The organism is Pinibacter soli (assembly GCF_029961145.1).
GTDB lineage: Bacteria > Bacteroidota > Bacteroidia > Chitinophagales > Chitinophagaceae > Pinibacter > Pinibacter soli.
Map to the genome: position 1 here is coordinate 519,044 of NZ_JASBRG010000001.1, position 115,343 is coordinate 634,386.

Annotated in this window: 93 protein-coding genes, 1 tRNA gene and 2 riboswitches (2 of these 96 running past the window's edge); of the genes, 40 read left to right on the plus strand and 54 right to left on the minus strand. The window is 40.7% G+C overall.

What is annotated here, in order from left to right; genetic code table 11:
• From QJ048_RS01995 to rfbA, 4 genes are all read right to left on the minus strand, one after another.
• Positions 1-2,306, minus strand: partial view of a ligand-binding sensor domain-containing protein gene (locus QJ048_RS01995; protein ID WP_282332653.1) — the 5' portion only. 592 nt of this gene lie to the left of the window's left edge; only the first 2,306 of its 2,898 coding nucleotides appear in the window; the start codon lies at positions 2,304-2,306; its stop codon lies beyond the left edge, outside the window.
• Between the two features lie 200 nt (positions 2,307-2,506).
• Positions 2,507-3,460, minus strand: a complete 954-nt coding sequence (locus QJ048_RS02000; protein WP_282332654.1) for a transketolase family protein — start codon at positions 3,458-3,460, stop codon at positions 2,507-2,509.
• A 151-nt stretch (positions 3,461-3,611) separates the two neighbouring features.
• The gene (galE, locus tag QJ048_RS02005) at positions 3,612-4,667 is read right to left on the minus strand and encodes a UDP-glucose 4-epimerase GalE (RefSeq protein WP_282332655.1); all 1,056 of its coding nucleotides are present in this window, start codon (positions 4,665-4,667) and stop codon (positions 3,612-3,614) included.
• A 71-nt stretch (positions 4,668-4,738) separates the two neighbouring features.
• Entirely contained in the window at positions 4,739-5,602 is an 864-nt protein-coding gene (rfbA, locus tag QJ048_RS02010; protein WP_282332656.1) for a glucose-1-phosphate thymidylyltransferase RfbA, read from the minus strand.
• Between the two features lie 434 nt (positions 5,603-6,036).
• On the opposite strand from rfbA, the gene QJ048_RS02015 reads away from it, so the two are divergent.
• Positions 6,037-6,786: a hypothetical protein gene (locus QJ048_RS02015; protein ID WP_282332657.1), complete on the plus strand. Its 750-nt coding sequence runs from the start codon at positions 6,037-6,039 to the stop codon at positions 6,784-6,786.
• 82 nt (positions 6,787-6,868) lie between these two features.
• On the opposite strand, the gene QJ048_RS02020 is transcribed toward QJ048_RS02015, so the two are convergent.
• The 3 genes from QJ048_RS02020 to QJ048_RS02030 form a co-directional block, all read right to left on the minus strand.
• Positions 6,869-7,966, minus strand: a complete 1,098-nt coding sequence (locus QJ048_RS02020) for a hypothetical protein (protein WP_282332658.1) — start codon at positions 7,964-7,966, stop codon at positions 6,869-6,871.
• Positions 7,967-8,133: 167 nt separating this feature from the next.
• Positions 8,134-9,171 carry an inorganic phosphate transporter gene (locus tag QJ048_RS02025; protein WP_282332659.1) on the minus strand — a complete coding sequence of 346 codons (1,038 nt, stop codon included), beginning with the start codon at positions 9,169-9,171 and terminating at the stop codon, positions 8,134-8,136.
• A gap of 42 nt (positions 9,172-9,213) precedes the next feature.
• Positions 9,214-9,831, minus strand: coding sequence for a DUF47 domain-containing protein (locus tag QJ048_RS02030; RefSeq protein ID WP_282332660.1), 618 nt, complete (start codon positions 9,829-9,831; stop codon positions 9,214-9,216).
• Between the two features lie 580 nt (positions 9,832-10,411).
• Here QJ048_RS02030 and gndA point away from each other — a divergent pair.
• The 4 genes from gndA to QJ048_RS02050 all read left to right on the plus strand — a co-directional run bounded on the left by gndA (position 10,412) and on the right by QJ048_RS02050 (position 17,481).
• Entirely contained in the window at positions 10,412-11,824 is a 1,413-nt protein-coding gene (gene gndA, locus QJ048_RS02035) for an NADP-dependent phosphogluconate dehydrogenase (protein ID WP_282332661.1), read from the plus strand.
• A gap of 111 nt (positions 11,825-11,935) precedes the next feature.
• Positions 11,936-13,456, plus strand: coding sequence for a glucose-6-phosphate dehydrogenase (gene zwf / locus QJ048_RS02040; RefSeq protein WP_282332662.1), 1,521 nt, complete (start codon positions 11,936-11,938; stop codon positions 13,454-13,456).
• Positions 13,457-13,556: 100 nt separating this feature from the next.
• On the plus strand, positions 13,557-14,276 hold the full coding sequence (gene pgl / locus QJ048_RS02045; RefSeq protein ID WP_282332663.1) for a 6-phosphogluconolactonase: 720 nt from the start codon (positions 13,557-13,559) through the stop codon (positions 14,274-14,276).
• Positions 14,277-14,526: 250 nt separating this feature from the next.
• Positions 14,527-17,481, plus strand: coding sequence for a TonB-dependent receptor (locus tag QJ048_RS02050; protein ID WP_282332664.1), 2,955 nt, complete (start codon positions 14,527-14,529; stop codon positions 17,479-17,481).
• A gap of 129 nt (positions 17,482-17,610) precedes the next feature.
• On the opposite strand, the gene QJ048_RS02055 is transcribed toward QJ048_RS02050, so the two are convergent.
• The 11 genes from QJ048_RS02055 to QJ048_RS02105 form a co-directional block, all read right to left on the minus strand.
• A complete protein-coding gene (locus tag QJ048_RS02055; RefSeq protein ID WP_282332665.1) occupies positions 17,611-18,006 on the minus strand; it encodes a hypothetical protein in 396 nt (131 codons plus the stop codon).
• Positions 18,007-18,055: 49 nt separating this feature from the next.
• Positions 18,056-18,832, minus strand: a complete 777-nt coding sequence (locus tag QJ048_RS02060) for a hypothetical protein (protein WP_282332666.1) — start codon at positions 18,830-18,832, stop codon at positions 18,056-18,058.
• Positions 18,833-18,866: 34 nt separating this feature from the next.
• On the minus strand, positions 18,867-19,418 hold the full coding sequence (locus tag QJ048_RS02065; protein ID WP_282332667.1) for an RNA polymerase sigma factor: 552 nt from the start codon (positions 19,416-19,418) through the stop codon (positions 18,867-18,869).
• A 416-nt stretch (positions 19,419-19,834) separates the two neighbouring features.
• On the minus strand, positions 19,835-20,869 hold the full coding sequence (gene porN, locus QJ048_RS02070) for a type IX secretion system ring subunit PorN/GldN (protein WP_282332668.1): 1,035 nt from the start codon (positions 20,867-20,869) through the stop codon (positions 19,835-19,837).
• A 14-nt stretch (positions 20,870-20,883) separates the two neighbouring features.
• Entirely contained in the window at positions 20,884-22,455 is a 1,572-nt protein-coding gene (porM, locus tag QJ048_RS02075; RefSeq protein ID WP_282332669.1) for a type IX secretion system motor protein PorM/GldM, read from the minus strand.
• Between the two features lie 76 nt (positions 22,456-22,531).
• The gene (gene porL / locus QJ048_RS02080) at positions 22,532-23,299 is read right to left on the minus strand and encodes a type IX secretion system motor protein PorL/GldL (protein ID WP_282332670.1); all 768 of its coding nucleotides are present in this window, start codon (positions 23,297-23,299) and stop codon (positions 22,532-22,534) included.
• A gap of 105 nt (positions 23,300-23,404) precedes the next feature.
• A complete protein-coding gene (gene porK / locus QJ048_RS02085; RefSeq protein ID WP_282332671.1) occupies positions 23,405-24,688 on the minus strand; it encodes a T9SS ring complex lipoprotein PorK/GldK in 1,284 nt (427 codons plus the stop codon).
• A gap of 156 nt (positions 24,689-24,844) precedes the next feature.
• Complete coding sequence (locus QJ048_RS02090; protein WP_282332672.1) at positions 24,845-26,869, minus strand: thioredoxin domain-containing protein; 2,025 nt, start codon at positions 26,867-26,869, stop codon at positions 24,845-24,847.
• A gap of 125 nt (positions 26,870-26,994) precedes the next feature.
• Positions 26,995-27,792 carry a uroporphyrinogen-III synthase gene (locus tag QJ048_RS02095; protein WP_282332673.1) on the minus strand — a complete coding sequence of 266 codons (798 nt, stop codon included), beginning with the start codon at positions 27,790-27,792 and terminating at the stop codon, positions 26,995-26,997.
• A 27-nt stretch (positions 27,793-27,819) separates the two neighbouring features.
• Positions 27,820-28,872: a DUF4271 domain-containing protein gene (locus tag QJ048_RS02100; protein ID WP_282332674.1), complete on the minus strand. Its 1,053-nt coding sequence runs from the start codon at positions 28,870-28,872 to the stop codon at positions 27,820-27,822.
• 180 nt (positions 28,873-29,052) lie between these two features.
• A complete protein-coding gene (locus QJ048_RS02105; RefSeq protein ID WP_282332675.1) occupies positions 29,053-30,837 on the minus strand; it encodes a BamA/TamA family outer membrane protein in 1,785 nt (594 codons plus the stop codon).
• An 89-nt stretch (positions 30,838-30,926) separates the two neighbouring features.
• Here QJ048_RS02105 and hemW point away from each other — a divergent pair, with 89 nt between their 5' ends.
• Together hemW and QJ048_RS02115 are read left to right on the plus strand one after the other, a co-directional pair.
• A complete protein-coding gene (gene hemW / locus QJ048_RS02110; RefSeq protein WP_282332676.1) occupies positions 30,927-32,054 on the plus strand; it encodes a radical SAM family heme chaperone HemW in 1,128 nt (375 codons plus the stop codon).
• 646 nt (positions 32,055-32,700) lie between these two features.
• Entirely contained in the window at positions 32,701-34,104 is a 1,404-nt protein-coding gene (locus QJ048_RS02115) for an FAD-binding oxidoreductase (protein ID WP_282332677.1), read from the plus strand.
• 181 nt (positions 34,105-34,285) lie between these two features.
• Here QJ048_RS02115 and QJ048_RS02120 read toward each other — a convergent pair whose 3' ends face one another.
• The 3 genes from QJ048_RS02120 to QJ048_RS02130 form a co-directional block, all read right to left on the minus strand.
• Positions 34,286-35,323: an NAD(P)H-dependent glycerol-3-phosphate dehydrogenase gene (locus tag QJ048_RS02120; RefSeq protein WP_282332678.1), complete on the minus strand. Its 1,038-nt coding sequence runs from the start codon at positions 35,321-35,323 to the stop codon at positions 34,286-34,288.
• 173 nt (positions 35,324-35,496) lie between these two features.
• Positions 35,497-36,915, minus strand: coding sequence for an efflux RND transporter periplasmic adaptor subunit (locus QJ048_RS02125; RefSeq protein WP_282332679.1), 1,419 nt, complete (start codon positions 36,913-36,915; stop codon positions 35,497-35,499).
• A gap of 39 nt (positions 36,916-36,954) precedes the next feature.
• Positions 36,955-38,382 (minus strand): TolC family protein, encoded by a 1,428-nt coding sequence (locus tag QJ048_RS02130; RefSeq protein ID WP_282332680.1) that lies wholly within the window; start codon positions 38,380-38,382, stop codon positions 36,955-36,957.
• A gap of 394 nt (positions 38,383-38,776) precedes the next feature.
• Here QJ048_RS02130 and QJ048_RS02135 point away from each other — a divergent pair, with 394 nt between their 5' ends.
• Together QJ048_RS02135 and QJ048_RS02140 are read left to right on the plus strand one after the other, a co-directional pair.
• Positions 38,777-40,840, plus strand: coding sequence for a TonB-dependent receptor (locus QJ048_RS02135; RefSeq protein ID WP_282332681.1), 2,064 nt, complete (start codon positions 38,777-38,779; stop codon positions 40,838-40,840).
• Between the two features lie 351 nt (positions 40,841-41,191).
• Positions 41,192-41,378: riboswitch (cobalamin riboswitch) on the plus strand.
• Between the two features lie 122 nt (positions 41,379-41,500).
• On the plus strand, positions 41,501-43,456 hold the full coding sequence (locus tag QJ048_RS02140) for a TonB-dependent receptor plug domain-containing protein (protein WP_282332682.1): 1,956 nt from the start codon (positions 41,501-41,503) through the stop codon (positions 43,454-43,456).
• A 101-nt stretch (positions 43,457-43,557) separates the two neighbouring features.
• On the opposite strand, the gene QJ048_RS02145 is transcribed toward QJ048_RS02140, so the two are convergent.
• The 3 genes from QJ048_RS02145 to QJ048_RS02155 form a co-directional block, all read right to left on the minus strand.
• Positions 43,558-43,788, minus strand: a complete 231-nt coding sequence (locus tag QJ048_RS02145) for a cysteine-rich CWC family protein (protein WP_282332683.1) — start codon at positions 43,786-43,788, stop codon at positions 43,558-43,560.
• A 171-nt stretch (positions 43,789-43,959) separates the two neighbouring features.
• Positions 43,960-46,311, minus strand: a complete 2,352-nt coding sequence (locus QJ048_RS02150) for a ribonucleoside-diphosphate reductase subunit alpha (protein ID WP_282332684.1) — start codon at positions 46,309-46,311, stop codon at positions 43,960-43,962.
• 185 nt (positions 46,312-46,496) lie between these two features.
• On the minus strand, positions 46,497-47,465 hold the full coding sequence (locus QJ048_RS02155; protein WP_217791577.1) for a ribonucleoside-diphosphate reductase small subunit: 969 nt from the start codon (positions 47,463-47,465) through the stop codon (positions 46,497-46,499).
• 110 nt (positions 47,466-47,575) lie between these two features.
• Positions 47,576-47,722, minus strand: a riboswitch (cobalamin riboswitch).
• 157 nt (positions 47,723-47,879) lie between these two features.
• Here QJ048_RS02155 and QJ048_RS02160 point away from each other — a divergent pair.
• From QJ048_RS02160 to QJ048_RS02175, 4 genes are all read left to right on the plus strand, one after another.
• The gene (locus tag QJ048_RS02160) at positions 47,880-48,458 is read left to right on the plus strand and encodes a MarC family protein (protein WP_282332685.1); all 579 of its coding nucleotides are present in this window, start codon (positions 47,880-47,882) and stop codon (positions 48,456-48,458) included.
• A gap of 25 nt (positions 48,459-48,483) precedes the next feature.
• Positions 48,484-48,555: transfer RNA gene (locus QJ048_RS02165), tRNA-Arg, on the plus strand.
• A 1,018-nt stretch (positions 48,556-49,573) separates the two neighbouring features.
• Positions 49,574-50,287 (plus strand): MarC family protein, encoded by a 714-nt coding sequence (locus QJ048_RS02170; protein WP_282332686.1) that lies wholly within the window; start codon positions 49,574-49,576, stop codon positions 50,285-50,287.
• A gap of 16 nt (positions 50,288-50,303) precedes the next feature.
• The gene (locus QJ048_RS02175; protein ID WP_282332687.1) at positions 50,304-50,696 is read left to right on the plus strand and encodes a VOC family protein; all 393 of its coding nucleotides are present in this window, start codon (positions 50,304-50,306) and stop codon (positions 50,694-50,696) included.
• A 4-nt stretch (positions 50,697-50,700) separates the two neighbouring features.
• Here the strand turns inward: QJ048_RS02175 and QJ048_RS02180 are convergent, their stop codons facing one another.
• The 3 genes from QJ048_RS02180 to QJ048_RS02190 all read right to left on the minus strand — a co-directional run bounded on the left by QJ048_RS02180 (position 50,701) and on the right by QJ048_RS02190 (position 52,258).
• Entirely contained in the window at positions 50,701-51,165 is a 465-nt protein-coding gene (locus QJ048_RS02180; protein WP_282332688.1) for a MarR family winged helix-turn-helix transcriptional regulator, read from the minus strand.
• Positions 51,166-51,169: 4 nt separating this feature from the next.
• Positions 51,170-51,631, minus strand: coding sequence for an SRPBCC family protein (locus QJ048_RS02185; RefSeq protein WP_282332689.1), 462 nt, complete (start codon positions 51,629-51,631; stop codon positions 51,170-51,172).
• A 102-nt stretch (positions 51,632-51,733) separates the two neighbouring features.
• Positions 51,734-52,258, minus strand: coding sequence for a DinB family protein (locus QJ048_RS02190; protein WP_282332690.1), 525 nt, complete (start codon positions 52,256-52,258; stop codon positions 51,734-51,736).
• A 348-nt stretch (positions 52,259-52,606) separates the two neighbouring features.
• On the opposite strand from QJ048_RS02190, the gene QJ048_RS02195 reads away from it, so the two are divergent.
• From QJ048_RS02195 to QJ048_RS02205, 3 genes are all read left to right on the plus strand, one after another.
• Positions 52,607-52,978 (plus strand): VOC family protein, encoded by a 372-nt coding sequence (locus QJ048_RS02195; RefSeq protein WP_282332691.1) that lies wholly within the window; start codon positions 52,607-52,609, stop codon positions 52,976-52,978.
• Between the two features lie 25 nt (positions 52,979-53,003).
• A complete protein-coding gene (locus QJ048_RS02200; RefSeq protein WP_282332692.1) occupies positions 53,004-53,903 on the plus strand; it encodes a selenium metabolism-associated LysR family transcriptional regulator in 900 nt (299 codons plus the stop codon).
• Between the two features lie 67 nt (positions 53,904-53,970).
• A complete protein-coding gene (locus QJ048_RS02205; RefSeq protein WP_282332693.1) occupies positions 53,971-54,915 on the plus strand; it encodes a YeiH family protein in 945 nt (314 codons plus the stop codon).
• 61 nt (positions 54,916-54,976) lie between these two features.
• Here QJ048_RS02205 and QJ048_RS02210 read toward each other — a convergent pair whose 3' ends face one another.
• Positions 54,977-56,896, minus strand: a complete 1,920-nt coding sequence (locus QJ048_RS02210; protein ID WP_282332694.1) for a T9SS type A sorting domain-containing protein — start codon at positions 56,894-56,896, stop codon at positions 54,977-54,979.
• Positions 56,897-57,069: 173 nt separating this feature from the next.
• Here QJ048_RS02210 and QJ048_RS02215 point away from each other — a divergent pair, with 173 nt between their 5' ends.
• A complete protein-coding gene (locus QJ048_RS02215) occupies positions 57,070-57,972 on the plus strand; it encodes a DUF72 domain-containing protein (protein ID WP_282332695.1) in 903 nt (300 codons plus the stop codon).
• Between the two features lie 228 nt (positions 57,973-58,200).
• Here the strand turns inward: QJ048_RS02215 and QJ048_RS02220 are convergent, their stop codons facing one another.
• The 4 genes from QJ048_RS02220 to QJ048_RS02235 all read right to left on the minus strand — a co-directional run bounded on the left by QJ048_RS02220 (position 58,201) and on the right by QJ048_RS02235 (position 61,066).
• The gene (locus QJ048_RS02220) at positions 58,201-59,370 is read right to left on the minus strand and encodes an MFS transporter (protein WP_282332696.1); all 1,170 of its coding nucleotides are present in this window, start codon (positions 59,368-59,370) and stop codon (positions 58,201-58,203) included.
• A 368-nt stretch (positions 59,371-59,738) separates the two neighbouring features.
• Complete coding sequence (locus QJ048_RS02225; protein WP_217791562.1) at positions 59,739-59,954, minus strand: hypothetical protein; 216 nt, start codon at positions 59,952-59,954, stop codon at positions 59,739-59,741.
• A gap of 31 nt (positions 59,955-59,985) precedes the next feature.
• Positions 59,986-60,345, minus strand: coding sequence for a hypothetical protein (locus QJ048_RS02230; protein ID WP_282332697.1), 360 nt, complete (start codon positions 60,343-60,345; stop codon positions 59,986-59,988).
• A gap of 142 nt (positions 60,346-60,487) precedes the next feature.
• On the minus strand, positions 60,488-61,066 hold the full coding sequence (locus tag QJ048_RS02235) for an RNA polymerase sigma factor (RefSeq protein ID WP_282332698.1): 579 nt from the start codon (positions 61,064-61,066) through the stop codon (positions 60,488-60,490).
• Positions 61,067-61,376: 310 nt separating this feature from the next.
• On the opposite strand from QJ048_RS02235, the gene QJ048_RS02240 reads away from it, so the two are divergent.
• Positions 61,377-61,931: a L,D-transpeptidase family protein gene (locus tag QJ048_RS02240; protein ID WP_282332699.1), complete on the plus strand. Its 555-nt coding sequence runs from the start codon at positions 61,377-61,379 to the stop codon at positions 61,929-61,931.
• A gap of 269 nt (positions 61,932-62,200) precedes the next feature.
• Here QJ048_RS02240 and acs read toward each other — a convergent pair whose 3' ends face one another.
• On the minus strand, positions 62,201-64,114 hold the full coding sequence (gene acs, locus QJ048_RS02245; RefSeq protein ID WP_282332700.1) for an acetate--CoA ligase: 1,914 nt from the start codon (positions 64,112-64,114) through the stop codon (positions 62,201-62,203).
• 170 nt (positions 64,115-64,284) lie between these two features.
• Here acs and QJ048_RS02250 point away from each other — a divergent pair, with 170 nt between their 5' ends.
• Both QJ048_RS02250 and QJ048_RS02255 read left to right on the plus strand, forming a co-directional pair.
• Positions 64,285-64,734, plus strand: coding sequence for a hypothetical protein (locus tag QJ048_RS02250; protein ID WP_282332701.1), 450 nt, complete (start codon positions 64,285-64,287; stop codon positions 64,732-64,734).
• A 9-nt stretch (positions 64,735-64,743) separates the two neighbouring features.
• A complete protein-coding gene (locus QJ048_RS02255) occupies positions 64,744-65,046 on the plus strand; it encodes a hypothetical protein (protein ID WP_282332702.1) in 303 nt (100 codons plus the stop codon).
• A 126-nt stretch (positions 65,047-65,172) separates the two neighbouring features.
• Here QJ048_RS02255 and QJ048_RS02260 read toward each other — a convergent pair whose 3' ends face one another.
• Positions 65,173-65,904, minus strand: coding sequence for a YqjF family protein (locus QJ048_RS02260; RefSeq protein ID WP_282332703.1), 732 nt, complete (start codon positions 65,902-65,904; stop codon positions 65,173-65,175).
• Positions 65,905-65,910: 6 nt separating this feature from the next.
• A complete protein-coding gene (locus QJ048_RS02265) occupies positions 65,911-68,169 on the minus strand; it encodes a helix-turn-helix domain-containing protein (RefSeq protein WP_282332704.1) in 2,259 nt (752 codons plus the stop codon).
• 123 nt (positions 68,170-68,292) lie between these two features.
• Between QJ048_RS02265 and QJ048_RS02270 the strand changes: the two genes are divergently transcribed.
• The 4 genes from QJ048_RS02270 to QJ048_RS02285 all read left to right on the plus strand — a co-directional run bounded on the left by QJ048_RS02270 (position 68,293) and on the right by QJ048_RS02285 (position 73,394).
• Positions 68,293-69,237: an alpha/beta hydrolase gene (locus tag QJ048_RS02270; RefSeq protein WP_282332705.1), complete on the plus strand. Its 945-nt coding sequence runs from the start codon at positions 68,293-68,295 to the stop codon at positions 69,235-69,237.
• A 113-nt stretch (positions 69,238-69,350) separates the two neighbouring features.
• Positions 69,351-69,932, plus strand: a complete 582-nt coding sequence (locus tag QJ048_RS02275; protein WP_282332706.1) for an acyl carrier protein phosphodiesterase — start codon at positions 69,351-69,353, stop codon at positions 69,930-69,932.
• A gap of 212 nt (positions 69,933-70,144) precedes the next feature.
• Positions 70,145-71,989, plus strand: a complete 1,845-nt coding sequence (gene asnB, locus QJ048_RS02280) for an asparagine synthase (glutamine-hydrolyzing) (protein ID WP_282332707.1) — start codon at positions 70,145-70,147, stop codon at positions 71,987-71,989.
• A gap of 265 nt (positions 71,990-72,254) precedes the next feature.
• Positions 72,255-73,394 carry a cystathionine gamma-synthase gene (locus QJ048_RS02285; protein ID WP_282332708.1) on the plus strand — a complete coding sequence of 380 codons (1,140 nt, stop codon included), beginning with the start codon at positions 72,255-72,257 and terminating at the stop codon, positions 73,392-73,394.
• A 62-nt stretch (positions 73,395-73,456) separates the two neighbouring features.
• On the opposite strand, the gene QJ048_RS02290 is transcribed toward QJ048_RS02285, so the two are convergent.
• Entirely contained in the window at positions 73,457-74,683 is a 1,227-nt protein-coding gene (locus QJ048_RS02290; RefSeq protein ID WP_282332709.1) for a T9SS type A sorting domain-containing protein, read from the minus strand.
• A 994-nt stretch (positions 74,684-75,677) separates the two neighbouring features.
• On the opposite strand from QJ048_RS02290, the gene QJ048_RS02295 reads away from it, so the two are divergent.
• The gene (locus QJ048_RS02295; RefSeq protein WP_282332710.1) at positions 75,678-76,031 is read left to right on the plus strand and encodes an SRPBCC family protein; all 354 of its coding nucleotides are present in this window, start codon (positions 75,678-75,680) and stop codon (positions 76,029-76,031) included.
• A gap of 70 nt (positions 76,032-76,101) precedes the next feature.
• Here QJ048_RS02295 and QJ048_RS02300 read toward each other — a convergent pair whose 3' ends face one another.
• Genes QJ048_RS02300 through QJ048_RS02310 form a run of 3 tightly spaced genes read right to left on the minus strand, consistent with a single transcriptional unit; the run spans position 76,102 to position 77,521 of the window.
• Complete coding sequence (locus QJ048_RS02300) at positions 76,102-76,419, minus strand: HAD domain-containing protein (RefSeq protein ID WP_282332711.1); 318 nt, start codon at positions 76,417-76,419, stop codon at positions 76,102-76,104.
• Between the two features lie 5 nt (positions 76,420-76,424).
• Positions 76,425-76,562 carry an HAD domain-containing protein gene (locus QJ048_RS02305; RefSeq protein ID WP_282332712.1) on the minus strand — a complete coding sequence of 46 codons (138 nt, stop codon included), beginning with the start codon at positions 76,560-76,562 and terminating at the stop codon, positions 76,425-76,427.
• Between the two features lie 23 nt (positions 76,563-76,585).
• Positions 76,586-77,521 carry a helix-turn-helix domain-containing protein gene (locus tag QJ048_RS02310; protein WP_282332713.1) on the minus strand — a complete coding sequence of 312 codons (936 nt, stop codon included), beginning with the start codon at positions 77,519-77,521 and terminating at the stop codon, positions 76,586-76,588.
• A gap of 436 nt (positions 77,522-77,957) precedes the next feature.
• Between QJ048_RS02310 and gyrB the strand changes: the two genes are divergently transcribed.
• The 3 genes from gyrB to QJ048_RS02325 all read left to right on the plus strand — a co-directional run bounded on the left by gyrB (position 77,958) and on the right by QJ048_RS02325 (position 80,937).
• Positions 77,958-79,937, plus strand: a complete 1,980-nt coding sequence (gyrB, locus tag QJ048_RS02315) for a DNA topoisomerase (ATP-hydrolyzing) subunit B (RefSeq protein ID WP_282332714.1) — start codon at positions 77,958-77,960, stop codon at positions 79,935-79,937.
• 147 nt (positions 79,938-80,084) lie between these two features.
• On the plus strand, positions 80,085-80,288 hold the full coding sequence (locus QJ048_RS02320) for a hypothetical protein (protein WP_217791541.1): 204 nt from the start codon (positions 80,085-80,087) through the stop codon (positions 80,286-80,288).
• A gap of 70 nt (positions 80,289-80,358) precedes the next feature.
• Complete coding sequence (locus QJ048_RS02325; protein WP_282332715.1) at positions 80,359-80,937, plus strand: GNAT family N-acetyltransferase; 579 nt, start codon at positions 80,359-80,361, stop codon at positions 80,935-80,937.
• Between the two features lie 81 nt (positions 80,938-81,018).
• Here the strand turns inward: QJ048_RS02325 and adhE are convergent, their stop codons facing one another.
• On the minus strand, positions 81,019-83,709 hold the full coding sequence (gene adhE / locus QJ048_RS02330; protein ID WP_282332716.1) for a bifunctional acetaldehyde-CoA/alcohol dehydrogenase: 2,691 nt from the start codon (positions 83,707-83,709) through the stop codon (positions 81,019-81,021).
• A gap of 516 nt (positions 83,710-84,225) precedes the next feature.
• On the opposite strand from adhE, the gene QJ048_RS02335 reads away from it, so the two are divergent.
• Complete coding sequence (locus QJ048_RS02335) at positions 84,226-85,464, plus strand: dicarboxylate/amino acid:cation symporter (protein WP_282332717.1); 1,239 nt, start codon at positions 84,226-84,228, stop codon at positions 85,462-85,464.
• Between the two features lie 225 nt (positions 85,465-85,689).
• Here the strand turns inward: QJ048_RS02335 and QJ048_RS02340 are convergent, their stop codons facing one another.
• The 4 genes from QJ048_RS02340 to QJ048_RS02355 form a co-directional block, all read right to left on the minus strand.
• Positions 85,690-87,921, minus strand: a complete 2,232-nt coding sequence (locus QJ048_RS02340) for a patatin-like phospholipase family protein (protein WP_282332718.1) — start codon at positions 87,919-87,921, stop codon at positions 85,690-85,692.
• Positions 87,922-88,048: 127 nt separating this feature from the next.
• Positions 88,049-89,110 (minus strand): COX15/CtaA family protein, encoded by a 1,062-nt coding sequence (locus QJ048_RS02345; RefSeq protein ID WP_282332719.1) that lies wholly within the window; start codon positions 89,108-89,110, stop codon positions 88,049-88,051.
• Positions 89,111-89,304: 194 nt separating this feature from the next.
• Positions 89,305-90,339, minus strand: coding sequence for a cytochrome d ubiquinol oxidase subunit II (gene cydB, locus QJ048_RS02350; RefSeq protein ID WP_282332720.1), 1,035 nt, complete (start codon positions 90,337-90,339; stop codon positions 89,305-89,307).
• The gene (locus QJ048_RS02355) at positions 90,339-91,727 is read right to left on the minus strand and encodes a cytochrome ubiquinol oxidase subunit I (RefSeq protein WP_282332721.1); all 1,389 of its coding nucleotides are present in this window, start codon (positions 91,725-91,727) and stop codon (positions 90,339-90,341) included. Before QJ048_RS02355 ends, cydB begins: the two co-directional genes overlap by 1 nt.
• Positions 91,728-91,983: 256 nt before the next feature.
• On the opposite strand from QJ048_RS02355, the gene QJ048_RS02360 reads away from it, so the two are divergent.
• Positions 91,984-93,321, plus strand: a complete 1,338-nt coding sequence (locus QJ048_RS02360; RefSeq protein WP_282332722.1) for an MATE family efflux transporter — start codon at positions 91,984-91,986, stop codon at positions 93,319-93,321.
• Positions 93,322-93,443: 122 nt separating this feature from the next.
• Positions 93,444-94,508: a WG repeat-containing protein gene (locus QJ048_RS02365; RefSeq protein WP_282332723.1), complete on the plus strand. Its 1,065-nt coding sequence runs from the start codon at positions 93,444-93,446 to the stop codon at positions 94,506-94,508.
• 76 nt (positions 94,509-94,584) lie between these two features.
• Here QJ048_RS02365 and QJ048_RS02370 read toward each other — a convergent pair whose 3' ends face one another.
• Positions 94,585-95,277, minus strand: coding sequence for a hypothetical protein (locus QJ048_RS02370; protein ID WP_282332724.1), 693 nt, complete (start codon positions 95,275-95,277; stop codon positions 94,585-94,587).
• 5 nt (positions 95,278-95,282) lie between these two features.
• On the minus strand, positions 95,283-96,770 hold the full coding sequence (rpoN, locus tag QJ048_RS02375; protein ID WP_282332725.1) for an RNA polymerase factor sigma-54: 1,488 nt from the start codon (positions 96,768-96,770) through the stop codon (positions 95,283-95,285).
• Between the two features lie 661 nt (positions 96,771-97,431).
• Here rpoN and QJ048_RS02380 point away from each other — a divergent pair.
• Positions 97,432-97,809: a hypothetical protein gene (locus QJ048_RS02380; RefSeq protein ID WP_282332726.1), complete on the plus strand. Its 378-nt coding sequence runs from the start codon at positions 97,432-97,434 to the stop codon at positions 97,807-97,809.
• 218 nt (positions 97,810-98,027) lie between these two features.
• Here the strand turns inward: QJ048_RS02380 and QJ048_RS02385 are convergent, their stop codons facing one another.
• A complete protein-coding gene (locus QJ048_RS02385) occupies positions 98,028-99,245 on the minus strand; it encodes a DegT/DnrJ/EryC1/StrS family aminotransferase (RefSeq protein ID WP_282332727.1) in 1,218 nt (405 codons plus the stop codon).
• 600 nt (positions 99,246-99,845) lie between these two features.
• Between QJ048_RS02385 and QJ048_RS02390 the strand changes: the two genes are divergently transcribed.
• The 6 genes from QJ048_RS02390 to QJ048_RS02415 all read left to right on the plus strand — a co-directional run bounded on the left by QJ048_RS02390 (position 99,846) and on the right by QJ048_RS02415 (position 104,670).
• Positions 99,846-100,283 carry a hypothetical protein gene (locus QJ048_RS02390; protein WP_282332728.1) on the plus strand — a complete coding sequence of 146 codons (438 nt, stop codon included), beginning with the start codon at positions 99,846-99,848 and terminating at the stop codon, positions 100,281-100,283.
• Between the two features lie 66 nt (positions 100,284-100,349).
• Positions 100,350-100,784, plus strand: coding sequence for a hypothetical protein (locus tag QJ048_RS02395; protein WP_282332729.1), 435 nt, complete (start codon positions 100,350-100,352; stop codon positions 100,782-100,784).
• Between the two features lie 254 nt (positions 100,785-101,038).
• Positions 101,039-102,013 (plus strand): deoxyhypusine synthase family protein, encoded by a 975-nt coding sequence (locus QJ048_RS02400; RefSeq protein WP_282332730.1) that lies wholly within the window; start codon positions 101,039-101,041, stop codon positions 102,011-102,013.
• 132 nt (positions 102,014-102,145) lie between these two features.
• Positions 102,146-102,691, plus strand: coding sequence for a CopD family protein (locus tag QJ048_RS02405; RefSeq protein ID WP_282332731.1), 546 nt, complete (start codon positions 102,146-102,148; stop codon positions 102,689-102,691).
• Positions 102,692-102,754: 63 nt separating this feature from the next.
• Positions 102,755-103,690, plus strand: a complete 936-nt coding sequence (locus QJ048_RS02410; RefSeq protein WP_282332732.1) for a glycosyltransferase family 4 protein — start codon at positions 102,755-102,757, stop codon at positions 103,688-103,690.
• A 107-nt stretch (positions 103,691-103,797) separates the two neighbouring features.
• Positions 103,798-104,670: a polysaccharide deacetylase family protein gene (locus QJ048_RS02415; protein ID WP_282332733.1), complete on the plus strand. Its 873-nt coding sequence runs from the start codon at positions 103,798-103,800 to the stop codon at positions 104,668-104,670.
• Between the two features lie 109 nt (positions 104,671-104,779).
• Here the strand turns inward: QJ048_RS02415 and QJ048_RS02420 are convergent, their stop codons facing one another.
• Positions 104,780-107,395, minus strand: a complete 2,616-nt coding sequence (locus tag QJ048_RS02420) for an MGH1-like glycoside hydrolase domain-containing protein (RefSeq protein ID WP_282332734.1) — start codon at positions 107,393-107,395, stop codon at positions 104,780-104,782.
• 220 nt (positions 107,396-107,615) lie between these two features.
• Between QJ048_RS02420 and QJ048_RS02425 the strand changes: the two genes are divergently transcribed.
• Together QJ048_RS02425 and QJ048_RS02430 are read left to right on the plus strand one after the other, a co-directional pair.
• Positions 107,616-108,434 (plus strand): N-acetylmuramoyl-L-alanine amidase, encoded by an 819-nt coding sequence (locus QJ048_RS02425; RefSeq protein ID WP_282332735.1) that lies wholly within the window; start codon positions 107,616-107,618, stop codon positions 108,432-108,434.
• Positions 108,435-108,549: 115 nt separating this feature from the next.
• Complete coding sequence (locus QJ048_RS02430; protein ID WP_282332736.1) at positions 108,550-109,935, plus strand: deoxyguanosinetriphosphate triphosphohydrolase; 1,386 nt, start codon at positions 108,550-108,552, stop codon at positions 109,933-109,935.
• 126 nt (positions 109,936-110,061) lie between these two features.
• On the opposite strand, the gene idi is transcribed toward QJ048_RS02430, so the two are convergent.
• From idi to QJ048_RS02460, 6 genes are all read right to left on the minus strand, one after another.
• On the minus strand, positions 110,062-110,610 hold the full coding sequence (gene idi, locus QJ048_RS02435; RefSeq protein ID WP_282332737.1) for an isopentenyl-diphosphate Delta-isomerase: 549 nt from the start codon (positions 110,608-110,610) through the stop codon (positions 110,062-110,064).
• Between the two features lie 139 nt (positions 110,611-110,749).
• Positions 110,750-111,250: an RNA polymerase sigma factor gene (locus tag QJ048_RS02440; RefSeq protein WP_282332738.1), complete on the minus strand. Its 501-nt coding sequence runs from the start codon at positions 111,248-111,250 to the stop codon at positions 110,750-110,752.
• 579 nt (positions 111,251-111,829) lie between these two features.
• Entirely contained in the window at positions 111,830-112,579 is a 750-nt protein-coding gene (locus QJ048_RS02445; RefSeq protein ID WP_282332739.1) for a tyrosine-protein phosphatase, read from the minus strand.
• Between the two features lie 91 nt (positions 112,580-112,670).
• Positions 112,671-113,600: a GDP-L-fucose synthase gene (gene fcl, locus QJ048_RS02450; RefSeq protein WP_282332740.1), complete on the minus strand. Its 930-nt coding sequence runs from the start codon at positions 113,598-113,600 to the stop codon at positions 112,671-112,673.
• An 82-nt stretch (positions 113,601-113,682) separates the two neighbouring features.
• The gene (gene gmd, locus QJ048_RS02455; protein ID WP_282332741.1) at positions 113,683-114,801 is read right to left on the minus strand and encodes a GDP-mannose 4,6-dehydratase; all 1,119 of its coding nucleotides are present in this window, start codon (positions 114,799-114,801) and stop codon (positions 113,683-113,685) included.
• A gap of 83 nt (positions 114,802-114,884) precedes the next feature.
• Positions 114,885-115,343, minus strand: the 3' portion of a protein-coding gene (locus tag QJ048_RS02460) for a glycosyltransferase family 2 protein (RefSeq protein ID WP_282332742.1). Its footprint extends 288 nt past the window's final position; 459 of the gene's 747 nt are visible here — the last part of the coding sequence; its start codon lies off the right edge, out of view — the gene reads right to left on this strand; its stop codon occupies positions 114,885-114,887.

The window sequence follows — 115,343 nt, forward strand, 5'->3', positions numbered from 1 at the left end:
ATTGTTAAAATGAATAATAAAAAGTATACAACCCATGCCGTAGCAGAGGCGTACCAGGGTGGTAAAATGACAAACTCATAGGCGCTGGGCATCGTTTCTTGTTTCCCGTTGCTTATCCTCGCTTTCACTAAAAACCGGAATTTTCCGTGAGGCAGATTAGTAAACTCTTTAGTTGTTCGCGTCGTCCACTCCGACCATTGTTTTGAATAGCCTTCTAAAAAATAACGGTATTCAATATTCGATTGTTGATAGCGGGGTAAAACGTACTGTATAGAAATATTATCTCTGTCGTATGGGATGGTAATGGAAGATGTTGCGTTGTTATTTTCTGCCAGAAGACTCACTTTATCGGTAATATCATTTACGCTTCTTATTAAAACAGGTTGAAGGTTTAATGTGTCGTTTCTACTTATACCTGTATTATAGATTGCAAAACCGCCGTCAATACTGATGAGATAGAGGTCATTGCCTATCTTATTTATATTTTCGTATTTGTCGACCATCCTTCCCTGCAGTACATTAAAACTATTGGAATCAATTTCAATTTTGCCTGGCTGAGAAACATTTACAAATGCTATCTTTCCGTGATCTATGAACCAGTAATGCTGATCGTCTGCTTTCACTATGTTGTTCACTGTAAAAAACGAGCCGAGCCGTTTATTCAATTCATCATATTTCACAAATCTATCGCCCAGCGCATCATAAGTGTGGACGCCATCTTCCGAACAAAATACCAGCTGATTATCCAGTTTAAAAACCTCTGTTTGCAAACTATGAGGCAATCCATTTTTTTCGCTGTAACTTTTTATAGAAGCAACTTTTGTCAAATCATCTGTCAACGTAAGTTTGTAAAGACCATTATAGTTATGTCCTATCCAAAGCTGTCCTCTACTATCTTCTTCCACATAGCGGGATGGCTCGTTGAACCCTTCTACTTTATGAGAAAAAATCCAATGACCATTTTTATCTTTTTTATACAACAATAATCCAACATAAGTGCCTTGTATTAAATAGTCCGGATGTTGATTCAACTTTTTAATAACCCAGCCTCCACCATAATCTGATATTTTTATCAACGTGCTTCCTTCTACTCTATATGTTTTTTCATTGTGGCAACATAACAACTGATCATCAATTAAAGCAAGCTGCCATATCTGTCCCTGAGAGTTATCTATCAATTTAAAAATCAGTTGCTGAGCCGTTCCATTATTGCTCCAGTAGCTGGTAAATAAGCCATGATTGGTCGCGAGATAAATATTATTCTTATAAACAACACTGCCATAAATTGTTCCGAAGATTCCGCTTTTGTCAAAGTAATACGATAGTGGAGAATTGAGTTCAATCAAATCGATGCCATTGTCCAGTCCCAGCCATAGTCCTGCATTTTCGTCTTCATATAAACTAAGTACAGTATTATCTTGCAGGCCCTTCTCTTTATTAATGTGTTGAACTATTTCGCCATATTCGTTTAAAACAAAAATGCCGTTGAGAATGGTTCCAAAAACATAGTTGCCATTTTGTAAATGCAACCCATTATTCAATGTATTTTTTTTCAACTGCTCGTTTGCCGCATTTTTCCAGGACGTAAATTGCTTGCCGTCGTAAACAAACAATCCATCTTTTGGAGTACCTATAAGTAAGCTGTTATTTTTGAAAGGGAGAATGGCAAGTATGCCTGACGTACCCAGAAATTGGCTGCCGTCAATAAACTCGAGTGTGTTATTCTTGAGCTCAAACAAGCCTTTGGAACTGACATGCACAAAAAAATGATTGTTGGCTTTAAACAGAAACAACAATCCATCATTCACACTTACCGTGGTTATTTTATTGTTTTCGTAGATGTAGATGCGTGCAAAAGATTGAAAAAGAACACGGCTCCCATCCACATAGATTTTCCAAACTTCATCTTTATTCATCAAACCACCGGGAACCAATTTCAGCAACGAGGTATAAGTAAAAAGGCCTTTCTCATTATACATCCAATAGCCGAGTTCACCAAAGCCGCCTGTATACACTTTTCCGTTATCATCGGTAGCTACTCCTCTTACAATAAGTTTATTTGGCAGTTGGTACAATTTCCAACTATTGCCATCATATATAAGCAGGCCGTTATTATTACCATAATACATTATGCCATTTCTGTCCTTGGCAACAGACCAATTTTGATTACCGGACCTATAAATTTCCTTTGTAAAATTTTTAATGTGGGGAACACCAATATCTTTACCGTCGGATGCAAATGAAGAAGAAAATGCACGAAAAATTAACAAGCAAAAAGCAAACAGAATCCTTGTACACGTTTTCATAATAGCACATCAAATAATTAATAAATGCGGCAAGTATTTGATGCGTTAACCTATATGCAAAAGAAGCATGGAGTAATTGAAATCTTCTAACAACTATAAACCACTAACTAACAACTTCCTCCGTAAATGTATCAAATGCAAATAACCCGCAAGTATATTTTTGCGGGTTATCTATATAAGATTGAGTTACTATTGATATTTTATTTTCGCTTCATCACACGTTCCGCGGCGGCTACAATATCGGGAGTATCGAGGCCGTATTTTGCGAGAAGTTGTTCTGGTGTTCCGCTTTCTCCGAAAGTATCTTTTGTGCCAACGTATTCAATTGGAATAGGAAAATTTTTCGAAGCCACATGAGCGACACTGTCACCCAGGCCACCGAAGATGTTATGTTCTTCCGCTGTTACAGCACATTTCGTTTTCTTGATAGAATTAACGATTGCCTCTTCATCAATCGGTTTGATCGTGTGGATGTTGATTACCTCAACGCTTATTCCTTTTTCCTGCAATATTTTTCCAGCTTCAATGGCTTTCCAAACAAGGTGTCCGCAAGCGAAAATGCTCACGTCTGTTCCTTCTGAAAATATTTGCGCCTTGCCTAAAACGAAGTCTGATTCGTTTGTGAAGATTGGCCAAACGGGTCTGCCAAACCGCAGGTAAACCGGGCCAACATAATCAGCAATAGCAATAGTTGCCGCCTTTGTTTGTGCATAGTCGCAAGGCACAATCACTGTCATGCCCGGCAACATTTTCATCATGCCTATATCTTCTAGTATCTGGTGTGTAGCACCATCTTCTCCAAGCGTAAGGCCGGCATGCGATGCACAAATTTTTACATTCTTATTTGAGTATGCTACGGACTGGCGTATCTGATCATACACACGGCCGGTAGAGAAATTTGCAAACGTTGTAGTGTACGGAATTTTTCCGCCAATGGTCAAACCGGCGCCGATGCCAATCATGTTGGCTTCAGCGATACCACACTGGAAAAATCTTTCAGGAAATTCCTTAATAAACGTTGCTAGCTTAAGCGATCCGGCAAGATCCGCTGTTAAAGCCACTACATTACTGTTTTTGCGGGCAACTTCTGCGATGCCATCGCCAAAGCCGCTGCGTGTGTCTTTTTTTCCGGTTACCTGGATGTCTTTAAGCATAAACGATGATTTTTAAGTATCAAGTAGAACGCAGATTTTTAAGATTATGATGATTAATTAAGATTTAAAAAAAGCAATTCAAGGCACTTTTTCGAACCTCAAATAAAAGATCATAACAAATCTTTACAATTATAACAATCTGCGTTCCTTATTAGTTCAGCTCCGAGTTCTGCACCTTATACAGTTTCTCGTCTTCTTTCAGTTTTACTTCCCATTTCCATGCCGTGTCCATCATATCGTCAAGTGTGTATTTTAAATCCCAACCCAGTTGTTTTACAGCGAATGAGTTGTTGGCATAAATTGCTATCACGTCGCCGCCTCTGCGTGGACCGATCGCGTAGTTTAATTTCACGCCACTTACTTTCTCAAACGATTTAATGGCCTCCAATACAGTAACCCCATTACCACTGCCAAGATTAAAAATTTCACAACGTTTATTTGTTTTAGAGTCAATCAAAAATTGTACAGCCAGTGTATGTGCATGTGCAATGTCACTTACGTGAATGTAGTCGCGAAGGCAGGACCCGTCTCTTGTTGGATAGTCATCACCGAAAACTTTCATTTGCGGCAATTTACCAATGGCCGTTTGCGTAATGGCCGGAACAAGATTAGCCGGTCTGCCAATTGGCAATTCACCGATTAATATAGAAGGATGCGCACCTACCGGGTTAAAGTACCTCAATAAAATACATTGAGTAGGATTAGCTTTTGAGAATTCTGTTATGATCTGTTCGCCCATTTGTTTTGTAAGACCGTATGGAGATTCTGCATGTTTTAATGGCGTGCTCTCCGTAACCGGTATTACATCAGGGTTCCCGTAAACTGTGCATGAAGAAGAGAAAACGAAATATGATATTTCAAATTCTTTTACGCATTTTAAAAGATTGATCAGCGAAACCATGTTGTTTTCGAAATACATGAGAGGCTGCTCAACCGACTCTCCCACTGCCTTGTATGCTGCAAAATGTATGATCCCGACAATGTCATCATTCTCCTGGAAAATAGCTTGTGTATCGTCATAATTGCAAAGATCAACTTTGTAGTTCTTTACTTTTTTACCGGTTATTTTTTCCACGCCTTCCAAAATTCGCGGGTTGGAACGTGAATTATTATCAACCGAGATAACGTCAAATCCGTTTTCTATCAAATCAACCAATGTATGCGAACCAATATATCCCACACCTCCGGTTACTAAGATTTTTTTCATTTTGCAGATAATTATTTTTGGGCCAAACTTTGTGTTTTCGATTAGTAAATGACTCTATCAAAGATAGGTTTTTAGGAAGCAACCAGTTGCATCAAATATTGTCCGTAACCGCTTTTTAATAACGGCGTTGCCAATTCTATTAATTTCTCTTTTGTAATGAATCCTTTGCGGTAAGCAATCTCCTCGATACAAGCTATTTTAATTCCCTGTCTTTGCTCAATTACCTGTACAAATTGTGATGCCTGCATCAATGAATCGAACGTGCCGGTATCCAACCAGGCGGTACCGCGGTCGAGTATGGAAACTTTCAGCTTCTTTCTGCGCAGGTATTCTTTGTTTACGTCTGTGATCTCATATTCACCGCGTGGGCTTGGCTCAAGATTTTTTGCAATTTCTACAACGTCGTTGTCATAAAAATATAAGCCCGGCACAGCGTAATTGCTTTTAGGTGCCTTTGGTTTTTCTTCGATTGAAATAGCGTTCATAGCTGCGTCAAACTCAACTACACCGTATCTTTCAGGATCGCTCACCTGGTATGCGTACACGATGCCTCCATCCGGAGCGGTGTTGTTGGCCAGGGTTTTTCCAAGACCAGTTCCGTAAAATATATTGTCGCCCAATACGAGCGCTACCGGATCTTTGCCAATAAATTCTTCACCTATTACAAAAGCCTGTGCAAGTCCGTTTGGAACGGCCTGTTCCGCATAAGAAAGTTTCAGTCCCCAACTGGCGCCGTCACCAAAAAGCCTTTTAAACATTGGTAAATCGTGCGGAGTAGAAATAATCAGTATTTCGTTAATTCCAGCCAACATTAAGGTAGAAAGCGGATAGTAGATCATCGGCTTATCATATACCGGCATTATTTGCTTGCTAATCGCGTAGGTAATTGGGTGCAATCTGGTGCCGGATCCGCCGGCCAGGATAATTCCTTTCATCTGATAATCTTTTTTATTTTTTTTGCCAGATGGAATTCGCCATAACAATCATTGGTTTGAAAACGCATGATGCTTATGGCTCATTTCATTTGATAATTTTAAGAAAAAGGCATATAAAAACGCCCGGTTAACAATGTTTAATGGTTAGTTGACTATAACAAAAATGAGGAAAATTTATTAATAACCGTGAAATATTGGAAAAGAGTGATGCTAAATATCTAACGTTAAACGCCCGCTGCGGACGCCTGCAGCCTTAGCTATTAAGCGTTAGGCGTTTAGCTTTGCTTAATCATCGTCAGTTATAAAGACAAACTAAAAGCCAGATTTTATATTAAAGGCAAAGACGAACCCGCGCCGCAGGAACTGATTTACCGTGTTAGCATTGACAGCGGCGAAGGTACAAGGGTCAGGGAAGACGTATTTACCAGGGTCAGTTGATTCAATATGCAATTCAAAATAACGCAGCTACGGATAAACTATTTACACTTGCAACAAGAACCTCTTATGTCCAAAAGGATTTAGCTAAAATAGTGGAATTGATTAACGGAGGAAACGAGCTTACATTCGAAAAAGCAGATCATTATAAGAAAAACCGTTTCATCATTCAGGCAGGCGTAAACAGATCAACTTTTAAATTCACAGGAACTACCGATTTGGTCGGGCTACAATTCACAAAGTCCTACTCGCCAGCCTTCAGCGTTGGATTTGATCATTTTATAAAACCTGCTGTTGGTAAGGTGATCTTGAGAACTGAGATTTCTTTTCACACGGACAAATTTCATGGGGAATATAAAAAAATCAATACATGGCAAGATTATTACGACCTGAAAAGAAATACGATTGGCGTCAATCTTTCCATTTTGACTAACCTTTACAACGGCTCATCATTCAAATTCTTCATTGGCGCGGGTGGTGGACTTAATTTTTCCAACTACCCCGAAAACAATCACTATACAATATATGGAGAGCCTACTCCGGCAGCTACAAAATTTGCACCTCATTTCAATGCGTCTTCTATAACATTGGCCGGTCGCGCCGGATGTGTGCTGAGAAACCGGATAGAATTTTCTTTTATGTGTAATGGGGTCATCGGAAGGTTAACTGAAAACTATACAGCCTATTCAGATAAATATAGTTCCCAACAACTTCGTGTCGGATATTTGTTTTCCAACCGGAAAAAATAAAATTGCTGGCACTCTACGTGCACAAGCTGAATAAACTGAATGCTAATAATCGATTTTGGTCTTCGATAATCGGGCACTCAGTTTATTCAGTCACGCCCTCAAACTGTTTAAATATTTTTTGTATCTGCAGGGCTGCGTCAGTATCAGAACCTCTAAGGTTTTCAACTGCTTTTTTCATATTACGCAACATGCTGTCAAGGCGAAGCTTTTTGTCATTTAGATTCAATTCCGTTATATCTTGGGGCCGCTTCACAAAGGCATGCAGCGCTCTATATTGAGGGTGCATTGGCAACATGTGCAACTCGCTTTCTAACTCTGCAACCTGCTCCTTTAGTACTTCGTTATAAATTTTCAGCTTTTCTTCTGAAAGGTTTGCTGTATTGTTTTCTTCCTTATAAATATATTCTAACTCAAGTCGCAACAACGTGTGAAGGTCCTTGCTGTCATAAGCTGCCGTCAACTGCTTCATTAGCTCTTCTTTCTCAATTTTCTTTTCCGGATCCGACTCAAGGTCTGGGTGAAACATTTTTGCCAATTGCTTGTACACCCGCCCTATATTTTTACCGTGCAGTTCTTCTTTCTGCTGTTCTATTAATTCCTTTTCAAGTTGCTTTTTTGATTTTTTGCGCGACCGCCTTTCTTTATTCTCCTCTCCCTTCTTCTCAAGATCCGCCATCATTTTGAATGTTTCTTTCAGCAGGTCGTCTTTCGATTTGGCGGATTTAAAAGCGTCACTATTCACATCAAAACCATACATATTAAAAACCTGCTCCAGCTTTTCCTTCTCCGTCTCAAATTCTCTCGACTTCATTTCCTGGTAGTCCATTTTTTCTACTCCGCTGAATATCCGCTGAAGCTCCTCATCCAATTCCTCATCTTCCATTATGTCTTCCAGATGATCTGAAATAATGCTTCTCAATAAACTTCTCTCGCGGCCTTTATATGCTTTGCTCTTAAAAGCTTTATAAAGCTCCTTCACTATTTCCTTTTTCGCCTCAAGCAATTCCCTTTCCAGCTTCGACATTTCACTGTTGTAAAACCTCATCTTGTCATCTAAAAGCAGAGTATTTTGTTGAATGGCAAGTCGCAGCTTTTCAATTTTCCTAATAAGACCATTGAAGGCTTGTTGCGCCTTACCTATCTTAGTTTGGTTCCCCTTAATGATTAAACTCTTTTGCATTGACCTTTTCTTCTAAATGCAAAGTAAAGCATCAAATTGAATAACCGAGTAACCGAATAACTGAATGTTTATATTCGATCAGTCTCTTCGACATTCAACCTCTCAGTTACTCAGTGATTCAGTTATTCACTATTAAAAAACCCCGGCTTTCACCAGGGTTTCATTTATCAAGAAAATATCGTTGTTATGTAGTAGACTATCGCGGCGATGATCGCACTCACCGGAATGGTTAATATCCACGCCCAGAGGAGGTTGATGGTCACGCCCCATCGTACCGCAGATAAACGCTTTGTAGCACCCACTCCGATGATGGCACCAGTGATGGTGTGTGTGGTACTTACAGGAATACCCAAATGCTCGGTTACGTACAACGTAATAGCACCAGCAGTTTCAGCACTTACACCTTCAAGTGAGTTTACTTTTGTGATACGGGTTCCCATTGTCTTAATGATTTTCCAACCACCACTCATTGTACCCAAAGCGATTGCTGTAAAGCTAGCCAATGGCACCCACATATAATGGTTTACAAATTCACCGAAGGTGAGGTTTACGCCCTGTGTTTTATCGTAGAAAATAATAGCTGCACCAATGATACCCATTACTTTTTGGGCATCGTTACCACCGTGTGCCAAACTCAGCAATGCAGATGAAACAAGCTGAAGGCGCTTGAACCATTTTTCTGCTTTGTGCGGCGCTACTTTTCTGCAAATATTTACAATGATCACCGTTATGAAAAACGCTATGATCATCCCTATTAATGGAGCAAGTAATATGAATAGGAAAATAGGAACCACCTTTACATAGTTGATCACGTCAACGCCGTTTACGTGCAATGCTTTTGCGTGTGCAACCGCTGCGCCCATAAATCCACCCAGCAAAGTGTGTGAGGAACTAGATGGAATTCCAAACCACCACGTAAACAGGTTCCAGATAATTGCGGCTACGAGACCGGCAAATATTACCTGCAGGTTAATGAAGTCCGCATGTACAGAGCTCGCAATAGTATTACCTATTTTAAACTCTCCAATAATGTATTTCGATACGAAGAAGGCCAGGAAGTTGAAAAACGCGGCCCACAATACAGCCTGGAAAGGGGTTAAAACTTTAGTAGAAACGATCGTTGCAATAGAGTTGGCAGCGTCATGAAAACCATTTATGTAATCAAATACCAGTGCCAGGATTATGATGACGACTAAAAATGTCATGGGTCAAACTTAAAATTAGAAGTTCAAAAACTTCAATCGGGATTAAGCGTATTTAATAATAATTGATTCGATAACGTTTGCAGCGTCTTCGCATTTATCAGTTACTGTTTCCAATACCTGGTAAATTTCTCTTTTCTTAATAACCTCTTTCGCGTCTGGTTCTGTTTCGAAAAGGCGATCGATGCTTAGATCGTAAATGTCATCAGCCTGGTTTTCGATGCTGTTTACTTTTACAAGTGCATCTGTGATCTGGCGCATGTTTTTCATGTCACGCAGTTCATGTACAGCATTTTTGATGTGCTCTGCACCCTGGTCGATCAGATCGGCCATTTTTTGAATGCCGGGATCGTTAGGATTTACTTTGTAAAAATTGATCTTTTTAGCTGCAGAAAAAATATAGTCAGCTATATCATCAAGTGAGCTGGCAAGATAGTGGATATCTTCCCTGTCAAACGGAGTGATAAAGTTTCTTCCGAGTTCGGTGAAAATTTTGTGTGTGAAGTCATCATTGATATGCTCCATGTCTTCCATACGGGAAATATAGGCGGCCCTTTTGTCAAAATCCGGTTCGGCAACGATCGTCTTTAACAATTTTCCCATTTGAGCTACTGTTACTGCCACTTCTTCAAACAAAGAGTAAAATACTTTGTCTTTTGGCATAAAAATTTTCATTACTGAGTTCAGGCCCATATATGATATAAAATTTGCGCAAAAATAAAGTTATTGATCAGGCTATATTCACAAATTCAGTTGGTAACAATTTCTTAATATAGAATTGACATTGAATATGTCGTCAAATATTAAAAAAATGTTACCATTCGTTTACAACGCTTAGAAAGTGAAAAAGGTTCGTGAAGGATCAATGGTGAATCGTGAATGGTTTGATTTTCAATCACATGAGCGGTCAATTCGTGCAAGATAAAAGGCTGTATGACTTTCTTAACTGTCCTGAGCCACCTCCCATTTGTTGAAGCCTTGATCCCATTTCAGAGTGTTAGATTCACAATTGACCATTCTCCTTTCACCATTCACGTTTCACAATTCCCATCATTCACGTAAACGTTTGCGAAACGTCTTGTACCGTCAGCAAATTCGCGCCACCTGAGCCTTTCCATTCACTCTTAATCTTTTACCACTCCCGATCTCTCGTCTTACAAACTATGATCAGCGCAACATTTTCTCCTTCCCACTTTCTCAAATTGCTTAAATTGCAAACTCTTACACACTTATAAAACAAACCATGAGTACTCCTCAATTCAACTTCGGCATGATCGGTCTGGGTGTAATGGGCAGAAACTTCCTGCTCAATATGGCAGACAACAAATTCAAGGTGATAGGCTTTGATAAAGACAGTCAAAAAACATCTGCATTGGAATCTTCCGCCACCCCGGGTACAACTGTAAAGGGTGTTGGTACCCTAAAGGAAATGATTGATTTACTGGAAATTCCCCGAAAGATTATGATGCTGGTTCCTGCCGGCAAACCTGTAGACGATGTTATTGAAGACCTTTTACCACTTGTTCAGCCGGGTGATATTATTATTGACGGAGGTAACTCTCATTACACTGACACACTTCGTCGTGTAAAATATCTGGAAGATAAAAAGATCCATTTCATCGGGATGGGCGTTTCCGGTGGTGAGCAAGGTGCAAGAACGGGCCCAAGCATTATGCCAGGCGGCGACCCTGTAGCTTACCCTGTGGTAAAGCCTATGCTGGAAGCTGTTGCGGCTAAAGTAAACGGCGTTCCTTGCGTAGCACACCTCGGCAGAGATGCTGCAGGCCACTATGTGAAAATGGTGCACAACGGTATCGAGTATTCCATCATGCAGCTAACCACTGAAATTTATGAAATGCTCCACAAAGGCCTTGGTCTTACAAATGACGAAATGCACAAGGTGTTCGCCGACTGGAACGCCGGTGATTTGCAGTCGTTTCTCATAGAAATTACAGCTGATATTTTCCTACAAAAAGATGATAAAACCAACAACCGTTTGGTGGACATGATCCTTGATAAAGCAGGTGCAAAAGGTACCGGTAAATGGACGTCACAGGATGCGATGGAAATTGGCGTTCCGATTCCTTCTATCGATATGGCTGTTACCATGCGTAACATTTCTGCTTTGAAAGAAGAACGCGTTCAGGCATCCGCTTTGTACAAACCTTCGGAAAAAGCTTTCCCTGAAAAAGAAGATTTCATCAAACAACTGCACGATGCAATGTTCATCGGCATGTTGATCAGCTATGCACAGGGTCTTGAATTGCTGACCAAAGCTTCTAACGAATGGAAAATGGAAATTCCAATGAAAGAAGTGGTGCGTGTATGGCGTGGTGGTTGTATCATCCGCTCTTCTTTATTGGAAGTATTTACAAGCGTTTACGGCCGCAACGAAAAAATTTCAAACATTCTGCTGGATAAAGAAATCGCAAACCTTCTTACAGGTAAACTTGCCAACCTTCGCAATGTTGTTTCCAAAGCAGCTTTGAATGGTTATGCAGCAAGCGGTTTGATGACAGTATTAAGCTACATCGACGCTTACACTTCCGATAGATTGCCAACAAATTTGTTGCAGGCACAACGCGATTACTTTGGCGCACACACCTACGAGCGTGTAGATGAGCCGGGTAAGTTCCATACGGAATGGGGGAAATAACTTCAGATTTGAAATTTGAGATTTGAGATTTTGCGAGGCTGCTAATTGATTTCGCAAATCGAAATTCAAGAATTTCAACTGTCAAATATCAAATTTCTAATCAAACTAATTATGCAAAATCATAAACGTCCGGCGTCTTCACTCATATTCATATTTGGAGGAAGTGGCGATTTGAATTTCAGAAAATTATCACCTGCTTTATATAATCTTTTTATTGACGAATGGATGCCTACAAAATTTTCAATTGTAGGTATTGGTCGTCGTCCATATAACAACGAAGACTACCGCAAACATTTATTGAACGGTGTTCAGCAATTCAGTAGAAGAAAAGAAGGAGAAACCGGTGCCGGTAAATGGCAGGACTTTTCCAAATATGTTAGCTACCTGCAAATGGATGCGGAACAAGATGCGGAATATCAAAAAATTGCCGACATCGTTAAAGAGAAAGAAAAAGAATTCGGTGAACATCCAAATGTTATTTTCTATCTCGCTGTAGCGCCACAGTTGGTTCCTGGCATCGTTAGCAAACTGGGACCATTGAATATTTGTGCCGATACGAAATGTACAAGAGTGGTGGTTGAAAAACCATTTGGCCACGATCTTGAAAGCGCACTTGAACTGAACAAGTTGCTTGCAAGCATGTTCGATGAAAAACAGATCTACCGCATTGACCACTATTTAGGTAAAGAAACTGTTCAGAACATTTTGGCGATGCGTTTTGCAAATGCATTGTTTGAACCAATCTGGAACAGAAACTATATCGATCACGTACAAATCACCGCATCTGAAACAGTAGGCGTTGAAGGCCGTGGCGATTACTATGAAAGAGCCGGTGCCTTGAGAGACATGGTGCAAAACCACATCCTGCAAATACTGTGTATGGTGGCAATGGAAGCGCCTGTAAACTTTGAGGCAGACGAGATCCGTAATAAAAAAGTGGACGTATTGAATGCTATCAGAAAAATAAACACAGAAGACGTTCACCGTTACGCTGTTCGCGGACAATACGGTGATGGCTGGATGCAAGGTGATAAAGTTCCCGGCTACGCACAGGAAAAAAGCGTGGACCCGAATTCTAAAACAGACACTTTTGCCGCAGTTAAATTCTACATTGATAACTGGCGCTGGCAGGGTGTTCCGTTCTATGTTCGCACGGGTAAACGCATGCACGAAAAAACGACCATCGTTACGGTTCAGTTCCGCCCGGCACCTAATTATGCATTCCCTGCAGAATCTGCTGATACATGGAGGCCAAACCGCCTTACCATCAGCATCGCTCCGGACATGGATATCCGTTTGCGTTTCCAGGCAAAACGTCCCGGTCAGGATATGACGTTGAAGCCTGTTGACATGATCTTTAGTTACAAAGACGCATATGAAGAGCATGAACCAGAAGCATACGAAACGTTGTTGCTGGATGTAATGGAAGGAAACGCAACTTTATTCATGCGCTCCGACCAGGTTCAGGCTTCATGGGAAATTATCAAACCTATTCAAGATACATGGGCTGCAAGACAACCGGTGGACTTCCCTAACTACGCTCCGGGTTCATGGGGACCTGAAGATGCAGAAGCATTGATCGCACGTGACGGAAGAAACTGGGTGACATTGCCTGCGCCACATAAAGAGTAGGAATTAGAAATTAGGAGTTAGGAATTGGTTGAGGTTTTCTCGGCCAATTCCTAACTCTTGCACTTTTCTAATTCCTAATTTCTAATTCCTAATTCCTGTTATGTTCTTACACAAGTTCCAAAGCGCCGACGCTCTAAGCAATGCTGCAGCGGCATGGATCACAGATTATATTGCTGATACTTTAAAAAAGCAAGACAGATTTACCATTGCTTTATCGGGAGGTTCTACTCCGTATAAACTGCATACTATTCTTGCGGCATCGCCGTACAAAGAAAAAATTGACTGGAGCAAGTTGCACATTTTCTGGGGAGATGAAAGAGCCGTTCCCTTTGAAGATAGCCGCAACAATGCAAAGATGGCGTATGATACTTTGCTTGATCATGTGTCTGTTCCTGCAGATCAAATTCACGTAATGCGCACAGACATTTCTCCGGAAGAATCTGCTATTGAATACGAAACAATTTTGCATCGCTATTTTGACAATACGGAAACCAGCTTCGATCTTGTATTACTCGGCATGGGTGATGACGGACACACACTCTCTCTGTTTCCGGGAACACCCGTTGTTCATGAAATAGAAAAATGGTGCGTCGCGTTTTTTCTGGAAGCCCAGGATATGTTCCGCATTACCATTACAAAATCGATTACAAATAAGGCAGCAAAAGTTGCGTTCCTAACTACAGGAGCAAACAAAGCGAATGCTTTAAAAGAAGTTTTGCAAGGGGCTTACAATCCAAATATGTATCCATCGCAGGAAATAAAACCTGTAGTGGGTGAGTTGCATTGGTTTGTGGATGAAGCGGCAGCCGCGCAGTTGTAATATTGCCACTGAAGCACAGAGAAAGAAGAAGGAAGACGATACACCTTGGTGATGAAAATTAATTGAAGGTTAAGAACCGACAAGTTTCTAAATACAAAAAAACATTTCTCTTTCACTCATTCTTTGTATTCTTCTCTGTGCCTCAGTGTTCTCTGTGGCAAATACTATAATATCCCACTCACACGCTATTACCACCACTTTTACCATTTATCTTTGCATAGAATTTTAAAGCACTAGTTTTAAGCCATCTATGAAAAGATATTTAATCCTGTTGTTCCTTATCTCTATTACCGTAACTGCTTTTTCACAAAAAAGAATAACAGGAACCATTAAGGGAAAAATTGTTGACACCACTTATAAACAGTCGATGGCAGATGCAACTGTATCTGTAGTGACAGCGTTTGACTCCACCTCAGTTGATTATGCGGTTGCCGATGTAAAAGGCAATTTTGAGATAACAGACATTCATGCAGGCAAATACCGCCTGCTCATTTCATTCCAGGGATATAACACTTACCAGAAAGCGTTTTCGATAACTACCAACCAACAGGTGATCGATCTTGGTTTTATTTACATGACCAAACGTGTTGATCTATTAAAAGAAGTAGTGGTAGAACGACCTCCTATCATTATTAAAAACGATACGGTCGAATTCAATGCGTCTTCTTTCAAGACAAAACCATATGCAACGGTTGAGGATCTTATCAAAAAACTGCCGGGCATGCAGGTTGACAAAGATGGTAACATAAAAGCACAGGGCGAGCAAATACAAAAAGTATATGTAGACGGAAAAGAATTTTTCGGCAGCGATCCAAAGATCGCAACGAAAAACCTTACTGCCGACATGGTGGAAAGTGTGCAGGTATACGACGACATGAGCGATCAGGCGAAGTTTACAAAGATTGATGATGGCAGCCGACAAAAAACGATCAACATCAAATTGAAGAAGGATCGCAAGAAAGGATTGTTTGGAAAAATAAATGCAGGCATTGGCACGGATGGAAGGTATGATGAATCATTAAGCGCAAACAGTTTCTACGGGCCAAGACAAATCTCCATTATCGGTGCGGGAAACAACGTAAACAAGCAGGGCTTTTCGCTTAACGATGTCATCGGCTCAATGGGCGGTTTTGGCGGAATGGCGGCTGCAGCCGGAGGCAACAATGGCGGCGGTGGTTTTGGCGGCGGCGGTGGTTTTGGCGGCGGCGGTGGTTTTGGAGCAGCCGGTTCGCAAATGGTGGCCACTACAAGAACCGGAACCGCAGTGAACAGTGGCGGCGCACTTGGACTTGGAAGCTCACCTGGAGGCAACATTACGTCATGGTCGGGCGGCGTGAACTATCGCGATACATGGAGTAAAAAAGTGGAAGCGAATGGAAGTTATTTTTTTGCTCACACAGATAATATAGTGGATCAGCATTCTTACACGCAATCATTTTTCCCTAATGATTCTGTATCCAATCAAACAGATAATTTAAACTCAGTAAACCGCAATCAAAACCATCGCTTCAATTTTAGAATTGAGTACCAGATCGATTCGTTGAATTCAATTTTATACACGCCAGGTTTTACCGTTCAAAACTCAAGCGGCCATAGCGATGATAGTTTGTACACTATTTCCCAAAGCCCAAAATTCAATGAAGGTTATCTCGCTTTGATCGGAAGAAATTACAACTCAACAGATCGCGAGGGCTATAACATCAACAACAACATTTTGTATCGCCGCAAGCTGAATAAACCGGGAAGAACATTGACACTCGGCTGGAACAACACTATCAATAAAAGCGATGGCAGTGGCTTGAATCAATCGCCTTATCTTTTCTTTAATCCGGATTCTACGTTTAAAGGCAAGCGTGACGTGAACCAGCAAACCAGTCAAAAAACGGATGGTCACAACAACGTGCTGAGTGGTTCCTATACAGAACCGATTGGCAACAATAAGATCGTTGAGATCAACTATGCATATACCAACAATCAAAGCACGTCTGATAAAAAGACCTACGACTATGATTCGTTGACGTTGAAGTATGATAGTTTAAATCCTTTGCTAACAAACTATTTTGAGAACAGTTATATCGCAAATCGTGTGGGGGCAAATTTCCGTTTGCAAAAGAAGAAATACAACTTACAAGTTGGCGGCGGCGTGCAGTTTGCCACACAGCAAAGTAATAGCCATTTGTACACCACACAAAAAGATTCAATTACCACGCAGCATTTTGTAAACTTCTTCCCTACTGCAAGTTTTAACTACAATTACGGCAAGGGCAGAAATCTCAGGGTAAACTATCGTGGAAGAACAAATGCGCCAAGTATTTCGCAATTGCAGAACGTTCCGGATTTGAGCAATCCTTTGCAAATACGCACCGGTAATCCAGCGCTAAAACAAGAATTCAATAATAATCTGAATCTTACGTACAATACGTTCAATCTGGCCACGGCAAAGTACATGGCGGTAAGCGTCAATGTTAGCAATACTTCCAACAAAATAAGCAACAGCATCGACTCCATTTCCAATTCGGTTCAACTGATAAAACCGGTTAACGTTAATGGCGCATACAACACAATGGGATTTGTTACGTTTGGCTTGCCTGTAAAGAAGCTTAAAGGCGCGATGGTCAATCTTACTTCAATTCTTATTTACAACCGCGATATAAGTCTCCTATACAGCGAAAAGAACATTTTGAATACATGGATCGCTACGCAAGGCGCCGGCTTCAATTATAACTATAAGGACAAGCTGGATGTTGGGGTGAACCTGAACGTTACTTACAACAATGTATCGTACTCCGTTCAAAAGAATTTGAATTCAAATTATTGGTCCCAGACTTATTCTGCTGATGTTACCTACACTTTCCCACATGGTATTATGCTGGGCAGCGATTTCGACTATTTCGTGAATACCGGTCGCTCCGATGGATTCAATCAGAATGTTCCCATGTGGAACGCCAATATCGGCAAACAGCTTTTTAAGAAGAAAAATGGCGTGATCAAACTCGCCGTAATGGATATTCTTAAGCAGAACCAAAGCATCACAAGAACCACCACGCAAAACTATATCCAGGATACCCGTACAAATGTGCTGCAGCGCTATTTCATGCTAAGCTTTATTTACAACTTCAATAAGTTTGGAGCGAATCCAATCAACAACATGTTCATGCCGAAGTCGTTTAAGAAGAGTATGGATAATATCAGGATTATGAATTGAGTGGAGAGTTGAAAATTGAGAGTCGAGGGCCTTGTTGAATGGAACCCAAGTAGGACATTAAAACAACAAAGTCGGCACTACACGCGCCGACCTCTGCTTTTCATTAATCCATGAAACACCTAAAAAAAGTTATTGTTGTTGTTTTTTCTGTTGCCTGCGCTCCATAATCTCCCGTTGCGCCATTGCATTGAATTCCTTGTCAGCTTTAAAAAACTGATTCACTCTTTCATCAGACAACACCGTCTGAAACTGTGATTTATATTTTTTTCTTACCTCTACAATTTTTTCCTCCAGCGCCACTTCATCTCCGCCTCTGTTTTGTATGTATACTTCTCTTATCTCTGCGGCATATTTGTTATAAATCGGCCAGAACTTTTGCGCTTCTTCGGTCGTCAGGTTTACTTTATTGGTTATGTAAGCGATTTTCATCGCTTCAATCTTACTGCCAGGACGGGGTTGCTTATCCTGAGCATGAAGGATTGTGATCAAAAAAGAAAAAGTTAGTAATAGTAAAAATTTTTTCATCGTCATTAATTGTGCTAAGATAATTTATCTTTTTAAAGATCAGTTATACTTAGTTCGTAATAGCCTTTGTACCTGTCTGTTCGTATAAGTATTGTTGTAATTCGGCATCGGGAATATCAGCCAGCATATATTTCACATCATCATCAGCCAATTGAGTGCTGTCAGTATAAAGTGCCAGGCTTCCGCTCAGGGTGTTCTTTTCTACAAAGTTGTTCAGATCACTGTCGCTAATGGCCTTCACTTCTTTTTCAATCGCTGCAATGCCTCCATTTGTTGGTGTTGGTTTATTTCCCCAAAACAACCAGCCGGCAATAAACACAAAACCAATTATTGCGGCAGCAGCAGCATATTTGGAAATATTATTGGAGAAATTACCTTTTATAACTTTTGCCTGTGTCGGTGCTGTCGTTTTTTCAATCATTAATTCTTTGAAAATCGCACCAGGCAATGTTTCAAAATACCCCCCGGGCACAGTATATGTTTGCTTGTGTTTCAGATCTTCTAAGAAGGTTGGAAGATTTTCCAATTCGCTGTTCACGAAATCTATTGCATTTGCACCTGCCAGAACATTGTTTGAAAAATCTTTGAAATAATCTTCGTTTATTTCGTAAGGCGTTTTTTTAGGAATGCTATTGAGCAAAGGAGATAATGATTGTAACTCAGCGGACACAGATTCATATTGCTCGTTGGCAATCATTTCCATAATAATATCCGGCAGTTTGTCAAAATATCCTGCTGGAACCTCGTAAGGCATTTGGCGGGAAATGTTTGTAACAACGGGGCTAATTTCAAATAATTCGTTCAATATGTACCTGTCACGTGTCATAACTGTTTATAAGATGTCTTTTTTCACCATGGGTTTAATGGTTCAGGATATAATCTTCGATTTTTTTCACGGCGTGGTGATAAGAAGCCTTTAAAGCGCCTTCGGATGTCTCCAAAACGCGGCTCATTTCTTCATAGGGCATCTCATCATAATAGCGCAAGTTAAAAACAACTCGTTGCTTTTCAGGTAGTTGCTGAATAGCCAACTGAAGTTTCCATTCCAGCTTATTGGCGTCAAAGCCTTTGTCTGCCTTAATCCGGTTACTCAGGCTCGATTCTACGTCATCAAAGGATACCGTCGCCTTCTTCTTTTGCAATTCAAGGAATGAAAGGCACTCATTGGTAGCAATCCTGTATAACCATGTATAAAGCTGTGAATCTTCGCGGAAATTGTCAAGCCCTTTCCAGATCCTTATAAAAACGTTTTGCAAAACATCATTGGCGTCTTCATGCTCCACCACCATTCTTCTGATGTGCCAATAGAGTTTTTCCTGATATTTTTTAATTATTGCCGCAAATGCCTTTTCCCGGGTTTCAGGATTATGGAATTGTAACAGCAATTCATTGTCATGCAGAATAATTGCCATAGATTAAGTTGCTCGTTAAGCAATTTGATTTAATTGACTTCTAAAATAGTGTTTGGTTTAAGACTCTGGCAAATTAAAGCCAATATTAGATAATTAAGAATTAGGAATTAACAATTAAGAATTCCTTCTGTGATGCATTTTCAATCTACATCTGGCTTTGTCCCGTTGTTACAATAACATGAAAATAGGAACAATTGTAAAGAATCTCACACCTGGACAATTCTTAATTCTTAATTGCCTTGTAGGCATTTGTATTAATTCAGTTTAAATAAAAAAAGGGGCCAGGATAAAAATCCAGCCCCGTTTTTAAAATCCAATATCCTATGAAAAACCGTTGTAAAAATACCAAATGGAATGCAAAAAAAAATACCCACAAGTGGGTATTTTTTCATTATTAGTTATTTATCTAACTTTTATTAGTAAGACCACAGGTCCTGCTCGTAGTTAAAGATTTTCTCTTTAATGTTTTCGCCTTCCAGCAAACGCAGTATGTCATCTTTTACATAACCGCTGATGTATTGATCCATCGGGTTATCGATAGTAGATTTAATAATTCTGCTTGCAAACATACGGCTTTCGAAAAGCTCTTCCCAGCTCATTCTTGCACCATAGTTTTTACCATTGTAAGCTTCAAATTTCGCTAACATTGGACGTAAGTCAGGATAGTAAACCCAGAAGATTGGAGTCACATCTCTGAAAGATCCATCAGTATTTTTGATGGTTTTCAAAGGAGCGATACCTAAAATTCTTGTATAAAGACGTGAAGATTCTTTGTCAAATACAACTTCTTCCTTTACCCAGTATTTTTCAACTGCTTCAGGATCGAATTGTTCTACGATTACAGAATCTTTAGTGATACCTTTTGAACCATCAGGATCCAAAGCCCAGTTAGGGATCTGCACAACTTTAGGTTTTCCTACAAGCTGCTCAGTAATTTCTTTGATCGTGATTGGAGTGGTAAAACGATCATCAATAGCGCTGAATGCAGTAACATCGCCGCTTTTAATGCTTGCCAGCAAAATGTTGATGAAACGTTGGTTACCGTTATCGTCGTCAGCTTTGTAAACGAACGGAAGGTTCATTTTCTCGTGAACGTCCAGTTCTCTCCAAACTCTCTGGCGATAAACCGCATCATCCTCACGGATATGCTCATATGCCAAAGGTGTTCTGTCTTTTACAAGTTGGCGTTCTACTGCGTTATCGTTACGCAGTGATTTGCGAACTACAGGCAGATCCAACTGTGCCTCTGGAAGAGGTGCAGTCGTATCTTTAGCCGGAGCTGTATTAATAGCCGTTTGAGTATTATTCTTACTGGTTGTAGTAGGTTTTTTCTTGGCAGTAGAAGTGCTACGTTTTGTAGTCGTACGCTTCTTAGCTTGTGCGTCAACAACATTTGTTGTCATCGCCAATACTACTGCTAACAAACTCAACCGGATGATGGATTTCTTCATAATCGTCTTTTCTATTATTTCAAGTTAAAGAAGATCCCAGGAAGTTCCCTTGTTTTGCCATCGGGACCTTTCACACGAATCTGATCAAAAAATATTGAGCTACCCGGAGTTGCACGTGTTATGATATCGGCAGCTTTACCAGTCCAGCGCGGACCTTCGTTTGCAGCTTCCTGATAGGTACCGAATGCACCACCGTTTGCGCCTAATTTATAGCTAAGTACTTCAAATTTTACGTCGAACTCTGATTCCAGCAAGCGGGCAAACATACCACCCTGAGCTTTAAACAATGCAGATGAAATTGAACCGCCTTTGTTTGTACCAACCATTGCAGTTGGGTCAGGAAGGATTTTACAACGCATTGGGAATGATGAAGTTTTTCCGTCAACAGTTACTCTTACTTCAGCAGGACCAGCTTGTGTTGGTTTAGCAACATAACCGTCGCCGCCTGTAGAAGAGATTGAACCTCCGGTGAAAGAAACCTGCATCTTTTCTCTACCAGCAGAACCAGCAGATACTCTTAATGGGTTCTCAACACCAATGTACATTACGTTCATTTTTTCAAGGAACACTGATGCACCTGAAGGTTGACCAACTGTGTACTTAATAGTCTTAGTTAATGTACCTGTAGAACCATCTGGTTTCACGTAATTGATATTTACGTTTACGCTTTGTTCGCCTACACCACTAACTTGTTTTTTGAACACTGCAAGACCGTCAGAATTTAAAGGAACAGCAGCTCCGTTAATTGTAACTGTAGGTTTAGCAGATTTGCTATATGCACCGATACCGGCAGATACTTCAAGCTCCTGGCCAGGCATCAGGTAAGTTGAACTTGTTCCTACCAATGGTTGGAATTCATCGAACACAACTTTTACAGACCCTACACGGCTTAAACAATAATCTGCCACCTGAGCTTCAGAATTCTTAACGTCATTTTGGAATTTGCTAAGAATTGTCAACGCAGCAATTGTTGGCGTCATGTGGAAATAAGCCTGTGTCCAGTTGTTGTTTGAGTTACCAGATTTAGAAGCTGGGATTGACAAATCAAGAGGCAAACTCTTAGTCAATCTTTCTTTTTCTTCAGTAACTTCTTTTTGCAATACAGGATCGTTTGCGAATTTGCTAGGATCAAGTACGTTCAAAAGATCAGCTTTGAATTTAGTCAGTTTCTCCTGAAGCTTAGGACCTTCACCTTTAGTGTCGAATAATCTTGAAGGAGCATCAATGTTGTCCTCTTTGAATTCTTCAACACCATCTTGCATGTGCAGGCCAGACTCTTGTTTCAGAGTAGTCTTCAAGCCATCCAGATAGCTGCTCATGTCTGCAGATAACTTTTGAGCGTCAGCAGCAAGAGGTTGCCACAATTTTGCTTTTTCAGCAGTTTGCGGATCTTTTGCCAATGCCTCAAATGAAGAGTATACTGATTTATTTTTTTCGTCAATAACGCCGTTCGCGGTACTGATACTGTTGTTTACGGTTCTGAAGGCATTCAGGATCTCCGCTGATACGTTCAGTGCCAGCAATGCTGTAAGCACCAAATACATCATGTTGATCATCTTCTGCCTGGGCTCCTTAGGTAAAGCCATGGATAATGATTTTTAGAAATTAAGAATCCTGTTTAAATACAAACTAATGTTAATGGTATAAGGTAGACGCTATAAATTATCTGCCTTGCATTGCGCTTAACATGTTACCATAAACCTGGTTAAGGTTGCCAAGGTTTTTCGCCAGCAATGAAATTTGCTCTTGAGTTTTCTTAGCATCTTCTACAGAACCTGACATTGCTTGAGAAGCTTTAGACAAGTTGCCATAGAAAGCGTTCATTGCTTTCAGGTGGTTGTTGGTATCTTGTAATTCTAATTCATAAATGGTGTTCAAAGAAGACAAGTTTTTAGTCAAAACCTGTACCTGACCGTGGAACTGTTTTGTAGATTCAGAAGCCTCGTTGAAAGACTGCATTGTAGCAGCAGATTTCAAGTAAGCATCTTTCATGCTACCCAAAGCAGCAGAAGCTTCTTTAGTTTTTACAGCGTAATCGCTTGTAGCAGTAACTACATCGCTTGCATCTTTAATTTGATTTACTGTAGTACCTAATTTGTTGAAGCTTTCGCCCAATTTTTTCAAGTTAGCAGGAGTGATGTCAGCCTCTTGCATCATTTTGTCCAAACCTTGCAAAGCAGGGTTACCAGAACTTGCGCCACCTGCCATTTTAGGCAAAGCTTCTGCGATGGCAGCCATTTCACCACCTGGAGGCGGTAAGAATGCATATACTATAAAGATCAAAGCTTCTGTTAATAGACCTACGGTCAACATAAAGTCTGCGATTGGCTTGTGCAGGATTTTTGCCCAAGCTCCGAAGATTACAACTGCTGCACCCACGCACACAATTACGTTAACTATTCTTTCTGTTGATTTTGATGCTCCCGCCATAATATTTTAATTTTTAAGGTTTAATTTTTAAAATGGGTTTAGGAATATTGATTTTAATTAATAACGTGTTCTTGTTACGAAAATTTTGTAAATACTATTTTTTATTTATTTACGACCCTGCATTGGAGGAAGGTCAATCAAGCAGCGGAAACCAATGTAAGACTTAGTTGTATCCTGGTACTCGTATGCACGTGTACCTGTTTGAAGGAAGTAACCCACATCTTTCCAGCTACCACCGCGAATAACTTTACGTTTCATACGTGGAGGATCTGAATCCTTAGCGTTGTAGCGGATATCTGGGTTCATATCGTGCTGGAAGTTGTAGCCACCTTCATAATATAAAGAAGAGGTCCATTCTGCTACGTTACCTGCCATGTTATATAAACCGAAGTCGTTAGGCCAGTAAGCATCTGCGCGTACAGTGTAGAAACCGCCATCTTCAGGATAGTTACCGCGACCAGGTTTAAAGTTTGCCAGTAGACAACCTTTTTTGTTTCTCAGGTAGTAGTTACCCCAAGGGAACATAGATTGTGAACGGCCACCTCTTGCAGCGTATTCCCACTCAGCTTCTGTTGGAAGTCTGAAGTCAGATTCAGCAGCTCTGCCTTTAGAAGTAAGGAAGCCATTCAGGTACATTGTGCGCCATTCGCAAAATGCAGTAGCCTGAACCCAGCTAACACCTACAACAGGATAGTTGCCAAACGCGGGGTGAGAGTAGTAGCGTTTTGTCATTGGTTCGTTGTAAGAATAAGAGAAGTCTCTAATCCAAACCAATGTATCAGGATAAATTCTGATATCTTTTTTAACGATGAATTTAGAACGAGGTACACCGGCATTTTCGCGACGGGTAGCTTCTTTGGTATCAAAAGTTTCTGAGTGGAAGATCAACTTCGCAGCATCGATTTCTTTTTTACCGAAAATGCGGTTTTCCGGAGAAACGATCATTTGGTCGATCTTTTCAATCGTTGCCTTATCGTTCCATTTGATAGTTTTTGCTTTTACCCAATCAATGTGTTCAGTACCGTCATTCTTGTCCTGCTTAACAAAACCCATGAGTTTTGCGGCAGTAGAATCTCGTACCCAGTTGGTGAACTGGCGGTACTCATTATTGGTAATCTCAGTGGCATCCATCCAGAAGCCATTGATTGAAATCTGCTTATTACGCGCAGTGTATGCGTAGTTTATATCCTCGTCACTTGGACCCATGTGAAAGGTTCCCGGTGGAATATAAACCATTCCCGGTGGCTTAGGCATTATATACTTACTGCCTGGGGCTACGCCATGTAACTGACCATCAACAGGCAAAGCGCCTTTTGACTTTCCAGCTTTCCCGCAACTCGCCAGCATAGACACTGCCGCAAGTGCTATTACAGTGGTAAGGTTTCTCATTTTCATAACATTAAAGGGTATTGGGCAAAAATAATATTTTGTCAACATCTCTTTTAAAAGTTTATTTTTTATTTAAAAAAACTTTCATGCAGAAAGTAAGAAACGACAATTACTATTATTTTATTGTTTCACGGCCCAAAAAAAGCCAATGATTTTTTACAATTGCTTTAACAGTAAATCTACGTTGTTCACCGGTTCACTGCAGGAATAATTTTTACAATGAAATATCAAAGGTTGGCTAGTAACGGTTTTTCCGAATAATAGCGGGAATAGGTTATTTTCCTGGGAGGCAGATTGAAATACTTTGAATGGTATAAAATTAGCCAAAATTTCTTTCCGCACTTCATCTACAAACTCTCCGGTCACAACTATTTCTCTCGTTCCCCTGATTACTTCTAGTATTAGATTACACCAGACCCCAAAAGAGGTTGGGTAGTTTTCACACATTTTGACTAAGGCACCCAAAGCCTTTATGCATCTTTCATGCCACAATTGAATGTCGAAAACAACCGAGAGATAATAAAGGTTGGAAATCATAACTGCGTTACCAGAAGGAAGCGCTCCGTCATATATTTCCTTTTTTCTTACTATGATGTCTTTTTGCTGACTGCCAGTAAAATAGAATAATCCGGTATCCTCTTCGCAGAAGTTTTCAAGAACGCGTTCTGTTAATTCCTTTGCTTTTATTAAATAGGATGCATCCCCTGTGATCTCTTGCAGATTGATTAAAGCCTGTATCAGATAAGCATAGTCGTCTAAAAATGCGGGAATCTTTGCCTGGCCATTCTTATAAGTGTGAAAGAACGTTTCACTTCCCTCGAATGTTCCCAACAAAAAGTTAATGTTTTTTAACGCGAGTTCTTTATATTCTTCTCTTCCTGTTGCTGCATATATCCTACAGCAAGCAGTATTCATCAAAGCATTCCAGTTTAATAATATTTTGTCGTCCAGGCCCGGTCTTAATCTTTTTGCTCGCGCCTTTAAAAGCTTTTCTTTCCCTTCTTTTAATTTTTCATTTAAAATGGGAAGAGCAATTTTATGCAGTTGGGAAAATTGATCTACAGGTGTTTTTATTCGCAGAATGTTTTGATGTTCCCAGTTACCCGACTCGGTTATATCATAAAATTTACAAAACAAATCTGCGTCTGCACCCAGAATATCCTCTACTTCTTTTTTTGACCATACATAAAACTTCCCCTCCTCTCCCTCACTGTCAGCATCAAGCGCGGCATAGAAGCCGTTTTCCGGAGATAACAATTCACGATTGATAAACTCCATTGTGTGGTTGATGGTTTGTTTGTACAAATCGTTTTTAGTTAGTTGATAAGCCTCTGCCATTGTAATTAAAAGCAACGCATTATCGTAGAGCATTTTTTCAAAGTGGGGAGCCAACCATTCGGCATCTGTTGAATATCGGGCAAACCCGCCGCCCAGTTGATCATAGATGCCGCCGTATATCATTTTGTCGAGGCTTAGTAATGCTTGTTTTAAAGCCGTTTCATCTTTGTAGAAATGGTAGTACTTCAATAAATACTGAATGCTGAATGTTTGCGGAAATTTGGGGGCCTTGCCAAAGCCGCCTTCTACAGTATCAGCCTGTTTCATAATGTTACTGAAGATGATAGCAGCTTTTTCGTGTGTAAAATTTTGTTCTGCTTTATCCTGTCCAAACGAATTTGATTGTTGTATATAACTGGTAAGATTATCCGCTTGTTGCAGCACTTCTTCACGTTTATTGTGCCATGCATTTGCCACGCCATGCAATACGTCTGTCCATGAAGGTCTGTTATAAAGTTGTTGCGGCGGATAGTAGGTGCCGCCATAAAAAGGTTTGCCGTCTGGCGTAAGAAACACGTTGAGCGGCCAGCCACCGCTTCCCGTCATTGCCTGCACAGCGTCCATGTACACCTGGTCTATGTCTGGTCGCTCTTCACGATCAATTTTTATGTTAACAAAATGCTCGTTCATGATAGCGGCCGTTTCTTCGCTTTCGAAGCTTTCTTTTTCCATCACATGACACCAGTGGCATGCGGAATAACCAATGCTTACAAGGATCGGCCTGTTTTCATCTTTTGCTTTTTGCAGCGCTTCATCGCTCCACGGAAACCATTCCACGGGATTATAAGCATGCTGCAATAAGTAAGGACTTGTTTCGGTGGCTAAATGATTCGGCTGCTTCATATCAACAAAAATAGCATGAAAAACTTCGTACTTCGTACATCGTACATTGCTTCACATTTTATGCCGTACAGAAACAAAAAAGGCAACCGTTTCCGATTGCCTTTCAGTTTCTTTTATCAGAAGATCTATTTTTCTGCTTTAATGGATCTCAGGTACATATCCAATGCTGCCACCATTGAAGGAGCCTGTGGTTGTGGCGCTTTGATGGTCAACTCTAATCCTGCCTCCTCGATCGCCTTATAAGTATTGCTTCCAAATGCACCTATCCTGGTTCCGTTCTGCTTATATTTTGGTACGTTATCAAAAAGACTTTTCACACCGCTTGGAGTGAAAAAGCAAATGATATCATACTCAGTTTTGGCCAAAATTTCCTTGACGTCACTGCTGATGGTCCTGTACATAAATGGAGTCGCAAACTCACACTTATTAGTTTTCAACCAACCTACGATTTCGTTATCCTGCTGGTTCTCGGAACACGGGTACAAAAACTTCTCATTTTCCTTGTGCTTGTTTATAACATCGAACAGGCTTTTATTTGTACCATCTGCACCATAAAAAACCTTTCTTTTACGGTACAATATAAATTTTTGCAAATACAAAGCCACAGCCTCAGTTATACAGAAGTATTTTGTGTCCTGTGATACGTTCACCTTCATTTCCTCACAGATCCGGAAAAAATGGTCAATTGCGTTACGGCTCGTAAAAATCACTCCCGTATAGCTTGCAATGTCAATTTTCTGCTTACGGAAATCTTTTGCCGGAATGCCTTCTAACACTATAAATGGAATGAATTCTAATTCTACATTAAATTTCCTTTCCAATTCAAAATAAGGAGACTTTTCAGTTTCCGGTCTGGGTTGGGTGATTAAAATCTTCTGAACAGTTTTTGCAGATGTAGCTGCTTTACCCCCGTTTTTTACCATATGACGTCATGCTATGGTTTAGCAAAATTATACTGTTTTTTCAAAAAAATTCAACAACACCTTGTAAATCAGTAAAAGAGGTGCTATCTCGAATGCGCAAAGGTAAAGAAAAAAGTGAATCTGTTTCACTTTTATTTCACTTCTAATTGGCCCGAAAGACGCAAGGTACCTATAAACCAATGCAATAATGACGAGGATAAATGAAATTGTTACCCAAATATCGGCTTGAGCGCTTTGAAAAGCGATCAATATCACAAGAGGTAACAGGAATAGTGCGAGCATTTTATTGGTGAGGAATACAATAAAGATGTAGGTATTTGCTGCCGCTTTTAAATTAAATACCCATCCTGTAAACTTCAGCACTAAAAATTTAATGAAATATATAAGGCTGATGATGACTGAAGAGTAAAGAACCACCAGCCAGAAATTAACTTCTTTAAACTGATTGTAATATCTAAGTAAAAAAGTGGCAAAGGTTGCGGCGACCAATACAAAAAAGATATTCAGCAGCAGGGACGGCAAAGGCGTTTGCGACAATTGCTCCCTTATTTGCTTTTGCTTTAAGGACGCCCGGAACATTACTGTAAACAGATTTTGCATGTATTTCGCAAAAACTACTCTTATCATGGCAAAGAAAAGAATGATCATTACCAGCAGGTAAAATTCATCTTCCTTGTGATCGTGATTTTTTATTTGGATCCTGGGTAAAACGGGGTTTCCGGTAAAATTATAGTACCCGTTTTGCATCAGCGCCCTTCCATAATTAAAATAAACAGTGGTCGTGTCTTCCGGAGTAGCAGCTTTAGTTGCCGGCGCAACAGAATCTTTTACAGGCTGGATGGAATCTCTGATTGGCAGAGTGGAATCTTTTTTTACAAGTGCCTGCGCACTTTTCATCGAATCTATAACCGTTTTTTTCACGGTTGGCTTTGGAACTTTTTTTACAACCGGTTTAGCCGTATCAACGGTTTGCACCTGTGCCGGTGGCGCCTGGGATACCACAGAATCATTCCCACTTTGGGCAGCAGCTTTTTGAATAAATGAGCAAAGGACAAAAAACAGTAGTAAAAAATATTTCACAAAAACTGATTGGTTGTTTACAAAAATAAGGTGCGGGGTGTAATTAATAATTAATAATTAAGAATTAATAGACGCAGCATTCTAAATGATGGATATGACTCTTTATTTTAGAAAGCTAGCGATGTTACATTCAATCAAAAACGCTCCTTATTAATTTTAAATTATTAATTATTAATTCGACTAGAAATAGGTCACATACCCCAAATGTATCTTCGACTGCCTTGCATTAAACTTCAGGTCGTTTCGTTTGCCGGCGGCGAAGGAAATGTTGAAAAGACCGGCATTGGTTTCAAAGGCGAGACCGAGGCCGGCACCTATAAAAGTATTGGTTGTGTTAGTGTAGATACTTTTGTTAGCCACCCATGCGCCGTCTACAAACGAGAACAGATAAGAGTTTTGGCCAATCAGAAATCTATACTCAACGGTGCCCACTGTATATTGAGAGGCATAGATGCTTTCTTCATCAAAACCGCGAAGCAGTTTGTAGCCTCCTATCTGAAACAATTCGTTGCGGTAAATGGAAGGGCTTTGCAGCCAACCGATGTTTGCACCTACTTTTATTGTAGCGTTATTTTGAATAGGAAAAAAATGAGCTGCGTCCACCTTTATCTTAAACTGGTAAGTGTTTAGCTTAACGGTATCGTATAATGATTCGTAAGAAAACCCAGGATCGTTCAGCTTTACAATGCTGTTATTTTTGCGGATGGTTCTTGTTCCTGCAGTTGCCAGGATATGCAGTTCATTTCCCTTTCTTGGATTGAACCGATAGTTTGTTCTGAACAATTCATAATCCACACCAAGGTTATTGATGGTTTCATCTATTTCGTTGGGCAACGTCTTATTTTCTTTGATGGCATTGGTGTCCAGGTCCAAAAGATTTGTTCTGAAGCTCTGAAAAAACACCTTACCAGTCTGCGATGCGGATAATGCATACTGAACACCAGCCACAAAATTGATGTTGATGTATGAGGAATCCTTTTTCAAAAGATCAAACCCAAGATTGAGTCCGAACGGACTTTTCAAAATGAACGGCTGCTGATATACGAGATTAAGTCTTGGTGATTTAACCTGCAGCTGCTGCCAGTTAAGGCCTATCGTTTCACCGGATCCCAGGGAATTTCTCAGGTTTATGTTGGCTTCGCCGGTCACGAGCATTTTGTTGTCGTTCTGATCACTGCCAGGAAGCAGGCCGACCAAAACATTGATCTGGCTTGCTCTTTTTTGCTTCAGGTAAAGATTAACTACCGCACCGGCACTCACCATCGTCATATCCCATGCTTTTTCTTCCTCTAGGAATGGCAATTCACGCAATCTTGTGCTGATCTTTTGAAGTGTAGTTTTGGAATAGGGGCTGCCATTCGGAATGCCCAAATAACGCTGCAAGAAGTTGCTTGATATTTTTGCGGTGCCATACACACGAATGCTATCGATCTTGTAAAGCGGACCTTTATCCACTTTAAGGCTTGCATAAAACTTACTCTCTTCATATCCCACACTGTCGAGTTGAACTTTTGCAAAGGGGTGGCCGTTGTTCTCAAAATAGTCAAGAATTCTCTGTTCGAGTTGCTGAAGTTGTGTGATGTTTAGAGGCTTATTGAAATAAAGTTTTGAGTTCCACCCAATCTGATCCATCATTTTGGTATCTACGGAAGTAATGTCTACGTAGGCCAACTGGTATCGTTCACCAAGAAATAAATGAATGGAGGCAAATGTTGAATCAAAATGCAAACTGTCTATTGATACGGCCGTATAACCTTTCTCTTGCAATTTCTCTGGAATCTGATTGACATATTCCATGCAAAGCTGGCGGCTGGCAAAGTTTTCCTGCAAACGCAGCGACTTGATTACATTTTCATCCTGATCTACAGGCACAATGCGCAATGTATATTGCGCCTGTGCGGAACAATATGCCATTATGCAAACAGCCAGGAGAACGATGTTAATATAACCTTGTACCTTTGGCATCCTTTGAGTTGTTGGTTGTTAGTTGTTGGGCGAAGTCTAACAACTATCTACTTTCTAAATTAAACTGTAATATTCAAATTTTTTTTCGCATGGCAGGCATTTATATTCATATTCCTTTTTGTAAAAAAGCCTGTCATTACTGCAATTTTCATTTCTCTACATCACTGCAATTAAAACCCGCATTTGTTGATGCCATTGTAAAGGAAATAACGTTACGCAAAGAATATCTCGCAAACGAAAAAATAAACACGATCTATTTTGGCGGCGGTACGCCAAGCCTGTTGTCTGCTGAAGAGCTGAGCAGAATTTTTACCGCTTTGCATGAAAACTTTTCAATCAACAATAACATTGAAATAACATTGGAAACAAATCCTGATGACATTAACGCTGAAAGTTTACAGGTTTGGAAAAATGCAGGCATAAACAGATTAAGCATCGGCATACAATCTTTTTTTGAAGAGGACCTTCAATGGATGAACAGGGCACATAATGCGACGCAGGCAAAGCAATCTATTTTGCTGGCGCAGGCGGCCGGCATACACAATATTACAATCGATCTTATTTACGGAACGCCAACGCTTACGAATGAGAAATGGCAGCAGAATGTGCAAACCGCCATTGATTTGAATATTCCGCATCTTTCTTGCTATGCGCTGACGGTTGAACCCAAAACAGCGCTGGAGAAAATGATCGAGCAAAAGAAATTGCAGGATGTTAACCAGGACTTGCAATCGCAACAGTTTCTCGATTTGATGAAATGGCTTTCTGATGCAGGTTTTGAGCATTATGAAATTTCCAATTTTGCCAAAAAGGGTTTCAGGAGCCAGCACAACTCTTCTTACTGGCGCGGGGAAAAATATCTTGGTCTTGGTCCTTCTGCACATTCTTTTGATGGCGTTTCACGGCAGTGGAACATTTCCAATAATCCTTTGTACATTAAAAAGATTGCGGAAGGCGAAAACTTCTTTGAAGGCGAAACACTTACTCCCACTCAGCAATTGAACGAATATATCATGACCGCCTTGCGAACCATTGAAGGGATTGACCTGACATTGGTTAAAAGTCATTTCGGCGAAAAGGCAGCCGGCGACATAACCTTAGGTATTCAAAAATATGTGGACGGCAGCAATGCCGTTTTCCAGGATAATTTTATCCGTTTAACACACGAGGGAAAATTGTTCGCGGATGGAATTGCATCGGATTTGTTTGTGGTGTGACGAGAAACAAAGCACGCAGATGACACCGATTTAGCAGATTTACGCTGATTTTTTCGGGAGGTCGCAACTTAACAAAACGGATTATATGCAGGTGCTCCCTTAATTCCTAATTCCTAATTCCTAATTCCTAATTCAATGTCGTTTCCTTAAGAATAACTTCCTTGGTGGGATTGCTTCGACCCATCCCTGCAATTCAGAAATGTTTTCCTTTTACAATCTCAACTCTCGGCAGGGTCTCGCAATGACGGCGCTTCTATTTTGAACTTTAGGCAACAACCAGTACAACAGAATTCGAAAGTGGCAACGTCATTGCGAGCCCCTGCAGAGGATAAATGATTGAACTATAAAAAGTAAAATAAACAAACAAAAATGGGGCGAAGCAATCTCATTCAGAAAATGTATCCTTATGGAAACGACATTGATTTCTAAATCCCAATTTCTAACTCCTAATTCCTGATTGTTCAGGTAATCCAATTCGGGTATAAGTTGTCTGGAATTGTTGTAATTTTATTCTTCTGGAAATAACGTAAAATCTTCGGAAATAACCCCGTCATCTCATCGATTTTCCATCCCTCAAAAAACAATTGATTTACGGAATCCTTTCTATCCTCATTCATTTCTAAACATCAATAAAAAGGAGGACGTTATGGCTCAGGAAAATAATTTTCAGCAGCTAAAAGCAATGCTGCGCGGAGAACTCATTGAACCCACCGATGCAAACTACAACCTTGCCCGTAAAGTTTACAATGGTATGATCGACAAAAAGCCTGCCGCCATTGCGAAATGCAATGATGTGGCGGATGTAATTGCCTGCGTAAACTTTGCAAGGGAAAACAAAATTTTGCTGGCCGTGCGTGGCGGAGGCCACAATGGCGGCGGCCTGGGTGTTTGTGACGATGGACTGGTGATTGCCCTTTCAGGTATTCGCTATGCTCATGTTGATCCTGTTGCGAAAACAGTTCGTGTGGGCGGCGGTAGCACATGGGCAGATGTTGACCACGCAACCCATGCGTTTGGACTTGCTACACCAAGCGGCATCATTTCTACTACCGGTGTTGGCGGCTTAACGCTAGGCGGTGGTCTTGGTCACCTCACCAGGAAATGCGGTTTATCAATTGATAATTTATTGGAAGCCGACGTAGTGCTTGCCGATGGCACTTGCGTTACAGCGAACGAAAAAAATAATGAGGACCTTTTCTGGGCGCTTCGTGGCGGCGGTGGCAACTTTGGCGTAGTTACTTCTTTCTTATTTCAGCTTCACAATGTGGATACCTTGTACGCGGGCCCAATGCTTTGGGAACTCGGCGAAAGCAAGCGCATCATGAAATGGTACCGCGACTTTATTACTACGGCTCCTGACGAACTCAACGGCTTCTTTGCATTTCTGACTGTTCCTCCTGGTCCTCCGTTCCCGGAAAATCTGCATAATAAAAAAATGTGCGGCATCGTGTGGGCCTATTCGGGCGCATTGGATAAAGCGGAAAAAGTATTTGAACCTATCCGCAATCTTGGCAACATTGCATTGGATTTTGTAGGACCTATTCCTCATCCGGCTTTGCAAAGTATGTTCGACGCTTTATACGTGCCGGGCTACCAGTGGTACTGGCGTGCAGACTACATGAATGAATTAAGCGACAAGGCTATTGATGAACATATAAAATTTGGTAGCGCAATGCCAACAATGTGGTCCACTATGCATATGTATCCGGTAAATGGCGCGGCAGGAAGAGTAAAAAATGATGCAACCGCATGGAGCTATCGTGATGCAACATGGGCACAAGTGATAGTGGGTGTAGATCCCGATCCTGCAAACAGGGACCTCGTTACCAAATGGACAAAAGACTATTGGGAAGCGCTTCACCCATATTCTGCGGGAGGTGCGTATATCAATTTTATGATGGACGAAGGACAAGACAGAATCAGAGCTACCTATAAAGATAATTACGACAAGCTTGCCATGGTCAAAGCGAAGTATGACCCGAATAATTTATTTAGAGTAAATCAGAATATTAAACCGGCGGTGATGACTGAAGCGGCGGGACACGCGTGATTAATTGAGAGTGGAGAATTGAGAGTTGAGAGTTGTTAGAAAGAGTTTGGGCTCTGCAAGGCTTGTAGCCTTGCAGATTTATTTCATTGCCTTTGGTAATCATTCAAACCATCGCCTAAGACGATAGAATGAACCTGCGAAGCTATAAGCTTCGCAGAGCGGCAACTCTCAATTCTCCACTTTACAAAAGTTTTTCCTCGATAAAGCGGAAGCCTTTCCGCGCAGGTAATTGCTCCCAAAGAATTTTGTAGACAGTTTCTGCGATGGGCATTTCTGCGCCCACTTCTTTGTTGATGTAGTAAATACATTTGCTGGCGTTGTAGCCTTCAGCCACCATGTTCATTTCAAGTTGTGCGGAAATAACGGAGTATCCTTTGCCGATCATATTGCCAAAGGTTCTGTTACGGCTGTGGAGTGAATAACAGGTCACCAGCAAATCGCCCAAATAAACGGATGTTGCATAATTGGCGACTTTTTTATGTGAAATAGGATTTTCACTTTCATGCATACCCACTTCAATATTTCGAATGCCAACCTTTTGCAGAAAGCCAGCCATTTCATCGGCAGCATTGGAAATGAGCACGCTTAAAAAATTGTCTCCGTATTCAAGGCCGTGCGCAATACCGGAACCCAATGCATAAATATTTTTTAAAACAGCAGCATATTGTACTCCGATCAAATCGTTATTGGTAGCAGTGTTGATGTAGTAGGTGCGAAAATATTTTGCGATCTCTGCAACTTCCTCTTCTTTATTACCTGAGAAGGTGAGGTAAGAAAGTTTTTCTGACGCAACTTCTTCTGCGTGGCAAGGACCCATAACGGTGAAATAGTTTGAAGAAGATACATTGAATTGTTGTTTCAAATAGTCATTCAACAAGATGTTGATGCCAGGTAAAATTCCTTTTACCGCAGAGATGATCTTCTTTCCTTCAAACACAGTTGGATGAACGGTTCCAAGCACATCCAGCAGATATGCAGAAGGAACGCCAATTACAACACAGTCACTTGAAGCAATTGTTGCGTTGATATCAATACTAAGAGTAAGTAAAGCCGTATCAAAATAAACAGATGATAAATGTGTTGGATTATGATGACGCTTTGCGAGATGCTCCGCAACCTCTTCTTTGCGAACCCACCAATTCACGGGAATTTTATTATCAGTAAGAATTTTAACCAAAGCAGTTGCCCAACTTCCGGCTCCTATTATTCCAAATTTCATGGCAAATCAATTTTAAAACACTAAGCTTCAAAGATTCGTAAAAATCGTTTGCGAAACAAATTGATGATTTACATTCAGCAACTCGTTTCGCAAACATCTAATAACACAGGGTGTACGCAATAAGTTTCGCAACCCTCCCTATTAATTATTCTTTATTAATTATTAATTGCTTCCTATTTTTTCTTTTGATCAAACAACTTATCCTTATCCACCACTTGCACTTTAGTGCCGTCTTTCAGAGTTTTGCTTATCAGAGAATATGGGCCAGAAATAACTTCGTCGCCTTCTTTGACACCGCTTACAACCTGAATGTAGTTTACATCCTGGATGTCAGTTTTCACAATTGCTTTCTTTACCGTTTTGTCTGCCTGCAAGATGTACACTACTTCTTCAAGATCATCGACAGATGTTTTCTTATCCTGTTCTGTTGGGCCAGTATTGTCTTTGTTGTTATTGTTGTTATTGTTGTTATTGGCATTTGCGTCTACAGAGTTCTTTGACTTGTCGATAGCATTATCAGAACCTTTCTCTCTTGTGGTTACTGCATTGATTGGAACAGACAATACATTTTCATTTCTTTTTGTCTGGATATCGGCACTTGCACTCATACCCGGGCGGAATGGAGATCCACCATTTTTTGCTGTTGAAAGATCTTTGTAAGAATCAGGCAGTAATCTGATGTACACTTTATAGTTGGTCACATCGTTTGACGTAGCAGCGGTAGAGGACGCCGTAGCTGCAGTAGTATTGCTGCTCGCGATCTGTGTAATGATACCTTTGAACTTGCGATTGTTGTATGCATCAACTTCTACCAAAGCGGAATCGCCGAGTTTTACTTTCGGAATGTCATTTTCACTCACATCAACACGCACTTCAATTTTGTTCATGTCTGCAATGCGCATCATCTCGGTACCGGCCATCATAGAACTACCTACCACGCGTTCACCTTTTTTCACGCTCATCAAAGAAACGATGCCGCTCATTGGAGAAAGAATAGTTGTACGGCTAAGATCTTTCGCGGCTTTATCAAGATTTGCCTGGGCGCTAATGGTGGCAGCCTGGTTGCTTTTTATTCCTTGCACAGCCGCATTGTAACTTGCTTTAGCAGATAAGTAAGCACTTTCTGCTTGTTCGAATTCTGCTTGAGAAATTACTTTTTCATTCAGCAGTTGTTTTTGACGATCATACGCTTTCTGTGTTTGATTCATTGACGCTTTCAAGCCATTCAATTGTTCCTGGCTATTACTTACGGTAGCACGTTGCTGATTCACAACTGCCGCCGCCTGATCGCGTTGCGTAGCATAAATGTCAGGATATATTTTTGCAAGCACCTGGCCTTTTTTCACGCTGTCGCCTTCTGCAACTGTAAGCTCAATGATCTCTCCGGAAATATCGGGACTGATCTTTACTTCAATTTCCGGATATACTTTTCCGCTTGCATTTACGGTTTCAATAATTGTTCTCTTAGCTGCCTTTTCCGCGGTTACTTTTACCCCTTCATCTTTTCCAAAAGCACCTGCTTTTTGTAATACTACCAACAAAACAACTACTAGTACAACTGATATTATTATCCAAAGCAATTTCTTGTTCATAAAGTGTTCTTTTCAATTATAGACTGGTTTAGTTTTGGGTTATTGCAAACGGAGACCCATGCCTTTATAAAATTCCAATACTTTCATTTTAAACACATAATCGTATTGTGCATTGGCCAGATCCAGTTTTGCGCGGGCAAGATTGTTTTGGCTGGTAATTAAATCATAGGTATTGAGTAATCCGATATCGTGTCTTTTTTGTGCGTAGTCATATGTTTTTTGTGAAACATCCACGCTTACTTTACTGGAGTTGAATTTCTGCAAAGCCGCAACAGCGTTGGTGTAAGCAGTGTAAATATCCTGTTTCAATTTTTGATCTGCCTGTTCAATAACAACCTGTTGGTTTTTGATATCTATCTTAGATCTTTCGTAGTTGGTTCTTGCTGTATAGCCATTGAAAATGGGAACAGAGATATTAACGCCAAGACTTTGACCAAAATTACCAGTAAACTGCGTTCCCCAGCCATCCCAATATTGTCCAAATGTTCTATTTTTTTGCAACACCGAATACTCAGGCGAATATACCGGCTGAGCGCTGCCTGGATTACCGGGGTTTATTATAACATAATCGCCATTTGGATTATATCCATTGAGTGTCGCTCCGGTTATCATGGTGGCGGGATTTGAAAACCTGGTGTTAAGCCTGCCGAATGCCGAAATGGTTGGATATAAATTAGCCTTGCTTGATTTAGAAGCAGCCTCTTTGGAATCCAGTCTCAATTGATTTGCTTTTTGTGCGGGCTGATTTGAAAGCGCCAGATTATAAACATCTTCAGGTTGCAGCGAGGCTATCGGCTCAACAGGTATCACTTCAACAGGAGGAACGTCAATTTCAAAAGGTGATGCAAAGTCAAGATTCATCAACGACTTTAGTTGGATCAGATTCAGCTCTGACGTTGATTTTGCAGTGATCAAATTTGAGCTGTCCAATGCCAGTTGAGATTCCAGTTGCAATGCGTCTAACTCTGGAACCGCACCCGCATCTACTCTTTTCCTTACTGTATATAATTGAGCGCTGTCCTGTTGCACCTGCACCCTTACAATTCTAACTTGTTCGATAGCCAGCAGTGCCTGCAAATAAGCTGTTGCCACATTCAGTGCTACATCGTTTTTCGCTTTATCTACATCTGCGAGGGAAGCTCTATTTTCCAGTTCCTGCGACAGAATATTATTTTTTATGCGGTTCCAATTGTAGATGGTCGCATCGAGATTCAAATTGAAATTTTGGGAAAGGCTATTGATGTCAATATATGTGTTGGTTGCAGTGTTGATAGTTTTACCAAGGTTATATCCTGTGCCCGTGCTAAAACTCGCGTTGGGAATTCTCGACAATTTTGCCTGCTTCAAAGAGGCTTCTGAATAATGCTCCTGCACGTCCGCAGTTTTCACGGTAAGGTTATGTGCCCATGCATATTCCACACATTCCATCAGGTTCCATTTCTTTTGGGCAAAAGATGTGTTGTTCAAAAACAGACCCGTTAACAATAGTAATAGAAAACAGGATTGGTTCAATTTCACTGTTGAAATCTTTTAAGTTTATTATCAATCTAATATTAACTATCCCCTCAATTAGCCATATTCCACTATCAATAAAGCAAGCATTCAGAGAGTTCTAACCTAATACCGATTGGTCAAACAATATAGACCAATTTCGACTGCGTCTCATTGTTCTATTTGTTTGATCCATCGGCATTATAAGGAATTCAAATTTATTTTTGAATCATAATAAATTTGAATTCCTTATAAATTAGTTTTCAAAATAAAGATTTTTCGCTGAGGAATAATTTTTTATATACTTTTTCGGCCAATTTTATGTTTCAGTGGAACCAGATCGCACTTAAAACTTACCAAAGCCCAAAGAATGGCACCGTTTATTAAGAAATTCATTCTTTCCATCGCAATAGTTGCAAGCTGCAACTATTCATTTTCCCAGTCAGTTGCCGACACGGCAAAACTCCAGGAAGTAGTTATAAAAGCATACGAGCATAACCGAAATATTAAAGATATTGGCGCCGCCGTTTCAACGGTTCGTGGAGCGCAGCTTGACCGCTTTGGTAATGTTTCCATTTTATCAGCAATCAATAGTGAGCCGGGTATTCGAATGGAAGAACGCTCTCCGGGAAGTTATCGACTAAGCATCCGCGGCAGTTCGCTAAGAGCGCCATTTGGAGTAAGAAATGTAAAAGTCTACTGGAACGGTATACCTTTTACCGATCCCGGTGGGAACACTTACCTTAATCAATTTTCTCCCAATAATTTTTCGTCTTTAGAAATTTTAAAAGGTCCCGGCAGCAGCTTATATGGTGCTGGCACAGGAGGCGTTATATTGGCAAATGGATTTGATCCTTTGCAGCCAAACGAACTTCAATTGCAATACTCAGGTGGAAGTTTTGGAACGAATAATGTACATGCCGGTATCACTTTCGGCGACGAAGGCTTTAAAAATAACATCAGTTACAATTATCAAAACAGCAATGGATATCGCGATCAAAGCGCGATGCACAGAACAACGCTTTCATGGGAAACGAGAAGTATCGTTTCTCCCAAATATGAAATGTCTACTCATGTACTTTACGGTGACTTGGTTTATGAAACCCCAGGTGGCTTAACCAAGGCACAATACAATGCAAACCCAAAAGCTGCAAGGCCCGCCAGCGGTGGCTTTCCAAGTGCAGCAGCGATCAATGCAGCTATTTATCAAAAAATGTTTTGGGCAGGTTTCAATCAGCAATATCATTTTACCGATAATTTTTACAACAGCACTTCTGTGTATGGAACAGTTACCAATTTTAAAAACAGCGCCATCCGCAATTATGAGAAAAGACTGGAACCGCATTTCGGTGGAAGAACGGTGTTTGGTTACAACGCACAATTACAACAAACAAAGTTGAACATCATTGCAGGAGCTGCGGCCCAACAAGGTTATTTTACGGACAACGTTTACAATAACAAAAATAGCAATCCCGATTCGCTGCAAACAAGTGATGAAATCAACAACAGCCAATGGAATGCATTTGCGCAAGCGGAAGCAATCTTTAACGGAGGTTGGGTAGCAACTGCGGGAGTGAGCATTAATAAAACGCAGATCAATTTTACACGCACTTCTGTTGTGCCAAATTTTATGTATGATAGTAAGTACAACAATGAGTGGGCACCGCGATTTTCGCTGTTGAAAAAGTTCAGCAAAATTTCTGTGTATGGTGTGGTGTCAGAAGGATTTTCACCGCCTGCAACGCAGGAACTCTTACCGGCTACAACCATTATCAACACTAACTTACAAGCAGAGCACGGTTGGAACTATGAGCTTGGTGCCAGAGGAAATTTGTTGCAAAACAGATTGGTATGGAATGTAAACGTGTTTGATTTTAATTTGGGAAATGCCATCGTACAACGTCGTGATGCGAGTGGCGCAGACTATTACACCAATGCTGGCTCTACAAAACAGAACGGCGTTGAAGCAAATGCATCTTACGTGATCACAGACAATAAGAACAATTTTATATCAGGCGCTACTATTTGGGCAAGCTATACGTATTTTCACTTCCACTACAATGAGTTTAAACAACTGGACGCAAATTACTCTGGCAATCAAATGCCGGGCATAGCGCCAAATACAGTCGCTGCGGGCTTTGATCTTTCCTTCAAACCGCATTTATATTTACATGCTACTTACTTCTACAGCAGCTCTATTTACCTGAATGATGCGAATACAGACAAGGCTAGCGAATATCATTTGCTTGGCGCAAAATTTGGGTACAAAAACAGTTTAGGAAAACATCTTACCATCGACTTATTTGCCGGAGGCGACAATTTATTGAACCAGAAATACAGCCTCGGCAACGATATCAATGCTACAGGAGGAAGGTATTACAATGCAGCGCCAACAGCGAATTTCTATGCCGGTGTTGCGCTGGGCGTAAGATAGATCGGGAACCCAGATTATCATGATTTTCATGATTTGTCAAGATTTTCTATTTGAAATTTGAGATTTGGCGATTCAACTAATTTCAAATGCAATGTCGTTTAGTTAAGCTGCTTGAAAAACAAAATCATCTCCCTTGTCATCCCGAGGGACGAGGGATCTGGGCCTAACGCTAACGAATACTATGCGTAAACAATCACACAGATCCCTCCTTCGTCGGGATGACAAGCTGTCTTTCATTCCTGGATATTGCAACCAAGTAATTGAAAAGTTGCTTAACTAAACGACGTTGAATTTCAAATCATCAGTAATCATAACAATCATGAAAATCTGCGTTCCTTTCTTAAAACTCATTACATTTGCCCCGTATATGGTTGACGACAATCGTCATTAAAAGGGAAGTCCGGTGTGATTCCGGCGCTATCCCCGTAGCTGTAAGCGTAGTGAAAAGTTCACATTACTGAAAATAAAACCACTGTTAACACGGGAAGGATTTCAGTGAAACGCGAGCCAGAAGACCTGCCACATACGTATTCATTCAAAGCTTTCGGGTGAAAAGCATGGAATGTAAATGCCAAAACCCAAAGGCAATTTATATTTCTACTTAGTCATTTTATTTACCGAAGGCTCATTGTTAACCGTTCTTTAAAAGCAACATTGAGCATGAAACAACTAATTGCAGGTTTCACATTATTATCCTGCTATGGTGCATTCGCACAAACAGACTCTGTTAAACAAAAGTCTTTAGATGAGGTAGTAATTACTGCCAACAAATTTGCACAAAAACAAAGTGCAACAGGTAAAGTATTAACTGTTATCGGCCGACAAGAGTTGGAAAAGAACACAGGCCGCTCGCTTACACAAGTATTAAACGAACAAGCAGGATTATTGATCAATGGTTCGCAAAACTCACCCGGTACCAATCAAACTGTTTACATGCAAGGCTCGGGCGCAGCCAACACTTTAATCTTAGTAGATGGTATGCCTGTGAATGATGCGTCAGGCATTTCCGCAGAATTTGATTTGAACCATTTTGCCATAGATCAAATCGAGAGAGTAGAAATTTTGAAAGGGACACAGTCTGTTTTATATGGTTCAGATGCTGTTGCCGGTGTTATCAACATCATTACCAGGAAACAAGTGAGCAACAAACCTGTTGGCATCAACGGAACCGTTGCCGGTGGCACTTATGGCACGTTTAAAGGCAATGCAGGTGTGAGTGGTAAAATCGATTGGTTCACGTACAACGCACAGTACAATCATTTGCAATCAAATGGTTTTTCTTCTGCGAATGACAAAACAGGCAATCAGAATTTTGATAAAGATGGTATCAATCAAAACAACGTGAGCCTTAATCTTGGTGCAGAAACAAAGAAGTTTAAAGTAAGATTGTTTGGCTTGCTTGATCAATACCATGCAGACATTGATGATGGTCCTTTTATGGATGACAAGAACAATAACATTACCAACAAGAACTTGCAACTTGCACTTTCTTCTGTATACACTTTTAAGAAAGGAAATGTTACATTGAACGTAAACGAAAATAACATCAAGCGCAAATTGGATGATCCTATCAACAATCCTGTTGGCGTGAACGACTACGATCCTTCTTTTGGTAATTATAAAGGCAACAGCGTGTTTGCGGAAGCATTTACGAACATCAATTTGTGTGAGCACATCGGTTTGCTTGCAGGTGCTGATTACCGCAATCAAAAAGCCAGTAGCGAAACGACTTATGGCAAACAAGGTGGTGACAGTTCTAAGATCGACATGTACAGTGGCTATGCTGCTCTGTTATTTAAAAACCTTGGCGGCTTTAATGCTGAATTAGGTGGAAGGTACACGCACCACTCTATTGCAGGCTCTAACTTTTCCTACTCATTCAATCCATCTTACTGGATAACAAAAGAATGGAAAGTATTTGCGAATCTTTCTTCCGGCTTCCGCGCACCAAGCATTTACAATCTTGTATCTGAGTATGGAAACAAATCGCTTAATCCTGAGAAGTCTGTTTCTTTGGAAACAGGATTGCAATATGTGAGTACAAACAATTTGATCAACGCACGTGCTTTGTATTTCAACAGAAGAATTAAAGATGTAATCATTTTCCAATCTATGTTTACTCCACCTTATGGACGTTACATGAACGGTGATGAACAAAAAGACCAGGGCGCAGAGTTGGAACTGACTGTTCGCCCGACTTCAAAATTGAGCATTACAGCAAACTACACTTATGTCGATGGCAAGTTGACTACACACACTTCTAACGGTAAAGACACAAGCTATTTTAATTTACAACGTCGTCCTAAAAGCGCGATCAACGGACATGTTGGTTATCAATTTACCGAAGCTTTGTTTGTAAGTGCCGGTGTAAGATGGCAGGATAAAAGACAGGACCTTTATTTCAATATGAACACCTACAAAACAGAAGTTGTTAACCTTGCCAGCTATTACAATCTTGATGCCTATGCTGAGTACAAAATTCCATTCAGCGGTGGTAAGCGTTTTGTGAAAGTGTTTGGCGATTTCAGAAACATCACCAATCAGTCGTACTTTGATATTTACGGTTACAACACCCGTAAGTTCAATTTCATGGTGGGCTTGATGGTGGGCTTGTAAACAATTGAAAGTTGAAAATTGAAAATTATTAGTGCTGTCTAGGCAAACGTTGCCCAAAGCGTGATCATTTTCAATTTTCAACTTTCAATTTTCAATTAAAATTACCTGTTGCTCGTCACATCAAACTTCTCCTTAAAAAATCCCATTTGTTTGCTAAGCTCCAGTAAACAATTCCTGCATAGGCAATCACGATATTTTTCTCCTATAAATCTTTTCTGCTCTTCGTTAAGCGATATGCCGTTGCACTGGCAGTTGGCCACATCTCCTACTTTACACTCAAAACCTCCGTTGCATCGCGGGCATTTTTTCGGTTCGTGTTTGCAGTCGTTCATTGTGTGGATTTAAATTTTTTATCGCATAAAAAAACCGCAGAGGAACGTAGGGTTTTCTGCGGTTTTTTGTTGTACAGACGCGTTTAACGCGTCTCTTGAATATTTCGATGTTACATTTCCTTTGGATCGCGGGCAGGCTTCCTGTGCAAGGGAGACGCATTCAATGCGTCTCTACGCGCTGCAACTAACACAACCTTCTTCCATTGTACAAACAGCACCTTCTGCGAATGTTTCTGTGCCATTTACAACAGGATCCATGTTGGTACCGCCTTGTTTTTCTACTGTGAATTTCACAGCTTCAGCAGCAGCTTGCGTTCTCAAATAATACATGCCTGTTTTCAAACCTTTTTTCCATGCGTAGAAATGCATGCTTGTAAGTTTTGCAGTGTTCGCCTGCTCAACAAACAAGTTCAAAGATTGTGACTGACAAATGTATGCTCCTCTGTCTGCCGCCATGTCGATCAAATTACGCTGCTTGATTTCCCAAACTGTTTTGTACAGTTCTTTAATGTCTGCAGGGATTTCTTTGATATTTTGAATAGAACCGTTGGCTGCAAGAATTTTGTTTTTCATTTCACCGTTCCACAAACCAAGTTTTACAAGGTCGTTCAACAAATGTTTGTTAACAATAATGAACTCGCCGCTCAATACTCTTCTCAAATAAATGTTGGAAGTGTATGGTTCGAAACATTCGTTGTTACCAAGGATCTGTGAAGTAGAAGCCGTAGGCATTGGCGCCAGCAACAATGAGTTTCTGATACCATGTTCTTTGATCTTCGCTTTCAATGCAGTCCAGTTCCAGCGGTCAGAAGGTGTTACATCCCACATATCGTATTGCAAAATACCTTGTGATGCAGGTGACCCTTCATAGGTTTGGTAAGCACCATGTTCTTTCGCCAGGTCATTACTTGCAGTTAAACCAGCGAAGTATAATGTTTCAAAAATTTCCTTATTCAATTGTTTTGCAGCATCACTTTCAAATGGATAACGCATTAAGATGAACGCGTCTGCCAAACCTTGTACACCAATACCAATAGGGCGGTGACGCATGTTGCTGTTCTTCGCTTCTTCTACAGGGTAGTAGTTGCCATCAATGATCTTGTTAAGGTTGATGGTCATTTGATACACTACTTCATATAGTTTGTTGTGATCGAAAACGCCGTCAGTCACGAATTTTGGCAACGCCACAGAAGCAAGGTTACAAACTGCAACTTCATCAGGAGAAGTGTACTCCATGATCTCTGTACACAGATTGCTGCTCTTGATGGTGCCAACATTTTTCTGATTGCTCTTTTTGTTGGCTGCATCTTTATACAGCATGTATGGGTTACCCGTTTCAATTTGCGCATCTATAATGGCAAACCAAAGATCTTGTGCTTTGATCGTTTTTCTCGCTCTGCCTTCTTTCTCATAACGCTCATACAATGCTTCAAACTCTTCGCCGTAGCATTCGTGTAAGCCTGGTGCTTCATCTGGGCTAAACAAACTCCAATCAGCATTGTCTTCTACTCGTTTCATGAAAAGATCGCAGATCCACAAAGCATAAAACAAATCTCTTGCACGCATTTCTTCTTTACCATGATTTTTTCTCAGGTCAAGAAAATCGAATACATCAGCATGCCAAGGTTCCAAGTAGATAGCAAAAGCGCCTTTACGTTTTCCACCACCCTGATCCACGTAACGTGCAGTGTCGTTGAACACGCGCAACATTGGTACGATACCATTGCTGGTTCCGTTTGTGCCACTGATGTATGCTCCTGTAGCGCGAATGTTGTGAATGCTCAAACCAATACCTCCGGCACTTTGAGAGATCTTCGCCGTTTGACGAAGTGTTTCATAAATACCGTCGATGCTGTCGTCTTTCATCGTCAACAGGAAGCAGCTGCTCATTTGTGGTTTCACAGTACCTGCGTTGAACAATGTAGGTGTTGCATGAATGAACCAACGTTCACTCATCAGGTTATATGTTTTGATGACATTCTCAATATCGGTTTTGTGAATACCTACAGACACACGCATAAACATGTGTTGTGGTCTTTCCACTACTTTACCATGAATGCGAAGCAGGTAGCTTTTTTCCATGGTTTTGAAGCCGAAATAATCGAATGCGAAATCGCGGTCGTAAATAATGGTGCTATCCAGCAGATGTGCATTTTCTTTGATCACTGCCCACACATCGTCGCTGATCAACGGTGTGTAGCGATCGCCTTCTTTATACTCATGCAATTGCTGCATGGTTTTGCTGAAGCTTTTTATAGTGTTTTTATGCAAATTGCTGATTGCAATACGTGATGCAAGCAATGCATAGTCCGGGTGAATAGTGGTAAGTGATGCCGCTGTTTCTGCTGCAAGGTTGTCCAACTCCGTGGTTGTAACGTTATCGTAAATGCCTTCCACTACTTTCTTTGCAACGCTGATCGGGTCAACCAATGGATTCAAACCATAGCCCAGTTTTTCTATGCGTGCCGTAATCTTATCAAACTTTACTGACTCTTTTCTTCCGTCTCTTTTAATTACAAACATGGGTTGAGTATTTTATTGTTCAAAAAACCGGTGGGGCGAATTAATAATTAATAATTAAAAATTAATAGCACACACCATGCGTACATTGGCTTACATCATAGGTTATGGATATGGACAAATGAAATCGTTAGAGGCCCTGAACTATTGGAGATATCCGTATTAATTATTAATTATTAATTCCGGCTCTAGAAATCTTCATCAGTAGAAAACACCTGCGAATCTTTTGCCGCTGTCACTCCAGCTTTCTGATAATCGCCAACGCGTTTTTCAAAGAAGTTTGTTTTACCCTGCATTCCGATCATTTCCATGAAATCGAAAGGATTGGCAGCGTTGAACATTTTTGGATATCCCAATTCAGACAACCATCTGTCGGCAACAAACTCGATGTATTGTGTCATCAATTTTGCGTTCATGCCGATCAATGCAACCGGCAACGCTTCTGTGATGAATTCTTTTTCAATTTCTACTGCATCGCCGATGATCGCATACACTTCGTCTTTAGACAATTTGTTGTTCAACATGCTGTACAACAAACATGCAAACTCACAATGTAAACCTTCATCGCGGCTGATCAATTCGTTGCTGAACGTTAAGCCCGGCATCAAACCTCTTTTCTTTAACCAGAAAATAGAACAAAAGCTACCGCTGAAGAATATGCCCTCAACTGCTGCAAATGCTACCAGTCTTTCTGCAAAGCTTCCTTTTTCGATCCAGCGCAATGCCCATTCAGCTTTCTTTTTCACCGCATCGATGGTGTCTATGGCGTGGAACATTTTATTTTTCTCTACCGGATCTTTGATGTAAGTATCGATCAGCAAAGCATATGTTTCACTGTGGATGTTTTCCATCATGATCTGGAAACCGTAGAAACACCTTGCTTCCGGCAATTGCACCTCGCTCATGAAGTTTACCGCCAGGTTCTCGTTCACAATGCCATCGCTCGCCGCGAAAAATGCCAGTACATGCGAAATGAAATGACGTTCACCATCGTTCAGCTTGTCCCAGTCCTTCAGATCGGCGCTGAGGTCAATTTCCTCCGCAGTCCAAAAACTCGCCTCATGCGTTTTATACATTTCCCACACTTTGGGATAGTTGATCGGCAGGATAACAAAGCGGTCCTTGTTCTCCTGGAGAAGGATTTCATTTTCAGCCATATAAATATTTTTTAAAAGTGGAAGTGTTGCCTTGTGGAGCGGAGACGGCTAGGCGACCCTTTGCATTGCAAAAGGCTAGAGCTGACGCTGCTTCAATCCACGAAAGCATTGTTTTTGACAACCATCTGGAAAGTATCCTGACTTACAGATTAGCATGTGAACCAATCTGCTCACAGTTGCGGGACAGCCCGTGATTTACACACGGTTCCTTTCTCATACCGGATTTTTGATCGGTAACCAGTTGGTCAGTAGCAAAGAACAAGTCAAAAGTAAACCCTGAATTCTATGATTGGGGAAACTATTTTCCACACCGTGTTAAAAACAAAATCAGTAAATACCCAACATACCGCAGTGTAAGCAATCCAGCGAAATTTCGGGTAACAAACACTATTTTTATGGCATATAAACACACCTATGGGGATATCTTTTAACGAACTGCTCACGGTTAGTTTCACGCTTTTTGCCATTATCGACATTGTAGGCTCAATTCCTTTACTGATCTCGCTTAAGCGAAAAATGGGCGGCCTGAAAGAGCTGTTGGCCACGCTGGTTTCCGGCGCCCTCATGATCATCTTTCTTTTCCTGGGAGAAAAGTTCCTGAGCGTGCTTGGACTGGATGTCAACTCCTTTGCGGTAGCGGGTTCCATAGTGATCTTTATCCTAGGATTGGAAATGATCCTCGGCATTGAGTTTTTTAAGAGCGAAGGTGATATTCGTTCCGGGGCCGTGGTGCCTATTGCGTTTCCTCTGATTGCCGGCTCTGGTACACTTACAACCATTATTTCGCTGCGATCCAATTACTCTGTCCCCACCATATTGGTAGCCATATTACTAAATCTTGTGATTATTTACATAGTGATGAAATCGCTTGATTTTATTGGCAAATTGATTGGCCCCGCAGGTTTGTTAGCGATCAGAAAATTTTTTGGTGTAATATTGCTCGCCATTGCGGTAAAAATATTTGCGAGTAAGGTGGGTGTGTTGTTTAAGTAGCCGCAAATTCCTGCTCTTTCCCTAAGGCCTCGTAGTACAATGGATAGTATAAGAGTTTCCGAAGCTCCAGATACAGGTTCGATTCCTGTCGAGGCCACTGTAAAAACTTCAAAAGCCCTACCAAATATAACTTTAACGGATATTCGCCTCATCAAGGGGTCACCAAGGGGGACGAGTTTAGCCATCTAAGAGTTGCGATCAAATCAATTTTATCCACACATTACAAACAACGATAATACAAACTATCAAACCGACTAATTTATTTAGTAAATTCATGCTGTAAATACATTTATTAACTAAACTTTATAGCATGTCAAAAGCTAAAAATGAGCACACTTCAAAGTCTGTGGCTTCTAAGGCGTCAAAACTGTTGAGCAGTTCAAGCTCATCAAAAACAGTTAAGAGCGTAGCTGCTTCAGCTTTGACTCAGGCTCGCAATAAAAAAAAATAGAGTAGCCGCAATGACTAACAGGTTAACTCTTAAGATCACAAACCAAAGTGAATAAGTTGCTAATGATGCGGTAACGCAAAATGGGCAACTTTTTTTTGTTTTGACACTTTTTCAAACTCCCTTATACCCAAATCTGATTTAATGCACCCGAAATTTTAATGTTGAATTAGTGTTTATATTTATTTTTTACTTTTAATATATTTTTGATAGTCTGTGAAAGTTAAAATTTTATCCTCAGCTTTTAAACCTTTTACAACTGGCACTCCATCTTTATAATAGAATTCATAGACAAATTTGTTTAAATATATTTTCTTTGAAACGTAAGCCTGATATGTTATTTCACCAGTGCAGAAGATAAAAAAAACCTTGTTTAGGCTTCCTACGTTACAAATCAACATTCGCACCCTTTTCGAGTGCGCGCCATACACCGTAGAAATTAATAACGTTCATATGCGTTGTTTTAGGAATGTCAATCTAAATAACTTTTTTTCACGTTTATACTTTCTGACACATAAGGGTTTACAGATTTTGAGGTTGTCCATCTCTTATACTCCAAAATTTTATATTATTGTTCAATTAAAAAATCAACAGGTGGTCAGTCCTCTTTTGCTAAAATATCTCCACCAAATTCCCCCACTTCATTTCTTTTTACTATTTTAATATTATGTCGCAAACCTTTATCGATCAACTGACGTTTTTTGCTGAGATCATTCCACTTACATATGTGGCGCTTTTTCACGTTATCAACCCTATTGGTTCAGGCGTACTGTTTTACAACCTCACTTCCCGTGCTACAAGCAAGGAAAGAAGGTCATTGGCAAAACACGTGGCACTCAATACGAGTATCATGCTCGTCATTATTTTAATGGCTGGTATTTATCTGTTGAAATTGTTTGGCATAACGGTTCCAATTATTAAAATGTGCGGTGGCCTGGTAATTCTGGCAATGGGCTGGCGTTCACTTCAGCAGGATGATGATGTTAATGATAGCGATAAAAAAATGCAGTTGACCAATGTACACACGAATGATGTCTACAAAAACAAACAGTTTTATCCTTTCACATTTCCATTTACAGTGGGGCCGGGCACTATTTCCGTTGCGCTCACAATAAGTGCCGAGTCATTGGTGCATAGGGGCAACAACGCAAACAGTCTTTTACAATTCGCAGGTGCTGTAACCGCTGTTATACTTATTGCTTTTACCATTTACGTTTGCTACGGCTCCGCAGATATGGTAATGAACAGGCTTTCCCTGCATATGCGAAAAGTAATTATGAAAATCTTTTCTTTCATTCTCTTGTGTATTGGCGGTCAAATTCTGTTTGGCGGAGTGGAGGATTTTGTGAAGTATATATTGAAATCTATTGCTCAACAGTGATTTAAACTTCTTCATCATGGCAGATAAACAAACATCTATCGCACCGTGGTTGTCGGTTTCGAACGCTGTTAAGGCAGTTGCCTTTTATAAGACAGCTTTTGACGCGGTAGAAACTTACCGGCTGGAAACGCCGGACGGGCTTGTGGTAAAACTGTCTGTCAACGGGGCTGAGTTCTGGATCAGTGGAGATTTAAATGATCACCATAATATTAAAACTTTACACGCTCTTGGAGGCAACACAGTAAGAATGATCTTAACAGTGAAAGATCCCGATACCTTTTTCGCGAACGCGATTTCAGCCGGGGCTACTGAAATATTTCCCGTCGGCGTATCGCACGGATGGCGCCTCGGCCGCATTGCAGATCCTTTTGGGCTTCACTGGGAAATCGGCTACGAGATCAAAGAATAGTTCATTATTCATCTTCACCGTGCTGAAGTAATTGTTGCAAAAAACCATTCAGTGCCGCAGTTTTATTTCCAAGCTGCGAGAAAAATTCCTGGTCAAATTTCTCGACTGTAACTACTGCCTTTTTAATGACCTTTTTGCCTTCCGCTGCCAATGTAATTACCTTCGCTCTTGTATCGGTAGAATGCTCAGTTCTTGCAACAAACCCCTTTTGCTGAAGCGTTCTCAGCACCGTGGAAGTCGTCATCGGATCGATCTTTGTGTGCGCGGAAAGCCCTATCTGTGTCACCTCTTTATTGTGCAGTAAAAGCCAGTGCGTACTTGCCAACAATACAAACTGGGAATGAGTCAGATCGTATTGCTCAAGCGCTTTACGTATTTCTCGCTGCCACAAATTAGTAACCTGCCACAACAAAAAGCCAGAACTTTCTTCTGCCTTGTCTACATTAAACGTGTTGTCGTTCGATTTCATTTTGCTAATTTAAATCACTTCCAATAGCGTTACTAACTTTTTCATTCTGAAGCGCAGATGCCGCATTTATTTGTTCTTGCATGTCCTGCGGTAATGATTTCGCCATATTTGCTGCTACAAGTTTGATCCAAACGAATGACAACAATCCCTTCATCGTTAGTTTGTTTGTAACTTTTAAGCCTTCTGGTGTTTCCTCAAAAATATGTTCGTCATAAAGTTTTGCCAAAGGGAAACTGGTAACATCTGTGAACTTTTGGTTCCTAAGCGTTTCGATCAATTTCACTGTAAGCTTCGGACCACCCTTAGGTTTTAACATAAATTGATTTCCTGCTTCAAACTTTCCCTCCAGTTTTGTTTCCTCCAGTCCGTTATCCCAAGTTGGCCATCCGTTTACATTTTCAAATAGTTTCCACATTTGCTCTTTAGTAGCTTTTGTTGTTACAATGGTGTGTGATTTTGTCCACATAAAAGTTTGTTTTACTTTTTATATGTACAAATATAATAAGCGTACTTATAATATGAAAATTAATTTTTATCCGAACGAACTTTCGGCTTTAGCAACTATAGTTTATGCTTGAGAAACTGCTGTACCCGCAAGCTTTTCATAGATAAGCCGCAGCTGTCTTATATGTCTTGTAGAATGACAATACACAAATGTTATCCATTCCTGTCCGGTCAGCTCGCCGAGACCAGGCAAAGAAAAATCTGTGTAGGTAGCTTTGAGATCCATTGTCTCTGCAACCTTACGCATTGCTTCGCGGTTTATCTTCCACGCTTTGTGGGCGGCATCCTTATCATGCGGCCCGTTAGAAGGAATGATAAATTCAGGAGAGTGCATTTTTATGGTGTAGTCAAGAAAAGTATTCTTGATGATTTCAACATTTGCGTCCGGCGCCCTTTGTGTTGTGGCTACATGTCCGCTCCAAATTTTTGCACATCCTTTCTCTGCTCTGTAAATATGCTCGGCGACTTGTCCGCCGGTCCAGCTTCCCTCAAATGGCACCTGGTTAAATTGCTGTTGCGAAAATTGTTGAATCATCTCCAACATTCCCTCTGTAGTTTCATCTAACCAGTTTAAAAGTTCTTGTCGCATATGATTGATTTTGTTTCTCAAAACTAAAATGCTTAAAAAACAATACCGAGGGTAAATGTGACAAATGCTGGGGCTTTTGCGACATTATTCAGCGCCTTAGGATTCTTTTTAACCGCAGAGAAAAGGAGTTTTTTTTCACACAGAGGAAAGGAGATTTGTGAATCACCCCTTCTATGTGATCCGGGCAGCTAAGAATATTTTGAAGCAATTCCTCCGTTCACTCTGTGAAAAAAAACTCCTTTTCTCTGCGGTTAAAAATAAATGCACCACCCCTGTGAGTCTTTGCGCTAAAAGCGTAACTTATGAATTCCCTGTCCCTGCTATTAGCCACCTCAAAAAATTTAAGCAATGAATATTCCTACAGGACAACAGGCAGTAATGCCTTACCTAATTCTGAAGAATGCACATCGATTCATCGAGTTTACCAAACATGTATTTGATGCTGAGAAAACACTTGAAGTGCATCGCGATGATGGCATTACTATTACGCATGCACAGATCAGCATTAGCGGCAGCACCATTATGTTTGCGGAAAGTTCTGATGAATATCCCACACAAAATGCCAACCTGTTTGTGTATGTTGATGATGCTGATGCTACATATGAAAAGGCGCTCAGTTTTAATGCAACCTCATTAATGGCGCCGGATGACCAACCATACGGAAGAAGCTGCGGAGTAAAGGACCCGTTTGGCAATACATGGTGGATCACTTCTGTTTAGTATTTTTGAAAATACAATCGTAAACATGCAAGATTTCAGATTAAGGGTTTTTCATGCAGTGGCTTCTCACCTAAGTTTTACCAAAGCTGCTGCGGAATTGTTTATCACACAACCGGCGGTTAGCAAAAACATTCATGAACTTGAATCGGAATTTGACATCCGTTTGTTTGAAAGAAAAGGAAATAAAATAAGCCTGACTGCTGCGGGAACAATTCTATTGAACTACACCGAGCAAATTATTGATGTTTACAAACAAATTGATTTTGATTTAAGCGTCATCAAGAAAAAATTTTCCGGCAGGCTGGAACTGGGCGCCAGCACTACGATTGGACAATATGTGTTACCGCAGGTGCTTGCAAAATTCTATCAATCATTTCCTGAAATCAAACTGAGCCTTGTCAACAACAATACGGAGAAAATAGAAGCAGCGCTGCTCGACAAAAAAATCGAACTGGGCATTGTTGAGGGTCGCACGCAAAACAAACAGCTTAAGTACACTCAGTTCCTGAAAGATGAATTGGTGGCTGTTGTGCATACCAAAAACAAACTTGCAAAGAAAGACGTGATCACGCTTGCGGAACTGCAAACAACACCTTTGGTTTTGCGTGAAAGAGGTTCCGGCACATTGGAGGTAGTTGAGCATGCATTGCAAAAGCATAAGATCAAATTGTCGCAACTTCATGTCGCCATGTATCTTGGCAGTACGGAAAGCATCAAATCTTTCCTGAAACATTCCAACTGCATCAGTTTTATTTCCATCAGCGCCATTGCGAATGATGCGGCTAGCGGTGAGTTTAAGATCATTGATATTGAGGACTTTGATATTAAACGTTCATTCTATTTTGTGCATTTACAAGGCAAGCCCAGCGGCCTTGCCAGCACTTTTATGCGATTTGCCGCGCAGCATTATAACCAGAAGTTATAATGCATAATTATTTGCGATTTACACCACTTCTGTATTCTGTTCAAATTTGCTTTCACAAATCAGTGTAATGGAAAGCATTTTTAGTACAGAAGGCGTGGGAAAGAAAACAGTTTTTATACTTGCGTGTAGCATTTGCCTGTTGCCATTCGTTAACGGATTAGAGGCATTGCTCGCAGGCTTTTTACTGGTACAATTCACAGGTAATCCCTTTGAAAAATACACGCACAAAGCAATCAAGCTATTTTTACAGATATCCGTGGTAGGTCTTGGTTTTGGCATGAACATTCACGAAGCGCTCGAAGCGGGCAGGCAGGGATTTCTTTTTACAGTTGCTTCTATTTCTGTAACGCTTATTCTTGGTTTATTGATTGGCAAATATTTTTCTATTCAGCGTAAAACATCTTTGCTCATCGCTGCCGGCACGGCAATCTGTGGAGGCAGCGCCATTGCAGCAGTATCACCCGTGATTAAAGCAAATGAAAAGGAAATGTCTGTTTCCCTGGGCACCATCTTCATTCTTAATGCCATCGCACTTTTTATCTTTCCTGTTATTGGTCACTATTTTAATTTAACTCAGCAGCAATTTGGTTTATGGTCTGCGATTGCTATTCATGATACAAGCTCCGTTGTTGGCGCAGCACACGCCTACGGGCAGGAGGCTTTGCAAATTGCAACTGCCATAAAACTTGAACGGGCTCTTTGGATCATTCCAGTATCAATCTGCGCAGGATTACTTTTCAAAAACAAAAAAGCGAAGATCAATATTCCGTGGTTCATTTTACTGTTTGTATTGGCGATGATCATTAGCAGCCAATTTCCTTTGCTTCAAAAACCGGCGTTGTATATTTCAGAATTTGCAAAAAGATGCTTGGTGCTTACATTGTTTTTCATCGGCACTTCATTAACGAAAGATGCGCTGAAACATGTGGGCACAAGGCCTTTATTGATGGGGGTTTTATTGTGGCTATTTATTTCAGCAACCTCTTTGTTCGTGATTATTTCATTTGTATAAACAAAAATAGCTGGCAACATTATCAATGCCAGCTACCAGGTTTCTATATACAGGTGCGTTGTTATTTTATTACCACCACTTGTTTAACGTAGAGTTTATCATTTACTCTCAGTCGCACAAAATAACTACCAGCAGCCAGACGTGACGGCAAGGTAATATTGAAAGTATGGTCTCCGGTTGAGTAGTATGACCGCTGAATTAAAGTTTGCACCAATGCTCCTGTCGCGCTATAAATATCTGCTGTAAGCTCCTGTCTTTGTTTCAGATTTACGCTTATTGTAAAATTGCTTCGAGCAGGATTTGGATAAACGCTCCATCCGAAAAAGTTTTCAGGTCGAACTGCATTATTTGTATCGCCTGGAATCAAAGGTAATGCTGTTAAATCGGTAAAGAAAGAAGGGGAACCCGTGAGGGAAACGTTTAATGATGGAACGGCTGACTCAAGGTTAGTCGCGGTATAGTTCCATTCTTTTTTACTTACAGTAGCCCCAACGACTCCTGAAGGAAAATTATATGTTGCATTGGCCACTTCCGATAAGTCGACAGTTGTTCGCGCCCACAAAACATACACATATTTTCCTGAGCTATTTTTGAATGCCCCGCCATTAACTGACGACGGAAGATTCAATGCCGTTGTCTTTGCCACATCATACTTGTATCCGTACAGGATGTCGGATGTTGTTTTATATGCAATCCCTTCATCTGTATATTGCTGATTGTAAACACCACCATTTGTCAGTGGACCAATGCCATCCAGTTTTTGATATAATCCCATCACATCATAGCCATTCGTTGCAGTAGCATAGTCGCCGTTGTTGCCTATTCCGTACACATACATTTGACTGATACCATTCATTTGCGATTCTACCATTGCTTTAATGATGTAGTTTCGTTGTACTTCAATGCCGCCAAAGTAAGTGCTGGTAATATTTCCGGGAATATTGCTTTCCGTACAGATGATTGTTTTCTTTGGATAGCTTACGCCATTGTAACCATATTTTGAAAGCACATCTTCGAAGGTTTTCTTTACACCGATGTATGAATCTGCGCAGGCATCAGAGTGTCTTTTATATTTTACAGTGCCTGTTACTCCATCCCAATAAGCAAGATCATAAATTGGATAACTGTGAAAACTTAAACAATCGAAGTATGCGCCGCCTTTGTTAGGATATGCTGCGGTTACACTTCCATCAACAGGATTGTCGGTATTGCGCAGCAATACGTCAAGAAAGCTTGAATAGCCAAGTCCTCCTGGTGCTACATATGCAGTAGGATCAACCGTTTTGATTACATCGTAAGCGATTCTTAATAAGCGAATGTATTGATATACTGGCGCACGGAGGTTCAGTAATTCGCAAGGCGTTGGCGTATTCTCAAACCAGTTTCCGGCATTGCCTGCGGCTTTCCAACCATTTGCGCCACCATCCTGATCGGGCTCGTTTATGATCTCCCAAAACTTTGTTTGGTTCTTGTACATGCTTACTGTTTTGTACACGTATAGTGCGAAATAGTTGTTATCATTTACAGGCGTTCCGTTTTCACCATTATCCCAAATAGGTTCGTACATATTGGCAAATAACTGCGAAGGGACAGAGCAACCGCCGTACGTATTATTGTCTTTATGCGCTGCAGAAACAGGCGTGCCGAGAAACACAGTCAGGTCTTGCATTCCCAGAGATGCGTAGTGATTGAATTGATCAACGCGTATATTGTAACCCCATGTTTGAAGAAAATCCTCGTATAAAGAAGGGCGTACAGTTTTTACGCCAGCCCCTTTCACGCCTTTTGCCAGATTACCGGCGGCAATATCTGCAATGGTTCCATCATCCCATGAGGTTCCGTAATAGCCCATGTTGCTGCCGAACAGATAAAAGTTTGAGTAAGCCGGTGAGCCTTGAGGATCGTTCGCAGTATAGTTGACTTGTGCAGTTAGTTTCAGAGAGATAAATACACACAAAACAATAGTAAAGATGTTTTTCATTAATGATTGAATTAAAATAGAATACAATTAAAATTCCGGCTGTGTAAAGGTTATAGTGGTGTGTATAATGCCGAGAGTGTCGAAACGCCTGATGACAACACAATTATTCTGCCATTTTTCCTGTAATGCGGACTATGCCTTAATTTTATTTATTCACTTTTAAAACTGATCACATGGAATTTGGCCGCGTGCCTGATAATGAATTGAATAATGTTGACTTTAGTTTACCTAAAGAACCTGCTGATAATAAACTTGTTCTCAAGGGAACGAAGCAGAAAAACCCGTTGGTCCACCTGGGTTGTGCCAAGTGGGGAAGAAAAGAATGGGTGGGAAAAATTTATCCGAAAGGAACGAAGGAATCTAACTTTCTGGAGCATTATGTGAAGCACTACAACTGCATTGAGTTGAATGCAACACATTACCAGGTATATGGTCCTTCAACAATTGAAAAGTGGGATGATAAAGCAAAGGGCCGTGATTTCAAATTTTGTCCGAAGGTGAACCAGAATATCAGCCACTTTGGAAAGCTGGATGATAAGCAACCTTTGATGGATAAATTCCTTGAAGGCGTGTTGGCTTTCGGAGATCACCTCGGTCCCATATTTTTCCAGGTGAGTGATAAATTTACTCCGAACAGAAAAGAAGAACTTTTTAATTTTCTCTCCAAACTGCCTACTGATCTGCAATTCTTTGTGGAGGTGCGTCATCCTGATTGGTTCCTTCCGCAATATGCAAAAGAACTTTTTGATAAACTACGCGAATTGAATATCGGTGCGATCATTACAGATACAGCAGGAAGAAGAGATTGCTGCCACATGCACCTAACTGTACCAAAAGCTTTCATCCGCTATGTAGGAAACAGCTTGCACCCAACAGACTATACTCGTTGCGATGAATGGGTAGATCGTATGAAATACTGGCTGGATCAAGGAATTGAAGAGTTGTATTTTTTCATGCACATGCATGATGAAGCGACATCTCCTGAACTTACGGTTTATTTGGTTGATAAAATAAATGCGGCGTGTGGGCTGAATCTGATTAAACCGCAGTTTGAGGGCGGCAATACTTTGTTTTAAAGAGAGCACGCAGATGACGCAGATTGAGCTGATTTGCACTGATTGGCTGTTAGCTCTGCAAGGCCTGTAGTCTTGCAGCATTATTCCGTTGCCTTTGGCAACATTATCGCCGGCGGCGATAGAATACAACTCCGAAGCTGGAAGCTTCGGAGAGCAACGCAATAGTTCTTGCAGGGCACAAAAGATCAGTGCAAATCTGTCAAATCAGTGTCATCTGTGTGCTTCCTGTTATTCAGCCATTGCAGCCTTCACGTACCTCTTTCTTGTTGCTACAAACAGGCCCATTGCAAGGGCCATCACTACAACACCTGTAAGACATATTCCGGGCCAACTGCCGTGTTTCCAAACAATCAATGCAAGTGCAGACCCGGATGCAGTGCCGATGAAAGCTCCCGTCATATAAATGGTATTGAGGCGATTGCGTGCTTCCGGAAGTATTGCGTACACTCTTGTTTGATTGCTGACATGAATTGCTTGCATGGCAAAATCCAGTGTGATAATGCCGAAGCAGATGCCAATGATAGAGTATCGGAAAATATAAAAAATTACAAAAGAAAGAGCCAATACGATAACGCCCAACCCAACCGCTTTTCGTGGATGACGCTTGTCGGCACTTCTTCCGGCAAGTGGTGCGAACAAAGCGCCCAGTGCCCCAGCCAATCCAAAAAGACCGATCGTATCACTGTTCAATCCAAATGCGGGACTGCTTAGCCACAGCACCATTCCTGTCCAGAACATTCCAAAGCAAGCAAATGCAGAACCGCTCAATATAGTTGCTTCACGAAGTTCATGGAACTTGAACATTTCAAACAACGACTTCATCAACTTGCCATAAGTGCCTTTGAATGCCGGTTGGCTTTGCGGCAAAAAGAAATACATCAAAGGCAATTGCACCAGCGTAATGATTGTTGCCAGACCATACATTCCTCTCCAGCCAAAATGTGCACCAACCACTCCGCTCAATGTTCTTGAAAGAAGAATGCCTATCAATAGTCCGCTCATCACATTGCCAATTACTTTTCCTCTTTCTTCAGGAGATGCGAGTGCCGCCGCCATAGGGATGATCATTTGCGGTACAACACTCGTTACACCTACAAAAACAGATGCAATTCCGAGGAGCCAGAATTGATTGGCAAACGTAGTGGCAGCCAGACTTCCCACACAAATCAATGTAACTGCCATAATCAACTTCCTGCGTTCAATTAAATCTCCCACAGGAACAAAGAACAGAATACCCAATGCATACCCCAATTGATTAAGAAATGTGATTTGCCCCGCTTGCGCTTCTGCAATGCCAAATTCCTTTGCTATTAAAGGGATAAGAGGTTGACTATAGTAAATGTTTGCAACGATAAGACCCGTGCAAATGGCCATGAAAATTTCCTGTGAACGCTTCATATGCTTTTCTAAAACTTTGGCTCGCGATCAGCAAAACCATATGGCCGGAGCAAATAAATGCAGGAATTTGTTTTTATACTGAGGCGAAAATGAAGCGCGAAGGTAAAATGTTTTTTCCGGTCTTTGCGGCGCTTTACAAATATTGAGTAGTATTAAAGAAAGAGAAGAGAACGCTTGTTTACCAATCTGTCATTTTGGTTGGCAAATAATCATGAACATTTTAGGCTTTGGAAAGCGTTGTAAAAAAATACGTGATCGATCTTGAAATGTTATCACCCAGCTCAATCAATAACGTGGGCCAGTTGATTAGTAAATGACTTAATTTTTTTAGCATAATTATTGTTTTTAAGTGTTTAATGGTTGTTGTTTTAATCCTGCAATTCTTCACAATAATATCCTACATGTTGCAGTGTGTTTTCAACATGTCTTGGAGAGAGGTTATCAGATTCAATGCGTAAAATTTTGTCTTTATCATGCAAGTCCACATTCCATCTGATAATACCTCCAAGCTTTGAAATGTGTTTTACTATCGATTCCACATTTCTCCTGCGTCGAATGTTTGTTTTGAATACAAGAACTTCCATAAGAGTTATTTAGTTTGGATAAAGTAGTTGGTTATTCTGCTGCGCCTTCATTTGCATTTGCGGCGGGTTGTTGCTCATTAAAACCTCTTCTCCAGCTACCACAGCGTTCGCGCATTTTTTGTTTGAATTTCTCTTGTTCTTCAGGTGTCATTTTTTGCCACTTCTCACGCATGCCTTCTTTCCAGGCGCCTCCCGGTCCGCCCCACGGACCACCACGACGAGGACCGCCCTTAAAGCCGCTGAATAAAATTTTACTCAATACTAATATTCCTATTGCCTGTGGAAATGTAATGGCTGATACATGTATTACTGAAGGAAGAATTCCGTTCCACAAGCTCATTACAATGAAGCTGAAGAGCAACACGGCAGCGGTGCCAAACAACAGCATCATGATAAATTTTTTAAAGAAAAATCCGCGTTTCATAATTTTATAATTTTTTGTTTTCGTGGGCTGATCGTAAATGGTTAATCGTCAATCGTGAATATCTGATTGTCGGAAATCCCATTCACGTTTCACCATTCACTTTTCACTTTCACGAGTTTAATAATTCGTTTTTCAAAGTGCTCAATCTGTCCCGTAAATGCAGTACTGCGTATCGTTTGCGAGAGATGAGCGTGTTAACGGTTTCACCCGTTTGTTCGGCAATCTCTTTAAAGGGAACGCCTTCCAGTTCATTCAGGATAAAAACATCTCTTTGTTCTTTTGGCAGTTCCTTCAAAGCACTGTCAAGCGCCTCCCAAAAAAGAGAACGCAGGTAAGCTGTTTCAGGATTCTCATTTCCTTCGGAAAAAAGCTCCGTCCACTCCGCAATTGTTTCACCGTCTTCAGAAGTGTAAATGTCTTCTACTGAATCGGGTTTCTTTTTGCGTTTCTTGTCTGTGATCTTGTTTCTGGTAACTGTAAAAAACCATGCGGTAAGCTGTTCAATCGGCTGAGTGTTCCCGACGAACTGGTAAAAAACATCCTGCAGGATATCCTCGGCATCAGCTTCATTATCAACACGTTTGCGTATAAAACCCATCAACCGCTTGCTATAAGCATTGATCGTATCGGTTATATTACGTTTTTTTTCCGCCATAGCGGTGGTTGATATCGTTGCTGCATCCGTCATGTAATTAAGGTAGACGGGCAGGAAAGCCAGATATTTTAAAGTTTTGAAAAAAAATCTTTCCAGACTAAAGATAAGCAGCAAAAACAGACAATAACTGAATAACTGGGTTGCTGTTTGTCTTTGCGAGTGAATGCGATTCGCCCCTACAGCATTTTCAATTTTCAACTTTCAATTTTCCATTCTCCTCAACTCTGTTAAAGTTTTCCACATGAAAAATAAATCTCACAAATAATCGTTTGTTGTATAGCAGCAAAAAGTATAAAATGCGGACCCGCTAAACTTTACTCCTGTTAAAAGGTCAATAAAAGTTATGAAAAAGAGAACACTAATTTTTACCCTGCTGATTGCGGTAAGCGGTTTATTCGCTTTTAAAGGTCTTGAGCACAGAGTGATGAAAAGACGTTTTTTCCATAGCGGTATTTCCGGAACTCCCTACATTGTTATCAAAAAATCCGACTACGAATTAAGTGTGTATGATGCTGAAGGCTGGTATGCCACATATCCCGCTGTATTCGGAAACAAATCGCTCGATGACAAAATGGTGATGGGCGATAGAAAAACACCAGAAGGCGAATACAAAATTGCATCCAAGCGTCCACACGAAAAGTGGGATAAAATGATGTTACTAAATTATCCGACTCAGATAGATATAGATAAATTTAATGATCGCAAAGCAAAGGGCCTGATTCCCAAAGATGCCAAACTCGGCAATGGTATTGGTATTCACGGCACCTGGAACCGCGATGATATGGCTGTGGACTATTATCAAAACTGGACCAACGGCTGTATCTCATTAAAGCGTGAAGACATTGAAGAGTTATACGATATTATCCCCGTGGGAACTAAAGTGACGATTCAGCATTAAGGATTTAACAACTGTCGTCTTAAAAAATAAAACCCCTGAGAAGTTCTCGGGGGTTTATTTTTTTCAAATAATTGAATTACTGAATAATTGAATAATTGGATCTATATGCTGCTCCCATTTAGCTCTCCGAAGATTCCAGCTTCGGAGCATTATTCTATCGCCTCCGGCGATAACGAATGTTGCCAAAAGCAACAAAATAAAACTCCGAAGCTAAAAGCTTCGGAGAGCGATTGATTCAGCAACCAATCAGTTATTCAGTTAATCAGTTATTAAATTTTTCCCCCTTTTATCTCGTTCACCACACCCGGATCAAGCAGCGTGCTTGTGTCGCCGAGGTTGTCCATTTCGCCTTCTGCAATTTTTCTGAGGATGCGACGCATGATCTTGCCGCTTCTTGTTTTTGGCAAACCACTTACGAACTGGATCTTGTCTGGTTTTGCAATTGGCCCGATGATGCGGGAAACTGTTTGCATAATGTCTTTTCTTGCCAACTCCTCATCACCATGTGATCCGTCATAAATAACGTAGGCGTAAATACCCTGCCCTTTGATTTCGTGCGGGAAACCAACAATGGCACTTTCTACTACGCCAGCATGCATGTTGATGGCGTTCTCCACTTCAGCGGTTCCTATGCGGTGACCACTCACATTCAACACGTCATCTACGCGGCCCGTGATGCGGTAGTTGCCGTTTTCATCGCGAAGACAACCGTCTCCGGTAAAGTATAAACTATCGTATGTAGCAAAATAATTCTGTCTGCATCTTTCGTGATCGCCATAAGTAGTACGTAAAATGGACGGCCATGGGAACTTGATGCAAAGATTTCCGCTTACGCCATTTCCTTTCACTTCTTGTCCTTTTTCATCTACCAAAATCGGTTGTACACCCGGCAAAGGCAGGGTAGCAAAAGAAGGTTTGGAAGGTGTTACGCCCGCAAGATTCGATATCAGCACACCGCCGGTTTCCGTCTGCCACCATGTATCTACTATCGGGCATTTTTTCTTGCCAATGTGTTCATCGTACCAATGCCACGCTTCCTCATTAATAGGTTCTCCAACGGTACCTAAAACTTTCAGTGAAGAAAGATCATGATTTTGAACTGGCCCCAAACCAAAGCCCATCAACGATCTGATGGCTGTCGGCGCTGTATACAATATGTTTACTTTGTATTTATCAACAATGCTCCAGAAGCGGCCAGCATCGGGAAACGTAGGGATTCCTTCATATATCATCGTCGTTGCTCCAGCAGCCAGCGGCCCGTAAACAATATAGCTGTGCCCAGTGATCCAGCCGATATCGGCTGTACAGAAATGGATATCGCCCGGTTGATATTGAAATACATTCACAAAACTGTATGCAGTGTACACCATGTAACCCGCGGTGCTATGTACCACGCCTTTGGGTTTGCCGGTAGAACCAGATGTGTACAAGATGAACAACGGATCTTCAGCATCCATTTCTTCTGCTTCGCAGTATGGATTGCCTTGCGTTTCTACTTTTTTAATTTCATCTTCCCACCACACGTCTCTTCCTTTGATCATACTCACTGGGGTACGCGTACGCGTTAGTACGATCACCTTCTTAACAAATTTGCATTGAATGAGCGCATCGTCTATTACACCTTTCAACGGAATTTCTTTATTACCACGATAAGCACCGTCACACGTGATGACAAATTCGGCCTGCGCATCCTGCAAACGATCGGCAATACTTTGTGCGCTAAAACCGCCAAAAACGACAGAATGTATAGCGCCAATTCTCGCACATGCCAGTACTGCAACAGCTAATTCAGGCACCATGCCCATATAAATACAAACGCGGTCACCTTTTTTGACGCCGTTGTTTTTTAGTACGTTACCAAATTGTAAAACTTTATTGTGAAGTTCTCTGTAAGTGAGTACGCGATGATGTTCTTCGGGATCATTTGGCTCCCAAATGATAGCAGGTTTGTTGCCAAGGCTGCCGAGGTGGCGGTCAAGGCAGTTTTCAGTAATGTTTAGTTTACCGTTAAGGAACCATTTTATATTGGGTTCCGTAAAGTTCCAGTCCAGTACTTTGTCCCAGCGTTTGCGCCATAAAAAATTGGACGCAATGTCGCCCCAAAAAGCCTCGGGGTCGTCAACACTTTTTTTGTACGCTGTATTATACTGATCCAGAGTTGTTACCTGATAGGGATATGCCATACAATCGTTCTTTTGTGCAAAATAATGAAAACGTACGACAATAACCTTTAACAATCGTTTGTCCAAGATGCAAACAATGCAATCATACGTCATTTTAAGTGAATAAAACCTTCGTCTTGTAACTACTCCCTTAAACATTTTTTAAACATGAAAAAGGGTAACTTTATTCTATGATTAAAAGGATTTTAACATTCAGCTTTATATTTTCGGTGTTGCTTTTGGCATGTGCCTGCAATGGCGCCGTGGATAAAAAAAACGACGAAGCAACTACAGCAACAACTGCAGCATCTACAGATAAATATGACAAGAAAAGAAAGGAAGGAATTGATTTTGTAGCGTCAGGCGATCAACCGACATGGGAAATGGATATTGATATGCAAAAAGCAATCTGGTTCACCGCTTTGGAAGAAAATGTAACGGCCTTAAACACACCTGTTCCTGCAGCTGTAAAAAACGGTGATACTACCATTTACCAGGCAACAGTGGATGCGGGCTCTATCAAAGTGATCATTATTAATCAGCCTTGTATCAACAGTGCCACCGGAGAAGTTGCTGACCATTCCGTTGAGGTGCAAACCAGTGGTAAAGTTTTTAAAGGTTGTGGTAAATATTTAAATTAATTTTTGAGGATGATTAAACTGCCGATAAATAATACTACCAAAAATCCGTCATTGATTTTTTGTATCCTCATGGATCTGATTGGTTGTACTTCTTATTTGCTTCCGGGAGCGGGAGAATTTATCGATATTATTTGGGCGCCAATTTCGGCGTTTATTTTTTACAGAGCTTTCGGTGGTTGGAAAGGTGCGTTTGGAGGGTTGTTTAATTTTGTGGAGGAAGCATTTCCCGGCCTTGATTTCATTCCAACTTTTACTATTGTGTGGATATGGAACTATGCTACGAGGAAGAAAGCGCTGCCGCTGCGCGGCTGAGGTTATTTGCCACTGAGGCACAGAAGGCTCTGAGATTAAAATAATATCGGGCCATAAGAACACAAAGTACAAGAGAAAGTTTATTCAATTCCTCTTCTCTGTCCCTCTGTTCCTCTGTGGCAAATATCAGCTCTCAATCACAATCATCTCCACATTATTTCCCGGCTTCACTTCTATCGCTGAACCTTCCGCAAGAAATACACTTTCAGGTTTTTCATCTTTTAACAACCCAAATTCTTTCCCATACACGTTTTCAAAATCAACATCGATATTGTATTCTTTTACCGGATAAACCTGCCAGCGGGGATGTGATACTTCATACTCCGAGGTTTTGTGCTCGCCGAGTTTTGTATAGCCCCAATAATGTTCAGTTATAAATTCTTCATCACTTCCTTCTGCGATCGTGATCAGCTGGTTTTCAGCCGTTATCTGGAATGAGTTCCATTTCTCTTTTTTCCATTTATACTCTACTGACAATTCATCGTCCGTTATTTGCCAGCGATGGTCCGTGCGCATGGTTTCGTAATTCTCGTTGTAAACGGTGTTGGCAACAAATGTTAGCGCAGGACGCGGCACAATTTCTTTCACAAAAACAACACCTCTTTTCCAACCGTTTGCCGCTTTGTGACGCACATAAAATCGTAGGTTGACTTCTTCGAAATTAGTATGAAACGGAATCGGCAAGCCTTTCAGCTTTGTATTGAGAAACATAAATCCTACAAGACTTACATAACATTTACCGTTCCACAGATCGAGTTCTGTTTTATGCGGCAAATAAGAGATGAGCAAATCCGGATCAACAACATAATTTGCCATTGCCAGTTTGCGCCATTCTGCTTTTAAAAAAGTCTTTGCCATGTTAATTTATTGTTCTTGGTTAACATCCTCACTTTCGGCCAAAGATGTGTAATAAGTAATCGCTGCTCTTATTTCTCCGAAAGAGTAATCTTCTCCAAGCTTTTGTTTTATTGGCGTTAGTGAAAGATCATCTCCTGCGTCCTTAATTACCGACAAAATGCGTGGAAGCTTATGGGGAGGCACCAGATCTTGGATTTTTACTTCGCCCGTTCGAAGGAATGAAGTAAGGTGACTTTCTATTGTGCCAAATGCAAAGCCGCGCTCCTTGGATATTTCAGCCACGGACTTACCTTGTTTATACATCTCAAGTGTAATCTTATAAGTATCACCTTTTTTAGGTTTTGCAGTGGCCGTCTTTTCTTCAACCGTTTGCGGCTCAATGGCTACCACGTTTTTCCTTTGCGCTTCTACAATAGCGAGCAAAGCATCTGAATGTAATCCGTTTACAAGACCAGATGTTATTTGGAAAGATTGCTCAATCTGCTGTTTTTTTCGCAGAAATGTAATCTGTATATACTTTAGTGCGCCAACATACTTTCCGGTACGTTTTTTAACACGCATCGCATCAATATGTTTTTGAAACGGATCGATCAATTCTTCTTTCAATGCATTTTTAAAATAATTGGCAGCCGCCTCCATTCTTGCATTCAGTTGTACATAGTTATCTGCCTCCGCGGTTTCAACCAAGCGCTCGAGTTGAAACAAAAATTTTTGTGCTGTTTCTTTTTGCTTCCATGCTTTTTGCAGGAGTTGCTCGGCAAGCTTTATGGCATCTTCTTTTTCAGGAATTTGACGATCTGCATTTTCCTCGCAAAGATTCTCCAATTGCGCCACGATCTTTTCCCAATCAAAAGAAATGAGTAACGATTTTGCAATGAAAACTTTCTGCGCCTCTTCCAAATATTCTTTCAGATCTTCTGCTTTAGCCGCAGTTTGTGAAAAGGCAATCACTCTTTCATCTGTACTGATGGCATGTGGTTGAATACGTGAAAACAAAATAAGCCCTTCCAGGTTTGTCAACCGGCTAAGAGCTACATACACCTGCCCCGGAGCAAACGATGCACCTGCGTCTATGATCGCCTTGTTGAAGGTAAGGCCCTGACTTTTGTGAATGGTTATTGCCCATGCGAGACGAATAGGAAACTGCTCAAACATACCGAGTTCTTCTTCGTCAACAGTGTCTTTTTCTTTATTGTATACAAATTTTACATTCTTCCATTGTTCCCTTTCTATCTCGAGTTCGCCTTCATCATTAGGAAACTCAATAACAATTTTATCTTCTTTGAAAGCTTTTATCGTGCCTATTTTTCCATTGTAAAATTTCCTTGCCTCACCTTTGTCATTTTTAATAAACATGATCTGGGCGCCAACTTTTACATTCAACGTTTTTTCTGCGGGAAAGGCTTTCTCTCCAAAATCACCACTGATCTTTGCATCGAAAGATTGTGATTTCCCGGGCAACTTTTCCAGCTCACTGTAGTTGATAGAATCCGATTGTGCGTTGTGTGAAGTGAGTGTAATAAAATTCTCTTCCTTAGCGGGCCTGTAGCCCGGTCTGTAAAATTGATGAAGCGTATCCAGATCGTCGTTCGTCGCAACATTGTTACGAATATTGTTGAGAATATTGATAAACAGCAAATCGCTTTGCCTGTAAATTTTATCCAACTCAACATACAACGGGTAGGTCTGCTGCATCACTTGTGCATCAAAAAAGAATGGACTTTTGTAGTGCTGTTTCAATATACTCCACTCTTCATTTCTCACAACAGGTGGTAACTGATACAAATCCCCGATGTACAATATCTGAACCCCACCAAAAGGCTCCATTGGTCTTTTTCTGAAATGTCTGAGAATTACATCCACCGCATCCAGCATATCAGCACGTACCATGCTTACCTCATCAATTACCAAAAGCTCCAGTTCCCTAAGTAATTCTCTGCGATCATAATTAAAACGAATGTTTCTGAGGAGTGCATGCGCATTGGTTGTGCCACCATTCAAATCGTTCCAGCCTGTATGTTGCGTTGGCAAAAAAGGAACGAAGGGAAGTTGAAAAAATGAATGCATTGTTACGCCGCCCGCATTGATCGCGGCAACGCCCGTAGGAGCAACAACTGCCATTTTTTTAAACGTATTCTCCTTAATGTATTTTAAGAAAGTTGTCTTGCCGGTTCCGGCTTTTCCAGTCAGAAAAATATGCTTGCTTGTATGATTTACAAACTTTACCGCCATTTGGAACCGCTCATTGGTAGAATCGAACATCATTGTGTGTGCAAAGTACTAAAATGAATAATAGAAGGAGTAAATGATGCCGGATCACAACGGGTGTACAAGGTAATTTTTTTTTCAGAAGATTTAAATTATCTTGGATAAAATTTGCGCATCAAAATGTACAAAAAATTATTATCCATATCCTTGCTACTAGCAATTGCATCTGTATCCTTTGCCCAATCACAAGAAGAACACAGTTCAGTAAGTACCCCTACTGGCGAACTACGCGGCTCACTGATCTTGCCCCAGGGCGTTCAGAAATTTCCAGTCGTAATTTTGCTACCCGGCTCCGGCCCCACAGACAGAAACGGCAACAACGCAATGGGCGTAACTGCCAACAGCTACAGATTGCTAGCCGAACAATTTGCAAAACAAAAGATCGCCACGCTTCTCATTGACAAAAGAGGTATTTCCGAAAGCGCTCCAGCTCTTAAACAAGAAGACAGCATTCGCTTTGACAACTATGTGAGCGACGCGGTAGCATGGAAAAGGTCTATTGAAACAGATCCCCGCGTTACCAAAGTTTTTATTGCGGGCCACAGCGAGGGTTCTTTGATCGGCATACTTGCGGCACAGCAAACACCAGTGGCTGGATTTATTTCCATTTCCGGTCCGGCGAAAAGTGCAGATAAAATAATAATTGGTCAGCTTCAAAAACAGGCTCCATTTATGGCGCCGGCAGCTGATTCTATGTTTAACCGACTTAAAAAAGATCAACCGCTGGATACCGTTCCCAACGAACTCTATGCCATTCTTAGAAAAAGCATTCAACCCTATATGGCGTCATGGATGAAATATACACCGTGCACCGAAATTGCAAAACTTACTGTACCAGTATTGATCGTGCAGGGCTCTACTGATATGCAGGTTGAAACATCCGAGGCAAAAGCATTAAAGGAATGTCAGCCAAAAGCAGAATTGCACATCATACAAGGCATGAACCACATTCTAAAAAACGCGAGTTCAGTAATGTCTGAAAACATAGCTACTTACAAAATGCCCGCATTGTCTGTAAATGAAGACTTAGTCACTGTCATTGTAAATTTTGTAGGAAAGCAGTAAGGGACAGCACGCAGATTTTCATGATTGTGATGATTTAACGTGACTTCGATTGATAGTTGTGCCGCAATAGAATCACACAATGCGAAATAAAAAGCACTCGTTTAACTTAACACATGAACTTTCTTGCTCACGCATATTTATCCTTTAATGAACCGGACATACTGGTGGGCAATATGATCAGTGATTTTGTGAAAGGCAGGAAAAAATTTGACTATCCCGAAGGCATACAAAAAGGAATACAAATACATCGAAATATTGATGAATTTACGGATACACATCAAGCTACAAAACGTGCAATGCAGGTTTACAAACCGGCCTATCGTTTGTACAGCACAGCCTTTGTAGATGTAACTTTTGACTACTTTCTGGCAAATGATAAAAGCATTTTCAGCGATGCATCGTTATTTGATTTTAGTCGATCCGTGTATGCAACTTTAGAACAGTATTTCGATCAATTGCCCGGCCCTTTCAGGATGATGTTTCCTTACATGAAATCAAATAACTGGCTGTATAATTACCGCACCAAATATGGCATTGAAAGAAGCTTCGGTGGCGTTGTAAGACGCTCGCAATACCTGGAAGAAAGTGATACTGCTTTCCAAATTTTCAATGATAATATTCCTTATTTGCAGGAATGCTACAATGTTTTTTTTCCGCAGCTGGTGAGCTATGCAAAGACATTTGCACACAGATGACACAGATTAGACGGATTTACACTGACCTTTTTACTTATGGAGATGAGTGCAATTACTGCAAGCATTCAATATTTCAATAATTCTGTTTATCCGTGTAAATCCGTCTAATCTGTGTCATCCGTGTGCAAAAGAAAATCAGCGCAAATCAGCCAAATCAGTGTCATCTGCGTGCCAATTCTTTTCTATACATTCGTAACTAAACATTTCCTCCCATGTGTGGTATTGCCGGGATTATTACAACTGATACTTCATTCATTTCTGAACAGCGTTTGTTGCAAATGACAAATGCTTTGCAGCATCGCGGACCGGAAAGGGAAAGGTTTTGGACAAATGATGAAAGAACCGTTGGCTTTAGTCATCGCCGCCTTCGCATAATTGACCTTTCGGAAGCAGGAGCACAGCCAATGCATTGTCTCAACCGTTACACAATTGTTTACAACGGTGAGATTTATAACTACATTGAAATAAAAGAAACGCTTCAAAAGCAAGGCTATTCATTTGCATCGCATTCCGATACAGAGGTTATTCTCGCGGCTTATGATTGCTGGAAGGAAAAATGTTTGCAACAGTTTGATGGCATGTTTGCGTTTGCCATTTGGGACAATATTGAAAAAAAATTATTCGCGGCAAGAGACAGGTTTGGTGAAAAGCCGTTCTTCTATCACTTCGATCAAAACAATAATTTTCTTTTTGCATCGGAAATGAAAGCGATGTGGGCAGCAGGTGTTGTAAAGGAAATGAATAATTCCATGTTGCTCAATTATCTCAGTTTGGGCTGGGTGCAAAATCCAGTTGATAGTATGGAAACCTTTTATAGCGGCATCTTTCAACTACCACACGCATCCTATTTAATATTCTCTCTTTACGAAAATGACCTGTCGATAAACCGTTATTGGGATATTGATAAGGAAAAAATAATCGACATTACTTCAGAAAAAGCAATTGAACAATTTGCTGAATTATTTACAACTTCTGTGAAAAGAAGATTGCGAAGCGATGTTGCAGTTGGCACTTCATTGAGCGGTGGTTTGGATAGTTCTTCTGTTGTCGCCACTATTAAAAAAATATCCGCAGGCGCTGATCTGACAAGCTTTTCAGCCGTCTTCCCAAATTTTGAAAAAGATGAATCCAAATACGTCGACAATGTAAAAACTCAATTCAATCTCAAAAGTTTCACAACAACGCCAACTGCGGATGGATTCATAAATGATTTTGAAAAGCTTTGCTATCACCAGGAAGAGCCGTTCGGTTCTGCCAGTATTTACGCGCAGTTTAAAGTTTTTGAACTGGCAAAGCAAAATGATGTCACAGTGTTGCTCGATGGGCAGGGCGCGGATGAAACGCTTGCCGGTTACAGCAAATACATTCATTGGTTTTTGCAAGAGCTTTTTACCAGCAAGTTTCACGCCTTTAAGCAACAAAAGAAGATGCTTGTGCAAAACAAGATTGCGTTTGATTGGGGCTTCAAAAACTATGTTGCAGCTTTACTTCCTGCGCAAACAGCTTCTCAATTGCAGAAAAAATATCTGTCGCTGGCACTCAACAATCGCGATATAAAAAGAGATTTTGTTGAAGCGTTTCTTGATAGGGAGATGATGTACAAACCGATTGTTACTAAACTAAACGATATTTTATACTTCAACAGCATGCAGTTCGGTTTGCAGGAATTACTTCGCTATGCCGATCGCAATGCTATGGCGCATGGTCGCGAAGTAAGACTTCCGTTTTTAGCTCACGAACTGGTTGAGTTTATTTTTTCAATTCCTGCAGAACTGAAGATCAACAATGGTTTTACTAAAAACATTTTGCGCCAAACGATGCAACATTCGTTACCTGCTTCTATTGTTTGGAGAAAAGATAAAGTAGGTTTTGAGCCACCGCAAAAAAAATGGATGCAGGAACAGCAAATACAGGATTACATTATGCATGCAAAGGAAAAATTGGTTGCGGAAAAGATAATGAACGAAAACATTTTACACAAACCAATAAAAGCCAAAGGCTCCACAGAAAGCAACAATAATGACTTTTATTATTTGGTTGCAGGAAAAATGCTTTGATTCTTCGATTATAGAGTTGTGACAATCATTATGTAAAGACTGCTTGTCATCCCGAGGAACGAGGGATCTGGGAATTAGACAAACGGTTTGTAAATGTTATACTCAGATCCCTCGTTCCTCGGGATGACAAGCATCATTCTCTTAATCCTTTCACACGCTGCCGTTGAAAAACCGAAGTGCTCGCAATTAAATAACATTCATTTGTCCATTATGCATTCATTATTACACTCGAATTTTTACATTTGACATCTAAAAAAATCATTCAATGAAACTTGCCACAAAATATATACATGCAGGAGCACATCCGGATCCTTCTACAGGAGCGATTATGACGCCTATTTACCAAACGTCGACATACGCACAGGAAGCACCCGGAAAACATAAAGGCTACGAATACGCACGGTCGCAAAATCCTACACGTGCGGCTTTGGAAGAAGCATTGGCAGCTATTGAAAATGGCAAACATGCACTAAGCTTTAGCAGTGGCGTTGCAGCAACCGATGCCGTTATCAAATTACTGGAGCCAGGCGATGAAGTCATTGCTGCAAGTGACATGTACGGCGGAACGTATCGTTTGTTTACCAAAGTTTTTGAAAAATTCGGCATTAAGTTTCACTATGTAAATATGCAAGATGCGAACAACATCAAGCCTTTTATTAACGATAAAACAAAACTCATCTGGACGGAAACGCCGACGAATCCGTTGATGAATATTTCTGATATTGCAGCGATAGCAGCTATTGCAAAACCAAACAAAATATTGGTTTGCGTAGACAACACTTTCGCTTCCCCTTATTTGCAAAATCCCCTGGATCTGGGCGCAGATATCGTGATGCATTCCGGTACTAAATATTTAGGTGGACACAGTGATGTTATTCATGGTTGCCTGATGATGAACGATGACTCGTTGAGAGAAAAATTATACTTCATACAAAAAAGCTGCGGTGCAGTTCCGGGACCACAAGATTGCTTTCTTGTTTTGCGTGGCATTAAAACATTGCACTTACGTATGCAGCGTCATTGCGAGAATGGCGCCAAGGTCGCTCATTTCCTGCGCAATCATCCAAAAGTGGGAAAGGTTTACTGGTGCGGTTTTGAAGATCATCCGGGATATGCGGTCGCAAAAAAACAAATGCGTGATTTTGGCGGCATGTTAAGTTTTACACTGAAAGATGAAAGCACGGAATCGGCTTTTAAAGTCTTGTCCTCCACAAAAATATTTTCACTGGCAGAAAGTCTTGGCGGCGTTGAATCATTGATCAACCATCCGGCCACGATGACGCATGCCTCTATTCCAAGAGAAGATCGTTTGAAAAATGGATTGTCAGATTCATTGATTCGCCTCAGTGTTGGCGTTGAGGATGCGGATGATTTGATCGAAGATCTGAACCAGGCAATAGGATAATTTTTTCCAACGATATTGTATATAAGAGTTATAGAACCGACGAAAGTTCTATAACTCTTTTTTTATTGTACCATAAAAGCAGAAGTAGAGTTTTGTCCGGTTTTCACGGCAGTGCACTTTAGATAATACATTCCGTGTGCGAGATTTAAATTGCTGAGGGTTACATTAGTTTGACCTTCGCCAATATTTCTTCTTTCATTACTAACCACTGCGCCATTTGCATTGTAAATAGTTACCACAACAGGTTGTTCAGTTTTACAATGCGCTTTAAATTTCAATGTGCCACTTGCATCCACTACCCCTGAAACAAAAAATGCATTTGATTTACTTACAATTTGAGAAACAGGCGAGTAGTCAACATACCCACTTGTAAACTCAACTTTCAGTCGATAAAAGTTGTTTCCTGGTTGAGGTTGTTTGTCAGTATAGGTGTACGAATCGGCCCCCGCACCACATGTATAAATAGCAGCGAAGTTTGACCCATCATCGCTTCGTTGCACGGAGAATGTCTTCACACGCTCATCTCTGCTGTTTTTCCAGGTTAGTTGTACATTATCATCATTTTCTTCTTTTGCTTTAAAAAGAAATTGTGGCAAAGCCAATGGTTCGGCAAAAATATTTTTTTGTACTACCTGGTTAAAAATAACCTGATGGCCCGCATCATTCAAATGGGTCTGGTCGCCAGAATCGTATTGTGGCAAAATAGAACTGTCAACCGGATTAACCAGTACGCTCCAAAAATCAATCGCATAGTCACCAAACTCCATGAGTATGCTATCTTTCATTTCAGCCAATTTTTTCTTTGCATCAGAAGTAGCAAAATTGCCCGAGGTTCTGGGTTGTGTCGTGGTAATATAACACCTCACCCCTGCCTGTGTGTATGCATCGCGAATGGCGCGCAGGCAAAACATTGATTCAGTTACTGTGTATACATCATAACCATTGGTGGGATAGTTTACAATTACAGTTGAAACGAGCGGCTGTAAGGAAAGCATCTTTGTTACATCGTAATTTGGATCTGGTGCCGGCCTTCCTGCAGGCGAAACATAACTTGTAGCCATCCCCTCGTAAGGTGAATATCCTCCCTTTGCAAGCTGATCAATTTTCGTATCCCATTTTCCGGGCTTGTCGTAATAATTATCTAAAAGATTAACCCAGCAATTATAGTAACTCGACGCACCAAAACATGCTGCCGTAGATGAACCTTGTATACCCAACCATCTCGTTTGAACTTGCGCAAACGAACACACACAGAGCAGCCACAAAGCTGCAGTCGTAACTAATTTCATTTTTAATTTGGATTTAAGCGATAAGGCAGGAAAACAGTCCTTTTTTAAAGATAAATCGTAGTTATGGTATTTTTCGATTATTTAATGGTTAAGATGGCTATATTTATATCTTTTGCTGTTTTTGAGCCGTAGCAAGCATTTTCAGCCGACTAATACCCTAAAATTTAATGTTTGAACCTCGCTTTATGAAGATTTTTTGCAGCCGTCAATTGTAGTAATTGAATTGCATTCCTTACATTTAATAAACTTGTTTTTGCTTTCTGCTAAGCCTGTTACTAAGTGGCCCGAGTATTGCAGTTATTAATGTATATACTATTGTTCGCATAAATATTTCGAATAGCTCTTTCATTAAAGCGCAAAAAGTTTGCAGGATCTAATTAACAAGTCGAAATAGATATCAAGTTATTTTGCCGCTAAAAAAATTTGAAAGTCTATGCAACACTTTTTGTTTTAATATTGTTATATGTAGAAATATTTACCGCGATGGGAAATATTTTGTACAAACGACAAACCACAAGTTCTTTATTTCATATTCTATTTATTTACAGTTTTGTATCAAAAAATAAGGCAATCCGGTATTTTGACGCACTTATCCACATTTTTAAGTTTTTGGCACAGTTTCTGAAATAATAATTGCAGAATGGGATAAGAAGCTAAATCGGATCCCAAACAAAAAGAGAAATTATATAAAGCAATATATATCAAGTAATTAAAGATTTTCTACGGTTTAGGGTTTAGGGGTTAAAGAAGGGGGTAGTCTTGCCCCCTTTATCTTTTTTATAAGGTGAAGGAAAAACATACGGGTTTCCAGCAAAATTTTTCCACGAAAACTTCCTCGCTTTTCTGCTCGCAACTTCTATTTTCATTTTCATAAACAGGCTGCACAATGAACGATAGTTTTTCTACCAGTGTTATTATTCATACTGACAGAAAATTTATATGGGAAACACTGACAGATGTTGCACTAATGACTAAGTGGCTGTGAGAACCTGGTATGCAACTCGAAGTTCAATGTAACTGGGTAGTGAACGAACCCATTTTTATTCGCGGTTTCAATCATGTAAAATTTGAAAACAAAGGAGTTGTTTTACAATTCCATAAAAATAGTAGACTGACGTATAGTCATCTTAGTTCTCTCTCTCGCCTTGCTGACAAACAAGACAACTATTCGATACTCGATTTCATTTTATCGAATGCAACCGATGGCACAGTGCTGCAACTCAACATCACAAATTTTCCTACAGAAGTTATTCGTAAACATTTGGAATTTTACTGGAGAGCAACTGTTGTGAAGATTAAGAAAATGGCGGAAGAACTTGCGAGCAAAGAGTTGTATAACAGGAATTGACGTGTCTTAAAACAAAAACGTTTCCTTCTTGATTGAAGGAAACGCAAAAAACATATTTTAACTCAGGCAATTAATGAAGATAATTCTTTGATAAAAGCGACTTGATATTTTCCAAATGCGCTTCTGTTAAACCTATGTAAGGACTTGTTTGGATTAAATTTTCCATCAAAAAGCCTGGCAGTTCATTTAAAGACCTGTCGTCATCAATAATGATAAATTCTTCGCTTAATGGATTCAAATTTACCCAACTCACTATTTCATCTTTTCTGCTAACGTTGTTTATGTTTTCTGGGAGAGCTTTCAGATTAAAAACATCAATCCCTCTTCTACTAAAAATATCCTTCCATTCCTGAATAGTATAATTTGCCTTGTGAGAAGTTGTAAGCACAATGGTTACATCCCAGAAACAAGATTTCTGAGTGCATTGGTCGCCTTGTTACTAAATGCCGGAAAGCCATCGCTCAACATCTCAGGAGCTTTCCAACCTTTCGCAGGAACCATTACACCATCTATGTCCAAGAATATTAACATAACAAATCCTGCTTTTTAGTTAATTAATGCAGCAACAACTCACAAGGCTTCAACCCTGTGTGTTTTTTAAATGCAGTGGAGAAGTGTGAAATAGAAGAATAGCCCAGCATTAACGAGACTTCTGTTACGCTGAGGCCCTTTTCGTAAAGCAAATATTTTGCATGTTCCATTCTCTGACTCTGATAGAAGTCGAAAATGGTGGTACTGTACATTTCTTTGAAACCTTTCTTCAGGTAGCACTCGTTCATCGCCACTTTACGGCTCAACTCCTTGATGGTAATTGGCTCGCCAATGTGCTGAATTAATATTTCGCGTGCTTTGGAGATTTTTTCGCGGTCAGCTTCGTTTGCCAGGAATTTGCAGCTGAAGATCGTTTCTTCTTTTTCGCCGATCATACACTCAAGGCTATACAGCAACAACATTTGCGACTGCGCATTGATGTAAATGTTTTCCATGCTATCGGAATAGCTATGGTTCAGCAAAGCTTCCAGCACTAGTCTCGTGCGGCTGCACAAAGTCATTGTTTTGGAGAAAGAAGATTTGTGGCGAAACTGCAAAACATCATCGCCGGTATTTGTTTGCTTGATGCCTTTTACAAATTGCGATAAATGTGCAGGAGAAAAAGTAAGTTTGAAAACGTCAACGGTTTCGTCTCTGTCGGAACAATTTCTTGCATTCAGCTTGCATTGATCACACTCAGTTTCTTTGTGTTTACAATACATATTTCCGCTAATGCAAAAGCGAAGTTCAAGATAATGCTGCTTTGGGTCTGATTTCTCGTAATGATATACGAGCATTCCCATGTCATCTACGTTCCACTGTGAAAATCTGCGGTAACGCTGGATGGAATATTGCACCGAACCTGGTATTTGCTGCTCCTTTGCATGCAAAACATGCATTTCCTCCTGCATAACAGGAGTTTTTTGAGCGAGCGTAAAAATATCGAGCGGTTGATGCATAATGCAAGCAAAAATATGTTGTTAAAATTTGTAATCCTAATTCGTGTTAAAACATTGTTGTAAGGGAATTGTCATTTTTTGGTAATGTGCGAATTTCAAAATTTTAAAAATTGAAAATAAAGCTCTCTCAAACCCTATGTTGACGCCGATTTACACGAGGCTTGAACTAATTCCATACTTTCACCGTCCGCTTATTTGGATTTTGACTTTACCGAAAACATTTTAGCTAAATCAACTTCTCTCCCGCACATCCGATTTTACATAATTTCAATTCTCAAATCTCAAATTTCCAATGCCACTATCCTTTCCCCATTTTTCTCACAATTGCTTAAAAAAGAGCAGAATTTGATGCGTTTTAAACGCCTTTGGGGCCTTATTTTCCGTACATTTGCAGATAGCGTTTTTAATTGTTCACAGACACGATTATTAAATAAATATGAGCGTTGAAACAAATGAAGTAATACCGGTTGCAAGCAACGGTTATGGTGCGGATAGTATTCAGGTTTTAGAAGGTTTGGAAGCAGTGCGTAAAAGGCCTGCGATGTACATAGGAGACATTGGCGTTAAAGGTTTACACCACCTTGTGTACGAAGTAGTAGATAACTCGATAGATGAGGCGCTTGCAGGGTATTGTAAAAATATCGTTGTAACCATTCACGAAGACAATTCTATCAGCGTTCAGGATGACGGTCGTGGTATTCCTACCGGTATCAACAAGAAAGAAGGCCGCAGTGCATTGGAACTTGTAATGACGGTATTGCACGCCGGCGGTAAATTCGATAAAAATACCTATAAAGTTTCCGGTGGTTTGCACGGTGTGGGTGTAAGTTGCGTGAACGCACTTAGTACCAAACTGCTCGTAACCGTTCAGAACGAAGGAAAAATATTTGAGCAGGAGTACCATATCGGTGTTCCTCAGTATGCGGTACGTGAGATTGGTGTTTCAGAAAATACCGGTACGCGTGTTCATTTCTGGCCGGATACCAGCATTTTTACAGTAAGCGTTTACAACAAAGATATTCTTGAAGGAAGATTGCGTGAGTTGGCTTACCTGAACCGCAAGATCAATATTGTTCTCATTGACAATAGAGAGAAAGATGAAGATGGAAATATCTACACAAAAACATTCTACAGCGAAGGCGGTATCGTAGAGTTCGTTGAAATGCTTGATCAAAGCGCTAAACGCACCCCGCTTATTGCTAAAACCTTGTTTGTAGAAGGTCACGATGAAACGACCAACGTTGCTGTGGAAGTAGCAATGAGCTACAACGACGATTTTAAAGAGCACATTTTCAGCTATGTAAACAACATCAATACGATTGAAGGTGGTACGCACGTAACTGGCTTCCGCCGTGCATTGACGCGTGTTTTCAAAGCTTATGGCGATAAAGAAGGTTTGTTTGAAAAAGCAAAAGTAGAGGTCGAAGGTGATGACTTCCGCGAGGGTTTGAGCGCTATCATTTCTGTGAAAGTTCCCGAGCCTCAGTTTGAAGGACAAACAAAAACAAAACTGGGTAACAGCGATGTGAGTGGTGTTGTGGATAGCACCGTTGCCCGTGTATTGAACGCTTACCTTGAGGAAAATCCACGCGAAGCGAAGAACGTAATTCAAAAAGTGGTATTGGCTGCTCAGGCGCGTGTGGCTGCTAAAAAAGCACGTGAACTGGTACAACGTAAAACGGTTTTGAGTGGTGGCGGTTTGCCGGGTAAACTGGCTGACTGCTCTGAAAGAGATCCTGAAAGATGCGAACTATACCTTGTCGAAGGGGACTCGGCTGGTGGTACGGCTAAACAAGGCCGCGACAGAAGTTTCCAGGCTATCTTGCCGCTTCGTGGTAAGATCCTGAACGTGGAAAAAGCAATGGAGCATAAGATCTACGAAAACGAGGAGATCCGCAACATGTACACTGCTTTGGGCGTAACGGTGGGAACGCCTGAAGATCCTAAAGCTTTAAACCTTGCAAAACTTCGTTATCACAAGCTGATCATCATGACGGATGCCGACGTGGATGGTAGCCACATCGCAACGTTGATCCTTACTTTCGTCTACCGTTATATGAAAGAGATGGTTGAGCAAGGATACGTTTACATTGCACAGCCACCTTTGTACCTCGTTAAAAAAGGCAAGGACCAGGCTTACGCATGGAACGACGAGCAACGCAAAGCTTTGGTTGAAAGACTTGGTGCCGGTAAAGAAGACAGCGTAAACATTCAGCGATATAAAGGTTTGGGTGAGATGAACGCGGAGCAATTGTGGGACACTACAATGAATCCAGATACTCGTACACTTAAACTGGTTACCATTGAAAGCGCCGCTGAGGCGGATCGCGTGTTCAGCATGCTAATGGGTGACGAAGTAGCTCCAAGAAGAGAGTTTATTGAATCTCACGCGAAATATGCGAAAATTGACGCTTAATCAATTGATTATCAATTGTCAATTTCAAATCTTGATAATTTGACGCATCATTTCAGCCGTGGGTTGAAATATTTTATATCTTGTAATTAATTAGTTGTGATTATTTTATTTTTCTAACGATTAAAAAACCATCAAAAATTATACGACATGGCAGACATTAAATTAACAGCATACAACGTAAAAACTAAGGAAAAAGGCGTAGAAATTAAAGAAGCAGTGATCACTAAAACTGCACGTGGCGGTTACATGGCTCAAGGTAATGACGGCAAAGGCAACAAGCTTACTACAATGCTTAGCGAAGCAAATGCTTTAGCTGCTATCAAAGCAGGTATTGCAAAACAAGGCTGGTAATTTTCGATACTTAAAATCATTTAAAGCCTTCTTCGCTAAGAGGAGGGCTTTTTTTATTCTCCCTATACATATGAAATCCGCTTCGGCCAGTGACAAAGAGCACTTCGTAAATATTTTATCTAACGCATTCGAGGCCAATCGGAGTGTGAATGAAGTGGTGCTTCAGGATGCAAAGAGATTGGAGCGGATAAAAGTGCTGATGGACTACTCTTTTGAAATAGCTTTCGAAAAAAACGGCGCATGGCAAAACGATGATGGCGATGCAGTGCTGCTGGGCTATTACCCTATAGCAAACAAAACTACGCTTAAAGACTTCTGGCAGATGGGAAGGCTTGCTTTCAAAGCAGTTGGTATTTCAAGGGTACGTCATGTTACGAAAAGAGAAAAGTATATACACAAGTATCATCCTAAAACGCCGCATTTCTACCTGTGGTTCCTGGGTGTTGATCCCTCTTGTCAGGGACAAGGAAAAGGTGGGTTACTGCTAAATGATTTGCAAGCGTATTGTGGCCATTCAGGGTTGCCTATTATTCTTGAAACTTCTACTCCCGCGAATTTACCTTTCTATCAAAAACACGGATTTACGATCTATCACGAATGGCCAGTAAGAGAAGGTTATACTGTCTGGTTCCTTAAATGGGAGCCGTAATTTGATACAAAACGAAACCGGCCATCAGCGTATATTTTGCCAACGGCCGGTTTGCTTTCTTGAAACTTAAATGTTCAACTGCTATGCTTTTTCTCCGTAATAAGCTTTCCGCATGATTTCTTCCATATCTTTTACAAGTGGCAATCTTGGATTTGCCGGTGTACACTGATCTTCAAATGCATTCAGAGCGAGTTTGTTTAAATTAGCCAGCCATTTTGTTTCATCTACGCCTTGCTCTTTAAAACTCATTTTAATACCCAATTTCAAACCAAGCTCGTACACAGCTTTTGCATACACCTGAGGCCCATCTTTGGGTCCTTTTGCAGGTAGCCCAAGTGCCTGGCAAATTTCAAAGTACTTCTGATCTGCTTTGTACGTGTTGTATTTCGGCCATACAGAAAGTTTGCCTGGTATTTCACCGTTGTATCTGATAACATAAGGCAACAAAATCGCATTGGTACGTCCGTGCGGAGTGTGGAACATACCTCCTATTTTATGGGCCATACTATGAGAGATACCTAACATAGCATTGGCAAAGGCCATACCGGCAATGGTAGAAGCGTTGTGCATTTTATCTCTCGCTTCGTCATCATTTTTAACATCAAGGTATGTTCTTTCAAGATACTTGAAAACCATTTTAATTGCCTGTAATGCTAATCCATCGGTATAGTCGTTTGCAACGATAGAAACGTAAGCTTCGGTCGCATGTGTAAGCACGTCCATGCCTGTGTCTGCGATCACATGTGGTGGCACTGTTTTCGTAAGCTCAGAGTCGATGATGGCAACTGTCGGCGTAAACGCGTAATCTGCTAACGGATATTTTTTGTTTACAGAATGATCTGTGATCACGGCAAACGGAGTAACCTCTGAACCGGTTCCGGAAGTGGTAGGAATGCAAATCATTTTTGCTTTCTTGCCCAATGTGGGAATCTTAACGGCACGTTTACGGATGTCCAAAAATTTCTGTTTTACATCATCGAAAGAAACTTGTGGTTGCTCGTACATCAGCCACATTACTTTCGCAGCGTCCATCACAGATCCGCCACCTATGGCAATAATGTTATCAGGTTTAAATTCCCTCAGCGTTTCCGCTCCTGCCCTTGCGGTTTCAATGCTTGGGTCAGGCTCTATATTCGAAAATATCCTTACGTCCACTTTATTGGAACGTCTGTTTAATACGTCGATCACTTTTTGAACAATACCAAGATTCAACATCATCACGTCCGTTACGATCATCACCTTTTCAAGCCCCGGCATTGATTTTAGATAAAGAATAGAGTTGGGCTCAAAGTAAATTTTTGAAGGCACTTTAAACCATTGCATGTTGTTGTTTCTCCTTCCTATTCGTTTTACATTAATTAAATTGACAGCTCCTACGTTTCCGGCAACAGAGTTCTTGCCATATGAACCACATCCGAGTGTAAGCGAAGGCATGAATGAATTGTAAACGTCTCCTATGCCGCCGAATGTAGAAGGAGAGTTCCATATAACGCGAATTGCTTTCACTTCTTCACCAAACTTTTTTGCAATTTTTTCATCTTTTGTATGAATGGCAGCCGAGTGACCGAGGCCGTCAAATTCTACCATCTGCTCAGATAATTTAATACCGGCTTCTGTTGAGGATGATTTAAGGATAGCCAATACAGGAGATAATTTTTCGCGTGTTAAAGGCTCGACAACACCTACTTGAGAAACTTCTGCAGCAATTACTACAACGTTATCGGGAACTGAAAATCCGGCCTGTTCGGCAATCCACTGAGGTGATTTTCCAACAACATCAGGATTTAATTTGGCGCCTGCGCAGTTTGTTCCTTTCGCAGAAACACCAAACATATATTCCTCGAGTTTCGCTTTTTCTTTTTCAGTTACGAAATATACATGGTGATATTTGAAAGCTGCGATTGCTTCCTCATAAATTTCTTTGTCAATAATGGCTGCCTGTTCAGATGCGCATATCATACCCCAGTCAAATGATTTGGAAAGTACGATATCGTATACCGCCTGTTTAACATCGGCAGTTTTTTCAATGTAGGCAGGCACGTTACCCGCACCAACACCCAAAGCCGGCTTGCCGCATGAGTAAGCAGCCCTTACCATAGCGTTACCGCCTGTTGCCAGTATTGTTGAAATAGTTGGATGATTCATTAAAGCATTTGTAGCTTCCAGAGATGGATACTCGATCCATTGAATACAATTTTCCGGAGCGCCGGCTGCAACGGCTGCATCGCGAACAACAATAGCTGCGGCTTTTGAACACTGCTGTGCAGATGGATGGAAGCCAAAAATAATCGGATTGCGTGTTTTCAGCGCAATCAGGGCTTTGAATATAGTAGTGGAAGTTGGGTTGGTAACAGGTGTTACACCACAAATTACACCCACGGGTTCTGCGATTTCAACTATACCGGTCAATTGATCTTCTCCTATGATGCCTGCTGTTTTCACGTTCTTTAGTCTGTTGGTCACATTTTCAGCAGCAAACATATTTTTGGTTGCTTTATCTTCAAAACTACCACGACCGGTTTCTTCAACTGCATGGAGGGCAAGAACACCATGCTTATCAATTGCTGCTACCGAGGCTTTTGCAACAATAAAATCAACCTGCGCCTGATCTAAATGTAAAAAAGCGTCAAGCGCAATGGCACCTTTTTTTGCAAGGTCATTTATATGTGCCACCGCATCGAATACAGGCACTTCCGGTTCTTTAATTATTAAATTGGAGGTTTTACTTTTACTTGGAACGGAGAGTACCTCTGAAAGGATCTTTTCAGCCATAATAATTAGGTTTTAGATGATTCTGTTAAATACTTTTTGAGTATATCAGTATTGTTTTCAAAAGGATATTCCTTTTTTACAATCATGTAATCCTGCTTACTTCTGAAGCAAAAAGAAGATTGCAAAAAACCATTTCATATGTTGTGCAAGTAGAATGGGGCCCATCTGTTTGTTCTGCAGAAATATATCAATAGCCAACGTTAGTAAAATTCACTTTGGCAAGTGCATCGTTGTGTTTTTAAGGGTGGTACACAGCATAGTTTTCAATTCGTCTATGAGCAACTCTTCTGTGACTTTCCTATTTCAAAGGTAATAAGGTAAAAACGCGGCAATGCTGACATCAGTCATACTCTTCAACATTAACAGTTGATTGTTGACACGATCAAAAAAATTGAGTTATTCATTTATCGACTTTAATGTTATATTTTGTCAGTTAAACGTTTCAAAGGCTAACCGTTTAGTCTGTTAAAACAGTTGTAAAATCCCAATTTGACGTTTGTTTTATACCCGATTCAAATGAACAACACCAATTCATTTCTTAAAAACTATAGAGGCATCTTATTGCTACTCAGCGGCATTTTTATGGGCAGCATTGCAGGGATAATCTGGGGCGAAAAGGTTGCAGTGATAAAACCAATTGGCGACATCTTTATTAACCTTTTATTTACAGCCGTTGTACCGCTTGTGTTTTTCTGTATTGTTTCAGCAATTGCCAATATTGATCGTTCACAAAAGTTTGGCAAAATACTTGGAAGCACATTTTTTGTTTTTGTTTGCACACTGTTAGTGGCTGCCTTTGTTACAGTGTTGATCGCGTGGCTTTTCCCTTTCAGTCAATCTACAGGCGATGGTTCAACATTTTCAGAAGAGGTTACAAAACAAAGTGCTGGAGATGAATTAACGCAACTACTTACAACGTCGGATTTTTATATTTTGCTTTCGCGAAAAAATATGCTGGCGCTGATTATTTTTTCTCTGCTTATTGGGTTTGCCATTTTAAGAGCGGGCGATAAAGGAAAACCTTTTCATGATTTTATTAACTCGGGCACAGAAGTGATGAAGCATGTGTTGCTAATCATTATGAAAGTCGCTCCTATTGGTTTGGGTGCATACTTCGCTTACCAGGTTGGCACAATCGGGCCGCAGCTTTTTGGTACCTATGGTAAAGCACTTGCGTTGTTTCATGGAGTTAGCATTTTTTACTTTATTGTTTTCTTCAGCATATACGCATTTATTGCCGGAGGCACAAAGGCTGTTGCATTGTATTGGAAAAATAACATTGTTCCAAGTGCAACTGCTATCGGTACATGCAGCAGCATCGCCACGATTCCAGCGAATCTTGATGCTGCGAAGAAAATGCGTATTCCTCCCTACATCGGTAATCTTGTGGTGCCTCTTGGTGCCGCGTTACATAAAGATGGATCTTCTATTTCTGCAGTCACAAAAATTGTTGTGGTGTTTGCGATGTTTCATAAACCATTTGCTGGCATTGACACTATTGCGTTGGCGCTTGGCCTCAGCGTGATTGTCAGCATTGTTGAAGGCGGCATTCCAAATGGTGGCTACATTGGAGAATTGCTTATCATTTCTGCATACGCTTTACCTGCATCAGCTGTCCCTGCAGTTATGATCATCGGTACATTAGTTGATCCAATTGCTACGATTTTAAATGCAACGGGAGATACGGTGGCAGGGATGATGATTACGAGAATGATTGAAGGAAAAGATTGGGTGAACAGGGAACTAACCGAATAACTGAGTAACTGAGGGCACGCAGATGACGCAGATTTGACTGATGTACACTGATTAATCTTTGATTGCACTGAACGTCGTCTGTCGTTGATTTTTTAGTTTTGACGAATAAATTTACTGCAGTACAAGTGTGCGACGCAACGAATATGAATAGAGTTCTACTGCCGACCCCCAAATATTGTTCAGTGCCTACAAGTCTCTGCTTTCAGTTATTCAGTCAATCAGTATTCAGTTATTTTTCTGCAGTTCCTCAAACGCCTTAAACGAATGCGTGTTGTATTCATTCTTCAGTGTCTGATATAATCCAAGCTTTTCACTTTTTGTAAGATGGAGATTAAGTGTTACAGCTTTTTCATGTTCGCCGGGAACGTATTGGAAAGTTATCTTTTTGAAATGATGGTCAAATGATCTTTCTGTAAGAGCAAGCATGTCGTTTAGATTGTACTGCTGCATTTTGTACCAAGTGTATTGTAATGTTAACACTGGCTTGGTTATAATTTCCGTTACATTGTTTGCTTCTGGTTTATAATCCCATTCGCCACCTTTTCTGTCACGTATCTGAAGCAGAATAACACCGGAAGTATTTTCCATGATCCAGTCATGAAATACACTTACAAATCGAGTGCATCCTTCTATGCCAAAGTTGTCGCGGAAGCCTGCATCCATTACATCAACTACAGGCGTTGTGGGCAGCCAAACATTGGGTAGAACATATGGGAACGTTGCGCTCATGCGAAGCGCCGTTAACAAACGCAAGTTCGTTGGATCCTGCTTCGCAAACAATGCATTAAAATCAATTGCGTCTGGCTCCATATGCCCTATGCTTGCAGTGTCGTGAACAGGCTGCATCATATAGCTTACCGGTTGTGTACTGATGATCATTTTGCGACCATCGCCTGTTACAACCGAATTGAAAAACATTAACGGTACACGGGCATTTGCCTCATCGTCCTTAATGTCTTTCATTTGTTTATTCATAATTCCGCCAGTATTTTCATTAAGCTTTTCTTCAAACGCGAAACCGCGATCTTTTGAATAAGTATAATCGCCCACTGAAAACTTTTGCGCCGGAGAAGCTAAATCTCTTGCAATGAATGAAGAGAATACCGGATTCAGCAGATCTTTCGAAATGTTATCTGCATATTTCTTATCCTGTAAGTGAATATCTTTCCCGCTCTGTTTCTGGTTATACAATTCTCTGAAATAAGAAGCGCCAAGCATACCGCCGGATGCTCCGGTTATCAGGAATGTCTTTTTCATTAATTCCCCTTTACTAAGACTGTCGAGCCTTTGCAAAGTGTTGAATGTAAAAGTTGCACTTCTCGTACCGCCACCACTTACACAGATCAGATACAAATATGGTTTTTCAACGCCTTGCTTTGCTTTCCACTTGTTCAGGATGCCAATCATATTTTGTTTGTCCTGCTCGACTTTTTCCTTTGTACACAGAGAAGCTAAGGACTCGTGAGTGTATGGCGCTCGTTCAACATTTTTTGAATAGTTCAAACCATATGCTTTGTTTGTAGCATCGATCACGTTGTATTTGTACAACACATTTATCACGAGCACCAGCACGATTAAGAAAGGCATGCTCCAGCTTTGCAGGAAATAAGAAAATGCACCGGAAACCGCCACCAATATGGAAAAGAAAAGTGTAATGCTGGCTGCTGCGGGCAACTGAAACACGGGATTATCAAGAAAAAATCCGATGATGATGAGAAACACGAATGATGCGAAAACAGACAAGATCGCAGCAAAGTGATGTCTTCCAAAAACAGTTTCGATAAACTCTTTGCTATAGTGCGATACATCTCGAACCGGACGGGCGGATGTTGGTGTGTCGAGATAGGTGGTCACTTTTATCAACCGGCTGCCACCGCTGTTCAATACGATGTGTGGACGATAGCCATAAGCTACCGTTTTCGGCGCGTCCAGCACGGCAAACATATGGCGAGCAATGGTTACATCTGCTCTGAAAAAGTATAAAAACGACAGTGCTATGATAAAAATAAATCCAAATAAAAATCCACCTGCTAAGATCACGATGTCGAACGCTGTTAGCAACTCCTGCTTCATTCCAAAAGCGATGGCTTTAACCAGGTAAAAAAGTAAAAAAGCTAGCGGAATAATAAAGTTATTGATGCAATATTTTAAAAACGGCCTTGTGGTAGTCGCAAGAAACCGGAAGTGACGGCTAAAAAGAATGAAGGTTGTAATGTTCCATCCCATGATAAATACCCCCACCGCAAGCCCCACGATGGCGGTACTCATTGCATTTACATCTCCTAAGTATTCTGGTGCGAGGTACAAACTATCTACGCCAAAAGAAGCCATGAAGCCACCATTTACGGCCGCAAACAAAACCACCCAAAATATCATTAATAGCTGGAACTTCTTGATGTGCAGTAACACCAATTGCACAGGAAAGGAATAGAATATGGCTTTAAGTATTTGCTTCATATTGTAGGGTAACAATGGCGTTTCTAAAATACGAAGTGTTTGTGAAAGAACAATAAAGAAATGCTGAACGCCTAACGCTTAACGCGGACGTACCTGCGTTAGGCGTTCAGCATTCAGCACATAATATTTATGATGTTGTTTTTCTCAGCAAATACAGTTCCCAAATCCAAATGATCAAAAAGATCATTGCTACGAACTGGTGAGTAATGCCGAGCCAAAGCAAAGCCTTACTGTTGCCGGCATTTATCACAGTTAAGACGCCCAACACTACTTGTATCAAAACTACCGCTAACGGCAGCCACAGCGTTTTCCTGAATAATTTTCCCGTGGTAATTTTTGCTGCCTTTACAAGCCAGATGATCACAAGAATGGTAATGAGGTAAGCCAATGTGCGGTGAATAAAATGAACCGCGATTGGATTGTCTGTAAATTTCTGTAAGCCACTAAAGGTACGGTTGCCAAATGTGGAGATATTTGATGGCACCCACTCACCATTGATCGTTGGCCAGGTAGGTGCAAAAGTGGCGGCCTTTAATCCTGCCATGAATGCTCCATAAATCAACTGCAACACCACTATGGCGATCATCCAACCAGTAAATTTCCTTAATGAAGGAGCAACAACTCTTTCACTCTCCGGAACCAATAACTGAAAGGCAAACCAAAGCGTGTACACCAGCAATCCCAGCGCTGCTATAAAGTGTATGGCAAGGCGAATATGATTTACGTACAAATTCTCTTCATTCAAACCGCTGCTTACCATGATCCAACCGATGGCTCCTTGCAATCCACCTAATACAAAGAGAATCACCATTGGGCGAATCATGTCTTTATTCAGGTATTTTTTAATAATCAAATACACAAAACCCACCGCGAACACAACGCCGATCAATCTCGCCCACTCGCGGTGAAACCACTCCCAGAAGTAAATGAATTTGAAATCGCTAAGTGTGAAATGCGTATTGAGGTATTTATACTGGCCTATTTGTTTGTATGTATCAAAGGCGTGCTGCCAGGCCACTTCGCTGGTCGGCGGAATAGCGCCTAAAATAGGTTTCCATTCGGTAATGGACAATCCGGAACCCGTTAATCTTGTAATTCCACCCAGCAACACCTGGATAATGATCATCCCTACTCCTATCAAAAGCCAGATTGCAACGGCTTTGTTACCTTTTTTTGTATTTAGTTCCATAGCGGGGCAAAGATAGAGGAGAATTGAAAATTACTAATTTGAAAATTTGAAGATGAGTGGAAGAAATGGAACGCAGGTTTTCATGATTTTGATGATTGATTAAGATCTTTTGATTTGAGATTTGAAATTAAAAGCAGGATAAAATATCAAATCATAAAAAATCATGACAATCATGACAATCCGTGTTCCTTCTCTCAATAGCTCATTTCATCCAACTTCACTTTTCCTTTAAATGTCCAGAAAACAAAACCGGTGTAGAGACAAACCAGTGGTGTTCCTATTAAAGCGATGATTAATAATATTTTTAGCGTTTTAAGGGAAGAGGCGCCGTTCACGATGGTGATGCTGTTTTGCGGATTGTTTGGCGCATAAATCAAATAGGGAAATACTTCGACTGCCACCATGATCAGTAATGAAGCGATGGTGACGGATGAACTCAAAAATGCGAAACGGAAATTTGCATTTTTCAAACTCCTTGGAATGTTCGCAATGGCTAAAGTCATGATGACAGGAAGAATGAAAAAAGAAGGATGTGTTCTTAACTGATCGCTTAGATGCGGAATATAAAGCAGCGTGTACAGAGTCGACACAGCAAAACTCAACACAAAGAAAATGGTGAAATCTCTTGCGAGCAAAGTGAGCTTTACGTACAATCTATTCACTGTTTTCATGGCAAGATAAATGGCTCCATGCATCATGAACAATGCGAGTGTGGTAATAGCAATTAAAATAGAAAACGGATTGAAGAACGATAGCCAGTTTCCTTCAAACTCGTGATCTTTATTTAATGGGATGCCGAGTGCCACATTTCCCAGCATTAGCCCAAGCGACAGGGCGATAACAATATTTGCGACGCAATAAGAAATGTCCCACGTTTTTCGCCACCACAACATTTTCTCTTTGCTTCTAAACTCAATGGAAATGGCTCTAAAAATAAGTCCCATCAAAAACACCATGAAGGGCACATAGAATGCAGAAAAGATAGCTGCATACGCTACAGGAAATCCTGCAAACAGCGCTCCGCCGCCTATTACGAGCCACACTTCATTTCCATCCCACACAGGACCAATGGCATTTAGTGCAATGCGCCGGCTCTCTTCTTTATTTAAAAACAAATGCAAGGCTCCAGCTCCCAGATCAAACCCGTCCAGGATGGCATAACCACTGATCACACCACCAAATACAAGGAACCACCAAACGTTGTAATCAATACCTAAAAATGTTTCCATTATGAATGAGTTATAAGAGGGTTATTTCTTTTTGTGAATGCTTCGTTTGCTTCTTCATCTTCATCATGCCTTGTTTCCGGGCCATGCTGAATTTTTCTGTGCAATAAAAAGAGAAATAATGCCAGCAACATTGTATAAACAAACGTGAACATGATTAGTGAAAACAAAATCTGATTTGCTGACACTGCCTTTGAGAGTGCATCGCTGGTTTTCAACAAACCATATACAACCCAGGGTTGGCGGCCCATTTCAGCGGCGAACCAACCACATTGATTGGCAACTTGCGGCATCATAACTGACCACACAAAAATGTACATCAACCATTTTTTATCGAACAGCGTTCCCTTTCGCCAATACCAGCACGCAAGCAGCGAAAGAGTAATCATTGCCACTCCAAGCGCCACCATTATGTGGTAAAATTGAAAAATAGAATTTACCTGTGTAGGCCTTTCATCTTCTTTAAAAGCATTCAAACCTTTTACCGGCGCGTTAAAATCATAGTGAACAAGAAAACTTAATCCGCCAGGAATTTTTAAGCCTTTCGTTTCCTGCGTTTTATTATTTACCCAGCCAAACAAATACATATCTGCCCTTGCCAGCCTATCGTAGTGCCCCTCCAATGCAGCAAGCTTTGCGGGCTGATTGCGCGAAACGCCGTCTGCACTTTTGTGCCCAAAAAACAATTGAGAGATAGAAAATACAGTCGCAACTACCAATGCAATTTTAAATGCCGGTATCGCTATTTCAAGATATTTTTTCTTAATGATGTACCACGCATTTACACTCAGTACCAAAAATGCTCCGGCCAAAATTGCACCGACCCACACGTGCAACAATCTTTCAACGCTGGATGGATTAAACACCATTGCCCAAAAGTCGGTGATCTCTGCCCTTGCCTGCAACCCGTCTCCTACAATATGAAAGCCTGCCGGCGTTTGTTGCCACGAGTTTGCCACCACGATCCATATCGCAGAAAACAATGAACCAAGAAAAACCATGATCGTTGCGAAGAAGTGAACGCCGCTGCTCACACGGTTCCAGCCAAATAGTAAAATGCCTAGAAATCCAGACTCTAACGCAAATGCGAAAATTCCTTCTGCAGCTAAAGCGCTTCCAAAAATATCTCCAACGTACTTCGAGTAAGTGGCCCAGTTAGTGCCAAACTCAAACTCCATGATGATGCCAGTTGCTACACCAATTCCAAACACCAGCGCAAAGATGCGGAGCCAGAAACGTGTCATCAATTCGAAACGTTTATCTCCTGTTTTAAGATAAAGCGCTTCCATAATTACAAGTATTAAACCCAGTCCGATGCTGATTGGGGGATAGATGTAATGAAAAGCAATGGTGAATGCAAATTGTATACGGGCCAATATTTCTACATCCATAAAAAAGTATTTGGTATACACATAAAAAAAGCGGGAACAAGCCCGCTTCGTTATTATTTATATGTGGTTAGTAAGTTCAACAACATAGTGTAAAGGTATATTTTTTATGGAACAAATGGAATACAGACTGAGTAACTGAATAACTAAATAACCGAATGTTTCAATGTCGAAAACCAAGACTGAATTTAGCCTTCAGTTACTCAGTTATTCAGTTATCTGCCCTCCTCTCTAAAAACTTTTTTATTTTCGCGCTCTTATGACGTTACGTACTGAAGCAGGAAGAACATGGAAATTATCGGGACCGATTATTTTGGGTGAACTCACTCAAATGGCACTTGGCATTATTGATAGTGCCATGGTGGGTGCTATCAGTTACAAACACCTTGCTGCTGCAGCTTTGGTAAATAGCGTAATGAACATTCCTTTTGTATTGGGCATTGGCGTAACGATGTCGGTGTCGCAAACCGTTTCCATGGCGCATGGAAGACGTGATGGCCAGCAGGTGTCGCACTATTTTTACAACGGCTTTTGGTTATGCACCATTGCGTCGCTAGTTATAACAGCAGCTCTGGTTCTTGGCAGAAATGTATTGTTTCATCTTGGACAAGATCAGGAAGTGGCGGTATTGTCCAAACCTTATCTTGTTATCATGGCCTCATCCATCATTCCGATGTTGATGTTCATGGCCATCAAACAATTTACTGATGGCTTAGAAAAAACAAGAACAGCGATGACTTTGTCACTGCTTTCTCTACCGATTAACATCGGCATCAACTGGCTGCTCGTATATGGCAACTGGGGCTTTCCAAGATTAGAACTTGTAGGCGCGGGCATTGGAACATTGATTACCAGGATTATTATTCTCGTTGCATTGGCAATTGTAGTTTTTATACATCCTTTATTCAACAGATACATAGCGGTAAGAAAAAATCAGTGGACGTTGCGCAAGCAAACGATCAGGGAGTTGTTGCACATAGGCATTCCAAGCAGTTTGCAGGCGGCGATGGAATCCGGTGCGTTTGCTGTTTCTGGAATTATCATTGGAACGCTGGGGGCAGTACAGCAAGCGGCGCACCAAATTGCATTGAGCTGCGCGGCTTTTACATTCATGGTTTCTTTTGGTTTGGCGCAGGGAGGGTCCATCCGCACGAGCAATGCATGGGGAAGGAACGACTGGAAACATATTTCTATTCTTGGAAAAAGCACACTGCTAAGCGGCCTGATCTATGGCTGCGCCTGCGCGATCTTTTATGTATGTGTAAGAAAAGTTTTACCCCTCGCTTTTAATGACGATGCTGTGGTGGTAGCACTTGCATCTACGCTCATGTTGTATGCTGCGTTGTTCCAACTTTCTGATGCCACACAAGCAATCGGCGTGGGACTTTTGCGCGGCCTTAAGGATGTGTATGTGCCAACCATTTATGTTGCCATTTCTTATTGGGTAATTGGCATTCCAACCGGTTGCCTCATGGCGTTCCATTTCAAAATGGGCGCTGCAGGAATCTGGATAGGATTTTTGACGGGGTTAACCTTTACGTCGGTTCTGTTGAATCTTAGGTTTTTTAGAATTATTAAAAAGAAGGGATTGTTGTAGAAAGGCAAAAAACCTGAGGCTCATCTGTATTAAGAAGTATCATTGAAAATTGCTTTTATGGTTCATATTACGCTGCGGTTTTTGTATAATTGATTTAGAATTTACCAACAATCACATTCTCCATGAAAGTTTTCATGCCGACGATTACGCTAATTGTTTTAACTATTTGCAGTCTTGCTGTTCAAGCACAGGAAGGTGTAACGTGGCAATGGGTAGCAAAACCGACAGCATATGTTACCGTCTCACTCCATTGCAGATTCGACCGCACTCGTTTTTCCGAAGGGTTAGCCGGCCAAAGAGAGCCAGCTCCTATTGTGGTTAAGACACCCGTAATCAATAGTTTCAAAAAAGAGATGAACATTCCTTCTACTGAGCTTGAGCCTGAAGAAAGTGTTGGAGCGAAATGGGGGTTTGTAGATTCCGCGGGGAAATGGGTGATTCAACCTCAATTTGAAATTGTGGGCGAATTTTCTGAAGCATTAGCTGCAGCGCAGCTAAACCACAAATTGGGATTTATCAATAAGAAAGGAAAATGGGTAATACAACCTGCGTTTGATGGAGACTCCCCTTATCATTATTGCCACACAAAATTTTCCGAAGGATTGACAGCCGTTAGATTCAACAGACTAGTCGGTTACATAAACAAAAAAGGCAAATGGATTATAAATCCTCAGTTTACAATTGGGTATGAATTCTCGGAGGGAATGGCGAAAGTTGACTATCAATACAAAATAGGCTATATAGACAAAAAAGGGAAGTGGGCAATACAACCCATTTACGATTGGGTCGGCGATTTTCATGACGGATTAGCTGTCGCTCAATTAAATAATAAATACGGATTTATTGATAAAAAAGGAACCGCACTAATCCCTATTCAGTACGATTTTGCAAATGATTTTTCCGAAGGATTAGCCAGGGTTAGACAAAATAACAAATGGGGGTTTATTGATACAACAGGCAAAGTTATAGTACCTATTAAATATGATGTAGTTTGGACTGTTTCCGAAGGACTTGCCGCGGTAAAAGAAAACGGCAAATGGGGTTTCATGGATAAAACCGGCAACTGGATTATTAAACCAGAATTCGACAATGCAGAAAGTTTTCAGAATGGAAGTGCTAAAGCGACTTTAATTGGCCTACATGGTTACATCCAAATTATTAAACCATCTGCAAATCCAGCGCTTTAACCCACTCAAAAGAATTAGCCGGACCGCATTAAAGCTTCTTACTTTTTACTTTTGACTTTTTACTTTTGATTTCCCTCTATCCCACAAACCAATACGCCACCAGCACAGAAAGCACTCCACCCAATAATCCAAGATAAACCTCAAAAGGTGCGTGCTCATTCAGGAGTAGTCTCGATGTACAAACGAGGCCTGTAACAAGAATGGCAATGCTGGCATAGAATCCCATTGACGCACCGGAATGCAAGGCCAGCAAAATAAAAAACGCCAGTACGGTTCCTACTGCGAGTCCATGCAAACTGATCTTGAACTTTATGTTGGCCATTTGAGCTATGATGGAATTGATAAATACTGCAAGCAAGAACTGCGTAAAAGGGATTGGTATTTCAGCATCTTTTTTTGAAACAAAATAAATACTGAAGTAAAAGATCATGCATATAACAATGGGTATGATCCGGTCTCTTTGTGTGCGTAAATAAATGCTGTCGATAAAGCCTAACTGCTTCAGCAGAAATACAGTGAACGAAGGCATAAATGCGGTAGTTACTACCACAGATAAAAGCTTCAATACTTTCATCTTGTGATCATATCCCGCGAAAAAATAAGGGTGAACGAAGATCAGGAAAGCCGCAACATACGTTGGTATAAACAACGGATGAAAAACGAAAGAGAAGAAATGTGCCAAAAATCTTACCGAAGCAGGCTGGAAATTTTTCTCCATATAATTGTTGCCATTGTTACCGGAAATATTTCCTTCAGAAGTTACTTGCATGTCTATTAGAGTTCTTTTCTCAAACGGGCCACCGGAATGTTCAATTGTTCCCTGTATTTGGCTACCGTTCTGCGTGCAATGTTATAACCTTTTTCCTGAAGCATTTCAGTTAGTTTTTCATCGCTAAGTGGTTTTTTCTTGGCTTCGCCAAAAACCATATCGCTCAATATCTTTTTCACTTCGCGTGTGGAAACTTCTTCTCCGCTTTCGGTACTCAATGATTCACTAAAGAAAAACTTCAGCCGGTAGGTACCGAATTCCGTTTGCACAAACTTACTGTTGGCCACACGGCTGATAGTAGAAATATCAAGCCCGGTGCGCTCTGCAATATCCTTCAGGATCATCGGACGCAGGGTTGTTTCGTCGCCGGTCAGGAAAAATTCATATTGATAATCCATAATGGTTTGCATGGTCATCATCAGCGTTTGCTGGCGTTGTTTGATGGCATCAATGAACCATTTGGCTGCATCTATTTTTTGCTTAATGAAAAGAACGGCTTCTTTTTGGCGCTTGTCTTTTTTACTACCGCGTTCATAATCTTTCAGCATGTCGCGGTAGCCTTCGCTGATACGAAGATCTGGTGCATTCTTCGAGTTCAGTGTTAGTTCAAGTTTTCCATTATTATTCAAAATGAAAAAGTCGGGCACTACATAACTTTCCGCCTTGTTCACCTCGCCTACATTTCCACCTGGCTTAGGATTCAATTTTATGATCTGCTGAATCACTTCCTTCAGCCCTTCATCGTCAATGCCCAAACCTTTCTGGATCTTATCGTAGTGTTTTTTTGTAAATTCATCGAAGTAGTTGGTTAACACATCGATAGCCTTTTGCACAGGTTTACCTCCACGTGTTTTTCTGTGCAATTGCAATAGAAGACATTCCTGCAGGTCGCGTGCCGCAACTCCCGGAGGATCAAACTGCTGTATCTTACGTATAAGCTCTTCTATTTCAGCTTCGCTAGCTTCAATATTTTGTCTGAATGCAAGATCGTCCATAATAGAAGTAGTTTCCCTACGGAGGTAACCATCGTCATCTATACTTCCTACAATTTGCTCCGCTATTCTCGCAGTACGATCGTCAAGTTTTAAAAGCCCGAGTTGAGCCGTCAGCATGTCATGGAAACTTGTTTCCACTCTATGCGGAACTACTTTATTGTCGTCTGCGTCGGGATAATTATCGTCGCGCAATTTATAATCCGCAACCTCATCATCGCCGTCTTGTACATACTCACTTATATCGATATTATCGTAGCTTTCTTCCGGTTCCTCGTAATTATCGTCGTCTGAATCGCTTGAAAATTCGTCCTGCGACTCTTCTGTGAATGTTTCCTCAAATTTATCATCCCCCTCTTCCAACGCAGGGTTTTCCTCCAGCTCTTCTTTGATCCTTTGTTCAAGATTGGCCGTAGGAACCTGCAACAACTTCATCAACTGAATTTGCTGAGGTGATAACTTTTGTAGTAATTTCTGTTGTAAACTTTGACTAAGTGCCATGATTCCTATTAGGTTTTTGGGGTGGCAGAAACATAAAAAAAATTAAAAAAGGCGCGCCATCCACAAAAATCTTGCCGTAAATTTACATATTAAGCTAAAAAACAAATGCAAAGATTTTTTAAAATTCTTTCATTAATCATAACTTTTTCCCAGTATGGCGCCTTTGGTCAGACAAAACCTTTAGCCACAGGGCCTTACCGGGAGAAGTATTTTTTTACGCCGGAACGCATTACGCTGGTTAAAAATTTTAAATATGAGGATAAAAAAATTGTCATTTTCCCATTTTCCCCTCATTTCAATGTATTTCAACCAGTTTATTACCTTTCTAACAGCACTTCCGGCAACAATTTTTATACCCTCCCAATCCCCTATTCCGCCTATTACCAACGCTTGGGATTTTTCTGCAAAAAAGAACTGCAATTTCAAAACACCACCTCTGTCCCGTTTAGGTTTCGATTGGGGTCGCTGGATTATGTAAATAAATTGGAGGGAAAATAGATTGTAATGGTGGAAGACGCATTCAATGCGTCTCTACGAGCTGCGAACGAATTCCTAATTCCTAATTCTTAATTTCTTTAACAGTCGTTATTATTTAGTTATCCGCGTTATTTCATGTGACTTTTGCCCTTTTTTCGCATCTAATTGTGAAAAGGTACTCATTATGAAAAAGCTAATAATTGTAATCCTATCCTTCGTATTTGTCTCAGTGGCCTCAGCTCAAAAAGTTGTACACGGAGGAGGATATTACAGGCCACATACTGTAATCGTTGGTGGTTATGCGCCGATCTATCCTTATGGTTTTTATGGTGCGCCCTTCTATGGTTATCCACCTTATGGATATGGATATAATAGTTATTCAAGACCATCCAAACTTGATATGCAGGTAGAAGATATTAAGCACGACTATGCCGACAGAATCAAGTCGGTAAAAATGGATGACAGTTTAGATCGCAAAGAAAGGAAAGCAAAAGTTCGTGAATTAAAACAGGAACGCGACAATGCGATCTATGACGCAAAGAAAAGCTACTACAAATCTTAACACACAATAGCTGAACGAAAAAAAGGAAAAAAACAAAAGCCCGGCAGTTTTTAACTCGCCGGGCCTTTTACTTGGTTTTGAAATTTATTTTACACGTTCCTTAATAAATTTCAAAACCTCTTAATGCCGATGGATCAAACAAATAGAACAATGAGACGAAGTCGAAATTGGTCTATATTGTTTGACCAATCGGCAGTATATATAGAAAACTGGTTAGCCTATGCTGTTGCGCCTTGTTTCTTTAAAACAGACTTTACAACTTCAACAATCTTCGCGCCTTTTTCCTTGATCTGCTCTTCTGTCCACATTAAGCTAATGGCAGATGATATGCAGCGGCTCATGATAGCATCGCTTGCAGCAAATTGTTTCGTAGCGTACGATTTCAGCATTGCGTTGATCGCCTCTGTTTGAGGATTAAGCGTATGCACATTTTTAAGATGATCCCATTTGCGAATGTAGTGCCAGTTGTTATCGAACCAGTAAAAGTTACCGGCCAAAACTCCCTGTGCTTTTAATTCTGCCACCACTCCTTTCGCTATCTCTTCAGTTGGCAGGAACCAGCTTAGGAAAGTACAACTGTCGCCCTGAGGATCAGGAAGTCTTCTAAAACTGATTTCAGGAATCTGGCTCAAAATGCCTTTCAGCAATGCATGATTTTTCTTTTGTATTTCCAGGAACTTGTCCAGCTTGCGGATCTGCGCCAAACCCACAGCCGCGTGAAGCTCTGATATACGGTAGTTAAACCCTATAAACGGATGCAAGTCTGCTCCACGGTCAACTCCTTTGTGATCGTGCCCGTGATCTGTATAACCATCGCATTTGATATATACATCTTCGCTGTTCGTAACCACCGCACCGCCTTCACCGCAGGTGATTGTTTTTACAAAGTCGAATGAATAGGTACCCGCGTGACCAATGGTTCCAAGTGTTTTTCCTTTGTAGCTAGCGCCGATACTTTGACATGCGTCTTCCAACAATACAAGATTATGTTCTTTACATATTGCCATCAGCGCATCCATATCTGCCATGCTGCCGCACATATGCACAGGCATTACGCATTTTGTCCTTGGAGTAATTGCGGCTTTGACTGCTGCGGGATTTAATGTAAGCGTATCGTCAACATCTACCAATACAGGCACAGCACCAACGCCCAGAACAGCTTCGAAACTTGCCACAAATGTGAAAGTAGGCATGATCACTTCGTCGCCCGCACCAATACCCAAAGCGGCCATTGCAGTAGTTAGTGCCGATGTTCCGCTGCTTGTAAGTTGCGCATATGAAGCACCGAATGTTTTGCAGATTTCAGTTTCCAATTCTTTTGCTTTCCAATGACCCTTACGAGGACCATCAAAGCCATAGCGCATCAGAATCCCCGTTTCCAACACATCGTTTACTTCCTTTCTCTCTTCTGCGCCCCAAAATTCAAAGCCTGGCATATGTAATTATTTAAAGGTGTAACAATTAAATTTCAGCAAAGGTAGGGATTAGTTGAAAATGGAGGAAGGAACGCAGATTTTCATGATCATCATGATTTTTTATGATTTTGAAATCAGATATTAATGCCAGCATCAACTCGACCAGTAAATCTTGATCAATCATCACAATCATGAAAATCTGCGTTCCTTTCTCTATTTTCAATTTCCAACTTTCAACTTTCAATTCCTCCAAATCCTTTGCCAGCGAAGTGTTCGCGGTGTACGGTATTGATACACTTTTTTAAACCATGGATAAAAATGCGGTTACAACTTTGAAAAACATTTTCGAAAAAAGTTTACAGCTGACACCACAATTTTAATTTAACGCATGCTTAACAGCATTTATCTTTTAATTAAGAAACAATCTCAAATGCAGTATTGGTAAGCATTTCAGCGTTCACTCATTTTTCAGCAAATTATCTTGCGAACAAAATTTCTTTTCATGTAAAAATAAAATCTCCATCGGTCAATAATTTATTTAAAGGGCTTGTAACGTTTTTACATTTGTTGCGTCCTATTCCTCAAACAACACACAATCATTAGAACCTTAAATTTCTTATTATGAAAAAGCTATTAATACTGGCTGCATTATTCATCTCCTTCAGCAGTTTCAGTTATGCGATCAACGTGAATCAAAAAATTCTTAACTCATTTAAAAAAGATTTCAGCACTGCTATAAATGTGCAATGGAAAGCTCTTGAGGAAACGGTTTACCAGGCAGAGTTTAGTTATAACGGCGAGCTATTCAATGCTTACTACAACGAGGATGGCGAGCTTATTGGATCTGCCCGCTTCATCAATAAAGGAAACATGCCTCTGTTAATTTCAAAAAGCCTGCAGGAAAAATATGGCAACTTCCTTATTCGCACTGCTATTGAATATAACAACGGAAATGAAACATCTTACTTTATCACAATGGTGAGCCAATGCAAATCTGTTATTGTACAAGCATCTCCTTCGGGAAGTCTTTCCGTGGTTAAAAAATTCAAGACCTACTAATACAAACAAGCAACTAAACAAGCATCATTTTAAACAACTACTTTATCATACTTTAAATTCTTTTTTATGAAAAAGAAAACCTTAATAGCAAGCCTTTTGGCACTTATCATTACAATTAGCGCATTTGCTAATCCTATCAGCAATGCACAAGCGAATTTTAATAAACAATTTAAACAAGCAACCAATGTAAACTGGTCTAAAGTTGGCGAAAGAGAAAAAGTTTGTTTTACGCTCGATGGTCGTGCAGTGTGCGCCTATTACGATACAGATGGAAAGCTTTATAGCATCACAAGAAGTTTATTATCTACAGAGTTACCGCTTATTCTTTCTGCGGATCTGAAGCAAAGTTATAGTGATTTCTGGATCACCAATATTAGTGAAGTTGCAAACGGCGAGGGTACAACTTACTATGCAACACTTGAAAATGCAGATCATGAATTGGTTTTGAAAAGTACCAATATTTCTGAATGGAGTGTTTATCAAAAATTCAAAAAATATTAATCGAGCTGAGGGTTTTGTTGATCGTTAACGGGTTCTGGAAACAGGCCCGTTTTTTTGCGCAGGTGCAAGAAAATGTACGATGTACGAAGTACGGTGTATGAAATTCGTTAGCGGGTAGCACCTCAAAGCATTTCGTACACCGTACATCGTACTTATCCATCAGCCCTCACAAAACCATAACCACAAATTCTCCTTTTCATCCTCCGAAATGCCTAAATTTGCGGCCTGTTATACACACAAATAAAACTTTTGAAATGAGTAAAGGTCCTGTTTCCCAGTTTATTGAACACCATTACCGCCACTTTAACGCAGCCGCTTTAATGGATGCAGCAAAGGGTTATGAGCAACACCTTTTGGAAGGTGGTAAAATGATGATTACCCTTGCCGGTGCCATGAGCACCGCAGAATTGGGCATTTCCCTTGCAGAAATGATACGCCAGGGGAAAGTGGATATCATCAGCTGTACCGGTGCCAACCTGGAAGAAGATGTAATGAATCTTGTGGCGCACAACAGCTACAAACGTGTGCCTAACTATCGTGATCTTACACCGCAGGACGAATGGGATCTGCTTGAGAACCACTACAACCGCGTTACCGATACATGTATCCCTGAAGAAGAAGCTTTCCGCCGTTTGCAAAAACACCTTGTTGCACAATGGCAAGATGCAGAAGCGAAAGGCGAACGCTATTTCCCGCACGAATTTTTGTATAAAACCGTGTTGAGCGGCGATTTGAAACAGTACTACGAGATCGATCCTAAAGACAGCTGGATCGTGGCTGCTGCAGAAAAAAACATTCCTATTGTGTGCCCGGGTTGGGAAGACAGCACTACGGGAAACATTTTCGCCAGCTATGTTATTAAAAATGAACTGAAAGCAAGTACCGTAAAAAGCGGTATCGAGTATATGGTTTACCTGGCTGACTGGTACAAAAATAACTCTGCCGGCAAAGGCGTAGGTTTCTTCCAGATCGGTGGTGGCATTGCGGGCGATTTCCCAATTTGTGTGGTTCCTATGATGTACCAGGATCTTGAGTGGCACGACGTTCCTTTCTGGAGCTATTTCTGCCAGATCTCAGATTCTACAACTTCTTATGGTTCTTATTCAGGCGCTGTTCCAAACGAGAAAATCACATGGGGCAAGCTTGATATTCATACACCAAAATTCATTGTAGAAAGTGATGCTACGATTGTAGCGCCGCTGATGTTCGCATGGATATTGGGATGGTAAGAAATGCCAAAAAGTAAGTAAAAAGTCAAAAGTGAGGCAAGCGGCAACCGTGAACTGTCCGACTCACTTTTGACTTTTTGCTTTTGGCTTTTTATATTTGACTTTTTACATTTGACCATTAAACCCCCGCACATGGCCAACCTCTATCTGAAGGCTTTTCACATCATTTTTGTTGTTACCTGGTTTGCAGGCATTTTCTATATGCCGCGCCTTTTTATCTACAACACCGAAGCCGGTGATAAATCTCCGGAAGTACGCGACGTGTTACGCGCCCAATTCAATGTGATGATGAAAAGACTTTGGTATGGTATTACCTGGCCCTCTGCGATCATTACGCTGATTCTCGGATTACTGGTATCGTATACCGGACCTTGGGGAGCGCTTCTATTTTCTGAGGGTGGAAGATGGCTTTTGATAAAGGTCTGCTTTGTCATTCTTCTATATGTTTATCATTTTACTCTCCATTCTATTTTCAAACAAGAGATGAAAGGCGTTTTCAAATACACTTCCCAGCAACTGCGCATGTGGAATGAGGTGGCTACTGTTTTGTTGGTTGCTATTATTGTACTCGTTGTAGTGAAAAGCGCCTTGAGCTGGGTATGGGCAGTTATAGGAATGATCGGCTTCATCGTTGTTTTATTAGCTGCTATCAACATCTACAAGAAATTAAGAAAATAAACGTAGCACGGTTTTATATATTTGCTGGCAGCAGGGCCAAATATTAAAATTAAAAAAGAGTTGATGCAGCAGATTAATTTTTTCTCAAGAAAAAAAAATCCCGATTTCTTTAGTATAGAACAATTGTTTGAAGCGATAGCGGGTAACATTAATGCAAACGAGAAAAGATATGGAGCACATGCAAACTGTCAAACGGTTCCTTTTTTTTCGAGTCTTGCCAACATTCTAAAAAACACTTCCTTCGTTCGTCGCAACCAGGGAACTGTAAATCATATCACCGGCGATATTCACTATACTATTCTTGGTTGCAGCAGGAAAAACCTGAACGTGCTTACGATTCATGACTGTGTGCCATTAACCACGCTGTCGAAACGTTCATTAAAATACTGGGTCATACGCTGGCTATGGTATGATTTACCGATGAAGAAAGCAGATGTTATCACTGTTATTTCAGAGAAAACAAAAGAAGAACTGGGTAAAATTATTGGCCACAGCCAAAACAAAATCAAAGTGATTAACAACTTCATTGACCCGCGATTTACTTACAGAGAAAAGCCTTTTAATCAATCCAAACCATCTCTTCTGTTCATTGGTTCCACCGAAAACAAAAATCTTGACAGGGTTCTTGAAGCAATAAAAGATATTACCTGCAAGCTTGAGATCATCGGTAAAATAAATGACGCTCAAAGTGCGTTCATAAAAAATCAAAACATCGATACGAATATTATTCATGGCGTCTCTTATGAAACAGTTATCGAAAAGTACAGGCAGTGCGATGTTCTTATTTTCCCTTCTACTTACGAAGGTTTCGGCCTACCGATCATTGAAGCCAATGCAATTGGAAGGCCGGTACTGACCAGCAATCTTTCGCCGATGAAAGATGTTGCGGGAGACGCTGCTGTACTAGTTGATCCCTTTAGTGTCGAAGACATAAAACAAGGCATTGAAAAAATTATTTACGACAGCGAATTGCAAAAAAACTTGTTGCGAACGGCTTAAAAAACGCGAAACGTTTTCAAATTGATGAAGTAGTGACACAATACCTAGACGTTTATCAACCTCATTAACAACCTTACGGTTGCCCTAACTTAAACCGTCATATGTAAATGAAATATGTAGAAAAATATAAAGAGCTTAAAGAGATCTTGCCTCAGGGAGTAAGAGGGTCCCTAAGGTCTGTTGCCCTGGATGCATTATACCTGCTGGATCAGGCAAAAGGGATCGAGGCTCCGCTTAATAAACCCCGCGTTCAATTTTTATACATCCATCATATATTCAAAGATGAAGAAAAGAGTTTTGAAACCCTACTGAAAAAATTGAGCGAAAACCATCAATTTCTTTCTTACTCTGAGGCTGTCGATAAAGTTTTAAAGGGAGAAATTGACAAACCTTACATTTCAATCAGCTCAGATGATGGATTTAAAAATAATATCAGAGCAGCGGAAATACTAAGTGAATTTGGTGCAAAGAGTTGTTTTTTTATAAACCCTGCTGCTGTAGAAATTACGTCATATGAAGAGATCAAAAAATATTGTGCAAGCCAATTGTGGCGTCCCGCGGTTGAATTTATGAATTGGGACGACATCAATAGATTGCAACGTATGGGCCATGAAATAGGATCGCATACAATGAACCATACTAACGTTTCAACCTCAAACGAAGCTTTCTTTATTGACGACTGCCATCAGACATTTGATATCATTAAAAGCCGATGTGGCGAGGCGAAACATTTTGCCTATCCTTTTGGCAACTTTAGTAATTTTAATGAGAAAGGGAGAAAAATTGTTTTCGATGCTGGCTTTATTTCATGCGCTTCGGGAGAGCGTGGCTGTCACATACAACATGACCGCCCACTTTTGAACGAAGAGCTTTGCATCCGCAGGGACCATATGGTTGTGGAGAGACTTAGCCATATCATCCACTTCCTTGTCCGGAATGCAAATACTGTAACTGTTTCGAATAATTTGTTCCCATATTGATCTAAATGAAAGTTCTGACGCGCAATTTCATTTTCAAATTTTCACTGGGCCATGGTTCGTGGGGGCACGCACCATGGCATCTGTAATATGCGGCTCCCAAATTTTCAAATTACTCAAACCTCGGCTGAATCATTTTGGCTACAAGCCCAGTCCAGCCCGTTTGGTGGGACGCGCCAACTCCACGGCCATTGTCGCCATGAAAATATTCGTAGAATAAAATGTACTTGTTGAACTGTGGATCGTTCTGCAATTTTTCATAGTGGCCATACACCGCTCTATGGCCCTGCGCATTCTTTTTAAAAATATTGATGAGCCTTGCATTAAGCTCTGTCGCCACTTCTTCGAGTGACATTAAGTTGCCGGAACCCGTTGGAAATTCCACTTTGAAATTATCGCCATAGTAATAATGAAATTTAAGCAGCGATTCTATGAGCAAATAATTTACAGGAAACCAAACCGGACCGCGCCAATTACTGTTTCCTCCAAACATGTCAATGTCGGATTCTCCAGGCATATACTGCACACAATATTTTACGCCGTAGTATTCAAGTTCAAATGGTTTATCATCATATTCTTTTGACAGGGCCCGGATGCCAAATTCACTTAAGAACTGCGCTTCATCCAGCAATCTTGCAAGTACACTTTTAAGCTTGTCGCCAAACAAAATAGAGAGCAAATGTTTTTGATCCACACCGGGCTCGCGCCAGCGAGAAACAAGGCTCGCGATGTCTGGTCTGTTTTCAAGCAACCACCTCGCACGTTTTGCGAATTGCGGATTCTTCAATAACACATCGTGATCAAAAACTTCCACTGCATACAAAGGAATCACACCGATCAACGAACGCACTTTCAGCTTTATCGTACTGTTGTCTGGCTGCATTATGATGTCATAGAAAAATCTGTCTTCTTCATCCCAAATGTTCTTCTCGCCAATATGGGTCATCGCTTCTGCGATGTACAGGAAGTGTTCAAAAAATTTGGTTGCCATATCCTGGTAAACCGGATTATAGGTGGAAAGCTCGGATGAAATGCGCAACATATTCAAACAATACATGGCCATCCAGCCGGTGCCATCACTTTGCTCAAGGTAGCCACCGGTGGGCAATTCAGCGCTTCTGTCAAATGTGCCGATATTATCAAGGCCGAGAAATCCGCCCTGGAAAATGTTGTTGCCGTTACTATCTTTTCTGTTTACCCACCATGTAAAATTGAGCATGAGTTTATGAAAGATCGCTTCAAGAAAAGCATAGTCAGGTTGACCGGCATAACGTGCATCCAATTCAAACACACGCATAGCTGCCCATGCCTGTACAGGCGGATTTACATCGCTGAAGTTCCACTCGTATGCGGGCAATTGCCCATTCGGATGCATGTACCATTCTTGCGTAAGCAATAAAATTTGTTGCTTGGCAAATGATGCATCTATCATAGCAAGCGGAACGCAATGGAAAGCAAGATCCCAACCGGCGTACCATGGATACTCCCATTTATCCGGCATGCTTATAATATTGGCATTGTGCAGATGTGGCCAATCGCTATTGCGAACGGACATGCGATTGATCGTTTCTGGAGGATGAGACGGATCACCATTCAACCACGAGTACATGTTGAAAAAATAGTACTGCTTTGACCACATCATTCCTGCAAAGGCCTGCCGCTGAATTTCCCGCTCTTCCTTATCTGTTACGGGGCGTTGTATGTCTGCGTAAAATTCGTCTGCTTCTGATTTTCGCAAATCAAACAAATGATCGTATGCTTTCTCGCTTTGCAATGCGTGGCCTGCTGTCAATTGCAAATAAATTGTTTTGCTCTCATGCGCGGGTATAGCAATATCGTAGTTGCAAGCGGCCTTTGTTCCTGTTTGTTTCGGATTAACACCATTGAGGTTTCCATGTACGATGTATTCATTTATGCCATCCTTGTAATAGCTATTCGGATCCGTTTCTTTACCAAAGAGAGAAGGATTCGTTTCGTTCTCACAAAACAATAACTCGTTGGCTCCAGACGCATAAAACATCATTTTTCCCAAGCGGAAATGATCTATCAAAATACCGCCAATATTGGAAGACATCATCACAGGCTTGGTTGTTCGTTGCCTGTATTGCCATACATTTCTGAACCAAATCTGCGGCAGCAAATTCACCTGCACTTCACTAGCGCTACGATTATGTGCTGTTATTCTTATGCAAATATCATTGACATCTTTTTTTGCGTATTCTACAAACACATCAAGATATTCATCTTTATCAAAAATGCCGGTGTCAACCAATTCGTATTCAGGATCCTTGCGTGTGCGTTTACTATTTTCTTCCCGCAGCTTTGCATAGGGAAACTCATTTAGAGGATACTTATACAAAAACTTCATGTAAGAGTGAGTGGGTGTGCTGTCGAGATAGTAATACAACTCTTTCACATCTTCACCGTGGTTGCCATCTGTTCCCATGCCAAAGAATATTTCTTTGATAAACGGGTCTTTTTTGTTCCACAACGTTAATGCAAAACACAGGTGCTGTTTATCATCACAAATACCACCAATACCTTCTTCGCCCCAGCGGTAAGTGTATTTTCGTGCCATGTCATGAGTGGTATACTTCCACACATTTCCATCCGGGCTATAGTCTTCCCGAACAGTAGACCATTGCCTCTCGGACAAATATGGCCCCCATTTTAACCATGTTTCTTTTCCTTTATAGTGTTCAGCCAGCCTGTTTTTTTCTATGCTCATTATGGTGGTTTGAAAGCGTTGATAGTTGGTAGTTGATAGTTGTTAGGCACTATGTGAAACGGCTGCGTTTAAACGACAGGCAGCTATGAGAAGACAAATTCCACAGGAAGCCTCACAACTAAGAACTAGTTTTCTATAACAATTATGCCGCGAAACTTGTTTGCAATCAGTTTTTTGCAGAAAAATGTTTTTACTTTACGCCATACACAAACATGAGATAATGGCAAATCGTTTTTTAAGCAAGGCAGTCTTTCTTGTGGTATGCATTACGATCGTTTACGGTTGTGCACCGAAGCCTTATGCAGCTACCAACAAATCGTATAAAAAGCAGGCCAAACAGTTTGCCGAAACGTTAAAATCTTTGCCTGACAACATACCGGTGGACTCCATTGCAAACGCCCCTTACTGGACCGGCACTACGAATTTTAGCATGCGCAAGCCCAACTTTGTGATTATCCATCATACAGCGCAGAAGAGTTGCGACGAAACGTTGAAGACATTTACATTACCGCGTACGCAGGTGAGTGCACATTATGTTATCTGTAAGGATGGTACTATTCATCATATGCTGAACGACTACCTGAGGGCCTGGCACGCAGGTGCAGGCAAGTGGGGAAGTTTAACGGATGTAAATTCGAGTTCAATCGGCATTGAACTGGACAACAATGGCTACGATTCTTTTCCTGCTATACAAATAAAAAGCTTGCTCGTGCTTTTGGACACTTTGCAAAAACGGTATAGCATTCCCACTGCGAACTTTATTGGCCATGCAGATATTGCCCCTACGCGCAAAAACGACCCTAACATATTTTTCCCCTGGAAATACCTTAGCACCCATGGCTTTGGGCAATGGTATGCGGATACCACAAACGTTATCGTTCCTGCGGGCTTTAATTACCTTCAGGGACTTCGTCTTATCGGTTATGATGTAAAAGACTCCACGGCGGCAATAAGGGCCTTTAAAAGACATTTTGCGCAGGATTCTGTGGCGGTTATAAACGAGGCGGATAAGAAGGTTATTTATATGCTTTCACGGTAGGAACAAATGCAACTCGCCCTGGCCAATTTCGCGTTGTCATTTCATTTTTCAACTATCTTCGATCTTTCCAAGGGCGAACGCAATTCGCCCCTACTAACTAAACTCAATCTTTCGAATGCAGTGGGATAAATTGTACAGCGCCAAAAGAACGGGCTCTGAACACAAGATCAGCTCTTCTCCGGAAACGATCAGGAATTCATTTGTAAGGGATTATGACAGGATCATTTTTTCTTCTGCGTTCCGGCGCTTACAGAACAAAACACAGGTCTTTCCTTTGCCTGGTCCCGTGTTTGTACACAACCGTCTTACACATAGTTTAGAAGTGGCTTCTGTTGGCCGTTCCCTTGGCAAAGCGGTGGGAGATATTCTTGCAGCAAAATACAACAAGGGTAGCGAGGACTTCCAGGAATTTTACAAATATGAGTTACCTTCAGTAATAGCTGCGGGTTGTCTGGCGCACGATATTGGCAATCCTCCGTTTGGACATTCCGGTGAAGATGCGATCCGAATATTTTTCAGGGAGTTAGAAGGCGATGCAAAGAAAAGGTTTGATGACAGGCTCTCCGAAAATCAAAAAAGGGATTTTATGTTTTTCGAAGGGAATGCGAACGCGGTCCGCACACTTACGCACAACTTCAACGAGAATAGCGAGGGAGGGTTCCGATTAACTTATTCTACGCTGGCATCAATTGTCAAGTACCCAACGGATTCATTGAACGGCTTCAACAAACAAAACCTGTTTACAAAAAAATCCGGTTTTTTTGATTCTGAAGTTGGCGTGTATAAAACCATTGCAGAGAGCCTGGGAATTCCGAGCCTGTCTGAAACAGGAAACGTGTTTGTCCGCCATCCATTTGTTTACCTTGTAGAAGCTGCGGATGACATTTGCTACCGCATTATCGACTTTGAAGATGCACATCGTCTGCATATTATTTCTATCGATACCATTAAAGAACTTTTCCTTTCTTTTTTTGACAATGAAACCGGCTATGATGCACGGGAAAAAGTAGAGGAAACTTTTAATAAGATCAATGATGACAATCAAAAGATACAGTTTCTTCGCGCCAAACTGATCAACCTGTTGATCGGTCGTGTAAGTAATATTTTTATTGAAAAAGAAATGGACCTGTTGGCGGGAAAAGTCTCAAAACCGATTATTGATTATCTGCCTGAAAATGAATTGAAATTGGTTAGATCGATAGACGAATACTCTTACGCAAATATTTATAATCACCGATCAGTAGTGGAAATTGAGATCGCAGGTTATAATGTGATCGGGGCATTATTGAAAGAATTCTTCAACGCAGTGCTTTCACCAAAATCATCTAAGTCTCAAAAGTTATTACAATTAATCTCAAAACAATTTGTAATAACTGGCGACGAAAGCAAACTGTACAATGATATTCAATCAATAGTAGATTTCGTAGCCGGCATGACCGACCTTTTTGCGGTGGATATGTACAGGAAGATTACGGGGATGAGTTTTCCGCAGATTAAGTGATTTGTGGAATTTGAAAATTTGAAAATATGGTAATTTGAAAATTTATCAATTTCAAACTTCTCTGCAATAACGCTTTATACAGACAAAGAGATTGAACTAAGGAATAATTTTCAAATTAGCATATTTTCAAATTGAATTGGCCTCCGACCAATTCCTCACCATTGGGAAGGCAATGTGGAACCAGGCGGTATATTTTGCAGGATGGGTGATTAATGAATCGGCAATCTCTTCAACGCTTTTATAGCAGTAGTCCTTCACTTCGCTTTCATTTGCATAAATGCTGTTGTCATGTATTCCTACAAACACATGGTCGAACTCGTACTCCGTCAAGCCATTATCAAATGGAGCTTTGTAAACGAAATCGAATGCTTTTTTTAATGAGGTTGTGAAACCCATTTCTTCGTACAAACGTCTTTGCGCGGCTAATTCAACATCTTCATCCGGGAATGGATGACTACAACAGGCGTTGGTCCACAAACCTGCACTGTGGTATTTGTTCAGTGCACGTTGCTGCAATAGCATTTCCCCTTTCTTATTGAAAATGAATACACTGAATGCACGATGCAAAAACGCTTTCTGATGGGCCTCCATTTTTTCCATGGTGCCCAGCATCTCATCTTTTTCGTTTACCAGAATTACTTGTTGTGACATTTTGCTAATTGCAAAAATAGCCATAATACCGATTGATCAAACAAACAGACCGGTTTTGGCTTTTTTCCGACTCTATTTGTTTGATCCTTCGGTTGGAATTTGTCTTTGTAGCATGAATGCAAATGCGATTCGTGGGCGTCTTGGGCGAATGCAATTCGCCCTACTAAAATCGCTGAATTTGCTCTTTCAATAATTTGCGGGCGAAGTGAATCCGGCTTTTGATGGTTCCGAGCGGTTCACTCAGCATCTCTGCTATTTCTGCGTATTTGTATCCGTCGAAATATAGTAAGAACGGATTGCGGAATATTTCCGGCAACTGATGAATGGCTGCTTGTATGTCTTTTATCTTCAAATGACTCTCAGCAGTGTTGGCCGCCACTACCTGATTGTAATTCAATAAAAAGTCATTTGGCGTGCTGTCAAAAATGGTGTTTTGTTTAGTTCGTCTGCGGTAGTTATTAATGAAAATATTTCGCATGATCGTGTATAGCCAGGCTTTAATGTTGGTACCAACGTTGTATTTATCCTTATTGGCTAAGGCTCTGAACATTGTTTCCTGGAAAAGATCTTGCGCAGTTTCGTTGTCTCTGGTTAAAGTAATTGCAAAAGGCTTTAAAAAATCGGCGTTGCTGACAAGCATTTCATCAAATTCAATTGTTGACATAGTGAAATGATTTAATGTGTTTTAAGAAGAAAAACAAACATTTTTCACGGGTAAAAGCGTGGATTTGATGGCAATAACTAACAGTTATTGCAACGTTTAGTGGTGGCGGTATCTTTTCCCATAACGCAACAGCCTATGAGATCAAATGCCTGAATACCAAAAAGGGGTTTAATTTTTTTTACTACTAAAAGCCTGATTACCGGAAAGGACAAGAAAGTTTTTGGACTTTCTTTTTTGCATACTAAACTGAGATATTAGATATTGTATAAGATATAAGAATTACTGTTAGTTTCCTGGTGCGGGTAGAAATGCATTTCGTATATGAATATGCGAAAAAAATAAATCATATGCAAGTACTATTTTCGGCTATACAAAAACTTAATAAGCGGGGAGCGGGTTTCACCTTTAAATAATACCCAAAACCCATATGCAAAAAACAGAGTATTACCTAACGATTTCGCTGTGATTAAATCAATTAGAAGTGAGGAAATGATGAGTGGTAAAAAATAAAAATGCCACTAACCAAAAAATGTTTTTTAATGGTTAATGGCATCTATTTTATTGTAGATAGTAGAATTACTAGCCTGAAAGTGTAGGATTCAACAGAGCTCCTGTATCTAAAAGTTTCTTTACAATAGGCATTATAACAGCGCCGCTACCACGAAGTGTTTCCAAATGTCTGTCATGGTGCATATCTGTGCCTAAAAAACTTACCATGTTGTGATTGATCAGGTACTCTGCCATTTCCTGCGCAGGCTTACCATAATAACCGATTAGCGATAAAAGGTTAACCTGCAGCAAACATCCTGTGTTCTTGATTTCCTCGAAAATCTTCATGTTTGGCCGGAAGTATGAATAACGTTCGGGGTGAGCAAGGACGGGCTGATAATCATTCATTTGCAGGTTGAATATTTTATCCTGCCAATCCATTGGTCTATTTACAAATGAGAACTCGAAGAGGACATAATTTTTGGGCAACGTCAGCAGACGTTCTTTCTTTTGTACCAGATCATCCACGTGGTCATCAAGATAATATTCAGCACCAACATTTATACTTACAGGAACTTTTTCTTCTTTGATCGCCTCTTCAACCAAGGCAAGTGGAGCTTTCACTGTTTCAGGAGTATTTTTATAAATATCCCAATAAACGTGCGGCGTTGTAATTAGTTTGGTATAACCCAATTCGCTTAACCCTTTAATAAGGGTCATGGAATTAAGCAATGTAGCGGCACCATCATCAATACCCGGAAGTAAGTGAGAGTGCATATCACATTGCAATCCACTAAGGTTTGTTTCTTCTTTTATTTTCTTTTTAAAGAATGAAAACATGACAAAGTTTTGAGTGGTGCGTTTCTTCGTAGTGAGTTTGAGTTATGAAAAGTGATTCATTTCTTTTTACTCAAAATTCACCACTCAGAGCCTAAGCATTCTTTCCTTTAAATTCTTCGTAAACTTTTTCTATTCCCTGCCTTAATTCAATTTTTTCCTTCCATCCTAATGAATGCAGTTTGCTTACATCCATTAGTTTGCGCGGTGTGCCGTCTGGTTTTGAAAGATCGTGAACAATTTCACCTTCGTAGCCAACTATATCTTTTACCATAATAGCAAGGTCCTTTATGGTAATATCATGACCCACACCAATGTTTACAAGGCCCGGCTCATTATAGTTTTGCATAAGGTAATAACATGCATCTGCAAGATCATCTGCATGTAAAAATTCACGAAGAGGAGATCCTGTGCCCCACATAGTTACCGTCGGTTGGCTGTTTTTCTTCGCTTCATGAAATTTTCTGATCAATGCCGGCAACACATGAGAGTTATTAAGATCGTAGTTATCATTGGGACCATAAAGGTTCGTGGGCATTACCGAAATAAAGTTGCAGCCATATTGAGAACGATAAGCATCGCACATTTTAATCCCTGCAATCTTCGCAATGGCGTATGGTTCGTTTGTTGGTTCAAGTAATCCGGTTAGCAAATAATCTTCCTTTAAGGGCTGTGGCGCCATTTTAGGATAGATGCAAGACGATCCTAAGAACATCAGCTTCTTCACACCGTTTACGTACGACGAGTGAATCACATTGTTTTGGATCATTAAGTTGTCGTAAAGGAACTCCGCACGATAAGTATTGTTTGCAACAATACCACCCACTTTTGCCGCAGCTAAAAATACGTAATCTGGTTTTTCAGCTGCAAAAAAATCACTTACTGCCTGCTGATCCTTAAGATTCAATTCTGCAGAAGTTCTTCCGATAATGTTTGTAAATCCTTCCTTTTCGAGCTTTCTCTTTATTGCAGAGCCAACCATCCCACGATGACCCGCGATATATATTTTAAATGATTTATCCATGGTATAAAATAAAAAAGGAACGCAGGCTGCGCAAATTAAAACAAGCGCAGCCAGCGTTCATATCTTTCCAAAATTCTTACTTTTATTCGTACTGATTTTTGATTGCGAAGCCAGATTCTTTCAGCAATTTTTCTTTGCGGAAAAGATTTACATCGCTTTCCATCATTTCTTTTACCAACGCTGCAAGATCGTATTTAGGTTTCCAGCCCAATTGTGTTTGAGATTTTGTTGGGTCACCAATCAAAAGTTCAACTTCTGTTGGACGGTAATAACGAGGATCAACTGCTACAACTTCTTTTCCTATTTCAACCTGGAAGTCAGGATTCGAGCATGATTTTACAACAGCCACTTCCTTCTCCGCTGTTCCTATAAATTCCAATTCGATTCCTACTTCGCCAAACGACATGCGAACGAAGTCACGAACGGTTGTCGTAACACCTGTTGCAATTACATAGTCTTCAGGTTTTTCCTGTTGAAGGATCAACCACATTGCTTCGACGTAGTCCTTTGCATGACCCCAGTCACGGCGTGCGTCGAGATTACCTAGATAAATTTTGTCTTGTAAACCAAGCGCAATTTTTGCTGTGCCCCGGGTAATCTTTCTTGTTACGAAAGTTTCGCCACGCAAAGGAGATTCGTGGTTAAACAAAATCCCGTTCACAGCGTACATTCCATATGCTTCACGATAGTTCACTGTAATCCAATAACCGTAAAGTTTTGCCACAGCATATGGAGAACGTGGATAGAACGGAGTTCTCTCGCTTTGTGGCACCTCCTGTACTAGACCGTATAATTCTGAAGTAGAGGCCTGGTACACTTTTGTTTTCTTAATCAATCCCAAAAGTCTCACAGCTTCCAGAATGCGAAGCGTACCAATACCGTCAGCGTTGGCTGTATATTCGGGCGTTTCAAAACTCACGTGCACATGGCTCATAGCTGCCAGGTTATAAATTTCATCGGGTTGCACTTCCTGAATAATGCGGATGAGATTGGTGCTGTCAGTCAGGTCGCCATAGTGCAGTTTCAATGTCACGCCCTTTTCATGAGGGTCCTGGTACAAATGATCGATACGATCGGTATTAAACAACGACGATCTGCGTTTAACACCGTGCACTTCATATCCTTTACTTAACAACAATTCTGTAAGATATGCACCGTCCTGACCGGTGACGCCTGTAATCAATGCGACTTTCTTTGACATACTTTTTTTAATTAACTTATGACTAGTGTTTTTTTTATTTAAGATACGGTCCCTCGTTTTGAATTTGCAAAGATGGCTATAAATTACCGTTTAAAAAACTGCGTAATTTTTCTAATTGGCTTCAAATACAGAGTATAAAATCTTGGCTGAAGGCCATTGATTCTCCAAGCCTCTCTATCTTCTTTATTTGCCCTTATTCTATGCAAAATTGACGCATTACTAATGCCGCCAGCCCGCATTTTTACAATTATCTCCGGAAGATAATGTACATGAAAATGATTCTTTACGAAAATGCGTAACATTAATTCATAATCAGCCGCACTCTTTAATGAAAGATTGAAGTTTCCCACCTTGTCATACACTTTTCTTCTTACAAAAACAGTGGGATGGGGAGGCATCCAGCCTCTGTAAAATGAACGGGTTTTAAGCTTTCCCGATTTCCACGTCCTGAGAATTTTATTCAGATCCTGTTGGTGCACATATTGGAGATCGGCATAACACACATCAACATTCTCATTGGCAAAAACGTTTGCGACTTTCAT

What these genes read in the sequence shown, in the direction of transcription:
- porL (WP_282332670.1), bottom strand. Translation starts at nt 23,299, where the DNA reads ATGGCGGGAGCATCAAAATCAACAGAAAGAATAGTTAACGTAATTGTG.
- QJ048_RS02090 (WP_282332672.1), bottom strand. Translation starts at nt 26,869, where the DNA reads ATGAAGCAGCCGAATCATTTAGCCACCGAAACAAGTCCTTACTTATTG.
- QJ048_RS02020 (WP_282332658.1), bottom strand. Translation starts at nt 7,966, where the DNA reads ATGCAAAAGAGTTTAATCATTAAGGGGAACCAAACTAAGATAGGTAAG.
- cydB (WP_282332720.1), bottom strand. Translation starts at nt 90,339, where the DNA reads ATGGAAACATTTTTAGGTATTGATTACAACGTTTGGTGGTTCCTTGTA.
- QJ048_RS02095 (WP_282332673.1), bottom strand. Translation starts at nt 27,792, where the DNA reads ATGGTAAAAAACGGGGGTAAAGCAGCTACATCTGCAAAAACTGTTCAG.
- QJ048_RS02440 (WP_282332738.1), bottom strand. Translation starts at nt 111,250, where the DNA reads ATGTCAACAATTGAATTTGATGAAATGCTTGTCAGCAACGCCGATTTT.
- QJ048_RS02050 (WP_282332664.1), top strand. Translation starts at nt 14,527, where the DNA reads ATGAAAAGATATTTAATCCTGTTGTTCCTTATCTCTATTACCGTAACT.
- QJ048_RS02220 (WP_282332696.1), bottom strand. Translation starts at nt 59,370, where the DNA reads ATGAAGCGTTCACAGGAAATTTTCATGGCCATTTGCACGGGTCTTATC.
- fcl (WP_282332740.1), bottom strand. Translation starts at nt 113,600, where the DNA reads ATGGATAAATCATTTAAAATATATATCGCGGGTCATCGTGGGATGGTT.
- QJ048_RS02270 (WP_282332705.1), top strand. Translation starts at nt 68,293, where the DNA reads ATGTACAAAAAATTATTATCCATATCCTTGCTACTAGCAATTGCATCT.
- idi (WP_282332737.1), bottom strand. Translation starts at nt 110,610, where the DNA reads ATGGCTATTTTTGCAATTAGCAAAATGTCACAACAAGTAATTCTGGTA.
- asnB (WP_282332707.1), top strand. Translation starts at nt 70,145, where the DNA reads ATGTGTGGTATTGCCGGGATTATTACAACTGATACTTCATTCATTTCT.
- QJ048_RS02370 (WP_282332724.1), bottom strand. Translation starts at nt 95,277, where the DNA reads ATGCAAGTAACTTCTGAAGGAAATATTTCCGGTAACAATGGCAACAAT.
- QJ048_RS02445 (WP_282332739.1), bottom strand. Translation starts at nt 112,579, where the DNA reads ATGTTTTCATTCTTTAAAAAGAAAATAAAAGAAGAAACAAACCTTAGT.
- QJ048_RS02055 (WP_282332665.1), bottom strand. Translation starts at nt 18,006, where the DNA reads ATGAAAAAATTTTTACTATTACTAACTTTTTCTTTTTTGATCACAATC.
- QJ048_RS02120 (WP_282332678.1), bottom strand. Translation starts at nt 35,323, where the DNA reads ATGAAATTTGGAATAATAGGAGCCGGAAGTTGGGCAACTGCTTTGGTT.
- QJ048_RS02365 (WP_282332723.1), top strand. Translation starts at nt 93,444, where the DNA reads ATGAAAGTTTTCATGCCGACGATTACGCTAATTGTTTTAACTATTTGC.
- QJ048_RS02250 (WP_282332701.1), top strand. Translation starts at nt 64,285, where the DNA reads ATGATTAAAAGGATTTTAACATTCAGCTTTATATTTTCGGTGTTGCTT.
- QJ048_RS02175 (WP_282332687.1), top strand. Translation starts at nt 50,304, where the DNA reads ATGGCAGATAAACAAACATCTATCGCACCGTGGTTGTCGGTTTCGAAC.
- QJ048_RS02190 (WP_282332690.1), bottom strand. Translation starts at nt 52,258, where the DNA reads ATGCGACAAGAACTTTTAAACTGGTTAGATGAAACTACAGAGGGAATG.
- gndA (WP_282332661.1), top strand. Translation starts at nt 10,412, where the DNA reads ATGAGTACTCCTCAATTCAACTTCGGCATGATCGGTCTGGGTGTAATG.
- QJ048_RS02395 (WP_282332729.1), top strand. Translation starts at nt 100,350, where the DNA reads ATGAAAAAGAAAACCTTAATAGCAAGCCTTTTGGCACTTATCATTACA.
- QJ048_RS02420 (WP_282332734.1), bottom strand. Translation starts at nt 107,395, where the DNA reads ATGAGCATAGAAAAAAACAGGCTGGCTGAACACTATAAAGGAAAAGAA.
- QJ048_RS02380 (WP_282332726.1), top strand. Translation starts at nt 97,432, where the DNA reads ATGAAAAAGCTAATAATTGTAATCCTATCCTTCGTATTTGTCTCAGTG.
- QJ048_RS02335 (WP_282332717.1), top strand. Translation starts at nt 84,226, where the DNA reads ATGAACAACACCAATTCATTTCTTAAAAACTATAGAGGCATCTTATTG.
- QJ048_RS02065 (WP_282332667.1), bottom strand. Translation starts at nt 19,418, where the DNA reads ATGGCAATTATTCTGCATGACAATGAATTGCTGTTACAATTCCATAAT.
- QJ048_RS02355 (WP_282332721.1), bottom strand. Translation starts at nt 91,727, where the DNA reads ATGGATGTAGAAATATTGGCCCGTATACAATTTGCATTCACCATTGCT.
- QJ048_RS02125 (WP_282332679.1), bottom strand. Translation starts at nt 36,915, where the DNA reads ATGAACAAGAAATTGCTTTGGATAATAATATCAGTTGTACTAGTAGTT.
- QJ048_RS02155 (WP_217791577.1), bottom strand. Translation starts at nt 47,465, where the DNA reads ATGGCTGAAAATGAAATCCTTCTCCAGGAGAACAAGGACCGCTTTGTT.
- QJ048_RS02215 (WP_282332695.1), top strand. Translation starts at nt 57,070, where the DNA reads ATGGAATTTGGCCGCGTGCCTGATAATGAATTGAATAATGTTGACTTT.
- QJ048_RS02030 (WP_282332660.1), bottom strand. Translation starts at nt 9,831, where the DNA reads ATGCCAAAAGACAAAGTATTTTACTCTTTGTTTGAAGAAGTGGCAGTA.
- rpoN (WP_282332725.1), bottom strand. Translation starts at nt 96,770, where the DNA reads ATGGCACTTAGTCAAAGTTTACAACAGAAATTACTACAAAAGTTATCA.
- QJ048_RS02180 (WP_282332688.1), bottom strand. Translation starts at nt 51,165, where the DNA reads ATGAAATCGAACGACAACACGTTTAATGTAGACAAGGCAGAAGAAAGT.
- QJ048_RS02235 (WP_282332698.1), bottom strand. Translation starts at nt 61,066, where the DNA reads ATGACGGATGCAGCAACGATATCAACCACCGCTATGGCGGAAAAAAAA.
- rfbA (WP_282332656.1), bottom strand. Translation starts at nt 5,602, where the DNA reads ATGAAAGGAATTATCCTGGCCGGCGGATCCGGCACCAGATTGCACCCA.
- gmd (WP_282332741.1), bottom strand. Translation starts at nt 114,801, where the DNA reads ATGTCAAAGAAAGTCGCATTGATTACAGGCGTCACCGGTCAGGACGGT.
- hemW (WP_282332676.1), top strand. Translation starts at nt 30,927, where the DNA reads ATGGCAGGCATTTATATTCATATTCCTTTTTGTAAAAAAGCCTGTCAT.
- QJ048_RS02200 (WP_282332692.1), top strand. Translation starts at nt 53,004, where the DNA reads ATGCAAGATTTCAGATTAAGGGTTTTTCATGCAGTGGCTTCTCACCTA.
- QJ048_RS02360 (WP_282332722.1), top strand. Translation starts at nt 91,984, where the DNA reads ATGACGTTACGTACTGAAGCAGGAAGAACATGGAAATTATCGGGACCG.
- porN (WP_282332668.1), bottom strand. Translation starts at nt 20,869, where the DNA reads ATGAAGAAATCCATCATCCGGTTGAGTTTGTTAGCAGTAGTATTGGCG.
- QJ048_RS02205 (WP_282332693.1), top strand. Translation starts at nt 53,971, where the DNA reads ATGGAAAGCATTTTTAGTACAGAAGGCGTGGGAAAGAAAACAGTTTTT.
- QJ048_RS02345 (WP_282332719.1), bottom strand. Translation starts at nt 89,110, where the DNA reads ATGGAACTAAATACAAAAAAAGGTAACAAAGCCGTTGCAATCTGGCTT.
- QJ048_RS02195 (WP_282332691.1), top strand. Translation starts at nt 52,607, where the DNA reads ATGAATATTCCTACAGGACAACAGGCAGTAATGCCTTACCTAATTCTG.
- QJ048_RS02135 (WP_282332681.1), top strand. Translation starts at nt 38,777, where the DNA reads ATGGCACCGTTTATTAAGAAATTCATTCTTTCCATCGCAATAGTTGCA.
- QJ048_RS02170 (WP_282332686.1), top strand. Translation starts at nt 49,574, where the DNA reads ATGTCGCAAACCTTTATCGATCAACTGACGTTTTTTGCTGAGATCATT.
- QJ048_RS02140 (WP_282332682.1), top strand. Translation starts at nt 41,501, where the DNA reads ATGAAACAACTAATTGCAGGTTTCACATTATTATCCTGCTATGGTGCA.
- acs (WP_282332700.1), bottom strand. Translation starts at nt 64,114, where the DNA reads ATGGCATATCCCTATCAGGTAACAACTCTGGATCAGTATAATACAGCG.
- porK (WP_282332671.1), bottom strand. Translation starts at nt 24,688, where the DNA reads ATGAGAAACCTTACCACTGTAATAGCACTTGCGGCAGTGTCTATGCTG.
- QJ048_RS02160 (WP_282332685.1), top strand. Translation starts at nt 47,880, where the DNA reads ATGGGGATATCTTTTAACGAACTGCTCACGGTTAGTTTCACGCTTTTT.
- QJ048_RS02025 (WP_282332659.1), bottom strand. Translation starts at nt 9,171, where the DNA reads ATGACATTTTTAGTCGTCATCATAATCCTGGCACTGGTATTTGATTAC.
- QJ048_RS02295 (WP_282332710.1), top strand. Translation starts at nt 75,678, where the DNA reads ATGCAACTCGAAGTTCAATGTAACTGGGTAGTGAACGAACCCATTTTT.
- QJ048_RS02255 (WP_282332702.1), top strand. Translation starts at nt 64,744, where the DNA reads ATGATTAAACTGCCGATAAATAATACTACCAAAAATCCGTCATTGATT.
- QJ048_RS02185 (WP_282332689.1), bottom strand. Translation starts at nt 51,631, where the DNA reads ATGTGGACAAAATCACACACCATTGTAACAACAAAAGCTACTAAAGAG.
- QJ048_RS02105 (WP_282332675.1), bottom strand. Translation starts at nt 30,837, where the DNA reads ATGCCAAAGGTACAAGGTTATATTAACATCGTTCTCCTGGCTGTTTGC.
- galE (WP_282332655.1), bottom strand. Translation starts at nt 4,667, where the DNA reads ATGAAAAAAATCTTAGTAACCGGAGGTGTGGGATATATTGGTTCGCAT.
- QJ048_RS02340 (WP_282332718.1), bottom strand. Translation starts at nt 87,921, where the DNA reads ATGAAGCAAATACTTAAAGCCATATTCTATTCCTTTCCTGTGCAATTG.
- QJ048_RS02210 (WP_282332694.1), bottom strand. Translation starts at nt 56,896, where the DNA reads ATGAAAAACATCTTTACTATTGTTTTGTGTGTATTTATCTCTCTGAAA.
- pgl (WP_282332663.1), top strand. Translation starts at nt 13,557, where the DNA reads ATGTTCTTACACAAGTTCCAAAGCGCCGACGCTCTAAGCAATGCTGCA.
- QJ048_RS02305 (WP_282332712.1), bottom strand. Translation starts at nt 76,562, where the DNA reads ATGTTAATATTCTTGGACATAGATGGTGTAATGGTTCCTGCGAAAGGT.
- QJ048_RS02425 (WP_282332735.1), top strand. Translation starts at nt 107,616, where the DNA reads ATGGCAAATCGTTTTTTAAGCAAGGCAGTCTTTCTTGTGGTATGCATT.
- QJ048_RS02060 (WP_282332666.1), bottom strand. Translation starts at nt 18,832, where the DNA reads ATGACACGTGACAGGTACATATTGAACGAATTATTTGAAATTAGCCCC.
- QJ048_RS02415 (WP_282332733.1), top strand. Translation starts at nt 103,798, where the DNA reads ATGAAATATGTAGAAAAATATAAAGAGCTTAAAGAGATCTTGCCTCAG.
- QJ048_RS02275 (WP_282332706.1), top strand. Translation starts at nt 69,351, where the DNA reads ATGAACTTTCTTGCTCACGCATATTTATCCTTTAATGAACCGGACATA.
- QJ048_RS02310 (WP_282332713.1), bottom strand. Translation starts at nt 77,521, where the DNA reads ATGCATCAACCGCTCGATATTTTTACGCTCGCTCAAAAAACTCCTGTT.
- QJ048_RS02410 (WP_282332732.1), top strand. Translation starts at nt 102,755, where the DNA reads ATGCAGCAGATTAATTTTTTCTCAAGAAAAAAAAATCCCGATTTCTTT.
- QJ048_RS02115 (WP_282332677.1), top strand. Translation starts at nt 32,701, where the DNA reads ATGGCTCAGGAAAATAATTTTCAGCAGCTAAAAGCAATGCTGCGCGGA.
- porM (WP_282332669.1), bottom strand. Translation starts at nt 22,455, where the DNA reads ATGGCTTTACCTAAGGAGCCCAGGCAGAAGATGATCAACATGATGTAT.
- QJ048_RS02430 (WP_282332736.1), top strand. Translation starts at nt 108,550, where the DNA reads ATGCAGTGGGATAAATTGTACAGCGCCAAAAGAACGGGCTCTGAACAC.
- QJ048_RS02000 (WP_282332654.1), bottom strand. Translation starts at nt 3,460, where the DNA reads ATGCTTAAAGACATCCAGGTAACCGGAAAAAAAGACACACGCAGCGGC.
- QJ048_RS02260 (WP_282332703.1), bottom strand. Translation starts at nt 65,904, where the DNA reads ATGGCAAAGACTTTTTTAAAAGCAGAATGGCGCAAACTGGCAATGGCA.
- adhE (WP_282332716.1), bottom strand. Translation starts at nt 83,709, where the DNA reads ATGGCTGAAAAGATCCTTTCAGAGGTACTCTCCGTTCCAAGTAAAAGT.
- QJ048_RS02265 (WP_282332704.1), bottom strand. Translation starts at nt 68,169, where the DNA reads ATGATGTTCGATTCTACCAATGAGCGGTTCCAAATGGCGGTAAAGTTT.
- QJ048_RS02325 (WP_282332715.1), top strand. Translation starts at nt 80,359, where the DNA reads ATGAAATCCGCTTCGGCCAGTGACAAAGAGCACTTCGTAAATATTTTA.
- gyrB (WP_282332714.1), top strand. Translation starts at nt 77,958, where the DNA reads ATGAGCGTTGAAACAAATGAAGTAATACCGGTTGCAAGCAACGGTTAT.
- QJ048_RS02390 (WP_282332728.1), top strand. Translation starts at nt 99,846, where the DNA reads ATGAAAAAGCTATTAATACTGGCTGCATTATTCATCTCCTTCAGCAGT.
- QJ048_RS02320 (WP_217791541.1), top strand. Translation starts at nt 80,085, where the DNA reads ATGGCAGACATTAAATTAACAGCATACAACGTAAAAACTAAGGAAAAA.
- QJ048_RS02145 (WP_282332683.1), bottom strand. Translation starts at nt 43,788, where the DNA reads ATGAACGACTGCAAACACGAACCGAAAAAATGCCCGCGATGCAACGGA.
- QJ048_RS02225 (WP_217791562.1), bottom strand. Translation starts at nt 59,954, where the DNA reads ATGGAAGTTCTTGTATTCAAAACAAACATTCGACGCAGGAGAAATGTG.
- QJ048_RS02405 (WP_282332731.1), top strand. Translation starts at nt 102,146, where the DNA reads ATGGCCAACCTCTATCTGAAGGCTTTTCACATCATTTTTGTTGTTACC.
- QJ048_RS02400 (WP_282332730.1), top strand. Translation starts at nt 101,039, where the DNA reads ATGAGTAAAGGTCCTGTTTCCCAGTTTATTGAACACCATTACCGCCAC.
- QJ048_RS02285 (WP_282332708.1), top strand. Translation starts at nt 72,255, where the DNA reads ATGAAACTTGCCACAAAATATATACATGCAGGAGCACATCCGGATCCT.
- QJ048_RS02290 (WP_282332709.1), bottom strand. Translation starts at nt 74,683, where the DNA reads ATGAAATTAGTTACGACTGCAGCTTTGTGGCTGCTCTGTGTGTGTTCG.
- QJ048_RS02240 (WP_282332699.1), top strand. Translation starts at nt 61,377, where the DNA reads ATGAAAAAGAGAACACTAATTTTTACCCTGCTGATTGCGGTAAGCGGT.
- QJ048_RS02150 (WP_282332684.1), bottom strand. Translation starts at nt 46,311, where the DNA reads ATGTTTGTAATTAAAAGAGACGGAAGAAAAGAGTCAGTAAAGTTTGAT.
- QJ048_RS02230 (WP_282332697.1), bottom strand. Translation starts at nt 60,345, where the DNA reads ATGATGCTGTTGTTTGGCACCGCTGCCGTGTTGCTCTTCAGCTTCATT.
- zwf (WP_282332662.1), top strand. Translation starts at nt 11,936, where the DNA reads ATGCAAAATCATAAACGTCCGGCGTCTTCACTCATATTCATATTTGGA.
- QJ048_RS02385 (WP_282332727.1), bottom strand. Translation starts at nt 99,245, where the DNA reads ATGCCAGGCTTTGAATTTTGGGGCGCAGAAGAGAGAAAGGAAGTAAAC.